This is a genomic window from Collinsella sp. CLA-ER-H8 (genome assembly GCF_040092335.1).
In the GTDB taxonomy this organism is placed as follows: Bacteria; Actinomycetota; Coriobacteriia; order Coriobacteriales; family Coriobacteriaceae; genus Collinsella.
The window spans coordinates 115,343-209,988 of record NZ_JBBNLU010000004.1 but is presented as its reverse complement, the minus strand read 5'-3'; the positions used below and the strand labels follow the sequence as shown (position 1 = coordinate 209,988).

The window sequence follows — 94,646 nt, the reverse complement described above, 5'->3', positions numbered from 1 at the left end:
GTCGAAGCGTAAGCCCCGGCGTTGGTGGAAATGGTGAAAATGCGTTGGCGTGATTGGGGAAATTGCGTTGGCGGAATCGGCTAAAGTGCGATGGCGAAATTGGTTGTTTTTACAGTAGCGCTAACAGCAGGCAGGACAGCAGGTCGTCGAGCGTGCGGCTCCTGACCGGTATGAAGCGGTGCTTCCGGGAGTAGCCGAGCGTCGCGGTGAACACGCTGAACTCGAAGACCTCGCCCTCCGAGTCGACGAGCCTCATGCCCTCCTTCCAGTCGAACTGCAGCTGCCTGCCCGGGGGCGTCTCGAACCGCGGGTGCGGCTCGCGGCCGCCCGCGCCCCCGAAGGGCACGTCGTGCGCGCGGCACCATGCGGTGAAGGCGCCGTACCCGGGCAGCCCCTCCCCGCGGCCCTCGCGCAGGAACGCGTACACGGCCATCTTGCTCATGCCGGGCAGCTGGGCCTTCGCGCGGATCACCTCCTCGAGCGGGTCGAAGGCGCTGCCCCTCGCGGACCTCCCGTCGGCGGCGGACTCGCCCTCCCGCCAGTACTTGGCGACCGTGTGCCGGTCCATGCCGTGCCTCCTCGCGATCTCGCTGAAGTTCGGTTTCGCGCCGGACCCCCTGTAGACGTTCAGCTCTCCCATTACGTTTCGCTCCATATCCCGCTCCTCCCGGGTCGGATACCCGATCGGAGCATAGTTCCGTTAGCGCAGTTGGTGAAAGTACGTTAGCGGGTTCGGCGAAAGCGCATTAGCGCATTCGGCGAGATGCGTTTGCGAAAGTGGTCAATTTTAGATTAGCGCTAACACATCGCCAGGGCGAGCCCGCCGGCGGTGGCGGTGAAGAGCCCCGTGCCCTCGTCGCATGCGAAGTGCAGGACGGTCGGGGACTTGGACATGGAGCATCCGGAGGCCGTCGCGGCGACGCCCGAGGACGGGTCTATGGTGCTCACGATCCTGTAGGCGCCGTCGGGGACGTCGCGGCCGTCGGCCTCCTGGAGCGTCCAGGTCTGGGCGGGGTCTCCCGGGTTGGAGCTGAAGCCCCACACCAGCGCCCCGGCGCCCGTGTCGCGCCAGCGGTCGTCCAGGGCGCGGCCGGTCCCGGCGTTGACGAGGGAGTAGCCGCCGGCCGAGGCCACGAGCTCCCAGCGCTGGGAGGCGGAGCCGTCGGGGGCGGCCAGCGAGACGTCCGAGCCCGACATCGCCAGGGCGAGCCCGCCGGCGGTGGCGGTGAAGAGCCCCGTGCCCTCGTCGCATGCGAAGCGCAGGACGGTCGGGGACTTGGACATGGAGCATCCGGAGGCCGTCGCGGCGACGCCCGAGGACGGGTCTATGGTGCTCACGATCCTGTAGGCGCCGTCGGGGACGACCTTCCCTAATGCTGTGTTTTGATATTCAGCTATTAGATCGTACTTAGCGCACCATTTGTAGTTCGATTCTTTGGTGACGTTCGAAGTTGCGGCTAGCTTAACCCTTGCGTCGTTCGCCTTCCACTCCTTCTGATTCATCGCATACGCAACGATCCCATTCTGAACTTCCGAGATGCTCGGCGGGAACAACTGGTTGTCGGCATCGATGGAAAAGCTCTCTTCCTTGGCATCCAGATTCTGCTGAATGCGATCGGCATACTTCTCGGCCCATTCATCGGCCTTACCATTCCGCACAAAGTAATTATTTGACAGGTCGGTCGAGCGGTAGGCGTAGTCGTTCTTCTGATAGTTTGCCGTGTGGTCGGAGTGGGCGACTGCCATGAGCTCGTCGGTTAGGCCAAAGTACAGATGGCGCTGGTTCAGGTCTCCGTACCAGTTGTCGCTGGTGTCGTCCCAGGTTAGGTCCATCTGGCACCATTTGCCGTCGATCTTCACAGCGTTCCAGGTGTGGCCGTTGCCGGTGATGCGGCCGTTGGCGATGCCCGCTGTGTTAAGGAGCTTGGAGTAGATGCGCTGGTAGCTCTCGCAGGTGCCCTGGTGGCGCGTGAGACCGCTTTCGGCCGAGCACCAGTTGAGGCCGTGGTCGTACTCCAGCTGGTCGAGCGTCCAGTCGTGGAGCCACAGCGCCATGTCGTATTCCGAGCCGTTTGTCTGTTGCCTGCACTGGGCCACGGCGTTGTTGACGATCTGCGTGACGCTTGGGCGGGCGGCGTCGTTTACGGTCACCTCCGCCGTGGCGCGCAGGTAGTAGATCCCCTTGTCGTTTTGGGGGTCGTATCTGTCGTTGTCCATGAAGTAGAAGTAGATGCGGTACGTGCCCGATGCCGTGAAGTCGAAGGTAAAGTCGTGGCCCGCGGTGCCCAGGCTGTGGTAGCCGGCCCATGCCTGGCGCGACGGGTCGCAGACGCTTTCCTGGCTACCGCCGTCCCAATAGGTGGGTACGTCCATGCGCGCCTTGGCCTGGGACGAGCCGTTGGTTTGGGTTACGTGGAAGGTCGTCGCGGTGCCCGCGGGGGCGTCGTTCCACGAGACGGTGAAGGTGACGCCGTTTTGGCTTGCCGTGGCGGAGTGGGCGTAGCCGGTTTCCGCCGCGACGGAGATCGACTCGGGCGTGCCGTTGGTTTGGGCGCGGAGGGATGGAGCGGGGGTGCCGGTTGCGGCGGTGGTGCCGCAAGCGCTTTCTGTGTTGACGGCGCTGGTGCCGGCGGATGTTGCAGTGCTGTCCTCTACGGTATCTGCTGTCGCATTTGTGTTGGTGCCGTCTTCAGCCTTGCCTGTGTCGCTGCTCGTGGTGTCGGCTTGCGCCTGCTGCTCGGCTGTTGCCGGAGGCTGGATGGCTTCCGCAATGGCCGCCATGGGCATCGTCGCGCCGACCATGGACGTGCACGCGATCGCGCAGAGCAGGTAGTAAAGGGGTTGTTTCATAGCGGAGCCTCTCGGTGAGCAGCCAATAGGGTCCGAAGGCAGCTCCAGGCCAGCACTCCGCACATATTTTGTTGGGGATTATTTTACGGGAACCCTAGTCAACATCAGCGAACTTTCTGGGGAATGTTGGGGAGGGGGAGGGAGCGGGCCCGCTTTAGTCCTCGGCGGCGTTCTGACCCGTGCTTCGTTGACTATGCGTGATGCGGCAACTCCAGCATGAGGCCGTCTTGCGCCTCTTCGAGACTCGCCGCCGCGACCTTCCAGGATAAGTCCGCTAGGCTACCGTCTAGTTTATTGCGGCTTACGACCGGGCAATAAGCGGGCGTCTCAACATGTTGGTCAAGCAAAATCTTTTGTTAATTTCGAACAGGTATTCGATGTGGATGACTTTGTACCGGGCGAAAGCGATTGAGTCTAATTATGTTTTCATGCAGGTCAAGGGTGCTGTCTACAAGGGGATGAGCTGACTCGTAATTTCACGTGAAAAAGTTCCGCATTATTTTAGCTGCGTTTACCTGTTAAAACACAACATCTTGTGCTGATCATCAAAAAAGAATACAGGATATGGAACTGGCGAAGGGCTACAATTGAAACAACGAGAAGCGTCGTTTCCCCATTACAACCTAATTGTTCGGAAGGAGTCGGAAGGAATAGCTGTCAAAATCGAGGCCATATTGATGGTTCATTAAATTTCTTTAGGGGCGTGTGCGCTTATTGGTTAACAGCAGTATGCGCTCCTGTTTGCTTAACTCATTTACAAATTGCTTTTCTTCAGCAACCTTTCACTTGCGTGGCAGGGCTGGATAGTGCGCAAAAATTGCGGAGGATGGCTTCTGGATTATTGGAGGAGTGAGATTATTGGTCAATAACTTTCTTAATGAGTTGCTTGGGAAGATTTCTGCTTACGATCTGTTCAATGTGCTCATACCGGGCGCACTCGTAACATATTTCGCCAGTCAGACACCGTTGGGCAGTTTTATCGATTGTTCTAACTGGATGGCGTTATCTGTGATGAGTTATGTTCTCGGGCTTATTGCTTCACGGATTGGCTCTCTCTGCATTGAGCCGTTGGTTCAAAACCTGAAGCCTACCAGAAAACGGGACTATTCTGCCTTTGCGTATGCTCAGAAAAACGATCCTAAGGTCGAACAGCTCCTAATGATTTCAAACATGTATCGCAGCATGGCTGGGGCGGGTGTTTTGCTCGTCATTGTTCTGCTCGCATCGTTGCTGCCGGAATCTTTTCGATTTGAAGCGGCTTTTGTGACCCTATTCGCTTTTACCGTTCTGTTTGTTATCGCTTGGGTCAAGCAGGAATGGTATGTAGAAAAACGAATCAACTTCAATCTTGAGGAGTGTGATAACCATGAGCGAGATTAAGTCTCTGTCCGTTGATAACGGCGACATGTTTTATATCAATCACAATACTGATAACTTCAGCATGATTGACTGTAATATTACCGATGAGCGTAAGTCGGAAATCCTTGATGAGGTCAAAAACCTTGCAGGGAAAAAGGGCGTCGTTCGTTTTATCAGTACGCATCCGGACCAAGATCATATCCAGGGTATTGAGTATCTTGATGAGCTCGGGCTTATCAAGAATTTCTATTGCGTTGACAATAATGTCTCTAAGTCCACGGAGACTGAGAGTTTCAAAAAGTATAAAGATCTGAAGGGGTCGTCGTGCGCTTACAAAATATACAAGGGGTGTAATCGTAAATGGATGAACGTTTCTGATGGTGAGCGCGGCTCTGCTGGGATTAGCGTCCTCTGGCCCGATGTGAATAATGAGACCTTCCAGGATGCTTTGCGGGATGCCGAAAGCTCTGATAAACCCAATAATATTAGTCCTGCGATTGTCTACTCTCTTGAGGAAGGGGTCCGTGCGCTTTGGCTTGGTGACATGGAGAATGACTACATGGTGGCGATTGAAGACTACATCTCGCTTTCACCTGTGGACATTCTATTTGCACCGCATCATGGACGAAAGTCTGGTCGCGTCCCTAAGACATGGCTGGATAAGTTGGATCCTCGGTTGATTGTTGTAGGAGAAGCCCCGTCAGACGAGCTTGATTATTACTCGAATTACAACACTCTGACACAGAACAGCGCTCGCGATATTTTGTTCTGTTGCGAGACCGGTAAGACTCACGTTTACGTTGGATCTCCTTCTTACAGCGTCAATTTCTTAGACCGAGACCCTAATGCTTCGATTGTGAAGGGTTCGTTGTATTATTTGGGCTCTTTTGATTGCGGTGATCGCTAGTCGTCCGCCGTCCGGCTTATCCGATTTTGTTGCGTTCGGGCCTGTCTGTGCTTTTGTATGGCAGGCCCCTTGCTCATTGCTATGTTGCTTCCGGTAATTGTGGCGAGGCATTGGCGCGATGAACCCAGTTGATTGCTTGCTCAGTCACTCTGGCATGTAAGGGGTGCGGACTGTGAATATGGAGTGACTCTCCCAACTAAACACATTAATTATGGAGACTCGAGCCAATCATCGAGAACGGAGATCTGATGACCGACGCTAATAGAAAGCCGTGGCTTACGGCGTCCGAGCAGATTGATCATCTCAAATCGAGGGGTGTCCATTTCTCGCTGATGAGCGAAGACGATGCGAGAGCTTACTTGGAGAAGAACAGCAACTATTTTCGCCTGCGTGCCTATCGGCTTGGGTTTCCTAAAGTTGAAGAAGGAGCCCGCAAGGGAGAGTATGCAAATCTAGACTTTAAGATGCTGGTCGATTTGTCGATTGTCGACATGCTCGTTCGTTATGAAATGCTGCCGCTTACGCTTGATGTGGAGCATTTCGCAAAGGTAAAACTATTAAAGCGCATCGAGATTGAGGGGGAGGACGGCTATGCGGTCGTCTCGGAGTTCATTTCTTCCTACGACGGCACGAAGCCAGATGGAACGCCGTGCAATTCGCTCAAAGACGAGATTCTCAGATGCAAGAACAGTCCCTACACTGGTGGGTTGATTGCCAGGTATGCTGATTTCTACTTCCCCGCGTGGGCATTTATCGAAGTCGTCTCCTTCGGCTCTTTTCTCTATTTTTACAAGTTTTGCGCCAATAGGTTTGACGACCGCGAGATGCTTAAGGAGTTCTATATTCTTCAAGCAGTCAAGTCATTAAGAAATGCATGCGCTCATAATAGCTGCATTTTGAATAACCTGCGTGCTGATAGACCGCAATTTAAGCCTAGCTACGTTGTAACGCGGGAGTTGTCGACCATAGCCGGTATCGGTCTCGACCAGCGTAAGTCAAAGATGAGCAATGACCGTATACAGCAGATTGTCACTACGCTATACGCGCACAGGAAACTTGCTTCGCAAGGCGTTTTGGAACATCGCGCAAAGAGCCTATCTGTGTTTGTTCAAAGAATGAATAAGCACGTCGATTATTATCAGGGCAATCTTCAGGTCTCTACTGGATTTGAATTTCTCACGAAGGTGATTAGTGCGTGGTTTCCGGTGGACGCTGATTAACGATGAATCTGTGACGAGCGTTGCCGCAACGCCTTGGATGCCAAAAAAGAGCTATGCTTTCTTCACAACAAAAAACAGAAGCCTTTCTTTGGCCGAAGTTTTGCAAGGGGGTTCCTTCCTAAGTGAGGGCATCCCCTATTTTTTATGATGCTGTGATTGGTGGTTCCACCTATGGGCGGCCTGTCGACAAGCAATTGCCTCTGACTAAAACATGGTCAATTAAGGTGGAAGCCTTCGGGCGACACCTGAAGAGCGTTGATGCGTCGGCCCTCTATTTTGTTTGTATGTAAGATTCGGCCTGTCAAAACTTACATCTCAATTGAGAAAAGACGAAATTGCGTGTGATTTTCTGCTCGCACGTAATTTTACTGATGCGTTGTTGCTCAGCCTTAATTCGCGACGGTTTCTCCGGTAAAGGAGGAACTGGGATTTGCTTTTCCTAAAGTTCCAACTGTGAAGAGGCCTTGCGACGGTACGTCCGGCTTGGTACGTTGGAACCGCCGAAAGGCGGTTTTTGCGTTTAAGGGACTGTTTTTGGTAAAGACTTCGTTGCGCTTTTCTGCTTAGAGCGCTCGGTTTTTATCGTAGCTTTCGAAAATATGCGGCAAATTCCGGAACCCCCGAGCACACCACCTTTATCGCACAAAGAAACCGCAGGTAAACGCGTTGTCGCCACTTGGCGTGGTCGGCCTGTCCTGATTTTGCCGCATACTTCTGGTTTTAGCCATCTTTGTGGTCGATCGACCGTCAAAACAATTCGTTTAGCAAGACTTTCGAGGATAATCATTTCTAGATTTCGGAATAATTTATAACTAATTCGCAAAAATATATCGATATCTAGTATGATTATCAGCAACTTCCACGCTAGGAGACTGCTGATGGTTCGTATTGTTCAGATCGCGTTGCATGATTTTAAGAATATTGCCTTTGGCGAGATTGCTTTTGCGAAATCGAAGCCCGGCTCTGCCTTTGTGCCCGGGGCGGACGTTATAGGCATTTATGGCCAAAATGGCTCCGGCAAGACTTCTGTAATTGAGGCGATTGACCTGGTCAAAACCCTGATGACGGGTGCCGCATATGACAGGCAGAAAGTTCTCGACTACTTTTATCCTGGCAAAGACTCTTTTTCAATTGACATTGAGTTTAACATTGATACCGCGGATGAATTATTTCTTACGTTCTATACCGTCACTTTTTCGCGTAGAGCAGACTCTGCTTGGATTTCGCACGAAAAAATGGCTGTAAAACAATTTAATGTCGATAAAGACAAATGGGGGTCTAAGAGGACTCTCGTGGAGCTTGTTCAAGAGGCCCCCGAGTCTGCCGCGGCGGTTCTGCCCAGAAATCGCTGGTCCCATCTTTTGAACGCGGATCAACAGCTTAAGATGTCGATGTTGGTTTCGCTAGGTGTTCTTCAGCGGGGCAACATGTCCCCCATGCTTTCCATACAAACTGTTAAATATCTGATCTCGCTTTTTGCCTGCGATTTCAATCTTTATCTGCAGGAGGAACCTCCGGAGCAATTGCAGATTAATGAGGCTGTGTACGAGATGCAATCGGCTTCTTTCAAGAGTGCCCATCAAGAGATTCTCACTCCGCTGTATTGCCTGCTTGCCGAGCTTGGGCTTTATTTCCGTTACCGAGTCAATGTGTTTACGACGCTGGCAAATGCAACTTGCACCTTAAACGTACTTTCGATGGATATTATCGATGACCGCGTGTTTGGCCAGAAGGGTCACCTTTCTGTCAATCTTTTTAAGCCCGCTGTTATTAAGGACGATGATTTCCCAGCCGTTTCGTCTGCGATTAAGCGTGTGAGCGGATTAATTGGCACGCTTGTACCGGGCCTTTCCATCGAGGTTAAAGTCATAGGATCTCAGCTTTTGGATAAGGGCGATTCACCCGCCAAGCAAGTCGAGTTTCTTTCTTGCCGCAATGGGGTCGAGATTCCACTGCGCTGTGAATCTGAGGGCGTAAGAAAACTCATCTCTTTCTCGCTCTGCCTTATGGAAGTCCATTCGTACTCCGACGCATTCCTTGCAATTGACGAGCTCGACTCGGGCGTATTCGAATTTCTCTTGGGGCAGCTTCTTTCCGTGCTTGAGTCGTTTGGCAAGGGGCAGCTCTTGTTTACTGCCCACAACCTACGTGTTCTTGAATTGCTGCCGGCATCAGAGATTCTTCTGACCACTGCAGATCCTGATAACAGGTTTGTTCGCTTTAAAGGCGTTAAGCCCACCAATAACATGCGTGACCAGTATTTGCGCGCGATTAGCCTTGGCGATAGCGGACAGCGTTTGTACGATTCTACGGATAGGTACTCAATCGATGCCGCGCTCTGCTTGGATGGTGACGAGTAGTGGGTGCCACCGAGTTCGTTCTTTTTATCGTCGAAGGCGAAACTGATGAGCTGGCATTGGGTCGTGCTCTTACAAGTTTGTTTGCAAGCGGGGAACATCCTGGTCCTCGTTTTGGGATTGTGCGCGGCGACATCACATCGGTACATGCTCTCGGTGCAGGAAATCCCGCTTCGACTATTAAGAGGCGGTTGGTTGATACCGTGAAGGAATTTCTCGCTAAGGACAAGTTGCGTGCCACCGATTTAGACGCCATTGTGCTGTTGTCCGATACCGATGGTGCATTTATCGATGATTCGCTGGTTGTCTATGATGAAGATGGGCCTCATTGTTCCTATTTTGAAGATAGGATCGAAACGTCGAACGTCGCCTCGCTGCGTCAGAGAAATCAATGTAAATCTTCGTGTCTTAAGACGTTATCCAGGACGCATGAGCTGACCTGTAATAAAAGGAAGATTCCTTTTAAAGCTGCATATATGTCACGCAACCTTGAGCATGCTTTGTCCGATTTTTCAGGTAGGGCAACACAGCAGAAAAAGTATGATCTGGCGCGCAAGTTTTCTAAAAAATACGGTACGGACGTTATTGGTTTCTTGGAGCTCCTTACGTTCCTTGCTCCCGTTGGCTCATATCAGGATAGTTGGGTTTATATCGCCCGGGACAATAACTCTCTTTTGAGGGGCTCCAACATGAAACAGACGCTCGAGGCTTTGCCCTCTAGTCCAATCAAAGCCGCCTCCTCCCTCTAAAAAAGTTCTTAAAACAGCCTTAAAGACGTTTCAGCTCGCGTTGACAGCGTAAAATACGCATGTTTGACTATGAACGAAGTGGATTTTAGGGGAGGGGTGCGCCATGGAGGTGCTGGTTGTTGGCAACACCGCATATGTTGACGATGACTTTTGTGCCAAGGCGTTCCCGGGGACCATGTCCAGGTCGTCGCTGCCGCGGAAGCGCGCCGCGACGAGTCATCACCCCATGCTTCGTGGAAAGAGCTTCTGCAACACCTGGATCAGGCCTACGAGTTCGACCGCGTGGTCTACCTATCCAATTACCTTACCCCGCATACCGATACCGTGGGCGATATCGAGACGCTGCGCTCGGTCTTTCGTGCGTGCGCGGGTCGACGGATCCAACTGCTGTATGTAGCGGGGCCCGCGGGTGCCGAGGGTGCCGCCGATGCCGCGGGGCGAACGGGCAAGGGAATTATCGCCCGTGCGTCAAACGACCTGTGCCGCTACTATGCTGCTCGCGAGGGCGTCCAAACCAAGATCCTGCGCGTGCCGTTCCTGTATACCGCGTCTGCCGCACTGGAGGACCCGTTTTTGGTGCCGCTGTTCGACGCGTGCTCAACCGGATCGGTCGCTCTGCAGGGCGCGCGGGATGCGGCGTTTCCCCTGCTGTGTGCCGAGGAGCTTGCGGTGCTGGTACGCCGTATCTTCGATAGCTGGGATGCCTCTTTTGAGACGCTCGACGTTGCCGATGCCTTCCATCACACAGCGGGTGAAGTGGGCGAGGCTCTTCAGGCGCTGTTCCCAGGGCTCTCAGTTGCCTATGGCGATTCTGCCGGCTACGCCCTGCCCGTCAGCGACGTCGTTCGCGTGCGCTATGGCTGGTTTCAGCGGTACGACCTGCTGCGCGATCTTTCGACCATTCAAGTGCGTTGGGATGCTGGCCGCGCAAAGAAGGTCAACCCCTTGCGCGCCGCCATCGACCGCATCCAGATGCGCGCGCTGCCTATTAAATGCCTGGAGACGGGCGTTGCCTGGGTTCTGTTCGAGGTGCTGGAGCATCTGTTCTCACAATCGGCCCAGCTCAACGTGCTCGATTATCGCCTGCTCTACGTGGTGCTGATCGGCACGCTGTATGGCTTGGACTTTGGCCTGGTTGCGGCGCTGCTGGCGTCGGTGGGCTTGGCCGTGAGCTACTTTACCCAGTATGGCTATACCTTCCAGGGACTTTTCTACGAGCCGTCCAACTGGCTGCCGTTTATTGCGTACTTTGTTGTGGGTGCCGTGTGCGGCTATGTGCAGCTGCGCAACAGCGAAGCCATTAGGGCGGAGCGCGATCAAAACGAGCTCGTGCGCAACCGCAATACGTTCCTTACGCAGCTCTACCACGACGCGATCGAGGACAAGCGCGCGTACAGGCGCCAGATCGTGGGTCGCCACGACAGCTTTGGCAAGATCTTTGCCGTGACGCAGGAGCTCGACGTGCTCAACCCACGCAACATCTATCGCAAGTGCTGCGAGCTTCTGGGCGAGATCCTCGAGAACGATTCGGTGGCGATCTACCATGTTTCGGGCGGGGCATTTGCACGTCTGGTGGCAGCAAGTCCCGCGATTGCCGAAGATGCCGCACGCTCGCTCACGCTTGAGCAGCTTGCACCTCTTTTGGGCGACGGAGGTCGTTTGAACCTGTGGGTGAACCGCGAGCTGACGCCGGGGCTTCCCATGTTTGGATACACGATCGAGCGCGACGGGGCACCCGCCGTGTTGATCTTTGTGCGTAGTGCGGCCGAAAACCAAATGACCCTCTATTATCAAAACCTGTTCCGCATCTTGTGCGGCCTGGTCGAAAGCGCGCTGGGCCGTGCCTTTGACTATGAGGCGGTGGCGCAGGATAAACGCTGCGTTGAAGGCACTTGCGTGCTCAAGCAGGCTGCCTTTGGCCAAGAGCTCGCGGCGGAGCAGGCGCTGGCAGATAGCAAGATGGGGAGTTATTTGCTCCTGCGCGTGGTACCGGGCATGGAGCCTGTCGGCGAGCTGGTGGGCGCAATTGGGTCGGCAATCCGCGAGAGCGACGCGGCGGGCTTGGTCGACGGCGACGTGCTCTACCTGCTTATGCGCCAGGCAAAGGCGTACGATCTGCCCATTATCCGCGAGCGCCTGAGCGCAAAGCAGATTGCGGTGGAGCCCGTCGACGGCGAGGACATCGTGGCGCTGCTGCAGCACATCTCTTACACCGGTGACGGTGAGGGGGGTGCCGCTTGATCTCGCTTGTCGTTGCTGCCGTCTTGCTGCTGATTCATGCGCTGGTTTGCCTGATGCTGTGGACGCTTATGAAGCTGGGCCTGCTGCCGGTGCGTGGGCACATGCTGGCTGTGATAGTGCTGGTGCCGCTGTGGGGCCCGTTGCTGGTGGTTCTGCTATCGGTCCGCAGCGCGGTGTTTGGCGAGGGGCTGAAAGAGTCTGCGCTGGAGTCGCTGCGCTTCAACGACGAGCTGCATCGCAGCATCCTGGTGCACGACCGTGACGCCGATGCGGGCGTGGTCCCGCTCGAGGAGGCGCTCATCGTCAACGACCCGGCATACCGGCGCCGCCTAATGCTCTCCATGCTCACCGAGGAGCCCAACGCGTACCTGGCGCAGCTGCAGGCGGCTAAGCTTAACGACGACGTTGAGGTGGCGCACTATGCCGCGACGGCGGTGGCGCAGATCTCCAAGGAGTCCGACCTTAAGCTGCAGCAGCTGGAGCGTGCCTTTAAGACGGACCCAAGCGCGCAAAACCTCAACGAATACTGCGATTTTCTTGGTGAATTCTTGGGCTCGGGCTTGGCCGAGGGGCGCGTGGCTCAGATTCAGCGCCAACAGTACGCGCGCCTGCTTGCGCGTCGCTGCGAGCGCGAGGATACCCTTGAGCTGCGCATTCGATATGCGACGGCGCTGGCCGATGTCGGACAGATCGACGAGGCGCAGGCCGTGACCGACCAGCTGATGCTCGACGTGCCCGAGGAGCAGGAGGTTTGGATGCTTTGCCTGCGCCTGGCCGTGATGCGCCGCGACGGTGACGAGGTCCGCCGTGTGATCGATGCGATTGACAAGCAACATGTGTATTTGAGCGCCGACAACCGCGAAAAGTTGGCGTTTTGGCGCGACGGGGAGGAGGCCAGATGAGCGTGGCGCAACATATCCGCGACCGTGCAGGGCGCTTTCGTTGGATGGGACTCCTCGTGGTGTGGGCGGTCTTTATTGTCATGGCCGCCGTGCTGCTGGTGGAGCGTGCCGGCGTGCAGTACAGTGCGGGCCAGCATAAGCTGGGGATGCTTGCCGCCAACGATGCGGTGCCGGCCTCCTCGGCAATCTTTGGCCAAAAGCCCACGTGCCTGGTCATTACCGATTCCGATCAAGCTGGCGTCGAGGACGTAAAGGAACAGTTCGACCAGATCCTACTCGACATGAAGATCGCCCATCGCGATGTTGATATTGCCACCGACGGTGCGGACGCGATCCCATCGCTCACGTCGTTTGATCGCGTGATTGTGCTTATGCCCTCGCTTGACGGACTGGGTACGCATCTGACCGATCTGATGAGTTGGGTGAGTGCGGGCGGCTCACTCATGCTGGGCATGACGCCAGATAACTCGAACTACCTGCAGGCTGTTGCTTCCAAGCTTGGGATCGAATCGGCCGGATATGACTATGCGACAGCCGAAAGTATTGTTCCGAGCGATGACTTTATGTTGGGCGGAGGAGAGCGCTACGAGTTCTCGGATCCCTTCGATTCTTCGCTTTCGGTTTCATTGCGCGAAACGGCGCGCGTATGGGCAAAGACCGGTGACGCGGGCACGCCGCTCATTTGGTCTAACGATTGCGGCAGTGGTCACACCGTGGTGTGCAACATTGGTATCTACGACAAGGTCATGCGTGGGTTCTATGCTTCGGCCATAAGCTTGCTGGGTGATGCCACGGCCTATCCGGTCATCAACAGCGCCGTGTTCTATTTGGACGACTTTCCTAGCCCCGTGCCCTCGGGCGATGGTACTTATATCAAGCGTGACTACGGCGTTTCCATTGCGGATTTTTACACCAAGGTCTGGTGGCCCGATCTGCAAAAGCTCGCGCAAAAATACGGCATTCGCTATACCGGCGTGATGATCGAAAACTACGAGGACGCGGTCAACCAGACCGAGCCCGCGCGCCAGGCCGATACCACGCAGTTCCGCTACTTTGGCGGCATGCTGCTGCAGATGGGCGGAGAGCTGGGCTTTCACGGCTACAACCATCAGCCGCTTGCGCTCTGGGACACCGACTATGGTACGTTGTACGTCTACAAGACGTGGAAAAACAAGGAAACGCTCGTCGCTTCGCTCAACGAGCTTATAGCCTTCCAGGACGAGGTGCTGCCCAACGCGCACGGCTCGGTCTACGTGCCACCGTCGAATATCCTTTCGGCCCGCGCGCGCCAGCTTATCGGCACCGACGTTCCGCGCATTAAGACTATTGCCAGTACGTACTTTGAGGACGGTACCGACTTGCCGTACGTGCAGGAGTTTGGCGTGGCGAGCGATGGTATTGTGGAGCAGCCGCGTATTGTCTCGGGCGGCATGGTCGACGATTCCTATATGCGCCTGGCTGCCGTGTCCGAGCTCAACATGCACTACGTGAGTACGCACTTTATGCACCCGGACGACCTGCTCGATCCCGATCGCGGCGCCAAGGAGGGCTGGGAAGTCTACAAGGGCGGCCTGACCGACTACCTGGACTGGCTTACCAAGTCTGCGCCCGACCTGCGCCGCCAGACCGGCTCGGATTGCTCGGGCGCCATTCAGCGCTTTTCGTCGGTTACGGTGAGTGTGGATACCAGTGCGGATGCCTGGACGCTCAGCCTGGGCAATTTCCACGACGAGGCTTGGCTCATGTTCCGTACCAATAATGGCGAGCCGGGTGCGGTGACGGGTGGCGAGATTACGCATCTGACAGGCGACCTGTACCTGGTCAAAGCCACGGACAAGACGGTGACCATTGCGCGCAAGGAGGGTAGCGACAAATGAGAATCTGCTTGGTACTCGAGGGTTGCTAACCCTATGTGCACGGCGGCGTGTCTACCTGGATGCACGGCTACATTACGGCTATGCCCGAGCACGAGTTTGTGCTGTGGGTGATCGGCGCGCATGCTGCCGACCGTGGCAAGTTTGTCTACGAGCTGCCCGGCAACGTGGTCGAGGTGCACGAGGTGTTCCTGGACGATGCCCTGCGGCTTTCGGGCGAGCAGCACGAAGCCAGTTTTAACGACCGCGAGCGCGAGGCGCTACGCCGTCTGGTGTCGCTCTCCAATCCGGACTGGGACGTGCTGTTCGATATCTTTCAGCGCCGTCGCGTGCATCCGCTCTCGTTTTTGCAGAGCCGAACGTTTATGGACATCTTCCGCGACGTGTGCCTTGCCGAGTACCCCTACACGCCCTTTGCCGACGCATTCCACACCATGCGCTCTATGCTGTTGCCGGTGCTCTACCTGCTGGGCAGCGAGGTGCCGGTTGCCGATGTGTACCACGCTATCTCGACCGGCTACGGCGGCCTGCTCGCCTGTCTGGGCTCAAGCGTTCACCATGCGCCGGTGCTGCTCACCGAGCACGGCATCTATACCCGCGAGCGCGAGGAAGAGATCATTCGCGCCGATTGGGTGGTGCCGTCATTTAAGGACCGCTGGATTCGCTTTTTCTACCTGCTTTCGGAGGAGATCTACCGCCGCGCCTTCCGCGTGACGAGTTTGTTCCATAACGCCCGCAAGACGCAGATTGATATGGGCTGTGATGCGGACAAATGCCTGGTTATCCCCAACGGCATCCAGTTCGATCGCTTTAAGGATATTCCCTTAAAGCCCGATGATGGCTGGGTGGATATTGGCGCAGTGGTGCGCTTGGCGCCCATCAAGGACGTCAAGACCATGATCTATGCCTTCTTTGAGCTGCACGAGCGCCTGCCTAAGGTGCGCCTGCACATCATGGGCGGCGTGGACGACGAAGAGTACGGCGCCGAGTGCCACGCGCTGGTCGATACCCTGGGCGTGCGCGACCTGATCTTTACCGGTCGCGTCAACGTGGTCGAGTACATGGAAAAGCTCGACTTTACCATTTTGACGAGCATCTCCGAGGGCCAGCCGCTTAGCGTGCTGGAGTCGCTTGCAGCGCGTCGTCCCTGCGTGACGACCGAGGTGGGCTGCTGTCGCGAGCTGCTCGAAGGCGCCCCGGGTGACGACTTTGGCGTCGCGGGTTTTGTGACGCCGCCCATGTATCGCAAGGGCTTGGCCGATGCCATGGAGCGCATGTGCGTGAGCCGCGCCCGTCGCATTGAGATGGGGGAGCGCGGGCAGCGTCGCGTTGCCACGTACTTTTTGCACGAGCAGATGCTCGCCAACTATCGCGCGCTGTACGACGAGACGGCGTGTGCGTTTAACCTGTCCAGAGAGGGAGAGTAGCCGGTGGCCGGAATTGGTTTTGAGCTTAAGCGCCTGTTTAGGCGCAAGGGCCTGTTTGCCACGATGCGCGCTTACGGCTACGCCGGCATTGTGTGCACGGGCCCCATGCTGCTGGGCGTGCTGCTCCAGGTGGGTATCTTGGTGCTGTGCGGTCTGTGGGGTGTGGGCCGTGCCAACCAGGATCTGTTGGTGTGCATGGTGACCTACACACTGCTGGCCTCGCTTTTGCTCACGAGCTTTTTCTCCATGCCGGTCACGCGCTTTTTGGCCGACATGCTATTTGCCGAGCGCGAGGATGAGATACTGCCTTCGTTTTGGGGCTCCAACGCCATCATGCTCGTTGCGGGCACGGTGCTCTACGGCGTCTTTTTGCTGTTCTCGGGCGCCACGCTGCTGCAGGGGCTGCTGTGCCTGTGGCTGTTCAACATTATGATCGTCAACTGGAACGGCATGAGTTACCTCACGGCCATCAAGGATTACCGCGGTATCCTGTGCAGCTTTGCGGCTGCCATTGGCGTGGCGTGCCTGTGCGCCCTGGCCGCGCTGGCGCTGGGACTGCCGCCTGTCGAGGGCCTTTTGGCGTCAATTGCTCTGGGCTACGGCGTCATGCTCGCCTGGGACGTGGTACTGCTGTACCGGTATTTTCCGCAGAGCGACCGCAGCCCCTGGCCCTTTTTGCAGTGGCTCGATCAGTTTATGCCGCTGGCGCTCACGGGCCTGTTAACCAATCTGGGACTCTTTGCGCACCTGGTGATTATTTGGGCCGGTCCTATTGGCGTGCAGGTCAAGGGCTTGTTTTATGGCGCGCCCTACTACGATGTGCCGGCGCTCATCGCGTTTTTGACGATCCTGGTCACGACCGTCAACTTTGTGGTCTCGGTCGAGGTCAATTTCTATCCGCGCTACCGCGACTATTACAGCCTGTTCAATGACGGCGGCGTGGTAGGCGATATTGTGGTGGCCGAGGAGGAGATGCTCTCCACGCTTAACAGCGAACTGCGCTTTTGCGCGCTCAAACAGTTGTTTGTGACCGCGGCGGTCATCTCGCTCGAGACCACGGTGCTCTCGGCCCTACCGCTGGGGTTTAACAACCTGATGCACGGGTATTTTCGTACTCTGTGCGTGGGCTATGGCCTGTATGCCGTGGGCAATACGGTGATGCTCATCTTGCTGTACTTTACCGACTACAAGGGGGCCGTGCTGGCCTCGGGGCTGTTTGCCAGTGTGGCCGGGCTGGCGACTGCCGTGTCGTTGCTTTTGCCGCAGCAGTTTTACGGCTTTGGCTTTTTGTTGGGTGCGGCGGTGTTTTTTATCGTGGCGCTGCTGCGGCTCGATACCTATACCGCCAACTTGCCGTATCGTATCCTGAGCCAGCAGCCCATTGTGGCGACCGACAAGACGGGCTGGTTTACCGAACTTGGCCGGGTGCTCGACCGTGTTGAGCAATGCTACGAGGACAAGCGCGCGGGCGGTGAGCCGCGCAGTGCGTTTGAACGTATGGTGGTTCGCCTGTATCAAAAACATTGGGGAGGTTCTGATGATCGATAAGTTGATGTCTCGCCGCTGCCTGATCGAGGCGGCTGCCGGCGCGCTGTTGCTTTCGGGCTGTTCGTCTCAGGACGAATCCTCGACTAAAGAGGTCAAAAAGCAGGACAAGATTAAAAAGGCCGATTCCTCGGACGGTACCAAGCATCTGCGCGATAAAGATGAGCTGTACGAGGTCTACGACGACTCGGGCATTGTGACCATGTACCTGACGGTTTCGCGCGGCAACAGCTCCGAGAACACCGACCACAGCTGGGCCGAGATCAACACGTACTCGGTGTATGACTATGCCGACATGGGCGTGACGCGCTATCAGGTTATGGGCCTGCTGCAGCCGGGCGACGAAGACGGCCCGGTGGCCGGCGAGGTTGGCTATGGCGAGGAAGCGCCCAATGCTACCGTGCAGGTGCGCGGTCAGACATCGAGCAACAACTCGCAAAAGAATTACAAGGTGGAGCTCAAAAAGGGCAAGGGTACCTGGCGCCAACAGCGCGCGATTGCACTCAACAAGCACATGGGCGAGGGTATGCGTTTTCGCAACAAGATGGCCTACGACCTTATCCGTGGGATTCCCCAGATGATGGGCCTGCGCACGCAGTTTGTGCATCTGTGGGTGTGCGACCAGACCGAAAAGTCCAACGACACCTTTGAGGACTACGGCCTGTTTACGCAGGTGGAGCAGCTCAACAAGACGGCGCTTAAGGCACATGGCCTGGATAAGAGCGGACACCTGTATAAGGTGAACAGCTTCGATTTCCATCGCTACGAGGATACCATTAAGCTCGCCGACGATCCCGACTACAACCAGGCTAAATTTGAGGGCATGCTCGAGATTAAGAGCGATTCGGACCACACCAAGCTCATCGAGATGCTCGATGCGCTCAACGACGAATCGCAAAAGATCGATGACGTGCTCGATACCTACTTTGATACCGAGAATCTGGTCTATTGGCTGGCGTTTCAGATTCTGACGGGAAACTGCGATACGCAGAACCGTAACTGCTATCTGTACAGTCCTCTCAACTCAAATACCTGGTACTTTTTAGATTGGGATAACGACGGCATGCTGCGTAAGCTGGAGCTTTCTCTTACCGGGTTTTCGGACTACGCGAGCTGGGAGCGCGGCGTAAGCAACTACTGGGGCAACGTACTGTTCAATCGTGCGCTGCGCGGCAAATCGTTCCGCAGCGAGCTCGACCGCGCCGTCAAGGACCTACGCTCGTATATGACCGAGGCACGCCTGAGCAAGATGATCAAGCACTACCGCGAGGTTACTGAATCGCTGGTCTTTGCTTCGCCCGATATCGACAATCTGCCTGTCACCAAGGACCAATATGAGCAGATCGCCGCGGCGATTCCCTCCGAGATCGAGGAGAACTACAAGAGCTTTCGCGAGAGTTTTAAAAAGCCCATGCCGTTCTACATCGGCGTGCCGCAGATCGATAACGGTAAGCTGCGCATTAACTGGGATGCGTCCTATGACTTTGAGGCGCGCGACATTCGCTACACCGTAGAGCTTGCGCGCGACTATGCCATAAGCGACGTGGTCTTTAAGGCCGAGGACGTGCTGCTTCCCGAGGTGACCTGCGATGCGCCCGATGCCGGCCAGTATTTTGTGCGCGTGCGTGCCACCAACTCCGACTGTTATACGCAAGATGCGTTTGACTACTATGTGGCCGACGACGGCAAGCACTACGGCATGAAGTGTTTTTACGTGCAAGACGGCGGTAAGGTCGTGGAGGACACGTATGAGGAGGGCTAGCGCGCTGCTTGAGCGCTTGGCGGCTCCGCCTGTGCGTACCACGCAGGAGCGTTACCGCCACGAGCTCAAATATCTCATTAACGAGGGCGAGCACTCCGCGCTTGCCTGTCGCATGGCGCCGGTTTTTAAACTGGATAAGCATGCGCGGGCGGGCGGTTACACCATTCGCAGCCTGTATTTTGACGACTACTGCAACTCGGCCTACGAGGAAAAAGACGCCGGCATTCTCATGCGCAAAAAGTATCGCGTGCGCATCTATAACGGCAGCGACAAGGTGATTAAGCTCGAGCGCAAAAAGAAGTACGGCAGCTGGATCTACAAGGAGGACGCGCCGCTTACGCGCGGCGAGTTTGAGCAGATTTTGGCTGGCGACTACGGCTTTTTGCTGAGGAGCCCCTATCCGCTCTGTCGCGAGTTCTACATCGAGTGCATCTGTAACATGATGCGCCCGCGGACCATCGTGGACTACGAGCGCGAGCCGTGGGTGATGGATGAGGGCACCGTGCGCATTACGTTTGACATGAACGTGCGCGCCGCGGTGGGAAGCTTCGATATCTTTGACGCGACGCTGCCGGCGTTGCCGGTCCTGGAGCCCGGCAAGCTGGTGATGGAGGTCAAGTTTACGGAGTTTTGCCCGCAGCTGGTGCGCGATATGGTGCCGCCGGGAGCGGCCGAGCTTACGGCGGTCTCCAAGTACTGCCTGTGTTACGAAAAGACCGCCTACCTGCGCGGATTTAATTACTGGGAATCGGATTTTGAGAACCGAGGGGATATTTAGACCATGAGCACCAGGGACTTTTTTAAGAACTCCGTCTTGGAGGCGTTTGGCCAGGTCGACCCTGCCAAGATTGGCCTTTCGCTGCTCGTGGCGCTCGCCATGGGCATCCTGATCTATTACGTGTACAAGCGCTTTTTTACCGGCGTGGTGTATTCGCGCAGCTTTGCCGTGACACTCGTGGGCATGTGCGTGCTTACCTGCATGGTCACGCTCGCGATCTCGACCAACGTGGTCATCTCGCTCGGTATGGTCGGTGCTCTGTCAATCGTCCGCTATCGTACGGCGGTTAAGGACCCGCTCGACCTGCTGTATCTGTTTTGGGCCATTACCACGGGCATTACGGCGGGCGCCGGCATGTACGCGCTCGTGGCGCTCACGGCGGTGGTGATCGTGGTGATGATTGCCGGCTTTGCGAGCCACCAGGACAAGGCGCGCGTGTACATGATGGTCATTCACTACACGGGCCAGACCACCGGCGACGATATCGTTCGCGCGTTTGGGCGCACCAAGTTCACCGTCAAGTCCAAGACGATGCGCGGTGACAAGGTCGAGATGGCCGTGGAGGTGTTCTCGGATGGTGTTGACATGCCCTATGCGGACGCCATTCGCGCGCTCGACGACGTTGAAGATCTGACGTTGATCCAATACAACGGCGAATATCACGGCTAACTATGTTCCGGCGTTTTAACAAACGCCGGACCGCTCGACGCTGCGCGGGCATCTGCGCGGGCGATCTGCCATTCAAACCGTCGCTCGCGTACATTAAGTACGCTTCGCTCCTCTTTCGCGGCACCTCGCCACGGCAGCTGCCCGCTCGCTGACGTTTGCTCGACCTGGGCGGTTGAAATTATCCGCTGAGACCTTTCCAGTCGAATAATTTTCGGACGAGGGTTGGGTATTATGGTGAAAGCGATTTCAACGACGGGGGTACTCGTGGTAAAGATGAAAGATGTGGCCGAGTTGGCGGGCGTTTCGAGCGCCGCCGTCTCGCGCTACCTCAACGGTGGATATATCTCGGCGGACAAGGCCGAGCGCATTAAGCAGGCAATCGAGCTGACCGGATACGTGCGATCCAGCCAGGCTCGCGCGCTGCGCACCGGTTCCACCAAGCTCATCGGCGTCATCGTACCTAAGATCAACTCGGAATCCGTGAGCCGCATTACCGCCGGCATTGGTCAGGTGCTCGGTCGCCGTGGCTACCAGATGCTGCTTGCCAACACCGACAACGCGGCCGATCGTGAGCTCGAATACCTCGATTTATTCCAAAACCACCCGGTTGACGGCATTGTTCTGGTGGCAACTATGATCACCGACGAGCACCGTCGCGCGATTGAGTCGTGCCGTGTGCCCATTGTGTTGATCGGCCAACATGTCGAGGGCACGGCGTGCGTCTATCACGACGATTACGAGGCTGCCTTTGAGCTCGGACGTGCGCTTGCGGGTCGGGTGGATGGCAAGATCGCCTACATCGGAGTTACCGAAGAGGACCGCGCGGCCGGTTATGACCGCCGTCGCGGTTTTGAGGCCGGCTTGCGCGCCGCGGGTAACCCGCTCGATGCCGCCTTGATTCGCCTGGGCTCGTTTACGCTCGACTCGGGCTATCGCGCTGCGCGCGAGCTGCTTGCCGATGCCCCCGATGTTTCGTTTATCGCGTGCGCGACCGACACTATGGCTGCTGGCGCCCTGCGCGCTCTTGACGAGGTGTGTGGCATGGGCGAGGGCGTGCGTCGCGTGAGCGGCTTCGGCGACAACGCATTTTTGCGCGCGCTGACGGGCGGCATTCCCACCGTGCATTATGGCTACCTGACCAGTGGCGTTGAGGCGACCAATATGTTGCTCAACGCGCTCGATGGCGAGGAGGGGGAGAGCGGTCTCAAGACGCTCAAGCTCGGCCATCAGCTTATGAATGTCTAGGCCTTGGGCACGTCTGCCTGCCTCTGAGACCCCTGTTTTTGCTTCAAAACTACCTTTCGCCGGCTTTTTCCTACCGTTCACCCCACTATGAAAACGATTACAGTCATATCAAACTGAAAACGATTACAGTGTAAGTGTCAAAGATGGCCGGGTGCTGATGCGCCCGTTGGAGGAAAGGGAAGTCATGGACTACCGCAAATCAGCCCAAGAGGTGCTCGACAATGTTGGCGGCGCCGACAACGTTGTTTCGGCCGCACACTGCGCCACGCGTCTGCGCCTGGTGATTGCCGATAATTCCAAGGTTAACAAGGAGGCCATCGAGAATGTCGATGGCGCCAAGGGCGTCTTTGAGGCCCAGGGCCAGCTCCAGATTATTTTTGGCACTGGCACCGTCAACAAGGTCTACGAAGAGTTCATCGCGCTCAGCGGCGTCGAGGCTGCCACCAAGGCCGAGGTAAAGGAGGCCGCGGCTCAGCAGCAGAACATCTTTATGCGTGCCATTAAGGTGCTCGGCGACGTCTTTGTTCCCATCATCCCCGCCATCGTGGCTTCGGGCCTGCTGCTGGGCATTATGAGCGCCCTCAACTTCATGGCCTCCAACGGCTTTATCGCGCTCGACACCAATAACTTTATTTATAAGATTGCCGACTTGGTCTCGGGCACGTCTTTTGGCATTCTGCAGATCCTGATCGGTTACTCCGCCGCTAAGGCCTTTGGCGCCAACCCGTATCTGGGCGCTGTCGTCGGTGGTGCATTCATCAACTCCTCGCTGCAGAGCGCCTACACGGTTGCCTCCGAGGGCGTGCAGACCATGGTCACCGTCATCCCTGGTCTGTACAGCTTTGAGTGGGTTGGCTATCAGGGCCATGTGATCCCCATCGTTATCGCCTGCGCCATTCTGGCCTTCCTCGAGAAGCGCCTGCACAAGATCGTTCCCGAGATGTTCGACCTCTTTGTGACTCCTCTCGTCTCGGTGTTCGTGACCGTGCTCGTGACGCTCGTTGCCGTCGGCCCCATCTTTGTCTGGGCCGAGAACGCCATCCTCGGTCTGATACAGACCCTGCTGACCCTGCCCTTCGGCATCGGTTCCTTTATCGTCGGCCTGTTCTATGCCCCCACGGTCGTTACCGGTATCCACCAGATGTACACCGCCATCGACCTGGGCCAGCTCGCCCAGTACGGCGTGACTTACTGGCTGCCCATCGCTAGCGCTGCCAATATCGCCCAGGGTGGCGCCGCGCTCGCCGTTGCCTTTAAGACCCGCGATGCCAAGATCAAGGGCTTGGCGCTTCCTTCGGCTCTGTCCGCCTTCATGGGCATTACCGAGCCTGCCATCTTTGGTGTGAACCTGCGCTTCTTTAAGCCCTTCATCGCCGGTTGCATCGGCGGCGGTTGCGGTGCCTTGGTCTGCGCGCTCACCTCGTTGGCTGCCTCCGGCACGGGTGTTACCGGTATCTTCGGTATCCTGCTGTGCCTGGCCCAGCCCGTGCAGTACGCGATCATGTTTGCGGTCGCCGCGCTGGTTTCCTTTGCCGTCTCGTTTGTCCTGTACAAGGACGAGCCTAAGGCTTCCGAGCAGGCCTAAGAGCATTTGATTAAGGGAATGCCCGCGGGCTGTATGCTCGCGGGTGTTTCCAGCATCGGGCGCCGATCTCTGGTGCCTTGTAACTTTCGATCCGTTAGGACTTTGATATGTCTAATGCACTTGGTCGCGATCTTGCAAAGCTGGTTGCCGCTGTTGACGCCGCCGCCACTGAGTGCGGTCATGGCGCGTATGGCCAGCGCTTCCATATTATGCCGCCGGCGGGTTGGCTCAACGACCCCAACGGTCTTTGCCAAGCGGGCGGCGTGTTCCACGCTTATTTTCAATATGCGCCGTTTGATGTCGAGGGCGGCGTTAAGGCCTGGGGTCATGCGACGAGCCGCGATCTTATGACGTGGGACTATGTTGGCGCTCCGCTGCTGCCCGACGAGCCGTTCGATTGCCACGGCGTGTATTCGGGCTCCGCGCTTGCCGAGGACGGCCGCATTCGCGTACTGTACACGGGCAACGTTAAACTCTCCGATGCAGACGGCACGTACGACTACGTCAATACCGGCCGCCGCGCCGATACTGTTTATGTCGAGAGCGTTGATGGCCTTGCCGGTCGGGAGTTCAGCCAAAAGCGTGTGGTGCTGGCGTCCGAGGATTATCCCGAGGATTTGACCTGCCATGTGCGCGATCCCAAGGTGTGGCGCGATGATAATGGGCGTTACCACATGGTGCTGGGCGCGCGTCGTCGCGTGGATGGGCCGCATGTCGATAGTCGATTTTGCGCCATGCACGGCGAGGGTGCCGGGCGCGATGTGGGCGAGATCCTGGTGTATGGCTCGGCCGATATGCTGAGTTGGGAGCTCGAGAGCCGCGTGTCTACCCCCGAGCGCTTTGGCTTTATGTGGGAGTGCCCGGGGTATCTGGAGCTTGAGGCGGATGGCGGCGTGCCGGCAAGGTTTCTGTCTTTCTCTCCCCAGGGGCTCGAGGGCGACCGTTGGGACCGCGGCAATGTGTATGCAGCGGGCTACATGCCCGTTACGGGTAACATTACGGGTGGCAAGGACTCTTATGATCTGGGCGAGTTCCGCCTGTGGGACGCCGGTTTTGACTTCTATGCTCCGCAGGAGTTCACGACCGAGGACGGTCGCCACATTCTGATCGGTTGGATGGGCATGCCTGATGAGCCGACCTATGGCAACGATCCCACCGTGGCGTGCGGCTGGCAGCACTGCATGACGGTGCCGCGTGAGCTTACAGCCGGTGCCGGCGGCGTGGTGCTGCAGCAGCCGGCGCGCGAGATTGAGCACCATTATGCCTCGGTGCGTGTGGGGGCGGGCTCGTTGGAGGTTGCCGGCGATACTTGCTTTGATGTTGTTGTCGACGGTGTCGACGGCGCGTTTGCCGCGACCGTTGATGGCGAGCTGAAGCTGGCGTTTGTGCCCGCTGGGGACGAACTGCCCTCGCGCTTTGAGATGCGATTTACCGATGAGGGTCGCGCTTCTGCCGGCTGCGGTCGTACCGTGCGCTGGGAGCCCGTCGACGAGGTGCGCAATGTGCGCATTGTTGGCGATGTCTCTTCGGTCGAGGTGTTTGTGAACGATGGCTCGCTCGTGTTTTCGACGCGCATCTATCCCGAGGCCTATGGCGTGACCGTTGACACTCCGGGTGCGAACGTGACCTACCACGCGCTCAACATCTAGGCGATTCGTTGCATATCGGCGCTATACTGCAGCCGTTGCCCACGATGCGGGGAACACCCGCATCGTGGGTTTTTGCTTATGAAGGGACGGTGCCGCGTGGACGTGCAACAGCTAGAAGAGGCTTGGGCTTTGAGAGCCGGCGCGCGTGAGGCGCGGTTGCTTGCGGCCTCGCATGTGCCAGCAGCGCTGTCGCAGCTGGGGATTGTGTGTCCCGGCGATCGTCTGGTTGCCTTTGCGGACGACTTTGCCGATGCGTTTGCGCGCGGCTTTGATGGCTGCGACGTGGCTATGGTGGGGGAGCCATCGGTTGCGGCGTTTGCTGCTGCGTCCGATGGCTTTGATGCTTCGTTTGATGCCGAGGGGCCGCACCTGTGGTGGTTCGTTAATTCCATCGGCGGGTTTGGTCTGCGTGTGCCCGATCTGCGTGCGCTGGGTCGGGCGGCGCGTGAGGCCCATGCGCTGCTGGTTGTTGACAACACCGTGGCGTCGGCTTTTGGCTGCGATCCGCTGCGGCTGGGTGCCGTGCTGTCGCTCGAGGCGCTCGATCGTGTATGCGCCGGTGATGCTTCGCGCAAGTTGGTTGCCGTATCGGTGGCACGCTCGCAGCTCAAGCGCCATCGTGTGGATGCCGCGGCTGAGTGCGCGCATGCCCTGCTTGAGGGCTGTGGCTTGGGCAAGCTTGATATGCCTGCTGACGAGGCCGGTGTGCTGGAGCGCGGGCTGGACTCGCTCGATGTCCGCATGCAGGCACATTTCGACCGCGCGCGTGCGCTGGCCGAGTATCTGGCCGCCAACGAGATGGTGCGCAACGTACGCTATCCCGGACTGAGCTCGCATCCCGACCATGCTGTTGCAACGGGAATCCTCGAGCACGGCTTTGGCCCGGCAGTTGAATTTGACCTTATCGAGCGTAGCGCGGGCAAGCTGTTCGATGCTTTGCCCGGGGAGTTTCGCACATCGCCCGCCGGCGGCGCAACGACGCGCCTTTCGGCTCCACGCGGCAAGCAGGGGAGCACCATCCATCTCTTCGCCGGAACCGATGACCCCTTGATCGTGGCCGCCACCCTGGATAACGCCCTCCGCAACTAGCTAAATCATCCTCGACTCCATAAGTTGCGGTGAAATATGGATTGATTTACGGCTTTAACCGCATAAACAGTCCCTATTTCACCGCAACTTATGAGAAGGGGCTGTGTGGCTATAAAGCCCCGTCCCAAATTAGCTACTCTTTGATGCTGGCGATGAGGGCGTCGGCTTTTGTGGCGATGATGTTGTTGATGTCGGCCTGCAGCTCCTCGTAGACCGCTATGGCTCGCTCGCCGGCGGGGGTGAGGGTGGATCCGCGGGCGCCGTCGCGCTCGATGAGCTTGCAGCCCAGCTGTCCTTCGGCCTCGTTTACAATGCGCCAGGCCTTGGAATACGCCATGCCCATGCTCTTGGCGGCTCGGTTGAGCGAGTGCTCGCGGGCGATACCCTGCAGCAGCAAGACGCAGCCGTGGCCGAAGACGCCCGGCAAATCCTTGTCGCACGCTTGAATGACCAACTTTGCCGTCGTCTTGTACTCCATGTGCTCCACGTCTCCCCGCTAAAGTGTTTGCTGGGCAAACGCAAAGCCTGCGTCAAACCCTCGTGTGCTCTTCTTAAATCATGCATTGTAGCAGTCAAAGTGCGTTAAGATACTTCCCCAGTATTGGGCGCCCAAGGTTGGGCTGGGTCCTACGAGGCCTGCAGCCGACCGGTCGCATGGAAAAAGGAGAAACATGGCTACGTTCTTTCCCGGTGAGTCCCACACGTTTTCGGAGTATCTGCTGGTCCCTGGTTACTCGTCCTCGCAGTGCATCCCCAACAACGTCTCTCTTAAGACGCCGCTAACCCGCTTTAAGCGCGGTGAGAAGCCGGCAATCACCCTGAACATCCCCATGGTTTCCGCCATCATGCAGTCCGTCTCGGGCGTCGATATGGGTGTCGCGCTCGCTACCGAGGGTGGCCTGTCCTTCATTTACGGTTCCCAGAGCGCCGAGTCCGAGGCCGCTATGGTCAAGGCCGTCAAGGATCACAAGGCCGGCTTCGTTCAGTCCGATTCCACGCTGACCCCCGACATGACCATGGAGCAGGTCATCGAGCTCAAGGAGAAGACCGGTCACTCCACCATGCCGGTCACCGACGACGGCACTCCCAAGGGTAAGCTCCTGGGCATCGTCACCAGCCGTGACTATCGCCCCAGTCGCGATGACCACCAGACGAAGGTCTCCGAGTTCATGACCCCGCGTGAGCAGCTCATCGTGGGTGACAAGAACATCAGCCTCAAGGTTGCCAATGACGTCATCTGGGACAACAAGCTCAACGCCCTGCCCATCGTTGACGACAACGATCACCTCATGGGCATTGTCTTCCGCAAGGACTACGACAGCCACAAGACCAACCCCAACGAGCTGCTCGATAACGACAAGCGCTACATGGTTGGTGCCGGTATCAACACCCGCGACTATGCCGAGCGCGTGCCGCTGCTCATCGAGGCCGGTGCCGATGTCCTGTGCATCGACTCTTCCGAGGGCTTCAGCGAGTGGCAGAAGCGCACCATCGAGTGGATCCGCGCCAACTACGGCGAGGACGTCAAGGTCGGTGCCGGCAACGTCGTCGACGCCGAGGGCTTCCGCTTCCTTGCCGACTGCGGTGCCGACTTCATCAAGGTCGGTATCGGCGGCGGTTCCATCTGCATTACCCGCGAGACCAAGGGTATCGGCCGCGGCCAGGCCACCGCGCTGATCGACGTCTGCCGCGCTCGCGACGAGTACTACGAGGAGACCGGCGTCTACGTGCCCGTGTGCTCCGATGGCGGCATCGTCTACGACTACCACATGACGCTCGCCCTTGCCATGGGTGCCGACTTTATGATGCTGGGCCGCTATTTCGCCCGCTTTGACGAGAGCCCGACCGAGCGCGTCAACGTCAACGGCCAGTACATGAAGGAGTACTGGGGCGAGGGTTCTGCGCGTGCTCGCAACTGGCAGCGCTACGACCTGGGCGGCGCCGCGAAGCTCAGCTTCGTCGAGGGCGTCGACTCCTACGTTCCCTACGCCGGTTCCCTCAAGGACGGCGTGGGCGGCACGCTCTACAAGGTCAAGTCAACGATGTGCAACTGCGGCGCCCTCTCGATCCCCGAGCTCCAGGAAAAGGCACGCCTGACCCTGGTAAGCTCGACCTCGATCGTCGAAGGCGGCGCCCACGACGTAGTCGTCAAGGATTCCCAGCAGAGCGTTTCCTATCGATAAGCGGCTTTCCCAAGCACCGCACCTTGCCGTTCAAACCGTCGCTCGCGTACCAAAGTACGCGTCGCTCCTCTTTCACGGCAATCTGCGGCACTTGGAAAACCCGACCATGTTTGGGCGGATAACAGATAGCGGTTGATTCACAACCACGTTATTTAGATAAAGCGAGATGCCCGCAAGTCGCAGGCATCTCGCTTGTCGTATTTGCTATCATCAGTCAAGTTAACCTTAGGGTCGGGCGGCTTGGCTTTGTTCGCTACAAGTTCCGCACGCAAAGAAGAGCACTTAATGTGCTCTTCGTCTTGCGCAGGACTGTCCGCAGTAGCGAATAAAGCCAAGCCGCCCGACCCCAGCTAAGATTAAAGGAGCTGATATGTGCGATTGCACAGATCATAAGGACGAGATCCCTGCCTACGACGCGCAGGCCATTGAGTCCAAGTGGATGAAGGCCTGGGAGGACTCCAACCTCTTTGCCGTCGACACCGACGACAGCAAGCCTAAAAAGTATGTGCTCGAGATGTTCCCGTATCCGTCGGGCGACCTGCACATGGGCCACGCGCGCAACTATACCATCGGCGATGCCATGGCCCGTCAGGCCCGCATGCGCGGCTTTGACGTGCTGCATCCCATCGGCTTTGACGCCTTTGGCCTGCCTGCCGAGAACGCCGCCATCAAGCACAATACGCAGGCTGCCGCCTGGACGTATAAGAATATGGACCAGGCGCTCGCCACGATGAAGCGCATGGGCTTCTCCTACGATCTGGATCGCATGGTCAAGACCTGCAGCCCCGACTACTACCGCTGGGGTCAGTGGATCTTTGAGAAGCTGTGGGAAAAGGGCCTGGTCTACCGCAAGAAGAACCCGGTCAACTGGTGCCCCACCTGCAAGACCGTTCTGGCTAACGAGCAGGTCACCGAGGGCAAGTGCTGGCGCTGCGGCACCGAGCCCGAGAAGCGCGACCTGGAGCAGTGGTACTTCAAGATTACCGAGTACTCCCAGGAGCTGCTCGACGACCTGGAGAAGCTCCCCGGCTGGCCCGAGCGCGTCAAGCAGATGCAGGCCAACTGGATCGGTCGCTCCGAGGGCGCCGAGGTCGACTTTACCCTGTGCGACAGGGATGGCGAGCCTATCGAGGGCGACGAGGGTAAGATCACCGTCTTCACCACGCGAGCCGACACGCTCTTCGGTGTCTCCTTCTTTGTCCTGGCTCCCGAGTACGCCGGCCTGCACGAGCTCGTCGAGGGCACGGAGTACGAGGATGCCGTCACCAAGATCGTCGAGGACTCCAAGCATATCTCTGCCGTTGAGCGTGCCCAGGGCACCCTCGAGAAGCACGGTGCCTTTACCGGCCGCTACGTGGTGAACCCCGTGAACGGCGAGAAGGTCCCCGTGTGGGTTGCCGATTATGTCGTTGCCGACTATGGTACCGGTGCCGTCATGGCCGTTCCCTGTGGCGACCAGCGCGATTTTGAGTTCGCCCGTAAGTACGACCTGCCGATCGTGCCGATCATCCTCGACGATGACGATCGCGCTGCCGTCGAGGCCAGCGGCGAGACCATCGATACCTTCCATGCCGAGACCGTCGACTGGGATTGCGCCCACGCTGCCGAGGGCACGCTCGTCCAGTCCGGGAAGTACACCGGCATGCGCGGCGGTAAGCACTCCGAGGGCGAGGCTGCGATCGTGGCCGACCTCGAGGCCATGGGCTGCGGTCGTCGCAAGGTCGAGTTCCGTCTCCGCGACTGGCTCATTTCCCGCCAGCGCTATTGGGGCAACCCCATCCCGGCCATCCACTGCGAGCACTGCGGCATCGTGCCCGTGCCCGAGGATCAGCTGCCGGTGACGCTGCCCGAGAACCTGGACCTTGGCGCCGGCGAAACCCTTGCTGAGTGCAAGGAGTTCTACGAGACCACCTGCCCGGTCTGCGGCCGCCCGGCCAAGCGCGAGACCGATACCATGGACACCTTCACCTGCTCCAGCTGGTATTACCTGCGCTATACCGATCCGCACAACACCGAGCTGCCCTTCTCACGCGAGGCCGCCGACCGTTGGATGCCCGTCGATAACTACATCGGCGGCATCGAGCACGCCATTCTGCACCTGCTCTACAGCCGCTTCTTTACCAAGGCACTGCGCGACCTGGGCCTGCTGAGCGTGGACGAGCCCTTCACCAACCTGCTGTGCCAGGGCATGGTCAAGGACGAGAACGGCGACACCATGTCCAAGTCTAAGGGCAATGTCGTGCCCCCGAGCTCGGTCATCGAGCCCTACGGCGCCGACACCATGCGTTTGGCGATTCTGTTTATTGCCCCGCCCGAGAAGGACTTCGACTGGGATCCCAAGGCCGTTGAGGGCGCCAACCGCTTCATCAAGCGCGCCTGGCGTATCGTTTGGCAGCTCGTCCAGTCCGGCGACGCCAACGTGGCCTTCGACAAGTCCGCACTCGACGAGGTTGCGATGAAGCTCTATCGCGAGCGTCACCGCACCATCGCCAAGTGCACCGAGGACTTCGATCGCGGCCAGTTCAACACCGCCATCTCGGCCGTCATGGAGCTCGTCAACGCGGCGAGCGCCTATCTCAACGCCACCGAGGGTACCGCCCGCGACAAGGCGCTGTGCTACGGCGTGGCTAAGGATATCGTGAGCGTCCTTGCCCCCATCTGCCCATTCTGGGCCGACGAGCTGTGGCACGAGGCCCTCGGCTGCGAGGGCAACGCCTACACCGCCGCCTGGCCCGAGTTCGACCTGGCCGAGTCCGTTGAGGACACGGTGCAGATCGTGGTCCAGGTGCTCGGCAAGGTCCGCGGCCGCGTCGACGTTGCCCGCGATGCCTCCAACGAGGAGATGCAGGCTGCCGCCGAGGCCGCCGTTGCCAAGTGGCTCGAGGGCAAGACGGTCGTCAAGGCCATCTGCGTGCCCGGCAAGCTGGTCAACTTGGTGGTCAAGTAAGCGCTGCGCGCTTAGCTGACGCATAAAAGACGAGGGGCGATCCGATTGGGTCGTCCCTCGTTTTGCATGTACCTGCCCAGGTGCCTTCGGTCAATTGTCCTATTCTTATGGAGAAGCTGTGCGCACGCTGACCTGCAGGTTCGTACTGTGCTTGCACGTTTCCGCAGCTATTGGTATAGTTTGCTTGCAAATGAAGTTGTAATTGAAAGAAGTGGGGTTTCGGCCCCGCTTCTTTTTTGTATGGATGGAGGTGCCGCAATGGTCAAGACCAAGACCGAGCAGGCGATCATCGACGCGCTCGAGGCCGTCGCTCCCCAGCACGATGTCGACATCGTCGACGTCGAGCTCGTGGGTGCCACCAAGGCCCCCTGCGTGCGCGTGCGTATCGAGGGTGCCGAGGGTCAGAGCCTTTCGCTCAACGACGTCACGGCCAACACCAAGTGGGTCGGCGATGTGATTGAGGAGCTCGACCCCATCTCTTCGAGCTATACGCTCGAGGTGTCGAGCCCGGGTATGGCGCGCCCGCTGCGCCGCCCGTGCGACTTTGCCCGCTTTGTGGGCGAGAACTGCGAGCTCACCTCCACCGCCACCGAGGGCCGTCGCAAGTACGCCGGCAAGATTGCCGCCGCCACCGAGACGAACGTGACCCTCGAACTCGAGGACGGCGAGTCCGTCACCCTCGATTTCTCTGATGTTAAAAAGTGCAAGTTGAAGCCCACCTACGACTTCAAGCCCGCGAAGGAAGGAAAGTAAGATGGCAGCATCCGACATGATGTCCGCCCTGATGGAGCTTTGCCAGGAGAAGCACATCGACCAGCTCTACCTGATCGACCGCCTGGAGCAGTCGCTCGCCAAGAGCTATGCCGAGATCCTGCATCTTGAGTGGGGCGCCAAGGTGACCATCGACCGCACCACCGGCAAGATCTACGTCTACCGCCTGGAGCCGATCGACGATTCCATGGACGAGGAGGGCAACTTCACCGAGTTCGAGGAGATCGACGTCACCCCCAAGAACACGAGCCGCATCGCTGCCCAGCACGCCAAGGCTGAAATCAACGCCATCGTGCGTAACTCCGCCCGTGAGCAGATCTACGAGGAGTTCTCCGGCCGCATCGGTGACCTCATCAGCGGTACCGTGCTGCAGTCCACGCCCGACTTCACGATCGTCAAGATCCGCGAGGGCGTCGAGGCCGAGCTGCCGCACTTCGACCAGCGCCGTTACGAGAACGAGCGCAACGAGCGTCCGATGGGCGAGCGCTACCTGCACAACCAGCACATCAAGGCCGTGATCATCGACGTTCGCGACCCCAACTCCAACCTGCAGCCGGTTCGTGGCGAGCACAGCCGTCCGCCGATCGTCATCTCCCGCACCCACCCCGAGCTTATGCGTCGTCTGTTTGAGCAGGAGGTGCCCGAGATCTATGAGGGCACCGTCCAGATCAAGTCGATCGCCCGCGAGCCCGGCCAGCGCTCCAAGGTCGCCGTCCACTCGCTCGATGACCGCCTGGATCCCGTGGGCGCCTGCGTCGGCCCCAAGGGCAGCCGCGTCCGCGCCGTCGTGGGCGAGCTCCGCGGTGAGCGCGTCGACGTCATCCTGTGGGATGCCGATCCGGCCGTCTACGTCGCCAACGCCCTGTCGCCCGCCAAGGTCACCCGCGTCCTCATCGACGAGGAGAAGGCCTACGCCGGCGTCATCGTGCCTGACGACCAGCTTTCGCTCGCCATCGGCAAGGAGGGCCAGAACGCCCGCCTCGCCGCTCGCCTGACCGGCTGGCACATCGACATCAAGTCCGAGACCCTTGCCGCCGACATCCTCAAGAACGTCCCCGTTCACGAGGAGCCCGCCGCCGACCTGATTGGTGACGAGGAGGACGACGACGTCCGTCGCTGCGAGTACGTGTCCGAGGACGGCGTTCAGTGCCGCAACCAGGCCCGCCCCGGCTCCCGTTTCTGCGGTGTCCACGACACCGACGCCTTCGATGATGCGGAGGACCTGATCTAGCGCGCGGTCGCGTCGGGCGGGTCCCGGCGCATCTCCCACGCTCGTTCAGTCTCTAGGCACCCAAGGTGCCAGAAAGGGTAGGTGAAGTCATATGGCAAAAGTCCGTGTGTCCACCCTGGCCAAAGAGTTCGGCATGACCTCCAAGGAACTGATGGGTCACCTCGCCGAAATGAAGATTCCCGCTAAGTCCGCTTCCTCCGCCCTGGAGGACGCTTATGTCGCTATGGTCCGCAAGCAGCTCGCCTCGGTGATCGAGGCCCGCGCTCAGGAAGTCGAGGCCGCTAAGCAGGCCGAGGAGCAGGCGGCTGCCGCCGAGGAGGCTGCACGCGCCGCCGAGGCCGAGCGCGAGCGCATCGCCGCCGAGAAGGCACGCGAGGAGGAGCGCCGCCAGTTTGCCGCAGCCCAGGCTGCCGAGGAGGCCGCCCGCGCCGAGGCCGAGGCCAAGAAGAAAGCCGAGCAGGAGCGCCTCGCCCGCGAGAAGGAGGAGGCTGCCCGCGAGGCCCAGCGCCGTGCCGTTCCCGCTTCCGACTCCGGTTCGCGCTTCCGTTCGCTGCTCGACCAGATCGCCGCACAGGAGACCGTGCTCAAGGAGAAGAAGGACGCCGAGGACAAGGCCAAGGCCGAGCGCGCCGCCGAGCGCGGCAACCGTCGTGGCGGTAACAACGACCGCCGCGGTGGCCGTCGTAACGATCGCAACGCTTCCGACAACAACTCCGAGCGCAACGCCTCCGAGAGCCGTCCGCACAGCCATCGCACCAGCGCCAGCAACAACGTCGCTGCTGGCATGGACTTCCCCAACCCCGATAAGCAGGGCAAGGGCAAGAAGCGCAAGGGCGGTCACAACAACGAAGAGGACCACTACAGCCGCATGGCTCGCGAGGCCGAGGAGTACAGCCGCGAGAAGGTGCTCGAGGAGGCTCGTGCTGCCGTCGAGGAGGCCTCTCGCGAGTCCACCGGTCGCCGCAAGAAGCGCAAGGAGAAGCGCGAGCGCGAGGCTGCCAAGGCTCAGGAGGAGCGCAAGATAGAGGAGGCGCTGGCCCAGGGCGTGAACCCCGAGGACCTCGACGCCATCAAGGTCTCCCAGGGCGTTACTGTCCAGGAGCTTGCCGAGGCGCTCGACGTTCCGGCCAACGACATCATCAAGCGCCTGTTCCTGCTGGGTACGCCGCTCACCATGACGCAGTCCATGTCCGACGACCTCGTTGAGCTCGTTGCCGACGACCTGGGCCGTCAGATCAAGATCATCACCCCCGAGGAGGAGAACACCTTCTCGTTCTATGACGATCCCGCCGACCTTAAGCCGCGCGCCCCGGTCGTCACCGTCATGGGCCACGTCGACCACGGCAAGACGTCGCTGCTCGACGCCATCCGTCACACCGGCGTTGCTGCCGGCGAGGCGGGCGGCATTACGCAGGCCATCGGCGCTTCGCAGGTCATGATCAACGACCGCAAGATCACCTTTATCGATACCCCGGGTCACGCCACCTTTACGGCTATGCGTGCCCGTGGCGCCAAGGTGACCGACATCGTCATCCTGATCGTCGCCGCTGACGACGGCGTCATGCCCCAGACGGTCGAGTCGATCAACCACGCCAAGGCCGCCGGCGTACCCATCGTCGTCGCCGTCAACAAGATCGATAAGCCGGGCGCCAACCCCGACCGTGTGCGTCAGGAGCTCACCGAGTACGGAGTCATCCCCGAGGAGTGGGGCGGACAGAACATGTTCGTCAACATCTCGGCCAAGCAGAAGATCGGTATCGACGAACTTCTGGAGACCGTGCTGCTCCAGGCCGACGTACTCGAGCTCAAGGCCAACCCGGACACCTTTGCCTCGGGCAACGTCCTCGAGGCCAAGCTCGACAAGGGCCGCGGATCGGTCGCTACCGTGCTCGTGACCCGCGGTACCCTGCACGTGGGCGATACGCTGGTCGCCGGCCTTACCTACGGCCGCGTCCGCGCCATGCTCGACCCCAAGGGCCGCGCCGTCACCGAGGCCGGTCCCTCCGACGCTGTCGAGATTTTGGGCCTGCAGTCCGTGCCCAACGCCGGTGACGAGTTCCGCGTGTTCGAGGACGAGCGCGAGGCACGCGCCCTGGCCGATGAACGTTCGCTCAAGGCCCGTATCGAGGAGCAGAGCCGCGTCAAGCACGTCACGCTCGAGAACCTCTTCGAGACCATCGCCGACGCAGAGGTCAAGGAGCTCAACCTGATCATCAAGGCCGACGTCCAGGGTTCTATCGAGGCCCTTCAGGACTCGCTCGACAAGATGGATCAGTCCGAGGTCCGCATCAACACGATCCATTCCGCCGTCGGTGCCATCAACGAGACCGACGTCGTCCTGGCCGACGCCTCCAACGCCATCATCATCGGCTTTGGCGTGCGTCCCGACGGCAAGGCCCGCTCCGCTGCCGAGCGCGAGGGCGTCGAGATCCGTTGCTACGACGTCATCTACAAGTGCCTCGAGGAGCTCGACGCTGCCCGCATCGGCATGCTCAAGCCCACCGAGGTCGAGGTCTCCACGGGTACCGCGACCGTCCTGGACACCTTCAAGGTGCCCAAAGTCGGTATCGCCGCCGGTGTCCGCGTGGAGGAGGGCGAGATCGCCGCGACCGATTCCGTGCGCCTGGTGCGTGACGGCATTGTGGTCTTCAACGGCAAGATCGCCTCGATGCGCCACTACAAGGACGAGGCCAAGAGCCTCAAGAGCGGTTCCGAGGGCGGCATTGGCCTGGAGAACTTCCAGGACATCAAGCCCGGCGACCAGATCGAGGGTTACCGTATCGACCAGGTTGCCCGTACCGAGTAGGGGGTAGCGCTATGAAGCAAACGCAGGCAACCCGCCGTTTGGGCGAGCAGCTTCGCGAGAAGCTCGGTTATATCCTGCTCTTTGAGGTTTCCGATCCGCGTCTCGACCTGGTCACCCTGACCGCGGTCGAGGTCGCGGTGGACCGTTCGTTCGCACGCGTGTACGTGTCGTGCGATGCGAGCCGCTACGATGAGGTCATGGAGGCGCTCGCCAGCGCCAAGGGCCGCATTCGCAGCCTGTTGGCTCGCTCGCTCGATTGGCGCGTCACGCCCGAGCTCGATTTTCGCATCGATCGCTCGACCGATGAGGCCGAGCGCATCACGCGTGCGCTGGAAAACGTTCCGGCCACGCTTGCGATCGAAAAGGACGAGGACGGCTACCCCATAGCGGATGCCGCCCAGGAGGCAGCTTTAGATGACTAATTCCGCCGATCTCGTCTCGTACGAGTCTGCAGATATTAAACGACGCATCCTCGAGCTCATCGAGGGTGCGTCCTCCATTGCGATCTCGGGTCACACCTCTCCCGACGGCGATGCCCTGGGCTCCGTGTTGGGCCTGGGCCTTTCGCTTATGAAGGTGTTCCCCGACAAGGACATCGCCCTGCTGCTGGCAGACGACGATCCTGTTCCGCGCATCTACCGTTTTATGGAGGGCGCCGATCTGCTGGTGCCGGCATCTGCCTACACCGGCAACCCGGACCTGTTCATTTCAGTAGACGTGCCGGTCGTCGAGCGCCTCAATAATTCCGCCGAGGTGTTGCGTCGATCGGCTCACGTGGCGTGCTTTGACCATCACCCGGCACGCGAGGAGTTTGCTGAGGTCAGCCTCAGGTGTGTCAATGCCGCTGCATGCGCCATGATCATCGACCGCTTTTTGGCCGATTGCGGTATTACCGCAAGCGACAGCATCGCCACCTGCCTGCTGTGCGGCCTGGTTACCGACACCGGTCGTTTTCAGTATCAGAACGCCGACGCCGCAGCATTTCATGCTGCTTCGCGTCTGGTGGCGCACGGTGCCGATCCGGCGCGCGTCGCGCTCGAGGTCTATCAGAGCATGCGTGTCGAGTTCTTGCACCTCAAGTCCATCGTCATGGGTCGCATCAAGACGGTCGCGCACGGGCGCGTGGCGTATAGCTACGCCTACGAGAGCGACCTTAAGGACTGCGGCGTCACCTCGGACGAGTGCGACGGCCTGGTCGATGTGGTGCGCGCCGTGATGGGCGTCGAGGTCTGCCTGTTCCTTAAGGGCATCGAGGGCGATACCAAGGTGCGCGGCAACCTACGCTCCAAGGGCGATCTTGATGTTTCCGAGATTGCGGCCAACTTTGGCGGAGGTGGGCACCACGCTGCCGCCGGCTTTACCAACGCCGGAACGATTTCCGAGACGCTCACCGCGGCACTTCCCATGCTGGCCGAGCTGGTAGGGGAGGATCCCGCTTCGGTGACCGTCGAGCTCTAACTTTTTGGATGGTACATGGCTCGTCGTACACCTTCTCAACTTAATATGCTGCTCGCCGTCGATAAACCGGTGGGTTGCACGTCCCACGACGTGGTTTCGCAATGCCGACGCGCCCTTCATGAGCGGCGCGTCGGCCATGCCGGAACGCTCGACCCCATGGCATCGGGTGTCATGGTGGTGGGTGTGGGTCAGGCCACACGTCTGCTGGGCATGCTCACGCTCGATACCAAAAGCTACGTCGCCGATATCTCGTTTGGCGTCGAGACCAATACCGATGATGCGGAGGGCGAGGCCGTCCGCACGGTGCCCGTTGCCGCCGCCCTGCGCGATCCTGCCTATGCTCGCGAGCGCCTGTCCGCCATGCTGGGCCCGCAGATGCAGGTGCCGCCGGCGTTTTCGGCCATTTCGGTCAACGGCGTGCGCGCCTATAAGTCTGCGCGCGAGGGTAATGCCGTGTCACTGCCCCCGCGTCCGGTCGAGGTGTTTTCCGCCGACCTGATTGCCGTGAGCGGCGAGGACGACGTTTGCGTTTGGACCGTGGCGTTTTCGGTGAGTAAGGGCACCTATATCCGTGCGCTCGCTCGCGATCTGGGTCGTGCCTGCGACAGTGCGGCACATATTTCCGCACTGCGCCGTACGGCCTCCGGTGTCGTTTCCATCGGTGCCTGTTATACGGTCGAGGAGCTTTCTGCCGAGTCCGCTGCCGGCTTTGCCTTAGATCCCATTGCGGCGCTGGGCGCCACGCGCGTCGACTTGCCGGGTGATCTTGCCGACGATCTACTGTGCGGACGTCGTATTCCTATTGAGCGCGCGCTTGCGGGCTTCGATGCGTCGAAGGCGCCGTTTGCACTGGTGCTCGATGGCGGGCTCAAGGCGCTCGCCCGTATCGAGGGCGGTCGCTTTGTAATGGAGCACGTCTTTCCGCAGGCGATCGGCGGTGTTCGATGATGCTGGCCCCCCACGAGCTCGCGCGTATTTTTTTCGCGGGCGAGTCGGATGAGGCTCGCATCGTCGCCGCCGATGCATTTGATGATTGCGCGTGCCTGGGCGCCGCGTCGATCGCCATCGGCGTGTTCGATGGCGTGCATCGGGGGCATCGCGAACTGATCGACGCGGTCGTTCGCGATGCGCATAACCACGGCTGCAAGGCGGTTGTTGTCACTTTCGATCCCGACCCGGACGTGGTGGTGAGCCCCTCGCCCGCTCAAAAACTGATGACGACGGCCGACCGTCTTCATGCCCTGGCTCTCACCGGGGTCGATGCGGTCGTGGCCGTTCCCTTCACGCTTGCGGTGGCGGCTCTCGACCATGAGGGCTTTCTTAAGCTGCTGTCGCGCGTCGTCGATATCCGCTCGATTCGTGTGGGCAGCGACTTTAGGCTGGGTCGCGGCGGCGCCTCGGGCGTTGCCGAGATGCAGACATGGGGTTCCGAGCACGGAGTTGACGTCTATGGCCACGAGCTGCTGTGCGTCGATGGGCAGACGATCTGCGCTACCCGTATTCGCCAGGAGCTGCGCCAGGGTCATGTTGAGCTTGCTGCCGAGCTGCTCGGCCGCCCATACATGTTGCGAGGTATTGTTGCCGGCGGTCGTCACCAGGGTTCCGACATGGGTTTTCCCACGGCAAACATCCAGGTCCCTGAGGGTATTCAGGTGCCTGCCGATGGTGTCTACGAGGGTCTTGTTCTGGTCGACGATACCGTATGGCCTGCCGCCGTCAACGTGGGCCTTCCGCCGACGTATGCCGACGATGCCGCCTCGGCGCATCTCGAGGCCAACTTGATCGGGTATGCGGGCGACCTGTACGGCGCCTCGGTGTCGCTGGCGTTTACGCGCTGGCTGCGCCCGTCGCGCGTATTCGATTCGCTGGACGAGCTTATCGCGACTGTCGAGGGTAATATTGACGATATCCGTCATCATTTGGGTGAGCAGGGGGTGAGCATCCGTGATTAGCGATGAGGAGAAAGACCAGGTGCGCGCTGCGTCCGACCTGGTTGCCATCGTGCAGGAAACGGTTGAGCTCAAGCCCCGCGGCCATGAGTTTTGGGGCTGCTGCCCCTTCCATGGCGAAAAGACCCCGTCGTTTCACATTATCCCCGCCACGCAGGTGTGGCACTGCTTTGGCTGTGGCGAGGGCGGCGACGTCTTCACCTACATCATGAAGCGCGAGAACCTGAGCTTTCCCGAGTCGATTCGCTACCTGGCCGACCGTGCCGGCATTGAGCTGCACGATACCGGCACCCATCGCGAGCGCGGCACCAAACGTGCCCGCATCTATGACCTGTGTGCCGAAACCGCCCAGTTCTACCACACCATGCTCATGCGCGGTAAGGACAGCCGTCCGCGCGAGTATTTCGCCAGCCGCGGTATGGGCGGCGACGTCTGCCGCCGCTACTGCCTGGGCTTTGCGCCGGGTCGCAACGCGCTGGTGTCGCATCTGTCGCAGGCGGGCTTTACCCCGCAGGAGATGATCGACGCCAACGTGGCCGTGAGCCGTGGGCGCGGGCAGCTTGCCGACCGTTTTTACGACCGCGTGATGTTTCCCATCTTTGACGAGCAGGGTCATAACATCGCCTTTGGCGGGCGCATTATGGGCGATGGCCAGCCGAAGTACCTCAACACCGCCGAGACGAGCGTGTTCCATAAAAAGCGAAACCTCTACGGCTTTAACTGGGCTAAGGAGTTTATCGTCGCGCAGGATACCGCTATTGTGGTGGAGGGATATACCGACTGTATCGCCTGCTGGGAGGCGGGGATTAAAAACGTCGTCGCCACGCTGGGCACGGCGCTGACGGAACATCATGTAAAGACGCTCACCCGCTTTGCCAAGCGCATCGTGTATATGTTCGATGGCGACGCCGCCGGTCAAAAGGCCGCTCGCCGCGCGATTCAGTTTATCGAGCAGGATTCGATGGACCTGCGCTGCGTGGTGCTTCCCGACGGCAACGACCCCATGGAGTTCATCACCGCGCATGGTGGCGAGGCACTGCAGGCGCGTATCGACGCCGCCGAGCCCCTCATGGACTTTGTATACCGGTCGCTGCAGGAGTCGAGCGACATCACCACGCCGGGCGGTCGTGCCAAGGCGCTTGAGGATGCGCTGACGCTCATCTATCCGCTGCGCGATAGCTATATGATCGATACGTACTTTATCCAGATTGCCGACCTGCTGGGTTTGGATCTGGAGACGGTGCGTTCGAGCTCGGGCCGTGTGTTTCGCGATGTTGCCAAGCGTGAGAACGCCGAGCGTCGTCGCGAGCAGAACTACGAGCGCCAGCGGGCGCAGGCCGAGCGTGCAGGCAGCGCCGGCGGTCGGGCGTCCGTTTCGCAAGGGACGTCTCGCGGTGCCTGGGCGTCGGGAGCGACGCCGCCGGTGTCCGCACCGGTCGAGGAAGAGCCGTACGACTATGTGCCGCTCGAGGCCTACGGGGCTGCGCCGGTCGAGGTCGTCGGCGATATGCCGCCGATCGATGTGCCGGTTGGGTTGGATGGCGCGGCGCCGGTTGCCGATGCAACGGACGCGTCTGCGGCACCGACGATGCCGATCGTGCTGACCGACCTGGAGCGAAAGTCTCTGGCGGGGGAGCGCGAGCTGCTGACGATGCTCACGAGCTATCCCGACCTGTTCCGCACGTATGCCGACCGCATCTGCTCGATCGAGTGGGTGGATCCGCGTCACGAGTCCATCGCGTGGGCCGTGCTTGCGACGCCGCCGGGCACCGACCCCACGGCGTGCATGGATGCGGCGCGCGCGGTGTGTCCCGAGGCAGCGTCGCTTGTCAGCGCCGGGCGTATTTCGTCGACGAGCAAGCACCCCACCGAGACGAACATCGTGTTTATGCTCGATACCCTCGAGCTCTACACCATCAAGCGCCGCATGCGCGCCGCACAGGCCAAGCTACGTCAGGACCGGTCGCTCGACGATGAGGCGCGCCGTGTGCTGACGATGCAAGCGATGCAAGATTCTCAGCGCCAGCGCGAGCTCCAAAAGTCGATCGGTGGCGTGGCCGATCCGTTCCGTTTGATCGGTTTGGAGACGGCGGGCGCCGACCAGGTCTAGATGTTGTGGTCAACCAGCGTATTCGCGCCTATATCCAGTCTGAATTTTGGGTATAGACGTCAATGTGTGTGCTAAAGTAATGAGTCCTGTGGACTATGAAGGGAGAATCTGTGCCAAAAAAGAGTGAGAGCACGGGTACTGGGCTGGAATCCTACGTTGCAAAGCTCATGGGCAACGGCTCAAACAGGACTTCGGTAACCGAGGACGAGATTCAGGTCGCCCTGAAGGATATCGATGTATCTGACGAGCAGCTCAACGCGGTGTATTCCGCGCTGCGCAACAGCGGCATCCAGATTATCTCCGCGAGCGGTAACGACGACGCCCCCATGGACGTCGACGATGACGATAACGATAGCGATACCGACGATTTCGATGACGACGAGCACGATTCCGGCTCTCTCGACGATCACGAGCTTAAGATGGCCCGTCAGGCCGACGCCGAGATGGGTTCTTCCAAGAGCAAGAAGAAGCGCACCGTGCGCACGTCCCGTTCGCGTTCGCGCGTGCGTGGCATCGATGCCTCCACGGTGATGCTGACCGGCGACCCGGTTCGTATGTACCTTAAGGAGATCGGTAAGGTCGACCTGCTGACCGCCTCCGAAGAGGTCGATCTGGCCATGAAGATCGAGGCCGGTCTCGATGCCACCGAGAAGCTCGAGGCCGCCGAGGCGGGCGAAATCGAGCTTACTCGCGCCGAGATGCGTCGCCTGACCCGTATCGAGAACGTCGGTCTCGAGGCTAAGCAGGCGCTCATCAGCGCCAACCTGCGTCTGGTCGTCTCCATCGCCAAGCGCTACGTCGGTCGCGGCATGCTGTTCCTGGATCTGATCCAGGAGGGCAACCTCGGTCTGATCCGCGCCGTCGAGAAGTTCGACTACCAGAAGGGCTTTAAGTTCTCCACGTACGCCACATGGTGGATCCGTCAGGCCATCACGCGTGCTATCGCCGACCAGGCCCGTACCATCCGTATTCCCGTGCACATGGTCGAGACCATCAACAAGCTCGTCCGCGTGCAGCGCCAGCTCCTTCAGGACCTGGGTCGCGACCCGACCCCCGAGGAGATCGGTGCCGAGATGGACATGAGCGCCGACCGCGTCCGCGAGATCCAGAAGATCTCGCAGGAGCCCGTGTCGCTCGAGACCCCTATCGGCGAGGAAGAGGATTCCCAGCTGGGCGACTTCATCGAGGACTCCCAGGCTATCGTTCCGCCCGATGCCGCCAGCTTCTCCATGCTGCAGGAGCAGCTCACCCAGGTGCTCGACTCGCTTGCCGATCGTGAGCGCAAGGTTATCGAGCTGCGCTTTGGCCTTGTCGACGGACATCCTCGCACGCTCGAGGAAGTCGGCCGCGAGTTTGGCGTCACGCGTGAGCGCATCCGCCAGATTGAGTCCAAGACCCTGGCCAAGCTCCGTCATCCCAGCCGCAGCAGCAAGCTCAAAGACTATATCGAAAGCTAGTCAAGCAAGAAGCGCCCTCAAGTACATCCGCTTGAGGGCGCTTTCATGTAGTCATTGGGGACGTCCCCAATGACTAGGTCGGAAAAATTCTCAAAAAAGTTCTTGCCCTGAGCTGATTCGTCCGTATAATAAACTTCGTTGCTTGAGAGCACGCACCTATTCCTCGGTAGCTCAATGGTAGAGCACGCGGCTGTTAACCGCGCTGTTGTAGGTTCGAGTCCTACCCGGGGAGCCAGAATTTTCGGCCCATTCCGTTGGGCTTTTAAATTCCTCGGTAGCTCAATGGGAGAGCACGCGGCTGTTAACCGCGTTGTTGTAGGTTCGAGTCCTACCCGGGGAGCCAGGTTGTAAAACCCGTCGCTTATGCGGCGGGTTTTTTCTTGTCGCGATAGTCTGGCACGAACGTTGCCATATCAACATTTCGTGTCGAGGATGTAATCCCGCGACCCACCACCTCAACATGGCGCGCTCGTTGTAGAATATTGCAATGATTGCTCCCACGAGATGGTGCCGCGAGCACCAGATAAGGAGATTCTTGTGTCTGAGACCATTAACGGCAGCCTGAGCGTCTCGAACGACGTTATTGCCGATATTGCCGGTTATGCCGCGATGACGTGCTATGGCGTCGTCGGTATGGCCGAGCAGCTCCAGGGCGCCGAGAGCGTGCGCTTGCTTGCCGGTCAGCGCCTTCGCAAGGGCGTGCTTGTCTCCGCCGACGAGAACGGCCTTACGGTCGATCTTCACGTCGTGCTCGAGAACGGCGTCAACATGAAGTCCGTTTGCCACAATCTTTCGAGCTCCGTTGCCTTCACCCTGCAGGAGATCGCCCAGATCGATCCTGCCAGCCTTAAGATCGGCATCCACATCGACGCGCTCAAGAGCCGTCTGAACTAGCATCCGAAAACGGAGATTCAAATACCCATGATTGCAAAGACCATTCGCACCTGTTTTCCGATCGCTGCGGCTGCCGTTTCCGACAAGGCCGAGGAGATCAACAAGCTCAACGTCTTCCCCGTACCCGACGGCGACACCGGCACCAACATGTCGCTCACGCTTGCCTCGGTGACCAAGGAGCTTTCCGCCCTTCCCGCCGATGCCGATATGGAGGCCATCGCCGGCGCCATCACCCACGGATCCCTGATGGGTGCCCGCGGCAACTCCGGCGTCATCACCTCGCAGATCCTGCGCGGCGTGGCCGAGGGCCTCGTCTCTGCCGACGAGCCCATCACGTCTGCCAACATCGCTTTCGCCTTCCGTCGCGCCGTCAAGGTCGCCTTCCAGGCTGTCCGTAAGCCCATCGAGGGCACGATCCTCACGGTCCTGCGCGATGTTTCGACCAAGGCCGATGAGTGCGAGAAGAAGAAGTTCTCGGCCGAGGACGCTCTCGATGCCATCGTCGTCGAGGCCTATCAGTCCGTCGCCCGCACGCCCGACCTGCTGCCCGTTCTGAAAGAGAACGGCGTGGTCGACTCCGGCGCCTTTGGCTTTGCCATCTTCTTGGAGAACTTTGTTGCCGCCGCTCTTGGCCGCAGCACCGTAGTCGAGGATTTCTCCGCCACGTTTGATTCCGCCGGCTCTGCCCGCGACGCGGCCCTTGGTCGCGTTGAGATCGAGGCCAACGACGACTGGGAGGGCTCGGAGTTCCGCTACTGCAACGAGTTCCTCTTTAAGGCCGACGCTCCTTTTGACGAGGACGAGTGCCTTAAGTTCCTGGGCTCCATGGGCGACTGTGAGCTGCTCGTGGGTGCCTACCCCGACTATAAGATCCACGTGCACTCCAACACCCCCAACCTGGTGCTCGAGCACATGCTGCAGCTCGGTCAAATCTACGAGGTCTTTATCCACAACATGGAGATGGAGGCCCACGACCGTACCGCCAAGATTCACGAGGACCAGGAAAAGGCTGCCGAACCCGCCAAGGCGCTGGGCTTTGTCGCCGTTGCCGCCGGTTCCGGCGAGGCCGACATCCTCAAGTCCCTCGGCGTTGACGTGATCGTCTCGGGTGGCCAGACCATGAACCCCTCGACCGCCGACCTGCTGGGCGCGGTGGACCAGGTCAACGCGACCTCGGTCATCATCCTGCCCAATAACGGCAACATTCGCATGGCTGCCGAGGCCGCAGCCTCTGCCTGCACCGACAAGAAGGTCGCCGTCGTTCCCACCAAGACCGTCCCGCAGGCGTTCTCCGCGCTGTTCGCAGTCCTGCCCGATTCCGAGCTCGAGGACGCCGTTGCCGCCATGGTTGACGCCATTAGCGAGGTTCGCGATGGCGAAGTCACCCGTGCCGTTCGCGATTCCAGCGCCTCTGATGGCTCTCCGATTCACTCCGGTGATGTCATGGGTATCATCGCCGGCTCCATCGACGTGGTCGGCTCCGATGTGAAGCAGGTCACGCTCGATTGTATCAACCGCATGCAGGAGGAAGAGGAGGGCGACGCGCTGACGATTCTGGCCGGCGAGGAGCTGTCCGATGAGGCTTTCCAGGAGATCGTCGACGCCATCGAGGAGGCTCAGCCCGACCTGGAGATTGATGCCCATCGTGGCGAGCAGCCGCTCTATCCTGTGATCTTCTCGATCGAGTAGGCAACTGCCCATGTCCGAGCTGTGCTCCGTGCCGCGCGTCTCGGAGCGCTTTGCCCAGAGCAATGCGCTCGACGAGGATATCGCGCGACTCAAATATGTTTCGGGTAAACGTGAGGAGGCCCTTCGCCGTCTGGGAATTCAGACGGTGGGGGACCTCCTTCTCCATATCCCTCATCGATATCTGGACTTTACGCGCTCCTGGTCCATCGAGATGGCGCCCATCGGTACCGTGTGCACGATTGTCGCCACGGTCGATCGTATCGTCCAAAAACAGCCCCGCCCGCGTATGCAGGTGACCGAGGTCTCGCTGGTGGACGAGACGGGCGTGCTGCAGGTCGCCTTTTTCCGTCAGCCCTGGATTGCCCAGCAGTTTAAGCAGGGAGACCGCCTGGCCGTGATGGGTAAGGTCGAGTTTGCCTACGGCTTTAAGCAGATGGCCTCTCCGCATTTCGAAAAGCTCGAGGAGGGGCGTGCCGCGGGCACCATTCTGCCGGTCCATTACGTGAGTGATGGCGTGAGCCAGGCGTGGATGCGCCGCATCGTTAGCGGCGCGCTCGAGGTCGTCGGCAATCCCTTCGATCCGATTCCCGCACGTTTGCGCGTCAAGCGCCGCCTGATGAGCAATGCTCGTGCGCTGCGCTCAATTCACTTTCCATCGAGCATGGCCGAGCGCGATATCGCGCGTCGTCGCCTTGCCTACGAGGAGTGCCTCTGCCTTCAGCTGGCGCTGCGCCTGCGCAACGACGGCGGCCTGGTCGAAGTCGCTCCCTACGCCCATGCCGCGGGCGAGCACCTGGCAGCGCTCAAGGAAGCCCTGCCGTTTTCGCTGAGTGACGAGCAGGAGGCCGCATTCCAAGACATCCTGCACGACATGTGCGATGGCGGGCGCGTGATGAACCGCCTGCTGCTGGGCGACGTCGGTACCGGCAAGACGGCCGTCGCCGCCTGCGCGCTGGCTGTCTCGGCCGATTCGGGTACTCAGTCCTGCGTTATGGCGCCTACGGGCGTGCTGGCGCGCCAATATGCCGATAAGACCGGCCCCTTGCTCTCGCAGGCTGGCATGTCCTGGGCGCTCCTGACGGGTGCCACGCCGGCGGCCGAGCGCGAGCGGATCCATGCGCAGTTGGAATCGGGCGAGCTCGACGTCCTCTTTGGCACTCACGCGGTCCTTTCGGATGACGTGGCGTTTAAGCATCTGTCGCTTGTCGTTATCGACGAGCAGCACCGCTTTGGTGTGGGCCAGCGCAATGCCCTGCGTGCCAAGGGGCCGGGTGCCGATCTGCTCGTTATGACGGCGACGCCGATCCCGCGCACGTTGGCGCTCTCGGTCTACGGCGACCTGGATACGAGCATCATCCGCCATCGACCTGTTCCGGGGGCGGGCGTTACGACACGCGTGCTCACCGAGTCGAGCCGCGACCTGGCCTACGGCGCCATTCGCGAGGCGCATGAAAAGGGTCAGCAGGCCTACGTGATTTGCCCGCTCGTGGAGCCGAGTGACTCGGTCGATGAGCTTGAAGACGTGCCTGGTATTGCCCGCGACGACGAGGGCCGGGTGACCGTGCCTGTGCCGCTGCACGATACGGCAACCGAGCTCGACCGACTGCGCCTGGCGTTGCCGGGACTTACCATCGAACGCCTTCACGGCCGCATGCCGGCGGGGGAGAAGGACCGCGTGATCGCTGCCTTCAAGCGTGGTGAGATCGACGTGCTCGTCTCGACCACGGTGGTCGAGGTGGGCGTCGACGTGCCCAACGCCACCGTCATGGTCATCGAGAACGGTGAGCGCTTTGGCTTGGCGGCCCTGCACCAGCTGCGCGGTCGCGTAGGCCGCGGCAGCGTGTCGGGCACCTGCCTGGTCATGACGCACTCCAAGGGCAATGGCGGCGCATCGGCGGCTCAAGACCGCCTCCAGTCGCTCGAAAAGACCTCGGACGGCTTTACGCTCGCCCAGATGGACCTGCGTCTGCGCCACGAGGGCGAGATCCTGGGCTACCGTCAGCATGGCGGTGTGACCCTGCGCTTTGTGGACCTGGACGCCGATGAGGATCTTATCGAATGGGCCCATTTGGACGCGGTCGAACTCTTGCGGTATGCTTGCAACCTTGACTCCGTGGCGACGCGTCCCTTGCGCGATGCGGTCGCCACGCGTTATCGACATATCTTTAAGGAGGTCAGCGGAGGATGAGAATCATCGGCGGTGAATGGCGCGGCCGCAAGATCGAAGAGCCGCGTGGGCGCGATGTCACCCGTCCTACGACCGATCGCGTGCGCGAGGCATGTGCATCCATGGTCATGTCGGCGTTCGATTTCGATTTGGACGAGGTTCGCGTGCTGGATGCCTTTGGCGGCTCCGGTGCCCTGGGTATCGAGATGCTCTCGCGTGGCGCCCGCTCGCTCACCACGTTCGAGATCGATCGCAATGCCGCCCGTCTGATCACCAAGAATATCGAGTCGCTGTGCCGCGACCGCTCGCGCTGGCGCGTCGTTACCGGTGATGTGCTGGCGAGTGCTTCGCGCGGCCGTGTACCGGGCGGCCCCTTCGATCTGGTCCTGCTCGATCCGCCGTATGCTTTTGGCGCCGAGCCGGTCGAGGAGCTGCTGCAAAATCTTTCCCAGCAGGGGCTGCTGACGCCCGGGGCCTTTGCCCTGTTTGAGCATGCCGCATCCGATGCGGGCGCTCATCCGGCTGGTTTTGAGACCTTGCGGGAGAAGCGCTACGGCATTACCTCGGTTGACTTGCTGTGCTGGGCGGCCGAGGACGAGAACGACCATGCTGACGAGAACGAAATTGACGAGGATGCGCCTTCGGAGGACACCCATGAATGACACCATCAACCGCGTGATCGTCCCGGGCACCTTTGATCCCATCACCTTTGGCCATATCGACGTAATTCGCAGAGCCCGCCGCATCTTTCCCAGCGTGATTGTCGCCGTGGCCGAATCTCAGGGTAAAAACGGCGTGGGTACCACCTTTATGCTCGACGAGCGCGTGGCGCTGGCCCGCGAGGCCCTCGGCGATTTGGACGGGATCGAGGTACTGCCCTTCACCGGCCTGCTGGTCGACTTTGCACGTGAACAGGGGGCAGGTGCCGTCGTTAAGGGCCTGCGCGCCATGACCGACTTTGAATACGAACTGCAGCAGGCCGACCTCAACTATCGCCTGGATAACGAGCTGGAGTCCATCTTTGTCATGAGTGCTCCGCAGTACGGCTACATTTCGAGTTCGGTGGTGCGCCAGATCGCTTCGCTTGGCAGCGACGTGTCGACGTTTGTGCCGCCCAACGTGGTCGAAGCGCTCAAACATCGCTTTTCATGACGTTTTTTATTGCCTGGTGGCATGTGGTAAACTAACACGATGACATGTTACCTATGAAAGGAGACCGGATGCCGGGCGAGAATTTTCCTGGCGACAGGATCGTGAGTCTTGTCGACGAGCTCGAGGGGCTCATCGAAGAGGCTAAGACGCCGTTCGGCAAGAACGCCCAGATGAAGGTTATCGACGCCGACGTCTTCTTTAACATCCTCGATGAGATCCGCATGAGCTATCCTGAGGAGTGGCAGAAGTCCCGCCGTATCCTCAAAGAGCGCGAGGAGCTTATGGCTTCCGCCGCCGCTCAGGCCGATTCCATTATTGCCGATGCTCAGCAGCAGGCGCTCACCATTGCCGGCGAGCAGGAGATTGTCCGCCTAGCGCAGCAACAGGCCGATGACATTCGCGACCGTGCCCAGCAGTACGAGCGCGAGACGCGCTATGCCGCCGAGGATTACGCCGAGCAGGTCTTTACGCACCTCGAGGAGAACCTCAAGAGCCTGACCGGCACCGTCACCCGTTGCCGTCAGCAGCTCAACGAGGGTGCCGCCCAGCAGAACGGTCAGTGGTAATGGCTGAGTTCCCGAGCGTAACCGTCGATCTTTCCGAGCAGCTCGAGTTTCCCGGAGACTCATATCCGCTGACCGGCAAGGTCGATGTCGCCACCTACATGGTGGGCGAGAAGGAGTACCAGCTGCAGGACGGCATTGCCTACGACGTGGTCTTTACCAACGCCGGTACCGGCGTTCTTCTCTCTGGCATGGTCCGCGCGCACGCCACTGGGGAGTGCGACCGCTGCCTGGAGCCCGCCTCGTTTGATATCGCGGGCGAGATCGAGGAGTTCTACCTCTTTGAGGAGCCCGAGGACCCCGAGGCCTACGAAGACGGCTACGAGTTGCTGGGCGAGGATCGCATCGTCGATCTGGGCGAGCCCATCAACGACGCGGTCGTCATGGACACGCCGTTCGTTGTCCTGTGCAAGCCCGATTGCCGCGGCCTTTGCCCCACCTGCGGCATCAATCTCAACGTCGGGCAATGCGATTGCGCCGCCAAGGCGGAGGCCGAATGGGCCGCTGCCACGGAAAATCCATTTGCAGCATTAAAGAATCTCAAGCTTGACGAGTAAAACTGTGGTAGTATCGCTACTTGCGCGTAATCGCCACACTGGATAGTTCATAAGGAAGGTCACTATGCCCGTACCTAAACAAAAGCAGGGTCGTATCCGCACCCATACCCGTCGTTCCGCCAACATGAAGATCTCGGCTGCGGCTCAGTCCACGTGCCCCCGTTGCGGCGCTGTTAAGCTCCCGCATCACGTGTGCCCCAGCTGCGGTTTCTACAAGGACCGCGAGGTTATCGTTACCGAGTAACTGTCTACTCTGGATGCGATGCCGTTCCAACTGGAACCACAATGGCCGGCTCAATGAGTCGGCCATTTTTGTATAAGGAGTATATGAAATGAGTAACGTTCGCGTTTGTGTAGACGTTGTGGGCGGAGACGAGAAGCCCCAGGTTGTCCTCGACGGTATCGAGGCTGCGCTTGCGGCAGATCCCGAGATCGAGGTCTTGGCCGTCGGTCCCGCCGAAATCGTCAACCCCTTTGCCGCGGCGCATGCCCGCGTAGAGGCTTTGGAGGCCCCCGACGTCATCAGCATGGAGGACGATCCCATCCGCGCCGTGATGACCAAGCGCAAGTCTTCGATTGTGCTTGCATGCCGTGCCATTAAGAAGGGCAATGCGGACGCGTTTTTCTCGGCCGGCTCGACCGGTGCCATGACCGCTGCCGCCACGGCCTACGTTACGCCGTTTAGGTATTTGGCAGAGGGCAAGAAGCAGCCGGTCCGTCCGTGCCTTACCAACGCACTGCCCAATCGTGCCGGCGGCCTGACGGTGCTGTGCGATATGGGCGCCAATCCCGATGTCACGGTGGACGACATGGTGCGCTTCGCCCAGATGGGCGCTGCCTATGCCCGTGTGGTTTTGGGCATCGAGCATCCTCGCGTGGGCCTGCTTGCCAACGGCACCGAGGACGAGAAGGGCTCCAACTTTACCAAGGCCTGTTTCCCTGCTATGAAGGCCGCCGTTCCCGGGTTTGTTGGTAACTGCGAGGGAACGGACATCACCTCAGGTAACTTCGATGTCGTCGTTGCCGATGGCATGTCGGGCAACATTGCGCTCAAGGCTACCGAGGGCGCTGCCAAGTTTTTGCTGCAGGAACTCAAGGGCGCCTTTATGGCCTCGCTCGGCACCAAGATCGCCGCGCTGCTCATCAAAAAGCAGATGCGCGAGATCAAAGCCAAGCTTTCGGGCGACGCCAAGGGCGGCGCGATCCTGCTGGGCCTGCGCGGCGTCGTGTTGATCGGCCACGGTGCTACGTCGGTCGAGGCCGTCAAGAACGGTACGCTTGCCGCGGCCCAGGCCGTACGTGCCGGGCTTGTCCAGGACGTTGCCAATTCCATGGACGGTATCGTTTTATAAAGGCCCCGTTACGTGGCTCAACCTGTACCGCGTGGGGTAGAATCGGAGCCGTATTACAACGCGGCTCCGATTGCCGTGTTGTGTTGTGTTCCATGACATACGAGAGGAAGCGCTATGGATCGCTCCGAAATCTTCGATAAGATCGCCGAAGTCGCCGCTGACGTGCTGGGTGTCGATGTCGCCGACATTAGCGACGAGACCACTTTTGACGATCTCGATGCCGATTCGCTTGAGCGTCTGCAGCTGGTGACGGCCATCGAGGACGAGTTCGACCTCGAAATCGATGACGAGACCCTGCTGTCGCTCAACTCTGTCGCCGACGCCGTCGACGCGATCGAAAACGCCAAGGAGGCCTAAGTCTTGGCTTTGTCTGAACGACTCATGCGCGCCCAGGAGATCCTGGGCCATGAGTTCAATAATAAGGTGCTGCTGCGCGCGGCGCTCACACATCCCTCGGCTGTCGAGGGACAGCCGGTCTCTGCCAGCTATGAGCGCCTTGAGTTTTTGGGCGATTCCATTTTGGGCGCCGTCGTGGCCCGTTCGCTCTTTGAGTCCTATCCCGAGTTTGACGAGGGCAAGCTCACGCGCCTGAAGGTATCCCTTGTCTCGGGCGCCACGCTGTCCGAGGTGTCGCACGAGTTGGGTATCGACGACATCATCATCTTTGGTGCCTCCGAGACCGGTACCGGCGCGCGCGGCCTGCACTCGGCGCTCGAGAACGTCTACGAGTCGCTCGTGGGTGCACTGTATCTGGATGCCGGCTGGGATGTTGCGGCGGAGTTTATCCATCGTACGCTCAAGCCGCACCTGGCCTCCGAGCGTGCCGAGCACCCCGCGAACCCCAAGTCGTTCTTGCAGGAGTGCGTGCAGGCAGATGGCCACGAGCCTCCCGCGTATAAGCTGGTCGGCTCCGAGGGCCCCGCGCATGCGCCCACCTTTACCGCTGTGGTGCTCATCGACGGTATTCGCCAGGGCCGCGGCACCGGTTCCTCCAAGAAGGAGGCCGAGGCGGCCGCTGCGCTCGAGGCGCTCGACCGCATGGGCTACACCACCAACGGCGTGATTCTCAACAAGAAGCCTGTCTAAGCGAGGAACCGTGTATCTCAAGTCCCTCACGCTCAAAGGGTTCAAGTCGTTTGCCGACCGCGCCCATATGTCATTTGAGCCGGGCCTGACCGTCATCGTCGGTCCCAACGGCTCGGGAAAATCGAACATCTCCGACTCGATTCTGTGGGTCCTGGGCGAGCAGAGCGCCAAGCAGCTGCGCGGCCAGGCCATGGAGGACGTCATCTTCTCGGGTTCGTCGGCGCGCAAGCCGGTGGGTGTCGCCGAGGTCACCCTGGTGCTCGATAACTCGGACCATATGCTGCCCGTCGACTTTGACGAGGTCGCCATCACCCGTCGTATGTATCGCTCGGGCGAAAGCGAGTACCTCATCAACTCGAGCCCGTGCCGCCTGATGGACATTCAGGACATTCTGCACGATTCGGGTCTGGGCAAGGATACGCATTCCATCATTAGCCAGGGAAAGCTCGATGCCATTTTGCAGAGCCGCCCCGAGGAGCGCCGCGCCCTGGTCGAGGAGGCTGCCGGCATCTCCAAGCACAAGCGCCGCAAGGAGCGTGCGCTCAAAAAGATTAAATCGATGGACGAGCACCTGACCCGTGCCCGCGATATCAATAAGGAGATTGCTCGTCAGCTGCGGCCGCTGGAGCGTCAGGTCGATCGCGCGCGCAAGTATAAAGAGCTGTCCTCGCGCGCGAACGAGCTTACGCAGATGCTGGCCGTCGACGAACTTCGTTCGCTGCAGTCGCAGTGGAACGACCTGGAGAGCCGCTCTAAGGAGGGCGCTGCCGAGCTTGAGCTTGCGCAGTACCGCTTGAGCGAAAAGGAGCGTGAGCTCGAGAAGCTCCAGGTCATGCTCGAGGAAAAGGGCCTGTTTGTGGGCGATCTGGGCGAGCAGCGCCGCCATATGCAAGACGTGGTCGGCCGCATTAACTCAGATATGCGCCTGCTCGAGGAAAAGGGCCACAACATGGTGTCGCGCCTGTCAGACATGCGCGGCCAGATCTCGAGCTCCGAGCATCAGCGCCGTCGCGTGGTCGAGGAGCTCGAGGATGCGCGTGCCCAGCTTGAGGAAGTGACCGGTGCGCACATGCAGGCCCAGGACGACGTTGATGCCGCCGGTCCAGCCGCCGCCCAGCTCCACGAGCGTCGCGTTGCGCTTGACAATCAGATTTCGCAGTTTACGCGCGAGCAGCGCGATGTGCAGCGTGTGGCCGATAACGCCGCGCTCGAGCTTGCCAAGGTGAAGGACTCGCTGAGCAACGCCGAGGTTGAGGACAACATGTACGCCTCGCGCTTGGAGCAGATCGACGAGCAGCTCGAGGAGGTCACGGCCTCGCTCGAGAGCCGTCGCGACCGCGCTGAGGAGCTCGACGGCGCGCTTGATCAGGCCCGCCAGGCCCAGGTCGATGCGCGCGAGGCCACCGAGGTCACTCGTGCGGCCCTTAAAGACTTGCGTGCCCGCGAGAGCGAGGCACGCAACAAGCTGTCCGAGGTTCGCTCGGAGCTTGCCAGCCAAAAGAAGCTCGATGCCCGCTTGGCCGATAGCTCGCCGCTGGTGAGTCGTCTGGTGGGCGCGCTGGGTGATGATGTTTCGGGTCGTCTGGGCGACGTGCTCGAGGCCCCTCGTGAGCTCGAGAGCCTGGTCGAGCAGCTGCTTGCCGGCGATATCGATGCCCTGTTGTTTGATGACGCCGCCACGCTTGAGCGTGCCGGTCGTGCGGCTCTGGACCAAAAGAAGGCCTCGGGCGAGGCGCTGCTGATGGCTCGCGGCGTGAGCGGCGGTGCTGCAGCTAGGGGCGCTGCCGGTTCGCGTCTGGTCGATCGCCTGTCCGTGCGCTCCGGTTATGGCCCGGTTGTCGAGGCGCTGCTCGGCGGCTATTACGTGGTCGATGACTTGGCTGCCGCGCTGGCCGCGCCTGTCGTTGACGGTGTGACCTATGTGACTCCCGATGGCGCCCGCGTGAGCTGTGGCGGCCTGGTTCGCGTGGGGCTCGATGCCGGCGAGGCTTCGGGTGCCTTGGAGCGCAAGCGTCGTATCCGTGAGCTGGAGGGCCTGGAGCCCGATCTCGCTGCCGTGTTTGAGCACGTGTCGGATCAGGTTGTCGAGGCCAATGCGGCCGTCGAGGAGGCGCGTGCCGCCGAGGGCGATGCCGCCGGCGAGATCGCCCGTCTTGAGGGCGAGCGCCGCTCGCTGCTCTCCGAAATCGGCCGCTTGGAGCAAAGCGCCAACAATGCCGAGGTCGAGCGCGTGCGCATCTCTAAACGCCGCGAGCAGGCCGCCGAGGCCGTTCGCGCTGCGCGTCCGCGCGTTGACGAGCTCACCCGTTCGCGCGACGAGGCCCGTGCGCAGGCAAGCGACCTGGGTCTCCAGATTGCCGAAGCCAATGACGAGCTCGATCGCGTCCGCCGTGACGATTCCGAGGCAGCCGGCAAGCTCGCCGATGCCAAGGTCCGCCTGGCCCAGACGAGCGAGCGTCTGCGTTCGCTGAAGGGCCGCGTGCCCGATCTGGAGCATCGCCTGGAGGGCATCGACCGCCGTATCCGCGGAACGCGCCAGGCTTCGCGTTCACTCGAGCTGTTGCGCCTGCGCGTCGACCCCATGCACGAGCGCTATTCGGCCCTGCTGGAGCGCGCGTCGGATTGGGCTGCGCGTCTGCGTGACCAGGCTTCGCTCGAGGAGGCGGATTCGGCCTCGCTCAAGAAGACCATCGAAGACGCCAAGGCCGAGGTCTCCCGCGCCAAGGAGCGGGTCGATGCCGCCACCGCGACGCAAAACGAGTTCAAGGTCGCACGCGGCAAGCTCGAGGTGCAGGTGGAGGCGGCCATCAAGGCCATTACCGCCGATGGCACCACGGTGCTCGAGGAAGCGCTCATGCTTCCTGCGCCTACCGACCGCGACGCCGCCGAGCGCGAGCTCAACCAGCTCGTGCGCCAGATCAACAACCTGGGCCCTGTGAACCAGGTTGCCATGGAGGAGTACGAGCAGCTTAAGCGTCGCGCCGATTACATCGAGGAGCAACTGGCCGATTTGGAGAGCGCGCGTAAGGCGCTCACCAAGATTACCGTTGCCATCGACCGTAAGATGCGCAAAGCCTTCCTGGTGACCTTTGAGAAGGTCGATGCGAATTTCCGCGAGATCTTCGCCATGCTGTTCCCGGGCGGCCAGGCACATCTGGAGATGACCGACCCCGAGCATCCGGCCGAGACGGGCATCGAGGTCGTGGCGCAGCCGCGCGGCAAGCGCATCACCAAGATGATGCTCATGTCGGGCGGCGAGAAGAGCCTGACGGCGCTCGCTCTGCTCTTTGCCGTGTATCGCACGCGCACGGTGCCGTTCTATGTGCTGGATGAGGTCGAGGCGGCGCTCGACGACGCTAACCTGTCCAAGCTCATCGGCGCACTCGACGTGCTGCGTTCCGATACGCAGCTCTTGGTTATCTCGCATCAGCGCCGTACTATGGAGGACGCTGACGTCCTCTACGGCGTCTCGATGCAAGCCGACGGCGTCAGTCGCGTCGTCTCGCAAAAACTCGATCGCGAAACCGGAAAGGTCGTGAATGCATAATGGGATTCTTCGATGCTCTCTCGCGCGGACTTGAGCGCAGCCGCGAGGCCCTCAACGAGGTCTTTTACTTTGGCGGCGAGGTCGACGAGGATTTTTGGGAGGACCTAGAGGATACTCTCGTCATGGGTGACATGGGTGCCGAGGTCGCCATCCAGGTCTCCGATGACCTGCGCGATGCCGCGGCCAAGAAGAACCTCAAGACCGCCCCGCAGCTCCGCCGCGCCCTGGCCGAGCAGCTCGAGCAGCATTTTGTGCCCGTCGAGCGCGATCCGTTCGCCGACACGCCGAGCTGCGTGCTGTTTGTGGGCATTAACGGTGCCGGCAAGACCACGACGGTCGGCAAGATCGCGAGTGCCATGGCTGCCCGCGGCAAGAACGTCGTGATCGGTTCTGCGGACACATTCCGCGCCGCCGCCATCGAGCAGCTCGATGTGTGGGGCCAGCGCGCCGGCGTCCCCGTCATCAAGCGCGACCGCGGCTCAGACCCGGCAAGCGTTTGCTACGACGTGCTCGACGAGGCCGACAAACGCGGCAGCGACCTGGTGCTTATCGACACCGCCGGCCGTCTGCACACGAGCCCCGAGCTCATGCGCGAGCTTGCCAAGGTGGTCAACGTGACGCGTAAGCGCGCCGCCAATATGGCCGCCGGCCCCATGCCCGTCTCGGTCGTACTCGTAATCGATGCCGCGACAGGCCAAAACGGTCTGAACCAGGCGCTTGAGTTTAACGAGGCGTTGGGTCTGGACGGTATTATCATGACAAAGTTGGACGGCACGGCTAAGGGTGGCATCGCCATGGCCGTGGCCGAGAAGCTCAAGCTCCCGATCCTGCGCATCGGCGTGGGCGAGCAGGTCGATGACCTGCAAGAATTCAATGCCAAAGATTTCTGCCGCGCCCTGGTGGGCGAGTCCAATTAAGGAGTGACTAGTGTTTGATTCTCTGAGCGATCGCCTCAACGACACATTTGACCGCCTGCGCGGCAAGGGTAAGCTTACCGAGGCCGATATCACCTCGGCCATGCGCGACATTCGCATGGCGCTGCTCGAGGCCGACGTCAACTTCAAGGTCGTTAAGGAGTTCGTCGCCAAGACCAAGGAGCGCTGCATGACCGCCGAGGTCATGGAGTCGCTGTCGCCGGCGCAAAACGTCGTCAAGATCGTGCTCGACGAGCTCACCGAGATGCTTGGCTCCACCGAGAGCAAGCTCGTCTTTAGCAACCGCATTCCCAATGTCATCATGCTCGTGGGCCTGCAGGGCTCCGGTAAGACTACGGCGGCCGTAAAGCTGGCCTACCTGCTCAAGAAGCAGGGCCGCTCGCCTCTGCTCGCCGCGTGCGACGTCTACCGTCCCGCAGCTGCCGACCAGCTGGCCACGCTCGGTGGAGAGATCGGCGTTCCGGTCTTCCGCGGTGACGGCGAGCATCCGGTCGACATCGCCAAGGGCGCCATCCAGGAGGCCGTCGACCACCTGCGCGATGTGGTCATCGTCGATACCGCCGGCCGCCTGCAGATCGACGAGCAGATGATGCAGGAGGCCGTGGACATCAAGAAGGCCGTCAAGCCCGATCAGGTGCTGATGGTCGTCGATGCCATGACCGGCCAGGATATCGTCAACGTCGTCTCGACCTTTGCCGAGCGCACCGACTTTGACGGAGTGATCATCTCCAAGCTCGACGGCGATGCCCGTGGCGGCGGCGCGCTTTCCGTGCGCCAGGTGACCGGCAAGCCCATCAAGTTCGTGAGCATGGGCGAGAAGCCCGATTCGCTGGAGCCGTTCTATCCCGATCGTATGGCCAAGCGCATTCTTGGCATGGGCGACGTTGTCGGCATCATCGAGAAGGCCCAGGAGGCGGCTGACGCCGAGCAGCTCGAGGCTGCCGAGCGCATGCTGCGCGAGGGCTTTACCATGAACGACATGCTCGACCAGATGAAGGCCGTCAAGAAGATGGGCGGCATGAAGGGCATTCTGGGTATGCTTCCCGGCGGCCAGCGCGCACTCAACCAGATGGGTGGCAACCTGGACGAGGGCATCTTCGATAAGAACGAGGCCATCATCATGTCGATGACCAAGGAGGAGCGCCTGCGTCCCTCCATCATCAACGGCCAGCGTCGCGCCCGCATCGCCAAGGGTGCCGGTGTGACCCCCACCGAGGTCAACAGCCTTATGAAGCAGTGGGGCGAGATGAATAAGATGATGGGCCGCATGCGCACGATGGCCAATCAGGCGCAGGCCGGCGGCAAGAAGGGCAAAAAGGGTAAGAAGGGCAAGAGGATGCGCATGCCCAATATCCCTGGCCTGGACGCTATGGGTCTGGGCGGCATGGGCGGCCTGGGAACGGGCGGCCCCAAGTCCGATATGGATCTGCTGCGCCAGATGGAAGCGCAGATGCGCAATAAGAAATAGGGCTGTAATTCCAGCTTGATATGGCAAAGGCCACTCGGAAGCTACCGGGTGGCCTTTGTTGTTGGCTTTGATTGCTGGGTTGCGTTCAGCGTCGCACCCCGAGCTCGCGGTGCCGTGCCGTTAGTGGCAGCCGCAGCCCTCGTGGCCCTCGTGCTCGTGATGGCCGTGGCAGCCGCAGGACTCGCCATGCTCGTGGGTGTGCTCGTGGTCGTGGCCATGGCAGTCGCAGGTGGCCTCGCCGGTCTGAGCGAGCGTGCCGGCAATGAGGGCCTCGACGCAGGCGTCGCAGCTGCCCTGGGCGCCTGCATAGACCGTGATGCCGGCCTGGGTGAGCGCGTTGATGGCGCCGCCGCCGATACCACCGCAGATGAGCGTGTCAACGCCGCCGTTGGCAAGCAGGCCCGCTAAGGCGCCGTGACCGGTGCCGCCGGTGCCTACGACCTGCTCGTTGAGCACCTTGCCGTCCTGGATGTCGTAGATCTTGAACTGCTCTGTGCGGCCAAAGTGCATAAAGATGTTGCCGTTGTCGTACGTCGTTGCCACCCTCATGGTGCCGACCTCCTTTGCTGGCCATGCGGCCGTCGTCGTGGTGATGGGGGAGTATGCGATATTGCCGCCCTCGATACTGAGAGCCCGCCCGTTGACCAGCGCGTTTGCCACCTTGCGATGTGCGCGGCTGCAGATGGCCGCCACGGTGGCTCGAGCGACGCCCATTTGCTGGGCGACGGCCTCTTGATTGAGGCCTTCCAGGTCGCATAGGCGCAGGACCTCGAGCTCGTCGACCGTCATATCGATAGCGTCTCCGCTGGCAAGGCCATCGGGGGTAAAGCCGCGATATTCGGGGATGATCCCAACGCGGCGCAGTTTTTCGCGTCTCCCTGCCATACACTCTCCAAATCTGACATATGTCAACAATAGAATAGCGAACGTGCCGATTTGCGCAAGGAATTTCCGTCATATGTCAGAAAATGAGGGCTTATGTTTGGGCTGTGGGGCCGCGTGCGCCTGGGCTACAATAAATCTTGCTTGTAGGCGACTGACAGGAGGGTCAATGAGCAAGGCTGATCAACAGTTTGTAACCATGTGCCGCGATATCTTGGACCATGGCACCACCACCGAGGGCCAAAAGGTCCGCCCGGTGTGGGAGGACGGCACCCCTGCCTATACCATTAAAAACTTTGGCGTCACGGCGCGCTACGACCTGCGCGAGGAGTTCCCCGCGCTCACCCTGCGTCGCACGGCGCTTAAGTCTGCCATGGATGAGATCTTGTGGATCTATCAAAAGAAGTCCAATAACGTCCATGACCTCAACAGCCATATCTGGGACGAGTGGGCCGACGAGACCGGCTCCATCGGCAAGGCCTACGGGTACCAGATTGGCCAGAAAAGCCATTATGCCGAGGGCGATTTCGACCAGATGGACCGTGTGCTGTACGATCTTAAGCACACACCGTACAGTCGCCGCATCATGACCAACACGTATGTGTTTAGCGACCTGTCCGAGATGCACCTGTATCCGTGCGCGTACAGCGTGACCTATAACGTCACGCAGCGCCCGCAGGACGATAAGCCAACACTCAATATGATTCTCAACCAGCGCAGTCAGGACATTTTGGCCGCGAACAACTGGAATGTGTGCCAGTACGCCATCTTTCTGATGATGGTCGCGCAGTCGGTCGATATGATTCCCGGTGAGCTGCTGCATGTGATTGCCGATGCCCACATTTACGACCGTCATGTCGATATTGTCCGTGAACTTATCGAGCGTCCGCAGTTTGCGGCGCCCAAGGTAACGCTTAACCCCGACGTGCACGATTTCTATGCGTTTACGACCGATGACCTCATCGTTGAGGGCTACGAGCACGGCCCGCAGGTCAAGAACATTCCCATTGCGGTGTAGGTGGCGCTCATGACGTGTAAGCTTTCTGCCATCGTCGCCGTGTGTGACGACTGGGGCATTGGGTGCGAGGGCGATATGGTGGTGTCTAATCGCGCCGACATGCGCCATTTTGTGGCGTGCACCAAAGGTTGCCCGGTCATTATGGGGCGCAAGACCCTGCTGAGTTTTCCCGGCGGGCGTCCGCTCAAGAACCGCCGCAATATCGTGCTCACCCGCGACGAGAGCTTTGCTCCCGAGGGCGTCGACGTGGTGCATAGCATCGACGAAGCGCTCGCCGCGGTTGCCGATGAACGCGTTGCGTGGGTGATTGGCGGCGGCGAGGTATATCGACAGTTTTTGCCGTATTGCGTCGAGGCCGAGGTTACGCACAACCATTGCACTCATGCCGTGGACACGTACTTTCCCGATTTGGACGCCGATCCCGCGTGGGAGATTGCGTGGCGTGGCGGTGTTGCCACGATTGCCTCGGGCGAGGGCGACGAGGGTGTCGATTATGAGTTCGTGACGTATCGTCGCGTTGAGGCGTAAATCGCCTGGCGTGAACGGTATTATCGGGTTGATTGAATGTATGGGGCGGCGCTTAGCGTCGCCTCGTTTGGTATAGATGTGCTGTAAAGAAGGGTGCGGGCAGGCTGCTATGACTGATGCCGTTGAGGTTCTGCGAATTGATTCGCTCGAGGACGAGCGGCTCGATGCCTACGTGCGACTGACCGAGCGTGAGCTGCGCTGCGTGCTAGAGCCGCAAAAGGGCATCTTTATCGCCGAGAGTGCCAAGGTTATTGAGCGTGCGGTGCGTGCCGGATACGAGCCGGTGAGCTTTCTTTTGGGCGAACGCTGGCTCGACCAGATGATGCCGCTGTTTGAGCGCCTGGTTGTGCGCGAGGGCGCAGGTCCGGTTCCTGTGTTCGTGGCTTCCATGGAACTCATGGAGCAGCTGACGGGCTTTAACGTGACGCGCGGTGCGCTCGCGGCGTTTCGTCGCCCGCGGCAGATTCCGGTTGATGAGTTCTTGGGTGGCGTCGTCGAGGCGGCGGGGGAGCGCCCGGTGCGCGTGTGCGTGCTCGAGGGTATTGTCGACCACACGAACGTGGGTGCGATTTTCCGCTCGGCCGCCGCGCTCAATGTCGACGGTATTTTGGTCAGTCCGACGTGCTGCGACCCGCTGTACCGTCGCTCGGCCCGCGTGAGCATGGGCACGGTGTTTCAGGTGCCGTGGACGCGTATTGGCAGCGAGGCTCGTGTGTGGCCGCACGATGGCCTGGCGGCACTGCACGAAGCCGGTTTTTCGTGCGCTGCGATGGCGCTGACGGACGACTCCGTTTCGCTGGACGATCCTGCGCTGCAGGAGGTTGATCGCCTGGCGATCTTTATGGGCACCGAGGGTGCCGGCCTGGGCGCCAAGACTATCGCGGGCTGCGACCGAGCCGTGCGCATTCCGATGGCGCACGGGGTCGATTCGCTCAACGTGGCCGCGGCGAGTGCCGTCGCCTTTTGGCAGCTGTGCCCGCACGTGAGCAACGAGTATCACTACCAGCCGGGGCTGTATCACTAGGCAGATAGTTTGCACCGGGCTCTGACTCGGGGTGTTTCGGTCGACGTCGGTCGGTGCTAAGCTGCTATTAGCTTAGGTCTTTAATTACTGTTTTGTCGGTTGACGTACGCTTTTGGGGAGGGCGTGTGGCTAAGAAATCTACGGCTATCGATGTAACGCAGGGTGTTATTTGGCAGCAGCTGCTTTCGCTGTGCGTTCCCATCTTTTTTAGTTCGTTTTTTCAGCAGGCCTACACGCTTATCGGTACCTATATCGTCGGTCAGTTTGGCGGCAAGCTCGCGCTAGGTGGCATTCAAGCTACGATGGTGCTCACCGAGCTCTGCATTGGCTTTTGCGTTGGCGTCGGCGCCGGCTGCGCGGTCATTACCGGTCAGTATTTTGGTCAGCACGATGATGAGCGACTGAGCCGTTCGGTCCATACGGCCATGACGCTCGCGCTGGTGGGCGGTATCGTTTTCTCGATTCTTGGCATAGTGTTCGTTGAGCCCATGCTGGTACTTATGAACACTCCGCATGAACTTTTGGCCGAGGGCGTGGCCTATGCTCGTTGCTATTTTGCCGCCATGGTTGCGGCGCTGCTGCTCAATATGGGAACGGCATTGCTGCGCGCCGTGGGCGACACGCGCGGGCCTGCTGTGATCATCGCTTCCGGCTGCCTTGTTAATGCGGTGCTGGATGTCATCTTTGTTGCCGTGCTTCATATGGAGGCGCTGGGCTGCGGCATCGCGGTGGCGCTGACCATTTGCTCCAACGCCACGATGATCGTGATTCGCATGATGCACGCACCGGGTGCGTGGCGGCTTTCGCTGTCCAAACTCGGCATTGATCCTGGCATTTGTAAGAGCATGATCTCGTGTGGTCTGCCGCTTGGCTTTCAGTCTGCTGCGTATTCGATTTCCAACGTTTTGATTCAGGTGTCGGTCAACTCGTTTGGTGCCGATGTCACCACGGCGTGGGGTCTTTCGGGCCGCTTAGATGGCATTGTCTGGATGGTTACCGAGGCGCTCGGCGTGTCGATCACCACGTTCTCGGCACAGAACTTTGGCGCGCGCAACTATGAGCGCATGCGCAAGGGCTACCATACGTCGCTCGTGCTGTCGTTTATGCTCATTGGTGGCCTGTCTTCCGTGCTGCTGGTGTTCTCGGGTCCGTTGTCGCGTCTGTTTGTCGACGATGTTTCGATTTCGGCGTACACCACGACGATCCTTCATTTCATCGCGCCGTTCTACGCGATCTTCTCGATTATCGAAAACGCGTCGGGCTCCATTCGCGGTGCCGGCGTGAGCTTGCAGCCCATGCTGCTCACGATTTTTGGCACTGTCGTGCTCAGGGTGATCTGGGTGTTTGCGATTATGCCGTTCGATCCGTCGCTTGAGCACCTGCTGCTTGTCTACCCCGTAACCTGGGTAATCACCGCCATGATGTTCACCGTCTACCATCACAGCGGCAACTGGCTCGGCCGCGCCACCGCCTAGCCATTCGGGACGTCCCCAATGGCTAGTATCCGATGCCTTGGCGGGCTAGGAGTCCTTCGTCGAAGTAGTGTTTGATGGGGCGCATTTCGGTGACAAGGTCGGCGAGGTTCGCGAGGGGCAGCAAGCCCCGGCCGGTGAGCACGAGCTCCGTGGTGGCGGGCTTTATCGCGATCAGCGCTTCGACATCCTCGCGCGTCACGAAGCCGCGGCGCATGGCCTCGCCGAGTTCATCCAAAATCAGAACGTCGACCTGTGATATCTGCTCGCATGCGAGCTCCATGATCTGCGCGGCGCAAGCCTCGGGTGTGTCGCGGTCGGCTTGTACGATGCATAGCCCTAAACGAGGTGCTGCATCATGTTCGGCGCAGTGCAGCTTCTTGGCAAACTGAAGCATGAGCACGTTAAGTCCATAGCCCGTGGCACGCAGCGCGAGCCCCAGCGCAGCCGTCGTCTTGCCCTTGCCGTCGCCCGTATAGATTTGAACCTTGCCGACTTCCAGTGATGCCATCTCTGTCTTTTCGTGCCCGGCGTCGGTTTATCGCCGTCCGGGTTGGGTATTCTAGATAGCATTATTAACCCCAGTAGATGGAGTTCAAGCAGATGGAGATGGATGACAACAAGCGTAGACGGAATATGATCCTCTACGTGCTCATCGCCTTCGTCGTCTACCTCGTGCTCTCGACCGTTCTGTTCCCCAACATCGGTCACACGCAGCAGATTACGAAGACCGATTACTCGACGTTTGTCAAAGCGCTCGATAAGAAGAGTGTCGACAAGGTCGAGTACAACACGGACGATTACTCGATTTATTACACCAAGAAGGGCGAGGACGAGAACATCGCCTATAAGACGACCGGTGTGCCGAACGATGCGGGCTTTACCGATCGCGTGCTTGAGTCTGGCGCTTCGCTGGAGTCGGTCGTTCCCGATAAAAACTCGGGTTTGATGACCTACTACCTGCTTACGCTCATCCTTCCCATGGCGATTTTCTTCCTGATCGGCTGGTGGCTCAACCGCCGCATGAAGAAGGCCATGGGTGATGACGGTCCTTCGATGAACTTTGGCGGCGGTGGCTTTGGCGGCGGTGGACTGGGCAAGTCCGGCGCGCGCGTGATCGCCTCCAAGGACGTGGGCGTGACCTTTAAGGATGTCGCCGGCCAGGAAGAGGCCAAGGAGTCCCTCAAGGAGGTCGTCGACTTTCTGGAGAAGCCCCAGCGCTACGAGGAGATTGGCGCCAAGCTGCCGCGCGGTGCTCTCCTTGTTGGCCCTCCGGGTACCGGTAAGACCCTGCTAGCCAAGGCTGTTGCCGGCGAGGCTGGTGTTCCGTTCTTTAGCATTTCGGGCTCTGAGTTCGTCGAGATGTTCGTCGGCCGCGGCGCTGCTAAGGTTCGTGACCTGTTTAAGCAGGCCAAGGAAAAGGCCCCGTGTATCGTCTTTATCGATGAGATCGATACCATCGGTAAGAAGCGCGATGGCGGCGGCTTTAGCGGCAACGACGAGCGCGAGCAGACGCTCAATCAGTTGCTGACCGAGATGGATGGCTTCGATAACCACAAGGGTATCGTTGTCCTCGCTGCCACCAACCGTCCCGACAGCCTCGATCCGGCCCTGCTGCGCCCCGGTCGTTTTGACCGCCGCATCCCCGTTGAGCTGCCCGATCTGACCGGCCGCAAGAACATCCTCGAGCTGCATGCCAAGAGCGTGAAGACGCAGCCGCCGATCGACCTGACCGCGATTGCCCGCGCCACGCCCGGTGCCTCGGGCGCCGACCTGGCCAATATCATCAACGAGGGCGCTCTGCGCGCCGTTCGCGAGGGTCGCAAGCGTGCAACCCAGGATGACTTTGAGGAGTCGGTGGAGGTCGTCATCGCCGGTCAGCAGCGCAAGTCCACGGTGCTGTCCGACCACGAGAAGCAGGTCGTTTCTTATCACGAGATCGGCCATGCTATTGTTGCCGCCCGCCAGAAGGGCTCTGCGCCGGTCACGAAGATCACCATCGTGCCGCGCACGAGCGGTGCTCTGGGCTACACCATGCAGGTGGAGGAGGACGAGCGCTTCCTGACCACACGCCAGGAGGTCCTGGACAAGCTCGCCGTCTATTGCGGTGGCCGTGCGGCCGAGGAGCTCATTTTTGGTGAGATGACGACCGGCGCCGCCAACGATATCGAGCAGGCCACCAAGCTCGCTCGCAACATGGTGACGCGCTTTGGTATGTCCGACGAGTTTGGCATGATGGCGCTCGGTACCGTGCAGAACGCGTACCTCAATCAGGATACGTCGCTCACCTGCGCCCCTGGTACGGCCGAGCGTGTGGACGCGATTGTCGCTAAGCTTATCGAGGACGCGCACGATCGCGCCCTGCAGATCCTCAAGGAGAACAAGTTTAAGCTCCACGAGCTGGCTCGTTATCTGTACAAGAAGGAGACCATCACGGGTGAGGAGTTCATGAACCTCCTCACGCGCGAGAATCCGCTGATGCCCAAGCAGCAGTAAAGCCGCGGCCGAGCCAGTAAACGCCGACGCCCCATTTGAGCAGCTTACTCAAATGGGGCGTTTTGCTTGAGGGGGATGGAAATGAAGATCGTGGTGAGTGCCTGTTTGATGGGCGAGAGCTGCAAGTATAACGGGCTCGACAACTATCATCGCGAGTTGGTCGAGGCCTGCGAGCGTACAGGGACCGAGGTCCTCTTGGTGTGCCCTGAGGTCTTTGGGGGCCTGCCCACGCCGCGCAAGCCGTCCGAGATTGTGAACGGCGAGGTCCGTACCTGCGAGGGCGTATCCGTTGACCTGAAATTTCGCCTAGGCGCCCAACGTGCGCTCGACATGTGCGAGCAGGCGGGTGGGCCGGAAAAGATCGCCGCGTGCATCCTGCAGGACCGCAGTCCCTCGTGCGGCGCGAGCCTCATCTACGACGGAACATTCAGTGGCACCCTCACGGCGGGCAACGGCGTCTTCGTTGATTTACTGCTCCGCCACGGTTATCGCGTGATCCCGGTTAGCGAGTTCGACCCCAGCATGCTGGAGCAATAAAAAACCACCACAAAGGTGACAGGCACCTTTGTGGTGGTTTTGGCCTGGGTCTAGAGCGTGTGGCCGTAGGCGTTGGCGGCTTTGATGGCGGCGGCGAATTTCTCGTCGGTGAAGGGCTCCGGGTTGCCTTGCTTCCACTCGTTGGTGGCGTGCGCGTACTCGCACAGGGCAGGGATATCAGTCTCGGTAAGCCCGACCTGCTCAAGCGTTACGGGTAGCCCCATCTGCTTGTTGAAGGCAGCATAGCGCTTAAGGTTCTCGGTGTCGCCCGTGTAGGCGAACAACACCAGCACGCCCAGGCTTACGACTTCGCCGTGCAGGTAGGTGCCCTCACGTGGAATGCTGCAGGTGGCGTTGTAGAACGCGTGCGCCACGCTCGAGTTGTAGTAGTAATCGTTCTGGTTGGTCAGGTTGGAGACGTAGCCCGTGTTGACCACGATGTCGAGCGCGATCTGCTTGACGGCCTCGCTCGACAGATTCTGACGAACGTCCTCAAGACCCTGAACACCGTAGGTAAACAGCGGCTCGGAGCAGGTGTGGGCAAGAGCCAGGCCAAGGCCGGCGGTGTGCTCCAGGTTGCCGGCGCTCGTGGCGTACTCGACCTCGGGCTGCTTGGACAGGGCGTCGCCCAAGCCGGCCCAAAAGTACTCTGCCGGAGCCTCGGCTATGATCTTGGGATTGATGAAGATGTGCGCCGGTCGGTTGGGGTACGAATAGCCCTCGAGCGATCCATCGTCGTTGTAGACAACGGCAATGGCGGTCGCGGCGGAACAGTTAGAGCAAATCGTCGGTACGGTAAAGACGATCTTCTTGAGCTCGATGGCCGCCGTCTTGACGGTGTCGAGTGCCTTGCCGCCGCCACAGGCGATAAGCACGTCCGCCTGCTGGCAAGCGGGGGAGTTCACGACCTTGGCGATATTGGCCCGCGTGCTGTTGGTGCCGTAGACGCGCGTCTCCAGAATCTCGACGTCGGTGCCTGCCAGCGCGGCTTCGATTCCGGGAAGGGTTGCGGCTAGTGCACGTTTGCCGCCAATAATGGCGACCTTGGTCGCTCCGTACTCGGCCAGTGCTCCGGGCAGCTCGTCAAAGCAGTCTTCGCCGACGGTGTAGTCGCTCATTCCGATCGTGCGCATAGCAACCTTCTTTCGTTCGATAAAGTGCTTACAGGTATTTTGCTCCAAGAGAAGGTACACGGCCGCAAGAAATTTCGAACGTATAAAACCAGTGTTGAGGGTTTTTCGCCGGCGCGGAACGTGCTAGCATACTCCGCATAAGCGTTGATGGGGACGAGTAGTCGGCCGTCCGCATGCTACAGAGAGCGGGGAGCGCTGAGAACCCGTGCATGCGACCGATGAAAATCACCCCGGAGCTGCGGTCCCAACGGACGTGCCGCGCAGGTTCGTCTTAGTAGACATCGCCGAGATGGTCGTCGATACAGGCCAGCCGAGTAACGGATGCGAGCGCGCGAATACGCGGGCGAGGGCATCTAAGCTGGGTGGTTAAGCGAAGAGCTTTTGCGGGCGTGCAGCCCGTTATGTGGCGCTTCGTCCCAGCTTGCAGGGACGGGCGCTTTTTTTGGTGCCCATCGGGCGTGCGCGCCCACGACATGAAAGGGGTACCGTGGCAAACGAGTACAAGCAGACGATGAATCTGCCCAAAACCGGATTTCCCATGCGTGCCGGTCTTTCCAAGTCCGAGCCAAAGCGACTCAAGGACTGGCAGGACAACAAGGTCTACGAGCAAGTTCTAAAGAAGAACGAGGGTCACAAGAAGTTCGTGCTGCACGACGGCCCTCCGTACGCCAACGGCCCGATCCACATCGGCCACGCCATGAACAAGATCTCCAAGGACATGATCAACCGTTACTGGATGATGCAGGGCTATGAAGTTCCCTATGTCCCCGGTTGGGACTGCCACGGTCAGCCGATCGAGCATAAGGTCGAGGAGAAGCTCGGCACCGAGAAGTTCAACCAGACCTCCACGGCTAAGATCCGCGAGCTTTGCAACAAGTTCGCTGTCGAGAACATCGAGCTCCAGAAGGCTGGCTTCCGTCGCCTGGGCGTGCTCGGCGACTGGGACAACCCGTATCTGACGCTTTATCACCAGCATGACGCCGCCGACATCGAGGTCTTCAAGGCCATGTTCGACAAGGGCATGATCTATCGTGGTCATAAGCCCGTCCACTGGTGCAAGCACTGCCACACCGCACTCGCCGAGGCCGAGATTGAGTACTCCGACGAGACGAGCCCGTCCATCTTCGTGCGCTTCGAGATGACCTCCAAGCCCGCCGGCCTCGAGAACTTCGACGGCCCGGTTGACTTCATCATCTGGACGACCACGCCGTGGACCATCCCCTCTGACCAGGCAGTTTCCCTCAAGCCCGGCGCCGCCTATGTTGCCGTTGAGCACGATGGGCGCGCCGAGGTCATGCTCGAGGACCTGGCTCCCAAGTGCTGCGAGGAGTTTGGCTGGGAGTACACCCCGGTCATGGTCGACGGCAAGCCCTACGTGGTTCCCGCCGAGACCTTCCATCATATCCACTACAAGCAGCCGATCTTTGACGGCGTTGAGGGCGTGGCGCTGCTGGCCGATTACGTTGGTGTCGATGACGGTACCGGTATCGTCCACAACTCGCCCGGCCACGGCGTCGACGACTACTTTGCCTGCCTCAAGGAGGGCATCACCGACATCTGCATGCCGGTCGATGACGACGGCAAGTTCTACACCGGCGAGGAGTTTGGTACCGGTGGCCCCTTCAGCGGTATGGATACCGATGAGGCCAACCCGCACATCATCGAGTTCCTGCGCGAGCGCGGCACCCTGGTCCTCGAGAAGAAGATCACGCACAGCTATCCGCACTGCTGGCGCTGCAAGCACCCGGTGCTCTTCCGTGCTACCGACCAGTGGTTTGTCTCGATGGACAAGACCGGCTTGCGCGAGCAGGCTGGCAAGGAGGTTCGCGAGAACGTCAAGTGGTATCCGGCTCACGCCGCCAACCGCATCGGCGCCATGGTTGAGCAGCGTCCCGACTGGTGCATCAGCCGCCAGCGCAACTGGGGCGTGCCTATCCCCAGCTACACTTGCGCCGACTGCGGTGAGAAGGTCATGAACGACGCCACGCTCGACGCCGTCATCAAGCTCTTCCACGAGAAGGGCTCCGATGCCTGGTTCACCGACGCTCCCGAGAGCTACCTGGGCGAGGCCTGCGTCTGCCCCAAGTGCGGTGGCCATCACCTCAAGGCCGATAAGGACATCCTCGACGTGTGGTGGGACTCCGGCGTGTCTTGGAAGGCCGTCTGCGAGTACCGTCCCGAGCTGGAGTATCCGGCGGATGTGTACCTCGAGGGCTCCGACCAGCACCGCGGTTGGTTCCAAAGCTCGCTGCTCACCTCGGTGGGCGCCAACGGCCGCGCTCCGTACAAGGCGGTTGTCTCGCAGGGCTTCACCCTCGACGGCCAGGGCCGTAAGATGTCCAAGTCGCTCGGCAACGTCATCGACCCCAATAAGGTCTGCGACGAGATGGGCGCTGACATCATCCGTCTGTGGGTTGCATCCGTCGATACCAGCTCCGACGTGTCCATCGACCACGAGATCCTTGCTCGTACGTCCGATGCCTACCGTCGTTTCCGCAACACGCTGCGTTTCTTGCTCTCCGAGCTCGAGGGTCAGTTTGAGCCCGAGACCGACGGCGTCGCCTTTGCCGACCTGCTGCCGCTCGATAAGCTCATGGTTGCCCGCCTGACCCAGGTCCAGGCCGAGGTCGACGATGCCTACGCCAGCTACGAGTTCCCGCGCGCCTACCGTGCACTCTACGACTTCGTGGTTACCGAACTCTCCAACGTGTACCTCGATGCCCTGAAGGACCGTCTGTACTGTGATAAGCCCGGCTCGCTCGAGCGCCGCAGCGCCCAGACCGTGCTCGCAGAGCTCTTCTCGATGCTCATGCGCGACCTGCAGCCGATCCTGTCCTACACGGTTGACGAGGCCATGGCATATGCGCCTGCAGGCTGCGTCGATCACCAGAAGTACGCCGCGCTGCTCGATTGGTACAAGTCGCCCATCACGGTTGACGAGGCCAATGAGTTTGAGGGCGTGCTCGAGGCTTCGCTCGAGCTCCGTAGCGCCGTGACCAAGGCCCTTGAGGATGCCCGTTCCGCCGGCACCTTCACTAAGAGCCAGCAGGTCCGCGTCAAGGCGGTCGTTCCCGCCGAGATGTATGCGCTGCTGACCGGCGACAAGGCCGTCGACCTGGCCGAGTTCTACATCGTCTCCGATGTTGAGCTGACCCAGGGCGAGGAGCTCTCCGTTGCCATCGAGGCTGCCGAGGGCGAGTGCTGCGACCGTTGCTGGAACTACCGCACCACCGTCGGCGAGTACAACGGCCACGCGCATATTTGCAAGCGCTGCGCCGACGCTTTGTAGGTTACGGCGCTCCTAGAACGCCGTAACCTACCGACGCTGCAAACGCCCCTAAGCGGCAATCTGACGTTCAATCGTCGGTCGCGTACCAAAGTACGCTTCCCTCCTCTTTCACGTCACCTTGCTCGCTTAGGGACATTTTCGCTGTTGGTGACGAAAACGCGGCGTTTCCATTGCTGGAGCTAAAGGCTTTCTTTCGACTTGCGTTCTTAGTCGAAAGCTATTAAGCGACATTCCGTTATTCGGGATGTCGCTTTTGTTTTGTGCTGGTTATTTCGCTAGCGTTGGAGAATATGCTGCGCGTTTGGCGTTTGTCACTATAAGATGATTAATTGCGTTAAACGTAATTTGATTATCTGAGGGTAGGGGATTTCTTTGGGTCGTTCTGCGGATATGACGCCGCCTTTGCGTTGGCGGTTGGGTGTTGCTGGTGGGGTGGCGCTCGTTGTGTTGCTTGTTGACCAGCTGACCAAGCTTGCGGTTCGTGCCGTGGGCGAAGCTTTGCATGTGACTGTCATCCCCGGTGTCATCGACTTTATGTTTGTCCGCAATATCGGTGCTGCCTTTAGTATGGGCGAGGGGCATGGTATCGCGTTTGCCGCGCTGGCGTTGGCGGTCATTATCGCTATTGCCGTGTACCTCGTTCGTGCACCCCAGCTCGCCCATCTTGAGGTTGTGGGCATGGCGATGGTTGCGGGCGGTGCTATCGGCAACGCTATCGATCGTTTGGCCTTTGGCTTCGTGACCGATTTTATTGCCACCACCTTCATCGACTTCCCCGTCTTCAATGTGGCCGATATCGGCATTACCTTGGGTGTCGTGCTCGCCCTCTTCGGCTACATGTTCTTGAGCCCCGCTGCCCGTGAGGTCGATGCGACCGCCGAGCTCAACGCCCGTGACGAGGCCCGCGCCAAGCGCAAGGCCCAGCAACGTGGGGAGCGCGCCCGCAAGATTCGCGAAAGGAATGAGCGCTAATGGCCGACATCCATATCCTTGTTGCCGACGATGCCGCCGGTCAGCGTCTTGACGCTTATCTGGGCGCCAATGACGGCTGCCCTACACGTTCTGCCTGCGCGCATCTGATCGAGGGTGGCGCCGTCGCTGTCAATGGCGAGACCTGCCTGTCCAAAAAGTACGCCGTGCGAGCCGGCGATCGTATTTCGGTCGATTTGCCCGAGCCGCACGATCCTACCGATGTGATTCCCGAGGCCATTCCGCTCGACATTCGCTATGAGGACGACTACCTTATCGTGCTCTCCAAGCAGCGCGGCCTGGTGTGCCATCCTGCACATGGTCATGAGAGCGGTACGCTCGCGAATGCCCTGGTCTATCACTGCGGTATCGACCATCTGGGCACCGTGCAGGGCGAGGACCGCCCCGGCATCGTGCATCGTTTGGATCGCGATACCTCGGGTCTCATGCTTGCGGCAAAGGACGACGACACCCAGCGCGCGCTCCAAAATCTCATCCGCACGCGTACGCTCGATCGTCGTTATATCACGCTTGTTCACGGTCATATCGCTATGGATGAGGGCACCATTAACACCGGCATTGCCCGTTCTACGCGCGACCGTGTCAAGATGGCGGTTTCGGACGACCCTTTCGCGCGCCAGGCCATTACGACCTTTAAGGTCCTCGAGCGCTTCGATTCCACGCGATTTGACGACGGTTATACGCTTGTCGAGTGCCACCTGTTTACGGGCCGCACACATCAGATTCGTGTGCATATGCGCCATATCAACCACGCCTGCGTGGGCGATCCGCTCTACGGTAAGTGCGATGCGCGCGCCGATCAGGGCCTGACCAGGCAGTTCCTCCATTCTTGGCGCGTGGCATTCGACCATCCCGTGACGGGGGAGCGCATTGAGTGCCGTGACGAGCTGCCGTGGGATCTTGCGGCGGTTCTGGATGATCTGGCTCCTCGTTCGCTCGGCCGCACTGCCGCCGGTGACGAAATCGTCCCGCAGCTCGGCCTGCTCGATGCCTAGTCAGTATTAGGTAGTTTCTTGAACTCGGTAAGCCTGCGGTAAGATATACGATTGTTTACGTAACGCGTTGCTGGGAGCCTGCATGCTCGCCTTTTTACAAACCAACACACCCATCGTGATCTTCAACCAGATTGTTGTCACGCTGCTCACGGTCTGCTTTCTGTACCAGGTGGTCTTCTTTGTCATTGGCGCTCTTCGTGGTGAGGTCGCGCCTCCCAAGGCCAAAAAACTCCACCGTTATGCCTTCTTTATCGCGGCGCATAACGAGGAGGCCGTAATTGCCAATCTCGTGCGCTCCATCAAGGACCAGGACTATCCGTCCGAGCTTATCGAGGTCTTTGTCGTTGCCGACGCCTGCACCGACAACACCGCACAGCTCGCGCGCGAGGCCGGTGCCATTGTTTACGAGCGCAACGACCTGGCCCGCAAGGGCAAGAGCTGGGTCATGGACTTTGGTTTCGATCGCATTCTCAACGAGTATCCCGACACGTTTGAGGGCTACTTCATCTTCGATGCCGACAATGTTATCTCCCGCGATTACGTATCCAAGATGAATGACGCCTTTGATCAGGGCTTCCATGTGGTCACGAGCTATCGCAACTCTAAGAACTTCGGCAGCTCGTGGATCTCTGCGGCCAACGCCACGTGGTATCTGCGCGAGGCGCGCTTCCTTAACAATGCGCGTAATATCTGCAAGACTTCCTGCGCTGTATCGGGTTCGGGTTACCTCATCTCCGCCAGCGTTATCGAGGGCATGCACGGTTGGCAGTTCCACACGCTGACCGAGGACATTCAGTTCACCACGTTCTGCGCCATTCACGGTATCCGCATTGGCTATGCACCGGCGGAGTTCTTTGACGAGCAACCCGTGACGTTCAAGGCATCCTGGAAGCAGCGTATGCGCTGGACCAAGGGCTTTTACCAGGTGTTCTTTACCTACGGCAAGCATCTGGTCAAGTCTACGTTCCGCTATCGCCGCTTTGCCGCCTACGACATGTTCATGACGATCGCCCCGGGTATGCTGTTGTCCTTGATCTCGATGCTCGCTAATGCGACGTTCCTGATCGTGGGCGGTCTTTCGCACGGCTTCTTGGCTACCGAAGTCGAGATGCAGGCGTGCGCCGCTTCGCTCATTATGACCTTCGCCATGATGTACCAGACCTTCTTTATCCTTGCGCTACTCACGACCATCTTCGAGTACAAGCACATTCACTGCGCGCAAAAGTGGCGTTTGGTAACCAACCTGTTTACCTTCCCGATCTTTATGTTCAGCTATATCCCCATCACGGTGGCCGCGCTGTTCCTGAAGGTCGACTGGGTTCCTACCCAGCATGCCGTAAACGTCACCCTCGACGAGGTCATGCAAGGCGCCAAATAACCACCACCAAAACCACCGCAAAGGGGATAGGCACCTTTGTGGTGGTTTTTGCTTTTGCGATGCAGCTCGAGGAGGCGTCCGATGGTCTATATCCCGTTTTGGATTTGCATCTTTGCCGGCGTGGCAATTGATGCCCGAGAGCGACGGTTTCCCAATGGGCTTGCCGGCGCATGTGCCGTGGCGGCGTTGGCGGGTGTTTGGCTCGACCTCGGTTTGAACACAGCGCTTGACCACGCGGGTCTTGCCGTCATTGTGTATCTTGCTCTCGTGCTGACTGAGTCCCTCTGGCGTCGTCTTCGCCAAATCCCGGGCATCGGCATGGGGGATGCCAAAGCACTCTTCGCGCTTTGCACGCTCGACCCTATGGGCGGCATCGTGGCATTTGCCGTCTCGCTCCTGGTCCTGGCGCTCTCCTGCCTCTTCATAAAATCGCGTTCCCTGCCATTGCTCCCGTTTTTAGTGCCGATTTTTGCCATAATCGAGGTCGTGGGCTGTACATTGTAACTGATTGCGCATCCTTTTTAAGGAGCATGCCATGGCAACTAATCAAGAAACGGCCGTCATTAAGGCGCGCATGGACCGTATTCCTTCGGCGTTGTCGCCCGAGCTGGTCGAGCGCATTTCCACCGATCGTGCTTCGGGTGCCGTCAACCCGTATCGTTGCAACGACGATCAGGTCATTCGTCGTATTGATCGCGCTGCCGACAAAGGCACGCTTATGCGTCCGGCCTTTATGCGCGATACCGAAAAGATTTTGCATCTGCCCGCATACACCCGCTATGCAGGCAAAACGCAGGTCTTCAGTTTTCGCAGCAACGACGACCTGTCACGCCGCGGTCTGCACGTGCAGCTTGTCTCGCGCATCGCGCGCGATATCGGTCGCGCCCTGGGGCTCAACTGCGATCTGATCGAGGCGATTGGCTTAGGCCACGACTTGGGACACACGCCTTTCGGCCATGCCGGTGAGCGCTTTCTCAACGATATCTATCACGAGCACACCGGGCGCTTCTTTTTCCATAACGTGCAGTCTGTCCGCGTGCTCGATGCACTGTATGGCCGCAACGTGTCGCTCCAGACGCTTGATGGCGTGCTGTGCCATAACGGCGAGTACGAGCAACGCGTGTTTGAGCTCTCGGACATGGGCTCTTTTGAACAGTTTGATCAGACGGTTGAGGATTGCATTGCCGCGGGTTACGGCGCAATTGAGCACCTGCGTCCCATGACGCTCGAAGGCTGCGTGGTCCGCATCTCGGATATCCTTGCCTACGTTGGGCGCGATCGCCAAGACGCCATCGCGGCGGGCCTGCTGTCACCCGACGCCTTTGATGATGGCCGGGGCGGTGCCTACAACAGTTGGATCCTCACGCATGCCTCCATCGATATCGTTGAGCACAGCTATGGTAAGCCGCGCATCGAGATGAGCGAGGACCTGTTTGAGGAAATCCGCCGAGCCAAGCGCGAGAACTACGAGAAGATCTATAGCAAGGGCGGTATCGAAGGCGATTCCGAGGCGGAGCTGCGCGAGGCGTTCGAAAAGCTCTACGACCGTTGCCTGCGGGATCTAAACAGTGATGACGAGTCCTCGTACATCTTTAAGCACCATATTTCGCGCATTGAGCAGCAGCTTTCCTACTACGATCGCACCTATGCCTGGCAGGACGACAAGGATCAAGCCGTGGTGGATTATATCGCGAGCATGACGGACGGCTATTTCTGCGAACTGACGAGCAAGCTGTTCCCTGGTCTGGAGTTTCCGCACCGTACTTATATTAACGAACGGTAGTTCGTATATATTCGGTATACTGGTTAGTTGAAAACGTTTTTGATTGATGCACGGGATGGCTATGGACGACCTTTTTTCTGCCTCGACGCGCGAGCGTTCCTTTAAAAATGCGCCGCTCGCGGTGCGCATGCGACCCAATTCGCTCGACGAGTACGTGGGCCAGCAAAAGGCCGTCGGTAAGGGTTCATGGCTGCGTGCCGCGATTGAGCACGACGTGCTTTCGAGCGTGATTCTGTACGGGCCTGCCGGTACGGGTAAGACGACGCTGGCCCATATTATCGCCAACCATACCAAGAGCGAGTTTGTCGAGGTCAGCGCTGTGACGGGTACCGTGAAGGACTTGCGCCGCGTGATTGATGAGGCCAAGACGCGCCTGAATACGTACGACCGCCGCACCATTCTATTCATCGATGAGATTCACCGCTTCTCTAAGTCGCAGCAGGATGCCCTGCTGCATGCAGTTGAGAACCGTACCGTCATTATGATTGGCGCTACGACGGAGAACCCGTACTTCGAGGTCAACTCGGCACTGTTGTCGCGTGGGCGCGTGGTGGAACTTGAGCATCTGAAGGATGAGGATATCGCCACGCTTATTGAACGTGCGCTTGAGGCACCGCAGGGCTTGAATGGAAAGTTCTCGGCCGATGTTGATACGGTCAAGACCATTTGTACGCTGGCCGCGGGTGATGCACGCTCGGCCCTGACGACACTTGAGCTGGCGAGCGAGATTGCCGTCACGCGTCCCGATACCGAGGGAACGCCAGCGCCGGCGGCGGGGGAGCGCTATCCCATCACCGTGGATGACGTAAAGATTGCCAACCCGCGTCGCGGCTTTACGTATGACAAAAACGGCGACATGCACTACGACGTTATCAGTGCGTTTATTAAATCCATGCGTGGCAGCGATCCAGATGCCACCGTCTATTGGCTTGCCCGAATGATCGATGCGGGGGAGGATCCTAAGTTTATCGCCCGTCGCATTATGATTCATGCTTCTGAGGACGTCGGCAACGCCGACCCGCAGGCGCTTTTGGTGGCGCATGCCGCGTTTAAGTCTGCCGAGGTCATCGGCTATCCCGAGTGCCGCATTAACCTGGCTCAGGCTGCACTCTATGTGTGCTTGGCGCCTAAGTCAAACGCATGTGAGGCCTCGATTGACTCGGCGTTGGCCGATATTCATAGCAGCGGTTTACGTGAGGTGCCGAGTTATTTGCGCGATCGTCATCGCCCAGGCAGCGACGAATACGGTGTGTATAAGTATCCACATGATTATCCCGAAGGCTGGGTCGATCAGCGCTATTTGCCCGAAGGCTTGGAACGCGGTGCATTTTGGCAGCCTGCCGGGCGCGGCTGGGAAGAGTGGCGCGTAGAGCAAAGCGAACGCGACCGCAGCGGGAATGCACCGAAGTAGCTGCTGATAATTTTGTCCCACGTTGCTGCTCTTGGCATGTTCGGTCCCCTTTGGGGTACCATGAAAAGCGTCTGTATTTCGATTCTTCCGGGAGGCTTGTATGAGTCCCATTCAAATCGCCCTGCTGTTGCTCGCCGTTGCCGGCGTGTGGGCCATCGCTGAGCTCGCGCTTACCCTGCGCAAGACCCGCAATGTTGTCGACTCGCTCGATAAGACCGTGGACGACCTCAACAACACCATCGCCGAGGCTCAGCCTGTGGTGGCAAAGCTCGATGGCGCTGTCGATGAGCTTACGCCGGCGCTTGCCCAGATGGAGCCGCTGCTTAAGTCGAGCAAGACGGCAGTTGATGCCCTTACCTCCAATCTCGTAGAGGTCGAAGCCGTGGTTCGCGACATTTCCGAGGTTACGGGCAGCATGGCCGAGGCCAGCAATGCTGTGTCGAGCGTGACCGACTCTGCTGCCGGTGCTGTGCAGAAGCTCTTCAATAAGGTGAAGGCTCCTGCAGCTGAAGCCGAGCGCAAGCTTTCCGCTGCCGCCGAAGAAGCCGAGCAGCCGACCGAGCGCGTCTTGATTGGCAAGGCGGAGGACGAGGCCGCCGATGGCGCAGATGTGGCTCAGAAGTCTGCATCCAAGCGGGCTCAGTATTACACCTATACACCCTCCGAGACCTCTGAGGAGTCCTGCTATGAGTAGCGAAGCAACCTGCCCCATCACGCTGACCGTTGCCGGCGACCCGCGTCTCGCTCGCCTTGTGCGCATGACGGCAGCCAACGTTGGTGCCCTGTGTTCCATGTCTGTCGATCGCATCGAGGACATCCGCATGGCTGCTGAGGAGGCTTTCATCTTTGGTTGCACCGCGGTCGACTGCGATGACATCACCATCAAATTCGATGTCGATGAGACCCACGTTGGCATGACTATTACCTTTGGCGACCAGGCTACGGTCGATGAAGACGACCAGGCTGCGGTGTATGCCGAGCTCATCCTCGCGAGCGTGTGCGACTCCTACGAAAAGACTACGGCGCCCCTGACGCTTTCCCTCGACCTCAAGGCGGATATCTAATATGACCGAACGTTCCCGGAGCGGCAAGACCGCTTGGGACAAGGAGAAAACCCGCGAGCTGTTTCGTCGTTACAAGGAGACCGGTGATCCGGACGCCCGTGAGCAGCTCGTCATGTCCCATATGAACCTGGTAAGGTTTCTTGCCAACAAATTTAAGAATCGCGGCGAGCCGCTCGACGACCTCATGCAGGTCGGCTATCTGGGCTTGCTCAAGGCTATCGACCGTTTTGATCCCGAGCGCGGACTCGAGTTCACGACGTTTGCGACACCCACTATCCTGGGCGAGATCAAACGCCATTTTCGCGACAAGGGCTGGAGCGTGCGCGTACCGCGTCGTCTGCAGGAGCTCTCGGCCAAGGTCAACCAGGCTACTGACAAACTTACCAACGAGCTGCAGCGTTCGCCCAAGGTTGAGGAGATCGCTGAGTATCTAGATGTGACTGTCGATGAGGTCCTCGAGGCTATGGAATCGTCTTCGGCCTATACCTCGGTGCCCATCGAGGCTCCTGGTGCGTCCGATTCCGACGATGCCCCTTCGATTCTCGACCGTTACGCCGACGACGACAACGAGCTCGACTTTACCGATGACCGCCTAGTGATCGAGGAAGCCATCCGTGATTTCTCGCCGCGCGAGCGCGAGGTGATCGAGCTGCGCTTTGTGAAGGGCATGACCCAGATCGAGATCGCCAAGAAGCTGGGTATTTCTCAGGTGCAGGTTTCGCGTCTGCTGCGCCGCACGCTTAAGAAGATTCAGGACAAGATCGACCCCGACGGAGTGATGATTCGTTCATGAGTGAGCACCCCCAACAAACCGATCGTGTGCTGCGCGACACCCGCATTCTGACGCTGCGCATTTGGGCTGTTGTCGGCTGCATTGTTATTGCTGCCGTCATCTTTAACCTTATGGGCATCCTGGCACCGGTTATTGAGTTTCTTGCCGTCGGCTCCATCATTGCTTTTGTGATGTCCCCGATCACCAATTGGCTCGAGCACCATGGCGTGAATCGCGGCATCGGTTCGCTTATCGCGCTTATTGTTGTTGTTGCCGTGCTCGTCGGTGTCGTTTGCATCTTGTCGCCGATTCTCTTTGGTCAGATCATGGAAGTCCTGAGCCGCCTGCCCGAGCAGCTTCGTGTTGCAGGTGGCGATCTCAACGAGATGATCTCGCATGCCAAGACGCTCAACAACACGCCGCTCAAGGAGTATTTGGACGATAGTCTTTCGTCGCTGGTTGCCGTGGCATCGAAGTATGTGTCTCAGATTGCTGCCGAGCTTGGTCGCGGTGTGTTCCCGCTCATCACCAATACGGCCTCGCAGTTGTTCGTGATCTTCCTTGGTCTGGTGCTTGCCTACTGGATGGCCTGCGACTACCCTCGCATGCATCACGAGATTTGCACCATCATCGGTCAGGAGAAGGAGACCTCGTACCGCTTTATGGTTGCCATCCTTTCTCGCTCTGTCGGCGGCTACATGCGCGGTATGGTCGTGACGTCCATCTGCGGTGGTTTCCTCGCCTTTATCGGTTTTTTGATCATCGGTCATCCGTATGCGGCGCTCATGGCTATCTTTACCGGCATCATGCATTTGGTTCCGGTCGTCGGTCCTTGGGTGAGCGCAGCAATCGCCACAGTGCTTGGTTTCATGTTCAGCCCCATGTTGGCGTTATGGACGCTCATCGTGACGATGGTCGCGCAAAACGTCACCGACAACGTGATTTCTCCTAAGGTCATGCAGAGCTCGGTGCAGGTGCATCCCATCATGAGCCTCACGGCGCTCGTTATTGGCTCGGCACTCATGGGCCCCATCGGCATGATTATTGCCATCCCGCTTTGTGCGGCCCTCAAGGGTATCTTCGTGTACTACTTCGAGAATGAGACCGGCCGACAGCTTGTGGCCTATGACGGCGCCGTGTTTAAGGGCACGCCGTACCGCGATGCCGATGGCAACCCGGTCGCCGCCTACGACGCGCTCGGCGACGACACCTTCATCTACGAGTCCGAGCTCATCGGCAACGAGACTGCGCCCGAGGCCAAGGCCATGCCCAAGCCCGAGCTCGATAATCCCTGGATCAAGCTCTCAGGTCTGCAACCCGATGCCACGGGCTTCTTCAAGAACCCCTTCGCCAAGGACGATGACTCCAACTCGGACGACGATACCAAAACCGGTATCGACGGCTCCATGGACGATGACGACAACTAGCGGGGTAATTCGGGTTAACATTCATACGTGCTAACATGCAATTTCGCTGGAGGGTCGCTGTTTGGCGACCCTCTTTTTTGCACAGGCGCGGTGGGATGGTAATATCGTTACGTTTGAACTGTTTCGATGTGAAACCGAGGAGATTCCCTCTATGAGTGCTGACTACCCGTCAATGACTACGGCCGAGATCCGCTCCAAGTTCCTCAACTTCTTTGAGGAGCGCGGTCTTAAGCTCTATCCTTCTTCGTCCCTCGTCCCCGATGATCCCTCGCTGCTGCTTGCCAACGCCGGCATGAACCAGTTTAAGGAGTACTACCAGGGCAAAAAGACCATGAAGGAGATCGGCGCGATTTCCTGCCAGAAGTGCGTTCGCACCAACGACATCGATTGCATCGGCGAGGACGGTCGTCACCTGTCCTTCTTCGAGATGCTCGGCGACTTCTCTTTCGGCGGCGTCTCCAAGGAGCAGGCTTGCGCCTGGGCCTTTGAGCTCATCACCAAGGAGTTCAAGCTGCCGCTCGACCGCCTGTACTTTACCGTCTTTACCGAGGACGACGAGACCCACGACGTGTGGCGTTCTCTGGGCGTTGCTGAGGACCACATCTCCCGCCTGGGCGAGGACGACAACTTCTGGGCCGCTGGCCCCACCGGCCCCTGCGGTCCGTGCTCCGAGATCTACTTTGACATGGGCGAGGAGGTCGGCTGCGGCAGCCCCGACTGCAAGCCTGGCTGCGACTGCGACCGCTTCCTTGAGTTCTGGAACCTCGTGTTTACCCAGTACGACCGTCAGGAGGACGGCTCCATGCCGGAGCTGCCGCACCGCAACCTCGATACGGGCATGGGCCTGGAGCGCATGGCTGCTATCATGCAGCACAAGACTGCTAACTACGACGGCGATCTGATGCAGCACCTCATCAAGCTGGGCGAGGAGATCAGCGGCAAGACCTATGACGCCGACGATTACTCCGGCGCCAGCCGTTCTCTTCGCATCATCGCCGACCACTCCCGTGCCGTCGACTTCATGATCTCTGACGGCATCCTGCCCGGTAACGAGGGTCGCGAGTACGTCCTTCGCCGCCTGCTCCGCCGCGCCGTGTTCCACGGTCGCCTGCTGGGCATCGAGGGCGCCTTCCTGACCAAGTTTATCGACGAGGTCAACGCTCAGATGGGCGAGGCCTATCCTGAGCTGCTCAAGAACGTCGCGCTCGTCAAGGGTATCGTCGCCTCCGAGGAGGAGCGCTTCTCCACGACGCTCGACAACGGTCGCGTCTACCTGGATGAGGCCCTGGCAGCGCTTGCCGAGGGTGCTGCGCTTCCGGGCGATGTTGCCTTTAAGCTGCACGACACCTTTGGTTTCCCCATCGACCTGACCGTCGAGATCGCCGGCACCGCTGGCCACGATGTCGATATGGACGGCTTCACTGCCTGCATGGAGGACCAGAAGGCCCGTGCCCGCGCCAATGCCAAAGGCGACGCCTGGGGCAGCTTCAACGACGTTTGGGTCGAGCTTTCCGACAAGGTCGCCGAGACTGAGTTCGACGGCTATGACAACGATGTGATCGAGGGCGCCAAGGTTGTTGCCATCGTGCGCAACGGCGAGTCCGTCGAGTCCGCTGCCGCCGGCGAGGACGTCGAGGTCGTTCTCGACCGCACTCCGTTCTATGCCGAGATGGGTGGCCAGCAGGGCGATGCCGGCGAGCTTTCCGCCGAGGGCGTTTCGCTGACCGTTGCCGACACCAAGAACCACAACGGCCTTTATGCTCACGTCGCCCACGTTGCCGAGGGCACGCTGGCCGTCGGTGCTACCGTGACCGCCGCGCTCGACGCCGAGCGCCGTGGCTTCCTGCGCCGCAACCACACCGCCACGCACCTGCTCGACGCCGCCCTTAAGCAGGTCCTGGGCGAGCACGTCTCCCAGGCCGGCTCTCTGGTGACGCCCGAGCACCTGCGCTTTGACTTCACGCACTTCGAGGCCCTGTCCTCCGAGCAGCTCAAGGCTGTCGAGGACCTGGTCAATCAGCAGATCTTCGCTTCCAAGCCGGTCGTGACCTGTGTCATGGGCATCGACGAGGCTAAGGCTGCCGGCGCTGTCGCTCTGTTTGGCGAGAAGTACGGCGATGTCGTCCGCGTCGTTTCCGTGGGCGCCGAGGACCAGCCGTTCTCCCGCGAGCTCTGCGGTGGTACGCATGCCGCCAACACCGCCGAGATCGGCCTGTTTAAGATTATTTCCGAGTCCTCCACAGGCTCCAATGTCCGCCGCATCGAGGCCGTGACGTCTAAGGGTGCCCTCGACTACATGGCCGACCGTCTGGCGCTCGTCGACGCCGCCGCCGCTACGCTCAAGTGCCGCGTCGATGAGGTTCCCACCCGCGTGGAGAACCTGCAGGCCGAGCTGCGCGAGACGTCCAACAAGCTCAAAAAGGCTCTGACCGGTGGCTCCTCCGACGCCATTTCCAGTGCCATCGAGGGTGCTGTCGAGCTCGGCGGCTACAAGCTGGTCGTCGCTGAGCTCCAGGGCCTTGAGGCTGCCGACCTGCGCAACGTATGGGATACCGTGCATCAGAAGGTCGCCGGCCCTGTCGCTTGTGTCGTCGCCAGCGTGACTGAGAAGGGCACTCCGGCCCTGCTCGCTGCCGGCTCCGATGACGCTGTGAAGGCCGGGTTCCACGCCGGTAACGTGATCAAGCAGATCGCGGGCCTGGTTGACGGTCGCGGTGGTGGCCGTCCCAACATGGCCCAGGCCGGTGGCAAGAACGCTGCCGGCATCGCCGATGCCCTCGCGGCCGCTAAGACCGCGCTCGGCGCCTAAGAATCTAAGAAGTCGTTGTGGTTGCGCTCGCGCTGGACATAGGGGAAACCAGGATTGGCATCGCTGTCTCGAGCCGTGATGGCAAGATGGCGATGCCCGTTAAGGTGCTCCCGGCTGCCGAGGTCACCGGTATGGCCAAGACGTTTCGCTACCTGGTTGAGGACTATGAGCCCGACATCCTGGTAAGCGGACGTCCCCTGACCATGGCCGGTGAACCTGGCCCTCAGGCCGAGCGCGTTGCCGCTGTGGCGCAAAAGATTGCCGACGAGCTCGATCTTCCGTTGGAGTTTGAGGACGAGCGTCTGTCCTCGCAAGAGGCCAAGCGTATCCTGCGCGAGCAGGGACTCAACGAAAAGCAGATGAGGGGCAAGATCGACATGATTGCCGCCAGCCTGTTTTTGCAGACGTGGCTCGATCGTAAAAACGAGGAGGTTTCGCATGCCTAGTGCTTCCGATCCGCGCCAGCCGAATCGTACACAGCAGCCGGCGTCGCGCCCTGCCCAGCCTGGCCAGCGTCCGGCACAGCCGACGCAGCGCGCAGCTCAGTCTGCCGCGCGCCCGGCGCAGTCCTTCTCTCGTTCGGCCCAACCTGTTCAACGGACGGGTCAGCAGCCTTCTGCTCGTTCGGTTCAGCATTCGGCTTCTCACGCGGCTCAGCAGCCCACTGCTCGTACGGCCCAGCCTGCAGGCGGCACCCGCTTTAAGCAGCAGGCACCTACCCAGCGAACGCAGGCCCCCCAATCGCATTCGCATCACGCTCGTGGTTCGCATGGCGTTGCTCCGGCGACCCGCTCGAGCTACAACACGCATGCTCGTCGCGGTGCTCAAAAGAAAAGCTCCCCGGTGCCTATGATTATCGGTGGCGTTGTTGCCGTGCTTGCGCTTGTCGCGATCGTTTTCTTTGTCGTGCCAGCCGTCAAGGGTTTCTTTGGCGGTGAGGGTGCGAAAGTCGTTGCAGGCCAGCAGGTTACTATCACGATTCCCGATGGTGCCTCGGGTGACAGCATCGCTTCGATTCTCTCCGAGAACCATATCGTAGAAAATCCCAAGGATTACTATGCGGCGGTGAAAAAGCTCAACGCCGATATGTCGCTCAAGCCTGGTGATTATTCGTTCACCACACTCATGGATGCGACCGAGGTTGTTCAGCAGCTCATGGAAGGCCCCAACGCGGGCTCCAATACGCTGACTATCCCTGAGGGCCTGACGGTCGATCAAGTCGCCGACCGTGTGGCCCAGGCCTATGACAGCATCTCTAAGGAAGACTTCCTCAACCAGGCCAAGGCCTCCAACTACGTGGACGACTATAGCTTCCTTAAGGGCGCCGCCAACGACTCGCTCGAGGGTTTCTTGTTCCCCAAGACCTATTCGTTGGGTGATTCGCCGACGGCCGATGGCGTGATTCGCGCTATGCTCGATCAGTTTAAGACCGAGTACAAGTCGCTTGACTTTGCGAGCTGCGAAGCCAAGATCAAGGAACGCTACGGTGTGGAGATGTCCGACTACGACATCGTCAACTTGGCCTCTATCGTTGAGCGCGAGGGCCTCAACGCCGATCAACGTGCGCACGTGGCCTCGGTCTTCTACAACCGCCTTGCCGGCAAACTCGACGGTCTGCGCTATCTCAACAGCGATGCGACCATGATGTATGTCACCGGTGGCGAGGTTACCGCCGACGACCTGCAGAGCGATAGTCCGTATAACACCTATAAGCATGAGGGCCTGCCGCCCACGCCCATCTGCTCTCCGTCGCTCGAGGCGCTCAAGGCCACCCTTGAGCCGACCGACTCTGATGACCTGTATTTCTACATTACGCAGGACGAGGAGTACTTCTCGCAAACCTACGAAGAGCATCAACAGTCTTGGAATTAGCATGAGGATTTTTAGCCCCAAACGATACGTTGCCTCGGTCGATCGCATCGACCTTAATACCCTGTGGGCCGACGGCAAGCGCGCCATTCTGCTCGATCGCGATAACACCTTGGTGCCGCGCGACACCGAGCAGGTTCCCGCCGCGGTTTCCGCTTGGCTCGACGCCGCCCGCGCCAAAGGCTTTAAGCTGTGCATGGTGTCCAACAACTGGCATCGCGACCAGGTCATGAGCTCTGCACGCGAGCTGGGACTCGAGGCCATCAGCCACGCCATGAAGCCGGCGCCGTTTGCCCTCAAGGCGGGCCTTAAGCGCCTCGGCGCCACAGCCGGCGAGGCTGTGCTGATCGGTGATCAGCTCTACACGGACGTGTGGAGCGGCAACTTCGCCGGCGTCGATACTATTCTGGTCAAGCCGCAGGCGACGCAGGACCTGTGGTATACGCAGATCTTCCGTATCTTTGAGCGCCGGGCCCTGCGCGACCTTCCCTGCGAGGAATAGGTCTCGTCATGTCCCAGCACACCAAACACGGCTGCGACCATATCTTCTTTATCGGCTTTTTGGGCGCGGGCAAATCGACGCTCGCGCGCAACGTCGGCACCATGTTCAAGCGGCGTTTTATCGATACCGACCGTCTGGTCGTGCGCCGTTGCGGCAAGTCGGTAACCGAGATTTTTGAGACCGAGGGTGAGGATCGTTTTCGCGAGCTCGAGACCTCGGCGCTCCGTTCGCTCCAAAGCGAGCGCAGCCTGTTGGTTTCGTGCGGGGGCGGTATCGTCGAAACGCCGGTGAATATTGAACTGATGCACGAAATGGGTACGTGCGTGTACCTCGAGGGCGACTTCGAGGATTCGATTCGCCAGATTCGTCGGTCCGACACGCGCCCCGATTTCCGTTCGCCCGAGCATGCTGCGCGCCTGTTTGAGCATCGCCGTCCGCTGTATCGCCAGGCCGCCGACCTTACCCTTGATATTCGCAACAAGTCCTTCGAGGACGTTTCCTACCTTTGTGCCGAGATGCTTTTGGAGCGTGGGCTGCTATGATTCGCCGTCAACTGATCAATTTCCAAAACCGCAGTGTCGATGTCCGCGTCGGATTGGGCGCGTTCGATGAGCTGTCGCGCATGTTTTCCTCGGCTGTGGGCAAGCCTAAGCGCGCGATGGTGGTTTGGAACGACGCTACATCCGAGCGCTTTGGTGAGGTCGTCGAGCATGCGCTGGTCGACGCCGGTTTTGCCGTGTCGCAGCTTTTGCTTGAGGTTTCTCCTGATGGCGCGACGCTGGTCGACGCCGATACCGTCTTTGGCGCCCTGTCGGCTAACGGCATTACCTGCGACGATCTCGTTGTCGCTGTCGGCGACACGGCGACCTGCTCGGTCGTTTGTTGGTGTGCCAATCAGTGGTGCGGTCGCACCGAGTGCGCCTTACTGCCGACGACCTTCGACGCCATGCTCACGGTCGCGACGACCATGAAGCCGCTCGTCGCCTCGTCGGCCAATGCGCTTCCCGCTATCGCGTGCCGTCCCGAACCGGGCTTGGTCGTGTGCGACCTCGACCTTGTTCGCGAGGCGGACCCCGAGGACCTCAAGCTCGGCTTTGTGGTACTTGTTGGCACCATGCTTTCGAGCAGTAAGTCCCGCTGGAATCAGTTTACTGAGACCGTCCCCGAGATTCTCGCGGGCGAGGAGGTCGCGCTCGTCAATGCCGTTCAATGGTCTCAGACTGCCCGCAAGGACGTACTGATGGCCACGAACCCGAGCGCCCGCCATGCGCTCGATTTTGGTAAGACGGGGGAGCGTACCTTGCGCGCTTGCTTGGGCGATGCCGCTTCGCAGGTCCCTGCCTACCAGCTGTTGTCCGAGGGCATGCGCTTTGAGGCGCGCCTAGCACATGATGCCTGCGACTTCGATATCGATTACGTCTTTGAGGTCGATGACTGCCTGGAGGACTTTGGCATCGAGGAGCTTGCCTTCGACCTGGAGCCCACCGCGTTTATCGAGGAGTTCCGCAAGCAGCAGTTCGCCCGCTCGAACCGCAGCATGTTGCCGCTGCCCGCGGCACTCGGCGCCATTCGTCTAACGAGCGTTGAGGACGAGGTTCTTGAGCGTCACGCTCACGCCTACTTGGCTTCTCGCAAAGAACTTCTCTAAGATTTATTGACATCCATCGTCTTTCGTATCATGTTGAGGGACGGGTTTCCAATCGGTTGCGGTTCACATGCGATTCCGACGTTCGGTTGAGACCCGTCCCGCACTTTTTGAGACAATAAGAAAGGAATCTGCATGTCTGAGTTTGCTGCCGGTCCTGCCGGTCGTATCGAACGTGTCCGTGCCCTGATGGTCGAGCGCGGCTACGACGCCATCGTGGTACGCGACGAGGCCAATCTTCGTTGGCTCACGGGCGTGAAGGGCGTCTTCGACTACACCTTCGAGTTCCCGCACGCGGCGTTTATTACGGCTGACCAGTGCCTGTTCCATACCGACTCGCGCTACCTCAACAGCTTTGAGGAGAACACGCCCGCCGGCAGCCCCTGGGTCTACGACATGGACGAGGGCACCATCCCCGGTTGGGTCGCCGGCAAGATTGCAGCCAACAAGTGCCGCGTCTGCGCTGTCGAGGACGATATGCAGATTAACTTCTACCAGGGTATTCAGCGCGGCCTGGAGGACCGCTCCGTTGCCTGCATGCTGCCGCTGATGCATGACGACATCCGCAAGATGCGCGCCATCAAGGACGCCGAGGAGATCGAGCTCATGCGCCATGCGCAGTCGATCACCGATGCCGCCTTCCAGCACATGCTCGGCTTTATTAAGTCCGGTATGACCGAGAAGCAGGTACGCAACGAGCTCGAGAACTTTATGTTCGCCAACGGTGCTGACAGCCTTGCCTTCGGCTCCATCGTGGCGAGCGGCCCCAACACCGCCAACCCGCATGCCGTCCCGAGCGACCGCGTGATCGAGAAGGGCGACTTTGTCCTCATGGATTACGGCGCGGGCTACTGCGATTATCGCTCCGACATGACACGCACTGTCGTGATGGGCGAGCCTACCCAGGAGCAGCTCGACCTGTACGCGCTCGTGCGCCGTACGCACGAGGAGTGCGTCGCTGCCATCCATCCGGGCGTCGAGGGCAACGACATTTTCAAGCTTTCCAAGAAGATTATCGGCGATGCCGGCTATGGCGATTATTACAACCATGGTCTGGGTCACGGCGTGGGCATCGACATCCATGAGCTGCCCAACTTCAACCGCAGCAAGAACACCATCGAGGTCGGCTCGGTTATCACCATGGAGCCCGGCGTGTATCTGCCCGGTATGGGCGGCGTGCGTCTGGAGGACTACGGCGTGGTCACCGAGAACGGCTACGAGCCCTTCACCAAGACCCCGCACGACCTGCACGTCATCGATTGCTAGGCCATTTCGATAGATTTTTGGGGCGGGGCGTCCGGATCGATTCGGACGCCCCGCGTTCTCTTTTTATGCGCTCGCTGCAGGCGCCGTCAGCAAGTGTATAATTTCGCTCGTATGTAATTTGGACGCTTGTGCGTTCTGCCCATAACAAGAAAGGTCGCTATGCCTACCATTTCTACCGCCGACTTCAAGAACGGCCTCGGTCTCCGCATCAAGGACAAGGTCTACACCATCGTCGAGTTCCAGCATGTCAAGCCGGGCAAGGGCGGCGCGTTTGTGCGCTACAAGACCCGCGACATCAAGAGCGGCCGTGTCGTCGAGAACACCTGCAACGCCGGCACCAAGTTCGAGAGCGTCATGCTCACCACCCGTGAGTTCCAGTACCTCTACAACGATGGCGCCGACTACATCTTCATGGACAACGAGACCTATGAGCAGGTTCCCGTTCCCGAGGACATGGTGGGCGAGAACTCCAAGTGGCTGCGCGAGAACGACATCTGCCAGCTGCTCTTCGCCGACGATGAGCTCATGGGCGTGACTCCGCCGATGTTCATCGAGACCACCATCGTCCAGACCGACCCGGGCTTTAAGGGCGACACCGTCCAGGGTTCCACCAAGCCGGCCACGATTGACACCGGCGCTGTCATCCAGGTCCCCATGTACCTCAACGAGGGCGAGGTCATCAAGGTTGACACCCGCGACGGCAAGTTCGTCTCCCGCGTCTAGCAACCAACTTCTCTAGGAGGACTCATGCCCCAGGAAATCAAGATTGACGGCATCGGCATTTCGCCCGATGTTCTGACCGCCATCGTCTCGCGCGCCGTGTCCGATGTCGAGGGCATCGCCTCCGTTGGCGTCAAGGACCTTGCCACTAATCTTGTCTCCATGATGCTCTCGTCCAAGGCCCCGGCTTCCGAGCCGGCGGTCGAGGCCGAGGTCGTTGGCGACAAGCTCGCACTCACCGTGCGTGTCGTGGTGTTCTTTGGCTATCCATTCAAGAAACTCGCCGAGGCCGTTCGCGCCGCCGTGGTCGCCGCCATCGATGCTCAGGTGGGCGTCGAGGTCGAGCGCGTTGACGTTTGCATTGACGGACTCGTTTTCCCCAAGGAGTAACCTTTGAGCCTTAAGGTTTATCGCGGGCGCACGCTTGCCCGCAGTCAGGCGCTGCAGCTGCTGTTCCAGGCCGAGGCCACGGACAGCCCGCTTGAGCGCGTCCTCGAGGGCGATTTCCTGATCTCGAAGGGTCCCCTCGACCCCTATGCGCTGGAGCTGTGCCGCGGTGCTTACGAGCATATCGACCGCATCGACTGTGCTCTGCGTTCCGTTGCCAAGAACTGGGATCTTATGCGCATGCCCGGCGCCGACCGCAATTTGCTGCGTATCGCCGTTTACGAGATGCGTTTCCTCACCGACGAGGAGGTCTCGGACGCCATCGTGATCAACGAGGCCGTCGAGCTTGCCAAGGCCTATGGCACCGACCAGTCCGCGTCGTTCGTCAACGGCGTGCTGGGCAAGATCGCTCGCAGCGAGGAGCTGCCGGGCGAGGACCTGTACCAGGAGCTGCTGGCCGAAGATCGCGCTCGCGAGGAGGCACAGGCTGCCGAGGCTGCCGCAAAGGTTGCGGTTGCTCAGGCTGAGGCTGGCGTGCTGGCCGAGGATGCGGACGCCGCCGAGGCTGTTGTCGACTCCGTCGAGGAGTAGCCATGCCAGAGGGTTCCGTCCGCAACTTCGACGAGATCTCGGACCGTCTGGATCAGATCATCGCTACCGTTCGCTCCAAGGATACGTCCTTGGAGCGTTCACTCGATCTGTTTGACGAAGCGATTGAGCTTGGCTCCCGCGCGGTCGATATGGTCGACAAGTTTGAGTTGACGCCGCGTGAGGCCGACAAGCTCGAGCAGGAATACGATGAGGATGCGGCAAACGAATCCCAGGATAGCTAGGCCGCATCTCCGGATACGAATGGTTGATGGCATTCATGAAACGTGTGCGTCTTGATGACGAACTGATTTCACAGGGCATCTGCGCCGATCGCGCGGATGCCCTTCGCACTCTTATGGCCGGCTTGGTCTCGAGTGGCGGTGAGCGCTTGACTTCGCCGGGCCTTAAGGTGATCCCGGGGCTGCCGCTGCATGTGAAGGGGCGCATTCCCTATGTTGGCCGCGGCGGTCTTAAGCTCGAAGGCGCGCTTGATGCGTTTGACATCAATCCGACGGGCCTTGCCTGTCTGGATGTGGGCTGCTCTACCGGCGGCTTTACCGATTGTCTGCTCAAGCGCGGGGCTGCGACCGTTGTCTCGGTGGACGTGGGTCGCGCCCAGTTCGATTGGTCGTTGCGTCAGGACGATCGCGTAACGCTGCATGAGCGCACAAACGTGACGCAGCTGCCTGAGCTCGGCTATGCCGGCGCCATCGACCTGGCTGTGTGTGATGTCTCGTTTACTAGCATCGCGAACATTATCGATGCGGTGCTGGCGTGCCTGGCTCCTACGGGTGCATTCTGCACGCTCGTAAAGCCGCAGTTTGAGGCTCCGGCGGCGCTGGTGGGCGAGGGCGGCATCGTGACCGACCCCGCCGTCCGCCGTGATACGCTTGTGGCGGCGATTGATCTCTTTGCAGCTAAGGGCCTGTTCCCGGTCGATGTGTGCGTGTCACCCATTCATGGTGCCAAGGGCAACGTTGAGTTTTTCCTGTACGGCACGAGGTTCGCCCCCGGTGAACGCACCGACGATGAGCTGCAATCCCAGGTATCGGTTTTGAGCGAGAAAGCTGCAACGCTATGAAGGTCTTTCTGGTTCCCAATTACTACAAGCAAGAGGCGGTCGAGAGCGGCCTGATGCTCGAGCTTTGGCTGACGCGCCAGGGCTATGAGGTCGCATGGGCTGCCGACCAGCGATCCAAGATTCAGAGCACGCCTGATATTGACGGCTCCGATCTGGTCATTACGCTCGGCGGCGACGGTACGTTGCTGCGCGCTGCCCGCATCCTCAACCATCGCGAGATTCCTATCCTCGGTCTTTCCTATGGTCACCTGGGCTTTTTAACTGCTGCGAGTCCCGAGGAGCGCGACATTCTGCAGGTCGTAAGCGACGCCCTGTCCGGCGAGCTTCATGTGAGCCGTCGCGCCACCATCGCTGCGGATATCGTGTCCGTGCGCGAAGACGGTACGAAGGATGTCGTGCGCACGTTCGCCCTCAACGACATGGCGCTCACGCGCGGCCCCCTGTCCGATATGGTCGAGTTTGACATCACGGTGTCCGGCCACCATATCGATCGCCTACGTGGCGACGGCGTGGTCGTGTCCACGGCGACCGGCTCCACTGGCTATGCACTATCCGCAGGCGGCCCCATCGTGAGCCCCGACTATACGGGCATGGTCTGCGTACCCATTGCGCCGCACACCATTCAGGCTCGTGCCTTTTTGACTTCGCCGAGTGATGTCGTCGAGATCTTTATGTCTGATGACCGTCCGAGTGTTCCGGCGATTGCTATCGATGGACAGTTTATTACCTGCGACGGCACCGTTGAGAGCGTGGCTGTGCGCCGCGGGCCCGGAGATGTGCTGCTCCTCGATTATGGCCCCGAGAGCTTCTATAACTCGGTGAGCCGCGTTTTCTACGGAGTCCGTCATGATCGATGAGCTGCAGGTTTCTAACATTGCACTCATTCGCGAGGCGTCGCTGGTTCCGAGCGCGGGCCTAACGGTTCTGACCGGAGAAACCGGCGCCGGCAAGACCGCGCTGCTCTCGGCCCTCAAGCTTATTTTGGGCGAGCGCGCGGATTCGTCGACGGTGCGCGAGGGCGAGGCGCTCGCGAGCGTCGAGGCACGACTCTTCGACGGGCCGCACGACACGGAGGGTTTCACGGTCCAGCGTAGCCTTTCTGCCGAGGGCCGCAGCCGCGTGAAGATTGACGGCCGCATCGCCAGTGTGCGCGAGCTTTCGGAGCGCGTTGGCGTGATGATGGATCTTTGCGGCCAGCATGAACATCAGCGCCTGCTCGACCCGGCGCACCATGTTGCCATGGTCGATGCTTGGGCTGGGCGCGCGGCGCTTGAGGCGCTCGAGAAGTATCGCACTTGCTTTAAGGCTTCGCGTGCCGCCGCCAAGGAGCTTCGCCGTGTGGAGGAAGCCTCGCGTGCGCAGGGGAGTCGCGTCGAGGAAGCGCGTTTTGCCCTCGAGCGCATCGGCGAGGTCGACCCCAAGCCGGGCGAGTATGAGGAACTCGAGGAACTGCTGCCGCGCTCCGAACATGCCGAGGTACTGGTTGCCACGGCTAACGATGCCCATGCATCGCTTGCCTCTGAAGGGGGAGCGCTCGATGCCATGAACAGCGCCGTGGCAGAGCTTTCCCGCATGGCTACCGTCGATCGCAAACTCGGCGACATTGCCGATGCGCTTTCGGATGCCTGTATCTCACTTGAGGATTGCGCGAACGAGCTTCGTGCCTATCGCGATGGCGTCGCCTTCGACCCGCGCGAGCTCGCTCGCATGCGTGAGCGGTATTCCGACCTCAAGGGTCTGTTGCGTCAGTGGGGTCCCACCATGGACGATGTTTTTGCCATGCGCGATCGCTCGCAAGAGCTGCTGTCCCTGGTCGATGATGGCGATGAGCAGATCAAAAAGGCGCGTGAGGCACTCGGGAGCGCCGAGCGCGAGTTGTTTGCCGCTGCCAAGGCACTTAAGCGCGCCCGCAATACGGCGGCCCCGCGCTTCTGCCACGAGGTTGGCCGCCAGATGGCGCGCTTGGAGATGGGTAGTGCCGAGCTCGTCTGGGAGTCGCGCGATCTTCCCCGTGCTGAGTGGACGCCCGTTGGTCCTTCAAGCTACGAGCTGCTATACCGCAGCGGTGCCGGCTTGACGCCACGTCCCCTGCGCCGCATTGCGTCGGGCGGCGAGCTCAGCCGCGTCATGCTGGCAAGCAAGGTTGTCCTCGGTAACGCGGACGGTGTTGATACGCTGGTGTTTGACGAGGTCGATGCTGGTGTCGGTGGCTCCACGGCGCGTGCGCTCGCGGGCGTGCTGGCAGATCTTGCCGCCACACATCAGGTCATCGTCGTAACGCACCTGGCGCAGGTCGCCGTCATGGCTGACAAGCATTACGTCGTCAGCAAGGAACCGGGCGATGTTCCCCAGACGCACCTGGACGAGGTAACCGGTGAAGCGCGTACCGCCGAGATCGCCCGCATGTTGAGCGGCGATCAGTCCGAGGCAAGCCTGGCGCACGCCAAACAGATGCTTGCGGAGGCGCGTGCCTAGGCCGAGCCGCCACATGTATGTCCAATCCGGCCGCCACGAAACGGGTCCATCTACTACGTTTGGCAGGGCATCGGCAACCACGCCAAGAATTGCAAAAAGAAAACCGCAGGTAGAACGCCTGCGGTTTTCTCTATTTTGGGTGTATGGTTGGCGCTTGAGGTTAAAACGTAGTAGATGGGCGGATTTCGTGGCGAGGGGCGTCTATCGGCTCCCCAATTTACCTACTCAACGACCTTATCCGGCTGGATGAGCTCCTCGTAGTAGCTGATATGCTCACGCGCGTCTTCAATCTCGGGCAGCAGGAAGTTGTAGATGACTTCGATGATCATCGTGGCACTGATCTTGGAGAACGCAAAGTCGCCTGTCGTCAGCAGCGCTTCGTGGTTGACGGTATTAAAAGTGTAGTCTGCCAGGCGCGCGAGTGGGGATTTGCTGTCACTGCTGATGACGACTACGGTTGCGCCGCAGTTGCGAGCCGCTTTTGCCATGCGATTCAATCGGCGCGATTTGCCGGAGTTTGAGATAAGCACGATGACGTCACCCGGGCGTAACGTGAGCGCAAAGCCGATTGA

The 94,646-nt window shown here is 60.0% G+C and carries 80 protein-coding genes and 2 tRNA genes (1 of these 82 cut by a window edge); 75 read left to right on the top strand and 7 right to left on the bottom strand.

Annotation, left to right across the window (positions count from 1 at the left end):
* Window positions 1-109: 109 nt before the first annotated feature.
* A complete protein-coding gene (locus AAAX72_RS04345) occupies window positions 110-655 on the bottom strand; it encodes a hypothetical protein (protein WP_349129236.1) in 546 nt (181 codons plus the stop codon).
* 143 nt (window positions 656-798) lie between these two features.
* The gene (locus AAAX72_RS04340) at window positions 799-2,850 is read right to left on the bottom strand and encodes an RICIN domain-containing protein (RefSeq protein WP_349129234.1); all 2,052 of its coding nucleotides are present in this window, start codon (window positions 2,848-2,850) and stop codon (window positions 799-801) included.
* Window positions 2,851-3,708: 858 nt separating this feature from the next.
* On the opposite strand from AAAX72_RS04340, the gene AAAX72_RS04335 reads away from it, so the two are divergent.
* The 17 genes from AAAX72_RS04335 to AAAX72_RS04255 all read left to right on the top strand — a co-directional run bounded on the left by AAAX72_RS04335 (window position 3,709) and on the right by AAAX72_RS04255 (window position 26,208).
* Window positions 3,709-4,230, top strand: a complete 522-nt coding sequence (locus AAAX72_RS04335; RefSeq protein ID WP_349129232.1) for a hypothetical protein — start codon at window positions 3,709-3,711, stop codon at window positions 4,228-4,230.
* On the top strand, window positions 4,217-5,116 hold the full coding sequence (locus tag AAAX72_RS04330; protein WP_349129231.1) for a hypothetical protein: 900 nt from the start codon (window positions 4,217-4,219) through the stop codon (window positions 5,114-5,116). Before AAAX72_RS04335 ends, AAAX72_RS04330 begins: the two co-directional genes overlap by 14 nt.
* A gap of 248 nt (window positions 5,117-5,364) precedes the next feature.
* Window positions 5,365-6,336, top strand: a complete 972-nt coding sequence (locus AAAX72_RS04325; protein WP_349129229.1) for an Abi family protein — start codon at window positions 5,365-5,367, stop codon at window positions 6,334-6,336.
* 878 nt (window positions 6,337-7,214) lie between these two features.
* Window positions 7,215-8,696, top strand: coding sequence for an AAA family ATPase (locus AAAX72_RS04320; RefSeq protein WP_349129227.1), 1,482 nt, complete (start codon window positions 7,215-7,217; stop codon window positions 8,694-8,696).
* On the top strand, window positions 8,696-9,442 hold the full coding sequence (locus tag AAAX72_RS04315) for a hypothetical protein (RefSeq protein ID WP_349129226.1): 747 nt from the start codon (window positions 8,696-8,698) through the stop codon (window positions 9,440-9,442). The genes AAAX72_RS04320 and AAAX72_RS04315 overlap by 1 nt, the downstream gene beginning before the upstream one ends.
* A gap of 150 nt (window positions 9,443-9,592) precedes the next feature.
* Complete coding sequence (locus AAAX72_RS04310; protein WP_349129224.1) at window positions 9,593-11,683, top strand: DUF4118 domain-containing protein; 2,091 nt, start codon at window positions 9,593-9,595, stop codon at window positions 11,681-11,683.
* Window positions 11,680-12,585: a hypothetical protein gene (locus AAAX72_RS04305; RefSeq protein WP_349129222.1), complete on the top strand. Its 906-nt coding sequence runs from the start codon at window positions 11,680-11,682 to the stop codon at window positions 12,583-12,585. The genes AAAX72_RS04310 and AAAX72_RS04305 overlap by 4 nt, the downstream gene beginning before the upstream one ends.
* Window positions 12,582-14,462 carry a DUF2194 domain-containing protein gene (locus AAAX72_RS04300; protein ID WP_349129220.1) on the top strand — a complete coding sequence of 627 codons (1,881 nt, stop codon included), beginning with the start codon at window positions 12,582-12,584 and terminating at the stop codon, window positions 14,460-14,462. The genes AAAX72_RS04305 and AAAX72_RS04300 overlap by 4 nt, the downstream gene beginning before the upstream one ends.
* A 35-nt stretch (window positions 14,463-14,497) precedes the next feature.
* Window positions 14,498-15,886 carry a GT4 family glycosyltransferase PelF gene (gene pelF, locus AAAX72_RS04295; protein WP_349129218.1) on the top strand — a complete coding sequence of 463 codons (1,389 nt, stop codon included), beginning with the start codon at window positions 14,498-14,500 and terminating at the stop codon, window positions 15,884-15,886.
* 3 nt (window positions 15,887-15,889) lie between these two features.
* Window positions 15,890-17,434, top strand: coding sequence for an exopolysaccharide Pel transporter PelG (pelG, locus tag AAAX72_RS04290; protein WP_349129216.1), 1,545 nt, complete (start codon window positions 15,890-15,892; stop codon window positions 17,432-17,434).
* Window positions 17,424-19,193 carry a CotH kinase family protein gene (locus AAAX72_RS04285; RefSeq protein WP_349129215.1) on the top strand — a complete coding sequence of 590 codons (1,770 nt, stop codon included), beginning with the start codon at window positions 17,424-17,426 and terminating at the stop codon, window positions 19,191-19,193. Before pelG ends, AAAX72_RS04285 begins: the two co-directional genes overlap by 11 nt.
* Window positions 19,180-19,971 (top strand): polyphosphate polymerase domain-containing protein, encoded by a 792-nt coding sequence (locus tag AAAX72_RS04280; protein WP_349129213.1) that lies wholly within the window; start codon window positions 19,180-19,182, stop codon window positions 19,969-19,971. The genes AAAX72_RS04285 and AAAX72_RS04280 overlap by 14 nt, the downstream gene beginning before the upstream one ends.
* A 3-nt stretch (window positions 19,972-19,974) precedes the next feature.
* Complete coding sequence (locus AAAX72_RS04275) at window positions 19,975-20,640, top strand: DUF4956 domain-containing protein (protein WP_349129211.1); 666 nt, start codon at window positions 19,975-19,977, stop codon at window positions 20,638-20,640.
* Window positions 20,641-20,913: 273 nt separating this feature from the next.
* On the top strand, window positions 20,914-21,885 hold the full coding sequence (locus AAAX72_RS04270) for a LacI family DNA-binding transcriptional regulator (RefSeq protein ID WP_349129241.1): 972 nt from the start codon (window positions 20,914-20,916) through the stop codon (window positions 21,883-21,885).
* 184 nt (window positions 21,886-22,069) lie between these two features.
* A complete protein-coding gene (locus AAAX72_RS04265) occupies window positions 22,070-23,470 on the top strand; it encodes a PTS transporter subunit EIIC (RefSeq protein ID WP_349129209.1) in 1,401 nt (466 codons plus the stop codon).
* Between the two features lie 107 nt (window positions 23,471-23,577).
* On the top strand, window positions 23,578-25,119 hold the full coding sequence (locus tag AAAX72_RS04260) for a glycoside hydrolase family 32 protein (RefSeq protein WP_349129208.1): 1,542 nt from the start codon (window positions 23,578-23,580) through the stop codon (window positions 25,117-25,119).
* A 96-nt stretch (window positions 25,120-25,215) separates the two neighbouring features.
* On the top strand, window positions 25,216-26,208 hold the full coding sequence (locus AAAX72_RS04255; RefSeq protein ID WP_349129206.1) for a PLP-dependent transferase: 993 nt from the start codon (window positions 25,216-25,218) through the stop codon (window positions 26,206-26,208).
* A gap of 133 nt (window positions 26,209-26,341) precedes the next feature.
* On the opposite strand, the gene AAAX72_RS04250 is transcribed toward AAAX72_RS04255, so the two are convergent.
* Window positions 26,342-26,686, bottom strand: a complete 345-nt coding sequence (locus AAAX72_RS04250) for a LysR family transcriptional regulator (RefSeq protein WP_349129205.1) — start codon at window positions 26,684-26,686, stop codon at window positions 26,342-26,344.
* A gap of 193 nt (window positions 26,687-26,879) precedes the next feature.
* On the opposite strand from AAAX72_RS04250, the gene AAAX72_RS04245 reads away from it, so the two are divergent.
* The 27 genes from AAAX72_RS04245 to ffh all read left to right on the top strand — a co-directional run bounded on the left by AAAX72_RS04245 (window position 26,880) and on the right by ffh (window position 58,530).
* On the top strand, window positions 26,880-28,391 hold the full coding sequence (locus tag AAAX72_RS04245; RefSeq protein WP_006234046.1) for an IMP dehydrogenase: 1,512 nt from the start codon (window positions 26,880-26,882) through the stop codon (window positions 28,389-28,391).
* A 370-nt stretch (window positions 28,392-28,761) separates the two neighbouring features.
* The gene (gene leuS, locus AAAX72_RS04240) at window positions 28,762-31,338 is read left to right on the top strand and encodes a leucine--tRNA ligase (RefSeq protein WP_349129203.1); all 2,577 of its coding nucleotides are present in this window, start codon (window positions 28,762-28,764) and stop codon (window positions 31,336-31,338) included.
* A 258-nt stretch (window positions 31,339-31,596) separates the two neighbouring features.
* Window positions 31,597-32,091, top strand: a complete 495-nt coding sequence (gene rimP, locus AAAX72_RS04235) for a ribosome maturation factor RimP (protein ID WP_128620602.1) — start codon at window positions 31,597-31,599, stop codon at window positions 32,089-32,091.
* A gap of 1 nt (window position 32,092) precedes the next feature.
* Window positions 32,093-33,340, top strand: coding sequence for a transcription termination factor NusA (nusA, locus tag AAAX72_RS04230; protein WP_195192897.1), 1,248 nt, complete (start codon window positions 32,093-32,095; stop codon window positions 33,338-33,340).
* Window positions 33,341-33,431: 91 nt separating this feature from the next.
* On the top strand, window positions 33,432-36,146 hold the full coding sequence (infB, locus tag AAAX72_RS04225) for a translation initiation factor IF-2 (protein WP_349129201.1): 2,715 nt from the start codon (window positions 33,432-33,434) through the stop codon (window positions 36,144-36,146).
* Between the two features lie 11 nt (window positions 36,147-36,157).
* Window positions 36,158-36,568, top strand: coding sequence for a 30S ribosome-binding factor RbfA (rbfA, locus tag AAAX72_RS04220; RefSeq protein WP_006234038.1), 411 nt, complete (start codon window positions 36,158-36,160; stop codon window positions 36,566-36,568).
* Entirely contained in the window at window positions 36,561-37,604 is a 1,044-nt protein-coding gene (locus AAAX72_RS04215) for a DHH family phosphoesterase (protein ID WP_349129199.1), read from the top strand. The genes rbfA and AAAX72_RS04215 overlap by 8 nt, the downstream gene beginning before the upstream one ends.
* A 15-nt stretch (window positions 37,605-37,619) precedes the next feature.
* Window positions 37,620-38,552 carry a tRNA pseudouridine(55) synthase TruB gene (gene truB / locus AAAX72_RS04210; RefSeq protein WP_349129197.1) on the top strand — a complete coding sequence of 311 codons (933 nt, stop codon included), beginning with the start codon at window positions 37,620-37,622 and terminating at the stop codon, window positions 38,550-38,552.
* Window positions 38,549-39,556, top strand: a complete 1,008-nt coding sequence (ribF, locus tag AAAX72_RS04205; RefSeq protein WP_349129196.1) for a riboflavin biosynthesis protein RibF — start codon at window positions 38,549-38,551, stop codon at window positions 39,554-39,556. Before truB ends, ribF begins: the two co-directional genes overlap by 4 nt.
* Window positions 39,549-41,663, top strand: a complete 2,115-nt coding sequence (gene dnaG, locus AAAX72_RS04200; protein ID WP_349129195.1) for a DNA primase — start codon at window positions 39,549-39,551, stop codon at window positions 41,661-41,663. The genes ribF and dnaG overlap by 8 nt, the downstream gene beginning before the upstream one ends.
* Before the next feature lie 110 nt (window positions 41,664-41,773).
* Window positions 41,774-43,120, top strand: coding sequence for an RNA polymerase sigma factor RpoD (gene rpoD, locus AAAX72_RS04195; protein ID WP_118080532.1), 1,347 nt, complete (start codon window positions 41,774-41,776; stop codon window positions 43,118-43,120).
* A 160-nt stretch (window positions 43,121-43,280) separates the two neighbouring features.
* Window positions 43,281-43,355: transfer RNA gene (locus tag AAAX72_RS04190), tRNA-Asn, on the top strand.
* A 33-nt stretch (window positions 43,356-43,388) separates the two neighbouring features.
* Window positions 43,389-43,463: transfer RNA gene (locus AAAX72_RS04185), tRNA-Asn, on the top strand.
* 161 nt (window positions 43,464-43,624) lie between these two features.
* Window positions 43,625-44,014 carry an Asp23/Gls24 family envelope stress response protein gene (locus AAAX72_RS04180; protein WP_187361832.1) on the top strand — a complete coding sequence of 130 codons (390 nt, stop codon included), beginning with the start codon at window positions 43,625-43,627 and terminating at the stop codon, window positions 44,012-44,014.
* A 27-nt stretch (window positions 44,015-44,041) separates the two neighbouring features.
* Complete coding sequence (locus AAAX72_RS04175) at window positions 44,042-45,703, top strand: DAK2 domain-containing protein (protein ID WP_006234030.1); 1,662 nt, start codon at window positions 44,042-44,044, stop codon at window positions 45,701-45,703.
* A 10-nt stretch (window positions 45,704-45,713) separates the two neighbouring features.
* Entirely contained in the window at window positions 45,714-47,891 is a 2,178-nt protein-coding gene (gene recG / locus AAAX72_RS04170; RefSeq protein WP_349129194.1) for an ATP-dependent DNA helicase RecG, read from the top strand.
* A complete protein-coding gene (rsmD, locus tag AAAX72_RS04165) occupies window positions 47,888-48,532 on the top strand; it encodes a 16S rRNA (guanine(966)-N(2))-methyltransferase RsmD (protein ID WP_349129192.1) in 645 nt (214 codons plus the stop codon). The genes recG and rsmD overlap by 4 nt, the downstream gene beginning before the upstream one ends.
* Window positions 48,525-49,022 (top strand): pantetheine-phosphate adenylyltransferase, encoded by a 498-nt coding sequence (gene coaD / locus AAAX72_RS04160; protein ID WP_118376690.1) that lies wholly within the window; start codon window positions 48,525-48,527, stop codon window positions 49,020-49,022. The genes rsmD and coaD overlap by 8 nt, the downstream gene beginning before the upstream one ends.
* Window positions 49,023-49,090: 68 nt before the next feature.
* Window positions 49,091-49,588 (top strand): hypothetical protein, encoded by a 498-nt coding sequence (locus AAAX72_RS04155; RefSeq protein WP_022094019.1) that lies wholly within the window; start codon window positions 49,091-49,093, stop codon window positions 49,586-49,588.
* Window positions 49,588-50,142: a DUF177 domain-containing protein gene (locus AAAX72_RS04150; RefSeq protein WP_349129190.1), complete on the top strand. Its 555-nt coding sequence runs from the start codon at window positions 49,588-49,590 to the stop codon at window positions 50,140-50,142. Before AAAX72_RS04155 ends, AAAX72_RS04150 begins: the two co-directional genes overlap by 1 nt.
* Before the next feature lie 64 nt (window positions 50,143-50,206).
* The gene (gene rpmF, locus AAAX72_RS04145) at window positions 50,207-50,386 is read left to right on the top strand and encodes a 50S ribosomal protein L32 (RefSeq protein ID WP_022094017.1); all 180 of its coding nucleotides are present in this window, start codon (window positions 50,207-50,209) and stop codon (window positions 50,384-50,386) included.
* 88 nt (window positions 50,387-50,474) lie between these two features.
* Entirely contained in the window at window positions 50,475-51,494 is a 1,020-nt protein-coding gene (plsX, locus tag AAAX72_RS04140) for a phosphate acyltransferase PlsX (RefSeq protein WP_349129189.1), read from the top strand.
* A 114-nt stretch (window positions 51,495-51,608) separates the two neighbouring features.
* Window positions 51,609-51,851 carry an acyl carrier protein gene (locus AAAX72_RS04135; RefSeq protein ID WP_035138134.1) on the top strand — a complete coding sequence of 81 codons (243 nt, stop codon included), beginning with the start codon at window positions 51,609-51,611 and terminating at the stop codon, window positions 51,849-51,851.
* A 3-nt stretch (window positions 51,852-51,854) separates the two neighbouring features.
* Entirely contained in the window at window positions 51,855-52,580 is a 726-nt protein-coding gene (gene rnc / locus AAAX72_RS04130) for a ribonuclease III (RefSeq protein WP_349129188.1), read from the top strand.
* A gap of 10 nt (window positions 52,581-52,590) precedes the next feature.
* Window positions 52,591-56,127, top strand: a complete 3,537-nt coding sequence (gene smc, locus AAAX72_RS04125; RefSeq protein WP_349129186.1) for a chromosome segregation protein SMC — start codon at window positions 52,591-52,593, stop codon at window positions 56,125-56,127.
* On the top strand, window positions 56,127-57,044 hold the full coding sequence (ftsY, locus tag AAAX72_RS04120) for a signal recognition particle-docking protein FtsY (RefSeq protein WP_349129184.1): 918 nt from the start codon (window positions 56,127-56,129) through the stop codon (window positions 57,042-57,044). Before smc ends, ftsY begins: the two co-directional genes overlap by 1 nt.
* Before the next feature lie 10 nt (window positions 57,045-57,054).
* Window positions 57,055-58,530, top strand: a complete 1,476-nt coding sequence (gene ffh / locus AAAX72_RS04115; protein WP_349114574.1) for a signal recognition particle protein — start codon at window positions 57,055-57,057, stop codon at window positions 58,528-58,530.
* 120 nt (window positions 58,531-58,650) lie between these two features.
* On the opposite strand, the gene AAAX72_RS04110 is transcribed toward ffh, so the two are convergent.
* Entirely contained in the window at window positions 58,651-59,415 is a 765-nt protein-coding gene (locus tag AAAX72_RS04110) for a NifB/NifX family molybdenum-iron cluster-binding protein (protein WP_349129182.1), read from the bottom strand.
* A gap of 166 nt (window positions 59,416-59,581) precedes the next feature.
* Between AAAX72_RS04110 and thyA the strand changes: the two genes are divergently transcribed.
* The 4 genes from thyA (at window position 59,582) to AAAX72_RS04090 (ending at window position 63,457) form a co-directional block, all read left to right on the top strand.
* Complete coding sequence (thyA, locus tag AAAX72_RS04105) at window positions 59,582-60,430, top strand: thymidylate synthase (RefSeq protein ID WP_349129180.1); 849 nt, start codon at window positions 59,582-59,584, stop codon at window positions 60,428-60,430.
* 9 nt (window positions 60,431-60,439) lie between these two features.
* Window positions 60,440-60,958 (top strand): dihydrofolate reductase, encoded by a 519-nt coding sequence (locus AAAX72_RS04100; protein ID WP_349129179.1) that lies wholly within the window; start codon window positions 60,440-60,442, stop codon window positions 60,956-60,958.
* Between the two features lie 109 nt (window positions 60,959-61,067).
* Window positions 61,068-61,982: an RNA methyltransferase gene (locus AAAX72_RS04095; RefSeq protein WP_195503179.1), complete on the top strand. Its 915-nt coding sequence runs from the start codon at window positions 61,068-61,070 to the stop codon at window positions 61,980-61,982.
* A gap of 125 nt (window positions 61,983-62,107) precedes the next feature.
* Window positions 62,108-63,457, top strand: a complete 1,350-nt coding sequence (locus AAAX72_RS04090) for an MATE family efflux transporter (RefSeq protein WP_349129177.1) — start codon at window positions 62,108-62,110, stop codon at window positions 63,455-63,457.
* Between the two features lie 22 nt (window positions 63,458-63,479).
* Here the strand turns inward: AAAX72_RS04090 and AAAX72_RS04085 are convergent, their stop codons facing one another.
* Window positions 63,480-63,965 (bottom strand): cob(I)yrinic acid a,c-diamide adenosyltransferase, encoded by a 486-nt coding sequence (locus AAAX72_RS04085; protein WP_349129176.1) that lies wholly within the window; start codon window positions 63,963-63,965, stop codon window positions 63,480-63,482.
* A 92-nt stretch (window positions 63,966-64,057) separates the two neighbouring features.
* Between AAAX72_RS04085 and ftsH the strand changes: the two genes are divergently transcribed.
* On the top strand, window positions 64,058-65,950 hold the full coding sequence (gene ftsH, locus AAAX72_RS04080) for an ATP-dependent zinc metalloprotease FtsH (RefSeq protein ID WP_172544932.1): 1,893 nt from the start codon (window positions 64,058-64,060) through the stop codon (window positions 65,948-65,950).
* 81 nt (window positions 65,951-66,031) lie between these two features.
* Window positions 66,032-66,487, top strand: coding sequence for a DUF523 domain-containing protein (locus AAAX72_RS04075; protein ID WP_349129175.1), 456 nt, complete (start codon window positions 66,032-66,034; stop codon window positions 66,485-66,487).
* A 50-nt stretch (window positions 66,488-66,537) separates the two neighbouring features.
* On the opposite strand, the gene AAAX72_RS04070 is transcribed toward AAAX72_RS04075, so the two are convergent.
* Complete coding sequence (locus AAAX72_RS04070; RefSeq protein WP_349129174.1) at window positions 66,538-67,620, bottom strand: iron-containing alcohol dehydrogenase family protein; 1,083 nt, start codon at window positions 67,618-67,620, stop codon at window positions 66,538-66,540.
* Between the two features lie 487 nt (window positions 67,621-68,107).
* On the opposite strand from AAAX72_RS04070, the gene ileS reads away from it, so the two are divergent.
* From ileS to AAAX72_RS03945, 25 genes are all read left to right on the top strand, one after another.
* On the top strand, window positions 68,108-70,909 hold the full coding sequence (ileS, locus tag AAAX72_RS04065; RefSeq protein ID WP_349129172.1) for an isoleucine--tRNA ligase: 2,802 nt from the start codon (window positions 68,108-68,110) through the stop codon (window positions 70,907-70,909).
* 372 nt (window positions 70,910-71,281) lie between these two features.
* Window positions 71,282-71,881: a signal peptidase II gene (lspA, locus tag AAAX72_RS04060; RefSeq protein WP_349129170.1), complete on the top strand. Its 600-nt coding sequence runs from the start codon at window positions 71,282-71,284 to the stop codon at window positions 71,879-71,881.
* Window positions 71,881-72,894: an RluA family pseudouridine synthase gene (locus AAAX72_RS04055; protein ID WP_349129168.1), complete on the top strand. Its 1,014-nt coding sequence runs from the start codon at window positions 71,881-71,883 to the stop codon at window positions 72,892-72,894. The genes lspA and AAAX72_RS04055 overlap by 1 nt, the downstream gene beginning before the upstream one ends.
* Window positions 72,895-72,976: 82 nt before the next feature.
* A complete protein-coding gene (locus AAAX72_RS04050) occupies window positions 72,977-74,272 on the top strand; it encodes a glycosyltransferase family 2 protein (protein WP_349129167.1) in 1,296 nt (431 codons plus the stop codon).
* Between the two features lie 81 nt (window positions 74,273-74,353).
* Window positions 74,354-74,776 (top strand): prepilin peptidase, encoded by a 423-nt coding sequence (locus AAAX72_RS04045; RefSeq protein WP_349129165.1) that lies wholly within the window; start codon window positions 74,354-74,356, stop codon window positions 74,774-74,776.
* Between the two features lie 31 nt (window positions 74,777-74,807).
* A complete protein-coding gene (locus AAAX72_RS04040) occupies window positions 74,808-76,055 on the top strand; it encodes an HD domain-containing protein (RefSeq protein WP_349129163.1) in 1,248 nt (415 codons plus the stop codon).
* Between the two features lie 61 nt (window positions 76,056-76,116).
* Entirely contained in the window at window positions 76,117-77,466 is a 1,350-nt protein-coding gene (locus AAAX72_RS04035; RefSeq protein ID WP_349129161.1) for a replication-associated recombination protein A, read from the top strand.
* Window positions 77,467-77,566: 100 nt separating this feature from the next.
* The gene (locus tag AAAX72_RS04030) at window positions 77,567-78,160 is read left to right on the top strand and encodes a hypothetical protein (RefSeq protein WP_349129160.1); all 594 of its coding nucleotides are present in this window, start codon (window positions 77,567-77,569) and stop codon (window positions 78,158-78,160) included.
* Entirely contained in the window at window positions 78,153-78,530 is a 378-nt protein-coding gene (locus AAAX72_RS04025) for a hypothetical protein (RefSeq protein ID WP_006233993.1), read from the top strand. The genes AAAX72_RS04030 and AAAX72_RS04025 overlap by 8 nt, the downstream gene beginning before the upstream one ends.
* A gap of 1 nt (window position 78,531) precedes the next feature.
* A complete protein-coding gene (locus AAAX72_RS04020; RefSeq protein ID WP_022094589.1) occupies window positions 78,532-79,323 on the top strand; it encodes an RNA polymerase sigma factor SigF in 792 nt (263 codons plus the stop codon).
* Window positions 79,320-80,729: an AI-2E family transporter gene (locus AAAX72_RS04015; protein ID WP_349129159.1), complete on the top strand. Its 1,410-nt coding sequence runs from the start codon at window positions 79,320-79,322 to the stop codon at window positions 80,727-80,729. The genes AAAX72_RS04020 and AAAX72_RS04015 overlap by 4 nt, the downstream gene beginning before the upstream one ends.
* Before the next feature lie 151 nt (window positions 80,730-80,880).
* The gene (gene alaS / locus AAAX72_RS04010) at window positions 80,881-83,538 is read left to right on the top strand and encodes an alanine--tRNA ligase (RefSeq protein WP_349129158.1); all 2,658 of its coding nucleotides are present in this window, start codon (window positions 80,881-80,883) and stop codon (window positions 83,536-83,538) included.
* 17 nt (window positions 83,539-83,555) lie between these two features.
* Complete coding sequence (gene ruvX, locus AAAX72_RS04005) at window positions 83,556-83,984, top strand: Holliday junction resolvase RuvX (RefSeq protein ID WP_035138185.1); 429 nt, start codon at window positions 83,556-83,558, stop codon at window positions 83,982-83,984.
* A complete protein-coding gene (gene mltG / locus AAAX72_RS04000) occupies window positions 83,977-85,410 on the top strand; it encodes an endolytic transglycosylase MltG (RefSeq protein WP_226812493.1) in 1,434 nt (477 codons plus the stop codon). The genes ruvX and mltG overlap by 8 nt, the downstream gene beginning before the upstream one ends.
* A gap of 1 nt (window position 85,411) precedes the next feature.
* Complete coding sequence (locus AAAX72_RS03995; protein WP_152068057.1) at window positions 85,412-85,909, top strand: YqeG family HAD IIIA-type phosphatase; 498 nt, start codon at window positions 85,412-85,414, stop codon at window positions 85,907-85,909.
* 8 nt (window positions 85,910-85,917) lie between these two features.
* Complete coding sequence (locus AAAX72_RS03990; RefSeq protein ID WP_006233986.1) at window positions 85,918-86,451, top strand: shikimate kinase; 534 nt, start codon at window positions 85,918-85,920, stop codon at window positions 86,449-86,451.
* Window positions 86,448-87,557: a hypothetical protein gene (locus tag AAAX72_RS03985; RefSeq protein ID WP_349129156.1), complete on the top strand. Its 1,110-nt coding sequence runs from the start codon at window positions 86,448-86,450 to the stop codon at window positions 87,555-87,557. Before AAAX72_RS03990 ends, AAAX72_RS03985 begins: the two co-directional genes overlap by 4 nt.
* 132 nt (window positions 87,558-87,689) lie before the next feature.
* The gene (locus AAAX72_RS03980) at window positions 87,690-88,820 is read left to right on the top strand and encodes a Xaa-Pro peptidase family protein (protein WP_349129154.1); all 1,131 of its coding nucleotides are present in this window, start codon (window positions 87,690-87,692) and stop codon (window positions 88,818-88,820) included.
* A gap of 159 nt (window positions 88,821-88,979) precedes the next feature.
* Window positions 88,980-89,543 (top strand): elongation factor P, encoded by a 564-nt coding sequence (gene efp / locus AAAX72_RS03975; RefSeq protein ID WP_117806186.1) that lies wholly within the window; start codon window positions 88,980-88,982, stop codon window positions 89,541-89,543.
* Between the two features lie 24 nt (window positions 89,544-89,567).
* Complete coding sequence (locus AAAX72_RS03970) at window positions 89,568-89,930, top strand: Asp23/Gls24 family envelope stress response protein (protein ID WP_006233982.1); 363 nt, start codon at window positions 89,568-89,570, stop codon at window positions 89,928-89,930.
* A 3-nt stretch (window positions 89,931-89,933) separates the two neighbouring features.
* Window positions 89,934-90,518, top strand: a complete 585-nt coding sequence (gene nusB / locus AAAX72_RS03965) for a transcription antitermination factor NusB (protein WP_271743532.1) — start codon at window positions 89,934-89,936, stop codon at window positions 90,516-90,518.
* Window positions 90,519-90,520: 2 nt separating this feature from the next.
* Entirely contained in the window at window positions 90,521-90,760 is a 240-nt protein-coding gene (locus tag AAAX72_RS03960) for an exodeoxyribonuclease VII small subunit (RefSeq protein ID WP_006233978.1), read from the top strand.
* A gap of 35 nt (window positions 90,761-90,795) precedes the next feature.
* The gene (locus tag AAAX72_RS03955; RefSeq protein WP_349129239.1) at window positions 90,796-91,599 is read left to right on the top strand and encodes a TlyA family RNA methyltransferase; all 804 of its coding nucleotides are present in this window, start codon (window positions 90,796-90,798) and stop codon (window positions 91,597-91,599) included.
* Window positions 91,596-92,456: an NAD(+)/NADH kinase gene (locus tag AAAX72_RS03950; RefSeq protein ID WP_035138200.1), complete on the top strand. Its 861-nt coding sequence runs from the start codon at window positions 91,596-91,598 to the stop codon at window positions 92,454-92,456. The genes AAAX72_RS03955 and AAAX72_RS03950 overlap by 4 nt, the downstream gene beginning before the upstream one ends.
* Complete coding sequence (locus tag AAAX72_RS03945; protein WP_349129153.1) at window positions 92,446-94,074, top strand: DNA repair protein RecN; 1,629 nt, start codon at window positions 92,446-92,448, stop codon at window positions 94,072-94,074. The genes AAAX72_RS03950 and AAAX72_RS03945 overlap by 11 nt, the downstream gene beginning before the upstream one ends.
* A 221-nt stretch (window positions 94,075-94,295) precedes the next feature.
* Here the strand turns inward: AAAX72_RS03945 and AAAX72_RS03940 are convergent, their stop codons facing one another.
* Window positions 94,296-94,646, bottom strand: partial view of a MurR/RpiR family transcriptional regulator gene (locus AAAX72_RS03940; protein ID WP_226790721.1) — the final stretch only. The gene runs 507 nt beyond the window's last position; only the last 351 of its 858 coding nucleotides appear in the window; its start codon lies off the right edge, out of view; it ends in the stop codon at window positions 94,296-94,298.

Excerpts from the sequence above, each read along its gene's own strand:
- AAAX72_RS04345 (WP_349129236.1), bottom strand. The coding sequence starts at position 655 with ATGGAGCGAAACGTAATGGGAGAGCTGAACGTCTACAGGGGGTCCGGC.
- AAAX72_RS04340 (WP_349129234.1), bottom strand. The coding sequence starts at position 2,850 with ATGAAACAACCCCTTTACTACCTGCTCTGCGCGATCGCGTGCACGTCC.
- AAAX72_RS04330 (WP_349129231.1), top strand. The coding sequence starts at position 4,217 with ATGAGCGAGATTAAGTCTCTGTCCGTTGATAACGGCGACATGTTTTAT.
- AAAX72_RS04325 (WP_349129229.1), top strand. The coding sequence starts at position 5,365 with ATGACCGACGCTAATAGAAAGCCGTGGCTTACGGCGTCCGAGCAGATT.
- AAAX72_RS04320 (WP_349129227.1), top strand. The coding sequence starts at position 7,215 with ATGGTTCGTATTGTTCAGATCGCGTTGCATGATTTTAAGAATATTGCC.
- AAAX72_RS04300 (WP_349129220.1), top strand. The coding sequence starts at position 12,582 with ATGAGCGTGGCGCAACATATCCGCGACCGTGCAGGGCGCTTTCGTTGG.
- AAAX72_RS04285 (WP_349129215.1), top strand. The coding sequence starts at position 17,424 with ATGATCGATAAGTTGATGTCTCGCCGCTGCCTGATCGAGGCGGCTGCC.
- AAAX72_RS04280 (WP_349129213.1), top strand. The coding sequence starts at position 19,180 with ATGAGGAGGGCTAGCGCGCTGCTTGAGCGCTTGGCGGCTCCGCCTGTG.
- AAAX72_RS04275 (WP_349129211.1), top strand. The coding sequence starts at position 19,975 with ATGAGCACCAGGGACTTTTTTAAGAACTCCGTCTTGGAGGCGTTTGGC.
- AAAX72_RS04270 (WP_349129241.1), top strand. The coding sequence starts at position 20,914 with ATGAAAGATGTGGCCGAGTTGGCGGGCGTTTCGAGCGCCGCCGTCTCG.
- AAAX72_RS04265 (WP_349129209.1), top strand. The coding sequence starts at position 22,070 with ATGGACTACCGCAAATCAGCCCAAGAGGTGCTCGACAATGTTGGCGGC.
- AAAX72_RS04260 (WP_349129208.1), top strand. The coding sequence starts at position 23,578 with ATGTCTAATGCACTTGGTCGCGATCTTGCAAAGCTGGTTGCCGCTGTT.
- AAAX72_RS04250 (WP_349129205.1), bottom strand. The coding sequence starts at position 26,686 with ATGGAGTACAAGACGACGGCAAAGTTGGTCATTCAAGCGTGCGACAAG.
- AAAX72_RS04245 (WP_006234046.1), top strand. The coding sequence starts at position 26,880 with ATGGCTACGTTCTTTCCCGGTGAGTCCCACACGTTTTCGGAGTATCTG.
- leuS (WP_349129203.1), top strand. The coding sequence starts at position 28,762 with ATGTGCGATTGCACAGATCATAAGGACGAGATCCCTGCCTACGACGCG.
- rimP (WP_128620602.1), top strand. The coding sequence starts at position 31,597 with ATGGTCAAGACCAAGACCGAGCAGGCGATCATCGACGCGCTCGAGGCC.
- nusA (WP_195192897.1), top strand. The coding sequence starts at position 32,093 with ATGGCAGCATCCGACATGATGTCCGCCCTGATGGAGCTTTGCCAGGAG.
- infB (WP_349129201.1), top strand. The coding sequence starts at position 33,432 with ATGGCAAAAGTCCGTGTGTCCACCCTGGCCAAAGAGTTCGGCATGACC.
- rbfA (WP_006234038.1), top strand. The coding sequence starts at position 36,158 with ATGAAGCAAACGCAGGCAACCCGCCGTTTGGGCGAGCAGCTTCGCGAG.
- AAAX72_RS04215 (WP_349129199.1), top strand. The coding sequence starts at position 36,561 with ATGACTAATTCCGCCGATCTCGTCTCGTACGAGTCTGCAGATATTAAA.
- truB (WP_349129197.1), top strand. The coding sequence starts at position 37,620 with ATGGCTCGTCGTACACCTTCTCAACTTAATATGCTGCTCGCCGTCGAT.
- ribF (WP_349129196.1), top strand. The coding sequence starts at position 38,549 with ATGATGCTGGCCCCCCACGAGCTCGCGCGTATTTTTTTCGCGGGCGAG.
- AAAX72_RS04180 (WP_187361832.1), top strand. The coding sequence starts at position 43,625 with ATGGTGCCGCGAGCACCAGATAAGGAGATTCTTGTGTCTGAGACCATT.
- AAAX72_RS04175 (WP_006234030.1), top strand. The coding sequence starts at position 44,042 with ATGATTGCAAAGACCATTCGCACCTGTTTTCCGATCGCTGCGGCTGCC.
- recG (WP_349129194.1), top strand. The coding sequence starts at position 45,714 with ATGTCCGAGCTGTGCTCCGTGCCGCGCGTCTCGGAGCGCTTTGCCCAG.
- rsmD (WP_349129192.1), top strand. The coding sequence starts at position 47,888 with ATGAGAATCATCGGCGGTGAATGGCGCGGCCGCAAGATCGAAGAGCCG.
- coaD (WP_118376690.1), top strand. The coding sequence starts at position 48,525 with ATGAATGACACCATCAACCGCGTGATCGTCCCGGGCACCTTTGATCCC.
- AAAX72_RS04155 (WP_022094019.1), top strand. The coding sequence starts at position 49,091 with ATGCCGGGCGAGAATTTTCCTGGCGACAGGATCGTGAGTCTTGTCGAC.
- AAAX72_RS04150 (WP_349129190.1), top strand. The coding sequence starts at position 49,588 with ATGGCTGAGTTCCCGAGCGTAACCGTCGATCTTTCCGAGCAGCTCGAG.
- rpmF (WP_022094017.1), top strand. The coding sequence starts at position 50,207 with ATGCCCGTACCTAAACAAAAGCAGGGTCGTATCCGCACCCATACCCGT.
- plsX (WP_349129189.1), top strand. The coding sequence starts at position 50,475 with ATGAGTAACGTTCGCGTTTGTGTAGACGTTGTGGGCGGAGACGAGAAG.
- AAAX72_RS04135 (WP_035138134.1), top strand. The coding sequence starts at position 51,609 with ATGGATCGCTCCGAAATCTTCGATAAGATCGCCGAAGTCGCCGCTGAC.
- ftsY (WP_349129184.1), top strand. The coding sequence starts at position 56,127 with ATGGGATTCTTCGATGCTCTCTCGCGCGGACTTGAGCGCAGCCGCGAG.
- AAAX72_RS04110 (WP_349129182.1), bottom strand. The coding sequence starts at position 59,415 with ATGGCAGGGAGACGCGAAAAACTGCGCCGCGTTGGGATCATCCCCGAA.
- thyA (WP_349129180.1), top strand. The coding sequence starts at position 59,582 with ATGAGCAAGGCTGATCAACAGTTTGTAACCATGTGCCGCGATATCTTG.
- AAAX72_RS04100 (WP_349129179.1), top strand. The coding sequence starts at position 60,440 with ATGACGTGTAAGCTTTCTGCCATCGTCGCCGTGTGTGACGACTGGGGC.
- AAAX72_RS04095 (WP_195503179.1), top strand. The coding sequence starts at position 61,068 with ATGACTGATGCCGTTGAGGTTCTGCGAATTGATTCGCTCGAGGACGAG.
- AAAX72_RS04085 (WP_349129176.1), bottom strand. The coding sequence starts at position 63,965 with ATGGCATCACTGGAAGTCGGCAAGGTTCAAATCTATACGGGCGACGGC.
- ftsH (WP_172544932.1), top strand. The coding sequence starts at position 64,058 with ATGGAGATGGATGACAACAAGCGTAGACGGAATATGATCCTCTACGTG.
- AAAX72_RS04075 (WP_349129175.1), top strand. The coding sequence starts at position 66,032 with ATGAAGATCGTGGTGAGTGCCTGTTTGATGGGCGAGAGCTGCAAGTAT.
- AAAX72_RS04070 (WP_349129174.1), bottom strand. The coding sequence starts at position 67,620 with ATGCGCACGATCGGAATGAGCGACTACACCGTCGGCGAAGACTGCTTT.
- AAAX72_RS04055 (WP_349129168.1), top strand. The coding sequence starts at position 71,881 with ATGGCCGACATCCATATCCTTGTTGCCGACGATGCCGCCGGTCAGCGT.
- AAAX72_RS04050 (WP_349129167.1), top strand. The coding sequence starts at position 72,977 with ATGCTCGCCTTTTTACAAACCAACACACCCATCGTGATCTTCAACCAG.
- AAAX72_RS04045 (WP_349129165.1), top strand. The coding sequence starts at position 74,354 with ATGGTCTATATCCCGTTTTGGATTTGCATCTTTGCCGGCGTGGCAATT.
- AAAX72_RS04040 (WP_349129163.1), top strand. The coding sequence starts at position 74,808 with ATGGCAACTAATCAAGAAACGGCCGTCATTAAGGCGCGCATGGACCGT.
- AAAX72_RS04035 (WP_349129161.1), top strand. The coding sequence starts at position 76,117 with ATGGACGACCTTTTTTCTGCCTCGACGCGCGAGCGTTCCTTTAAAAAT.
- AAAX72_RS04030 (WP_349129160.1), top strand. The coding sequence starts at position 77,567 with ATGAGTCCCATTCAAATCGCCCTGCTGTTGCTCGCCGTTGCCGGCGTG.
- AAAX72_RS04025 (WP_006233993.1), top strand. The coding sequence starts at position 78,153 with ATGAGTAGCGAAGCAACCTGCCCCATCACGCTGACCGTTGCCGGCGAC.
- AAAX72_RS04020 (WP_022094589.1), top strand. The coding sequence starts at position 78,532 with ATGACCGAACGTTCCCGGAGCGGCAAGACCGCTTGGGACAAGGAGAAA.
- AAAX72_RS04015 (WP_349129159.1), top strand. The coding sequence starts at position 79,320 with ATGAGTGAGCACCCCCAACAAACCGATCGTGTGCTGCGCGACACCCGC.
- alaS (WP_349129158.1), top strand. The coding sequence starts at position 80,881 with ATGAGTGCTGACTACCCGTCAATGACTACGGCCGAGATCCGCTCCAAG.
- mltG (WP_226812493.1), top strand. The coding sequence starts at position 83,977 with ATGCCTAGTGCTTCCGATCCGCGCCAGCCGAATCGTACACAGCAGCCG.
- AAAX72_RS03995 (WP_152068057.1), top strand. The coding sequence starts at position 85,412 with ATGAGGATTTTTAGCCCCAAACGATACGTTGCCTCGGTCGATCGCATC.
- AAAX72_RS03990 (WP_006233986.1), top strand. The coding sequence starts at position 85,918 with ATGTCCCAGCACACCAAACACGGCTGCGACCATATCTTCTTTATCGGC.
- AAAX72_RS03985 (WP_349129156.1), top strand. The coding sequence starts at position 86,448 with ATGATTCGCCGTCAACTGATCAATTTCCAAAACCGCAGTGTCGATGTC.
- AAAX72_RS03980 (WP_349129154.1), top strand. The coding sequence starts at position 87,690 with ATGTCTGAGTTTGCTGCCGGTCCTGCCGGTCGTATCGAACGTGTCCGT.
- efp (WP_117806186.1), top strand. The coding sequence starts at position 88,980 with ATGCCTACCATTTCTACCGCCGACTTCAAGAACGGCCTCGGTCTCCGC.
- AAAX72_RS03970 (WP_006233982.1), top strand. The coding sequence starts at position 89,568 with ATGCCCCAGGAAATCAAGATTGACGGCATCGGCATTTCGCCCGATGTT.
- AAAX72_RS03960 (WP_006233978.1), top strand. The coding sequence starts at position 90,521 with ATGCCAGAGGGTTCCGTCCGCAACTTCGACGAGATCTCGGACCGTCTG.
- AAAX72_RS03955 (WP_349129239.1), top strand. The coding sequence starts at position 90,796 with ATGAAACGTGTGCGTCTTGATGACGAACTGATTTCACAGGGCATCTGC.
- AAAX72_RS03950 (WP_035138200.1), top strand. The coding sequence starts at position 91,596 with ATGAAGGTCTTTCTGGTTCCCAATTACTACAAGCAAGAGGCGGTCGAG.
- AAAX72_RS03945 (WP_349129153.1), top strand. The coding sequence starts at position 92,446 with ATGATCGATGAGCTGCAGGTTTCTAACATTGCACTCATTCGCGAGGCG.